The sequence below is a fragment of the Natrononativus sp. DTA114 genome, from assembly GCF_059736515.1.
On record NZ_JCASSN010000005.1, the window covers coordinates 171773 to 287115 of the forward strand.

101 protein-coding genes and 2 pseudogenes (2 of these 103 running past the window's edge) are annotated in these 115343 nt (G+C 62.4%); 49 read left to right on the top strand and 54 right to left on the bottom strand.

Going from position 1 to position 115343, the window contains the following annotated elements:
- The 7 genes from AC6I6S_RS18330 to gfo6 form a co-directional block, all read left to right on the top strand.
- On the top strand, positions 1 to 64 hold the final stretch of the coding sequence (locus AC6I6S_RS18330; RefSeq protein ID WP_497952351.1) for a carbohydrate ABC transporter permease. It extends 794 nt beyond the left edge of the window; only the last 64 of its 858 coding nucleotides appear in the window; its start codon lies beyond the left edge, outside the window; its stop codon occupies positions 62 to 64.
- Entirely contained in the window at positions 65 to 931 is an 867-nt protein-coding gene (locus AC6I6S_RS18335) for a carbohydrate ABC transporter permease (protein WP_497952168.1), read from the top strand. It abuts the gene before it with no gap.
- Complete coding sequence (locus AC6I6S_RS18340) at positions 928 to 1593, top strand: DUF624 domain-containing protein (protein WP_497952170.1); 666 nt, start codon at positions 928 to 930, stop codon at positions 1591 to 1593. Before AC6I6S_RS18335 ends, AC6I6S_RS18340 begins: the two co-directional genes overlap by 4 nt.
- Before the next feature lie 114 nt (positions 1594 to 1707).
- Positions 1708 to 2859: an ABC transporter ATP-binding protein gene (locus AC6I6S_RS18345; protein WP_497952172.1), complete on the top strand. Its 1152-nt coding sequence runs from the start codon at positions 1708 to 1710 to the stop codon at positions 2857 to 2859.
- A gap of 43 nt (positions 2860 to 2902) precedes the next feature.
- The gene (locus AC6I6S_RS18350; protein ID WP_497952174.1) at positions 2903 to 5578 is read left to right on the top strand and encodes a glycoside hydrolase family 2 protein; all 2676 of its coding nucleotides are present in this window, start codon (positions 2903 to 2905) and stop codon (positions 5576 to 5578) included.
- A 46-nt stretch (positions 5579 to 5624) separates the two neighbouring features.
- Complete coding sequence (gene dgoD, locus AC6I6S_RS18355; protein WP_497952176.1) at positions 5625 to 6773, top strand: galactonate dehydratase; 1149 nt, start codon at positions 5625 to 5627, stop codon at positions 6771 to 6773.
- A complete protein-coding gene (gene gfo6 / locus AC6I6S_RS18360; protein WP_497952352.1) occupies positions 6773 to 7849 on the top strand; it encodes a D-xylose 1-dehydrogenase Gfo6 in 1077 nt (358 codons plus the stop codon). Before dgoD ends, gfo6 begins: the two co-directional genes overlap by 1 nt.
- Positions 7850 to 7925: 76 nt before the next feature.
- Here gfo6 and AC6I6S_RS18365 read toward each other — a convergent pair whose 3' ends face one another.
- Positions 7926 to 8732 (bottom strand): IclR family transcriptional regulator, encoded by an 807-nt coding sequence (locus AC6I6S_RS18365; RefSeq protein ID WP_497952178.1) that lies wholly within the window; start codon positions 8730 to 8732, stop codon positions 7926 to 7928.
- A gap of 168 nt (positions 8733 to 8900) precedes the next feature.
- On the opposite strand from AC6I6S_RS18365, the gene AC6I6S_RS18370 reads away from it, so the two are divergent.
- Entirely contained in the window at positions 8901 to 11597 is a 2697-nt protein-coding gene (locus tag AC6I6S_RS18370; RefSeq protein ID WP_497952180.1) for a glycoside hydrolase family 2 protein, read from the top strand.
- A gap of 699 nt (positions 11598 to 12296) precedes the next feature.
- On the opposite strand, the gene AC6I6S_RS18375 is transcribed toward AC6I6S_RS18370, so the two are convergent.
- The 7 genes from AC6I6S_RS18375 to AC6I6S_RS18405 all read right to left on the bottom strand — a co-directional run bounded on the left by AC6I6S_RS18375 (position 12297) and on the right by AC6I6S_RS18405 (position 19902).
- Positions 12297 to 14783 (bottom strand): cbb3-type cytochrome c oxidase subunit I, encoded by a 2487-nt coding sequence (locus AC6I6S_RS18375; RefSeq protein WP_497952182.1) that lies wholly within the window; start codon positions 14781 to 14783, stop codon positions 12297 to 12299.
- On the bottom strand, positions 14776 to 14976 hold the full coding sequence (locus tag AC6I6S_RS18380; RefSeq protein ID WP_497952183.1) for a hypothetical protein: 201 nt from the start codon (positions 14974 to 14976) through the stop codon (positions 14776 to 14778). The genes AC6I6S_RS18375 and AC6I6S_RS18380 overlap by 8 nt, the downstream gene beginning before the upstream one ends.
- 433 nt (positions 14977 to 15409) lie before the next feature.
- A complete protein-coding gene (locus AC6I6S_RS18385; protein ID WP_497952185.1) occupies positions 15410 to 15832 on the bottom strand; it encodes a universal stress protein in 423 nt (140 codons plus the stop codon).
- Between the two features lie 90 nt (positions 15833 to 15922).
- The gene (locus AC6I6S_RS18390; protein WP_497952187.1) at positions 15923 to 17542 is read right to left on the bottom strand and encodes a sodium/phosphate symporter; all 1620 of its coding nucleotides are present in this window, start codon (positions 17540 to 17542) and stop codon (positions 15923 to 15925) included.
- Positions 17543 to 17782: 240 nt separating this feature from the next.
- Entirely contained in the window at positions 17783 to 18562 is a 780-nt protein-coding gene (locus AC6I6S_RS18395) for a methyltransferase domain-containing protein (protein WP_497952188.1), read from the bottom strand.
- An 11-nt stretch (positions 18563 to 18573) separates the two neighbouring features.
- Positions 18574 to 18987, bottom strand: coding sequence for a carboxymuconolactone decarboxylase family protein (locus AC6I6S_RS18400; protein WP_497952189.1), 414 nt, complete (start codon positions 18985 to 18987; stop codon positions 18574 to 18576).
- A 120-nt stretch (positions 18988 to 19107) separates the two neighbouring features.
- Positions 19108 to 19902 carry a helix-turn-helix transcriptional regulator gene (locus AC6I6S_RS18405; protein WP_497952190.1) on the bottom strand — a complete coding sequence of 265 codons (795 nt, stop codon included), beginning with the start codon at positions 19900 to 19902 and terminating at the stop codon, positions 19108 to 19110.
- 126 nt (positions 19903 to 20028) lie between these two features.
- On the opposite strand from AC6I6S_RS18405, the gene AC6I6S_RS18410 reads away from it, so the two are divergent.
- Both AC6I6S_RS18410 and AC6I6S_RS18415 read left to right on the top strand, forming a co-directional pair.
- Positions 20029 to 20403, top strand: coding sequence for a hypothetical protein (locus tag AC6I6S_RS18410; protein ID WP_497952192.1), 375 nt, complete (start codon positions 20029 to 20031; stop codon positions 20401 to 20403).
- Between the two features lie 405 nt (positions 20404 to 20808).
- Positions 20809 to 22851, top strand: a complete 2043-nt coding sequence (locus AC6I6S_RS18415; protein WP_497952194.1) for a thermonuclease family protein — start codon at positions 20809 to 20811, stop codon at positions 22849 to 22851.
- Between the two features lie 168 nt (positions 22852 to 23019).
- On the opposite strand, the gene AC6I6S_RS18420 is transcribed toward AC6I6S_RS18415, so the two are convergent.
- Positions 23020 to 23229, bottom strand: coding sequence for a hypothetical protein (locus AC6I6S_RS18420; protein ID WP_497952196.1), 210 nt, complete (start codon positions 23227 to 23229; stop codon positions 23020 to 23022).
- Between the two features lie 651 nt (positions 23230 to 23880).
- Positions 23881 to 25206 carry a RimK family alpha-L-glutamate ligase gene (locus AC6I6S_RS18425; protein WP_497952198.1) on the bottom strand — a complete coding sequence of 442 codons (1326 nt, stop codon included), beginning with the start codon at positions 25204 to 25206 and terminating at the stop codon, positions 23881 to 23883.
- Between the two features lie 85 nt (positions 25207 to 25291).
- Here AC6I6S_RS18425 and AC6I6S_RS18430 point away from each other — a divergent pair, with 85 nt between their 5' ends.
- On the top strand, positions 25292 to 25627 hold the full coding sequence (locus AC6I6S_RS18430) for a hypothetical protein (protein ID WP_497952200.1): 336 nt from the start codon (positions 25292 to 25294) through the stop codon (positions 25625 to 25627).
- Positions 25628 to 25654: 27 nt separating this feature from the next.
- Here AC6I6S_RS18430 and AC6I6S_RS18435 read toward each other — a convergent pair whose 3' ends face one another.
- A complete protein-coding gene (locus tag AC6I6S_RS18435) occupies positions 25655 to 26104 on the bottom strand; it encodes a universal stress protein (protein WP_497952202.1) in 450 nt (149 codons plus the stop codon).
- Between the two features lie 135 nt (positions 26105 to 26239).
- Between AC6I6S_RS18435 and AC6I6S_RS18440 the strand changes: the two genes are divergently transcribed.
- Complete coding sequence (locus AC6I6S_RS18440) at positions 26240 to 26707, top strand: hypothetical protein (protein WP_497952204.1); 468 nt, start codon at positions 26240 to 26242, stop codon at positions 26705 to 26707.
- Positions 26708 to 26725: 18 nt separating this feature from the next.
- Here the strand turns inward: AC6I6S_RS18440 and AC6I6S_RS18445 are convergent, their stop codons facing one another.
- Positions 26726 to 27082: a thiamine-binding protein gene (locus tag AC6I6S_RS18445; protein ID WP_497952206.1), complete on the bottom strand. Its 357-nt coding sequence runs from the start codon at positions 27080 to 27082 to the stop codon at positions 26726 to 26728.
- A complete protein-coding gene (locus tag AC6I6S_RS18450; protein ID WP_497952208.1) occupies positions 26980 to 28260 on the bottom strand; it encodes an RNA-guided endonuclease InsQ/TnpB family protein in 1281 nt (426 codons plus the stop codon). The genes AC6I6S_RS18445 and AC6I6S_RS18450 overlap by 103 nt, the downstream gene beginning before the upstream one ends.
- 56 nt (positions 28261 to 28316) lie before the next feature.
- Between AC6I6S_RS18450 and AC6I6S_RS18455 the strand changes: the two genes are divergently transcribed.
- The 4 genes and pseudogenes from AC6I6S_RS18455 to AC6I6S_RS18470 all read left to right on the top strand — a co-directional run bounded on the left by AC6I6S_RS18455 (position 28317) and on the right by AC6I6S_RS18470 (position 30949).
- Complete coding sequence (locus AC6I6S_RS18455) at positions 28317 to 28457, top strand: hypothetical protein (protein ID WP_497952210.1); 141 nt, start codon at positions 28317 to 28319, stop codon at positions 28455 to 28457.
- Between the two features lie 707 nt (positions 28458 to 29164).
- Positions 29165 to 29555 (top strand): annotated as a pseudogene (locus AC6I6S_RS18460) (hypothetical protein); the annotation flags it as partial.
- The gene (locus AC6I6S_RS18465) at positions 29552 to 30007 is read left to right on the top strand and encodes a pyridoxamine 5'-phosphate oxidase family protein (protein ID WP_497952212.1); all 456 of its coding nucleotides are present in this window, start codon (positions 29552 to 29554) and stop codon (positions 30005 to 30007) included. The pseudogene AC6I6S_RS18460 and the gene AC6I6S_RS18465, both read left to right, overlap by 4 nt.
- Before the next feature lie 114 nt (positions 30008 to 30121).
- Positions 30122 to 30949, top strand: coding sequence for a DUF4397 domain-containing protein (locus AC6I6S_RS18470; protein WP_497952214.1), 828 nt, complete (start codon positions 30122 to 30124; stop codon positions 30947 to 30949).
- A gap of 122 nt (positions 30950 to 31071) precedes the next feature.
- On the opposite strand, the gene AC6I6S_RS18475 is transcribed toward AC6I6S_RS18470, so the two are convergent.
- Both AC6I6S_RS18475 and AC6I6S_RS18480 read right to left on the bottom strand, forming a co-directional pair.
- Positions 31072 to 32115 carry an AI-2E family transporter gene (locus AC6I6S_RS18475; RefSeq protein WP_497952216.1) on the bottom strand — a complete coding sequence of 348 codons (1044 nt, stop codon included), beginning with the start codon at positions 32113 to 32115 and terminating at the stop codon, positions 31072 to 31074.
- A gap of 190 nt (positions 32116 to 32305) precedes the next feature.
- A complete protein-coding gene (locus AC6I6S_RS18480; protein ID WP_497952218.1) occupies positions 32306 to 32710 on the bottom strand; it encodes a DUF5518 domain-containing protein in 405 nt (134 codons plus the stop codon).
- 232 nt (positions 32711 to 32942) lie between these two features.
- On the opposite strand from AC6I6S_RS18480, the gene AC6I6S_RS18485 reads away from it, so the two are divergent.
- A complete protein-coding gene (locus AC6I6S_RS18485) occupies positions 32943 to 33578 on the top strand; it encodes a GAP family protein (RefSeq protein ID WP_497952220.1) in 636 nt (211 codons plus the stop codon).
- A gap of 40 nt (positions 33579 to 33618) precedes the next feature.
- Here AC6I6S_RS18485 and AC6I6S_RS18490 read toward each other — a convergent pair whose 3' ends face one another.
- From AC6I6S_RS18490 to gap, 3 genes are all read right to left on the bottom strand, one after another.
- The gene (locus AC6I6S_RS18490) at positions 33619 to 34068 is read right to left on the bottom strand and encodes a universal stress protein (RefSeq protein ID WP_497952222.1); all 450 of its coding nucleotides are present in this window, start codon (positions 34066 to 34068) and stop codon (positions 33619 to 33621) included.
- 71 nt (positions 34069 to 34139) lie between these two features.
- Entirely contained in the window at positions 34140 to 35348 is a 1209-nt protein-coding gene (locus AC6I6S_RS18495; RefSeq protein WP_497952224.1) for a phosphoglycerate kinase, read from the bottom strand.
- A gap of 54 nt (positions 35349 to 35402) precedes the next feature.
- Positions 35403 to 36476, bottom strand: a complete 1074-nt coding sequence (gene gap / locus AC6I6S_RS18500) for a type I glyceraldehyde-3-phosphate dehydrogenase (RefSeq protein WP_497952226.1) — start codon at positions 36474 to 36476, stop codon at positions 35403 to 35405.
- 642 nt (positions 36477 to 37118) lie between these two features.
- On the opposite strand from gap, the gene AC6I6S_RS18505 reads away from it, so the two are divergent.
- The 3 genes from AC6I6S_RS18505 to AC6I6S_RS18515 all read left to right on the top strand — a co-directional run bounded on the left by AC6I6S_RS18505 (position 37119) and on the right by AC6I6S_RS18515 (position 40201).
- Complete coding sequence (locus AC6I6S_RS18505) at positions 37119 to 38315, top strand: hypothetical protein (RefSeq protein WP_497952228.1); 1197 nt, start codon at positions 37119 to 37121, stop codon at positions 38313 to 38315.
- 156 nt (positions 38316 to 38471) lie between these two features.
- Positions 38472 to 39689, top strand: a complete 1218-nt coding sequence (locus tag AC6I6S_RS18510; RefSeq protein WP_497952230.1) for a CBS domain-containing protein — start codon at positions 38472 to 38474, stop codon at positions 39687 to 39689.
- 278 nt (positions 39690 to 39967) lie between these two features.
- Positions 39968 to 40201 (top strand): hypothetical protein, encoded by a 234-nt coding sequence (locus AC6I6S_RS18515; protein ID WP_497952232.1) that lies wholly within the window; start codon positions 39968 to 39970, stop codon positions 40199 to 40201.
- A 30-nt stretch (positions 40202 to 40231) separates the two neighbouring features.
- Here AC6I6S_RS18515 and AC6I6S_RS18520 read toward each other — a convergent pair whose 3' ends face one another.
- On the bottom strand, positions 40232 to 40609 hold the full coding sequence (locus tag AC6I6S_RS18520) for a DUF7522 family protein (RefSeq protein ID WP_497952233.1): 378 nt from the start codon (positions 40607 to 40609) through the stop codon (positions 40232 to 40234).
- A gap of 268 nt (positions 40610 to 40877) precedes the next feature.
- On the opposite strand from AC6I6S_RS18520, the pseudogene AC6I6S_RS18525 reads away from it, so the two are divergent.
- The 3 genes and pseudogenes from AC6I6S_RS18525 to AC6I6S_RS18535 form a co-directional block, all read left to right on the top strand.
- Positions 40878 to 41381 (top strand): annotated as a pseudogene (locus tag AC6I6S_RS18525) (heavy metal translocating P-type ATPase); the annotation flags it as partial.
- Between the two features lie 194 nt (positions 41382 to 41575).
- Complete coding sequence (locus AC6I6S_RS18530) at positions 41576 to 41719, top strand: DUF7557 family protein (protein WP_497952235.1); 144 nt, start codon at positions 41576 to 41578, stop codon at positions 41717 to 41719.
- 372 nt (positions 41720 to 42091) lie between these two features.
- Complete coding sequence (locus AC6I6S_RS18535; RefSeq protein WP_497952237.1) at positions 42092 to 42688, top strand: DUF2238 domain-containing protein; 597 nt, start codon at positions 42092 to 42094, stop codon at positions 42686 to 42688.
- Between the two features lie 53 nt (positions 42689 to 42741).
- On the opposite strand, the gene AC6I6S_RS18540 is transcribed toward AC6I6S_RS18535, so the two are convergent.
- From AC6I6S_RS18540 to AC6I6S_RS18570, 7 genes are all read right to left on the bottom strand, one after another.
- Positions 42742 to 43986 (bottom strand): glycosyltransferase, encoded by a 1245-nt coding sequence (locus tag AC6I6S_RS18540; RefSeq protein WP_497952239.1) that lies wholly within the window; start codon positions 43984 to 43986, stop codon positions 42742 to 42744.
- Positions 43987 to 44076: 90 nt separating this feature from the next.
- Positions 44077 to 45471, bottom strand: a complete 1395-nt coding sequence (locus AC6I6S_RS18545) for an ADP-dependent glucokinase/phosphofructokinase (protein ID WP_497952241.1) — start codon at positions 45469 to 45471, stop codon at positions 44077 to 44079.
- Positions 45472 to 45607: 136 nt separating this feature from the next.
- Complete coding sequence (locus AC6I6S_RS18550) at positions 45608 to 45868, bottom strand: hypothetical protein (RefSeq protein WP_497952243.1); 261 nt, start codon at positions 45866 to 45868, stop codon at positions 45608 to 45610.
- Positions 45869 to 45886: 18 nt separating this feature from the next.
- On the bottom strand, positions 45887 to 46354 hold the full coding sequence (locus AC6I6S_RS18555; RefSeq protein WP_497952245.1) for a DUF2267 domain-containing protein: 468 nt from the start codon (positions 46352 to 46354) through the stop codon (positions 45887 to 45889).
- A 154-nt stretch (positions 46355 to 46508) separates the two neighbouring features.
- The gene (locus AC6I6S_RS18560; RefSeq protein WP_497952247.1) at positions 46509 to 47969 is read right to left on the bottom strand and encodes a PAS domain S-box protein; all 1461 of its coding nucleotides are present in this window, start codon (positions 47967 to 47969) and stop codon (positions 46509 to 46511) included.
- Between the two features lie 194 nt (positions 47970 to 48163).
- Positions 48164 to 49432, bottom strand: coding sequence for an MFS transporter (locus tag AC6I6S_RS18565; RefSeq protein WP_497952249.1), 1269 nt, complete (start codon positions 49430 to 49432; stop codon positions 48164 to 48166).
- A 170-nt stretch (positions 49433 to 49602) separates the two neighbouring features.
- Positions 49603 to 50961 (bottom strand): FAD-dependent oxidoreductase, encoded by a 1359-nt coding sequence (locus AC6I6S_RS18570; RefSeq protein WP_497952251.1) that lies wholly within the window; start codon positions 50959 to 50961, stop codon positions 49603 to 49605.
- 525 nt (positions 50962 to 51486) lie between these two features.
- Between AC6I6S_RS18570 and AC6I6S_RS18575 the strand changes: the two genes are divergently transcribed.
- The 6 genes from AC6I6S_RS18575 to AC6I6S_RS18600 all read left to right on the top strand — a co-directional run bounded on the left by AC6I6S_RS18575 (position 51487) and on the right by AC6I6S_RS18600 (position 56643).
- The gene (locus AC6I6S_RS18575) at positions 51487 to 51627 is read left to right on the top strand and encodes a hypothetical protein (RefSeq protein WP_497952253.1); all 141 of its coding nucleotides are present in this window, start codon (positions 51487 to 51489) and stop codon (positions 51625 to 51627) included.
- 3 nt (positions 51628 to 51630) lie between these two features.
- Complete coding sequence (locus AC6I6S_RS18580; RefSeq protein WP_497952255.1) at positions 51631 to 52614, top strand: YeiH family protein; 984 nt, start codon at positions 51631 to 51633, stop codon at positions 52612 to 52614.
- 360 nt (positions 52615 to 52974) lie between these two features.
- Positions 52975 to 53961 carry a PstS family phosphate ABC transporter substrate-binding protein gene (locus tag AC6I6S_RS18585; RefSeq protein ID WP_497952256.1) on the top strand — a complete coding sequence of 329 codons (987 nt, stop codon included), beginning with the start codon at positions 52975 to 52977 and terminating at the stop codon, positions 53959 to 53961.
- 5 nt (positions 53962 to 53966) lie between these two features.
- Positions 53967 to 54908, top strand: coding sequence for a phosphate ABC transporter permease subunit PstC (gene pstC, locus AC6I6S_RS18590; protein WP_497952258.1), 942 nt, complete (start codon positions 53967 to 53969; stop codon positions 54906 to 54908).
- A complete protein-coding gene (locus AC6I6S_RS18595) occupies positions 54908 to 55768 on the top strand; it encodes a PstA family ABC transporter permease (protein WP_497952260.1) in 861 nt (286 codons plus the stop codon). Before pstC ends, AC6I6S_RS18595 begins: the two co-directional genes overlap by 1 nt.
- Positions 55765 to 56643, top strand: a complete 879-nt coding sequence (locus tag AC6I6S_RS18600) for a phosphate ABC transporter ATP-binding protein (RefSeq protein ID WP_497952261.1) — start codon at positions 55765 to 55767, stop codon at positions 56641 to 56643. Before AC6I6S_RS18595 ends, AC6I6S_RS18600 begins: the two co-directional genes overlap by 4 nt.
- Here the strand turns inward: AC6I6S_RS18600 and AC6I6S_RS18605 are convergent.
- Complete coding sequence (locus tag AC6I6S_RS18605) at positions 56634 to 57452, bottom strand: phosphosulfolactate synthase (protein ID WP_497952262.1); 819 nt, start codon at positions 57450 to 57452, stop codon at positions 56634 to 56636. The two genes, AC6I6S_RS18600 and AC6I6S_RS18605, sit on opposite strands and share 10 nt — an antisense overlap.
- A 744-nt stretch (positions 57453 to 58196) precedes the next feature.
- Between AC6I6S_RS18605 and AC6I6S_RS18610 the strand changes: the two genes are divergently transcribed.
- The 3 genes from AC6I6S_RS18610 (at position 58197) to AC6I6S_RS18620 (ending at position 60935) form a co-directional block, all read left to right on the top strand.
- Positions 58197 to 59831 (top strand): BCCT family transporter, encoded by a 1635-nt coding sequence (locus tag AC6I6S_RS18610; RefSeq protein WP_497952263.1) that lies wholly within the window; start codon positions 58197 to 58199, stop codon positions 59829 to 59831.
- Positions 59832 to 60155: 324 nt separating this feature from the next.
- Entirely contained in the window at positions 60156 to 60551 is a 396-nt protein-coding gene (locus tag AC6I6S_RS18615) for a hypothetical protein (protein ID WP_497952264.1), read from the top strand.
- Positions 60552 to 60746: 195 nt separating this feature from the next.
- Positions 60747 to 60935: a hypothetical protein gene (locus tag AC6I6S_RS18620; RefSeq protein WP_497952265.1), complete on the top strand. Its 189-nt coding sequence runs from the start codon at positions 60747 to 60749 to the stop codon at positions 60933 to 60935.
- A gap of 138 nt (positions 60936 to 61073) precedes the next feature.
- Here the strand turns inward: AC6I6S_RS18620 and AC6I6S_RS18625 are convergent, their stop codons facing one another.
- Both AC6I6S_RS18625 and AC6I6S_RS18630 read right to left on the bottom strand, forming a co-directional pair.
- Positions 61074 to 61457, bottom strand: a complete 384-nt coding sequence (locus AC6I6S_RS18625; RefSeq protein WP_497952266.1) for a Rid family detoxifying hydrolase — start codon at positions 61455 to 61457, stop codon at positions 61074 to 61076.
- A gap of 110 nt (positions 61458 to 61567) precedes the next feature.
- Positions 61568 to 62527, bottom strand: coding sequence for a C-terminal binding protein (locus AC6I6S_RS18630; RefSeq protein WP_497952268.1), 960 nt, complete (start codon positions 62525 to 62527; stop codon positions 61568 to 61570).
- Positions 62528 to 62640: 113 nt separating this feature from the next.
- On the opposite strand from AC6I6S_RS18630, the gene AC6I6S_RS18635 reads away from it, so the two are divergent.
- The gene (locus AC6I6S_RS18635; protein WP_497952270.1) at positions 62641 to 63447 is read left to right on the top strand and encodes a creatininase family protein; all 807 of its coding nucleotides are present in this window, start codon (positions 62641 to 62643) and stop codon (positions 63445 to 63447) included.
- A 41-nt stretch (positions 63448 to 63488) separates the two neighbouring features.
- On the opposite strand, the gene AC6I6S_RS18640 is transcribed toward AC6I6S_RS18635, so the two are convergent.
- The 10 genes from AC6I6S_RS18640 to AC6I6S_RS18685 all read right to left on the bottom strand — a co-directional run bounded on the left by AC6I6S_RS18640 (position 63489) and on the right by AC6I6S_RS18685 (position 75259).
- A complete protein-coding gene (locus tag AC6I6S_RS18640; RefSeq protein WP_497952272.1) occupies positions 63489 to 64484 on the bottom strand; it encodes an ABC transporter ATP-binding protein in 996 nt (331 codons plus the stop codon).
- Positions 64481 to 65506: an ABC transporter ATP-binding protein gene (locus tag AC6I6S_RS18645; protein WP_497952273.1), complete on the bottom strand. Its 1026-nt coding sequence runs from the start codon at positions 65504 to 65506 to the stop codon at positions 64481 to 64483. Before AC6I6S_RS18645 ends, AC6I6S_RS18640 begins: the two co-directional genes overlap by 4 nt.
- Positions 65507 to 65511: 5 nt before the next feature.
- A complete protein-coding gene (locus AC6I6S_RS18650) occupies positions 65512 to 66405 on the bottom strand; it encodes an ABC transporter permease (RefSeq protein ID WP_497952275.1) in 894 nt (297 codons plus the stop codon).
- A complete protein-coding gene (locus AC6I6S_RS18655) occupies positions 66402 to 67385 on the bottom strand; it encodes an ABC transporter permease (protein WP_497952277.1) in 984 nt (327 codons plus the stop codon). The genes AC6I6S_RS18650 and AC6I6S_RS18655 overlap by 4 nt, the downstream gene beginning before the upstream one ends.
- A 3-nt stretch (positions 67386 to 67388) precedes the next feature.
- On the bottom strand, positions 67389 to 69152 hold the full coding sequence (locus AC6I6S_RS18660) for an ABC transporter substrate-binding protein (RefSeq protein WP_497952279.1): 1764 nt from the start codon (positions 69150 to 69152) through the stop codon (positions 67389 to 67391).
- Between the two features lie 236 nt (positions 69153 to 69388).
- Complete coding sequence (locus tag AC6I6S_RS18665) at positions 69389 to 70888, bottom strand: aldehyde dehydrogenase family protein (RefSeq protein ID WP_497952281.1); 1500 nt, start codon at positions 70886 to 70888, stop codon at positions 69389 to 69391.
- 75 nt (positions 70889 to 70963) lie between these two features.
- The gene (locus AC6I6S_RS18670; RefSeq protein WP_497952283.1) at positions 70964 to 72040 is read right to left on the bottom strand and encodes an alcohol dehydrogenase catalytic domain-containing protein; all 1077 of its coding nucleotides are present in this window, start codon (positions 72038 to 72040) and stop codon (positions 70964 to 70966) included.
- Positions 72041 to 72119: 79 nt separating this feature from the next.
- Entirely contained in the window at positions 72120 to 73583 is a 1464-nt protein-coding gene (locus AC6I6S_RS18675) for a tripartite tricarboxylate transporter permease (protein ID WP_497952353.1), read from the bottom strand.
- Between the two features lie 28 nt (positions 73584 to 73611).
- Positions 73612 to 74151, bottom strand: coding sequence for a tripartite tricarboxylate transporter TctB family protein (locus AC6I6S_RS18680; protein WP_497952285.1), 540 nt, complete (start codon positions 74149 to 74151; stop codon positions 73612 to 73614).
- Positions 74152 to 74230: 79 nt separating this feature from the next.
- Positions 74231 to 75259 (bottom strand): Bug family tripartite tricarboxylate transporter substrate binding protein, encoded by a 1029-nt coding sequence (locus tag AC6I6S_RS18685; RefSeq protein ID WP_497952287.1) that lies wholly within the window; start codon positions 75257 to 75259, stop codon positions 74231 to 74233.
- A 123-nt stretch (positions 75260 to 75382) separates the two neighbouring features.
- Between AC6I6S_RS18685 and AC6I6S_RS18690 the strand changes: the two genes are divergently transcribed.
- Positions 75383 to 76453, top strand: a complete 1071-nt coding sequence (locus AC6I6S_RS18690) for a phosphotriesterase family protein (RefSeq protein ID WP_497952289.1) — start codon at positions 75383 to 75385, stop codon at positions 76451 to 76453.
- Positions 76454 to 76542: 89 nt separating this feature from the next.
- The gene (locus AC6I6S_RS18695; protein ID WP_497952291.1) at positions 76543 to 78078 is read left to right on the top strand and encodes a M81 family metallopeptidase; all 1536 of its coding nucleotides are present in this window, start codon (positions 76543 to 76545) and stop codon (positions 78076 to 78078) included.
- Between the two features lie 40 nt (positions 78079 to 78118).
- Here the strand turns inward: AC6I6S_RS18695 and AC6I6S_RS18700 are convergent, their stop codons facing one another.
- Entirely contained in the window at positions 78119 to 78637 is a 519-nt protein-coding gene (locus AC6I6S_RS18700; RefSeq protein WP_497952293.1) for a nuclear transport factor 2 family protein, read from the bottom strand.
- Between the two features lie 157 nt (positions 78638 to 78794).
- Between AC6I6S_RS18700 and AC6I6S_RS18705 the strand changes: the two genes are divergently transcribed.
- Complete coding sequence (locus AC6I6S_RS18705) at positions 78795 to 80267, top strand: amidase (RefSeq protein ID WP_497952294.1); 1473 nt, start codon at positions 78795 to 78797, stop codon at positions 80265 to 80267.
- Between the two features lie 48 nt (positions 80268 to 80315).
- Here AC6I6S_RS18705 and AC6I6S_RS18710 read toward each other — a convergent pair whose 3' ends face one another.
- Genes AC6I6S_RS18710 through AC6I6S_RS18720 form a run of 3 tightly spaced genes read right to left on the bottom strand, consistent with a single transcriptional unit; the run spans position 80316 to position 84305 of the window.
- Positions 80316 to 82409 (bottom strand): ABC transporter ATP-binding protein, encoded by a 2094-nt coding sequence (locus tag AC6I6S_RS18710; protein ID WP_497952296.1) that lies wholly within the window; start codon positions 82407 to 82409, stop codon positions 80316 to 80318.
- Positions 82406 to 83329, bottom strand: coding sequence for an ABC transporter permease (locus AC6I6S_RS18715; protein ID WP_497952298.1), 924 nt, complete (start codon positions 83327 to 83329; stop codon positions 82406 to 82408). Before AC6I6S_RS18715 ends, AC6I6S_RS18710 begins: the two co-directional genes overlap by 4 nt.
- 1 nt (position 83330) lies before the next feature.
- The gene (locus tag AC6I6S_RS18720; RefSeq protein WP_497952300.1) at positions 83331 to 84305 is read right to left on the bottom strand and encodes an ABC transporter permease; all 975 of its coding nucleotides are present in this window, start codon (positions 84303 to 84305) and stop codon (positions 83331 to 83333) included.
- 208 nt (positions 84306 to 84513) lie between these two features.
- Between AC6I6S_RS18720 and AC6I6S_RS18725 the strand changes: the two genes are divergently transcribed.
- The 4 genes from AC6I6S_RS18725 (at position 84514) to AC6I6S_RS18740 (ending at position 89494) form a co-directional block, all read left to right on the top strand.
- Entirely contained in the window at positions 84514 to 86175 is a 1662-nt protein-coding gene (locus AC6I6S_RS18725) for an ABC transporter substrate-binding protein (RefSeq protein ID WP_497952302.1), read from the top strand.
- A gap of 113 nt (positions 86176 to 86288) precedes the next feature.
- Complete coding sequence (locus AC6I6S_RS18730; protein ID WP_497952304.1) at positions 86289 to 87065, top strand: SDR family NAD(P)-dependent oxidoreductase; 777 nt, start codon at positions 86289 to 86291, stop codon at positions 87063 to 87065.
- 29 nt (positions 87066 to 87094) lie between these two features.
- Positions 87095 to 88486 (top strand): aspartate aminotransferase family protein, encoded by a 1392-nt coding sequence (locus tag AC6I6S_RS18735; protein ID WP_497952306.1) that lies wholly within the window; start codon positions 87095 to 87097, stop codon positions 88484 to 88486.
- A gap of 240 nt (positions 88487 to 88726) precedes the next feature.
- Positions 88727 to 89494 (top strand): IclR family transcriptional regulator, encoded by a 768-nt coding sequence (locus AC6I6S_RS18740; RefSeq protein WP_497952308.1) that lies wholly within the window; start codon positions 88727 to 88729, stop codon positions 89492 to 89494.
- Between the two features lie 430 nt (positions 89495 to 89924).
- On the opposite strand, the gene AC6I6S_RS18745 is transcribed toward AC6I6S_RS18740, so the two are convergent.
- Together AC6I6S_RS18745 and AC6I6S_RS18750 are read right to left on the bottom strand one after the other, a co-directional pair.
- Entirely contained in the window at positions 89925 to 90767 is an 843-nt protein-coding gene (locus AC6I6S_RS18745; RefSeq protein ID WP_497952310.1) for a fumarylacetoacetate hydrolase family protein, read from the bottom strand.
- A 658-nt stretch (positions 90768 to 91425) separates the two neighbouring features.
- Positions 91426 to 92439 carry an agmatinase family protein gene (locus tag AC6I6S_RS18750; protein ID WP_497952312.1) on the bottom strand — a complete coding sequence of 338 codons (1014 nt, stop codon included), beginning with the start codon at positions 92437 to 92439 and terminating at the stop codon, positions 91426 to 91428.
- Positions 92440 to 92685: 246 nt separating this feature from the next.
- Between AC6I6S_RS18750 and AC6I6S_RS18755 the strand changes: the two genes are divergently transcribed.
- Positions 92686 to 93717 (top strand): NrpR regulatory domain-containing protein, encoded by a 1032-nt coding sequence (locus AC6I6S_RS18755; protein ID WP_497952314.1) that lies wholly within the window; start codon positions 92686 to 92688, stop codon positions 93715 to 93717.
- Here AC6I6S_RS18755 and AC6I6S_RS18760 read toward each other — a convergent pair.
- The 5 genes from AC6I6S_RS18760 to AC6I6S_RS18780 form a co-directional block, all read right to left on the bottom strand.
- Positions 93714 to 94535, bottom strand: a complete 822-nt coding sequence (locus tag AC6I6S_RS18760) for a nitrilase family protein (RefSeq protein WP_497952316.1) — start codon at positions 94533 to 94535, stop codon at positions 93714 to 93716. The genes AC6I6S_RS18755 and AC6I6S_RS18760 overlap by 4 nt on opposite strands.
- The gene (locus AC6I6S_RS18765; protein WP_497952318.1) at positions 94532 to 96433 is read right to left on the bottom strand and encodes an ABC transporter permease subunit; all 1902 of its coding nucleotides are present in this window, start codon (positions 96431 to 96433) and stop codon (positions 94532 to 94534) included. The genes AC6I6S_RS18760 and AC6I6S_RS18765 overlap by 4 nt, the downstream gene beginning before the upstream one ends.
- Complete coding sequence (locus tag AC6I6S_RS18770) at positions 96434 to 97516, bottom strand: ABC transporter ATP-binding protein (RefSeq protein ID WP_497952320.1); 1083 nt, start codon at positions 97514 to 97516, stop codon at positions 96434 to 96436. It abuts the gene before it with no gap.
- A gap of 5 nt (positions 97517 to 97521) precedes the next feature.
- Positions 97522 to 98625, bottom strand: coding sequence for an ABC transporter substrate-binding protein (locus AC6I6S_RS18775; protein ID WP_497952322.1), 1104 nt, complete (start codon positions 98623 to 98625; stop codon positions 97522 to 97524).
- Positions 98626 to 98782: 157 nt separating this feature from the next.
- A complete protein-coding gene (locus AC6I6S_RS18780) occupies positions 98783 to 99910 on the bottom strand; it encodes an RNA ligase (RefSeq protein WP_497952324.1) in 1128 nt (375 codons plus the stop codon).
- Between the two features lie 103 nt (positions 99911 to 100013).
- Here AC6I6S_RS18780 and AC6I6S_RS18785 point away from each other — a divergent pair, with 103 nt between their 5' ends.
- The 5 genes from AC6I6S_RS18785 (at position 100014) to AC6I6S_RS18805 (ending at position 104828) form a co-directional block, all read left to right on the top strand.
- Positions 100014 to 100703 (top strand): RNA ligase partner protein, encoded by a 690-nt coding sequence (locus AC6I6S_RS18785; RefSeq protein ID WP_497952326.1) that lies wholly within the window; start codon positions 100014 to 100016, stop codon positions 100701 to 100703.
- A gap of 638 nt (positions 100704 to 101341) precedes the next feature.
- Positions 101342 to 101935 carry a plastocyanin/azurin family copper-binding protein gene (locus tag AC6I6S_RS18790; RefSeq protein WP_497952327.1) on the top strand — a complete coding sequence of 198 codons (594 nt, stop codon included), beginning with the start codon at positions 101342 to 101344 and terminating at the stop codon, positions 101933 to 101935.
- A gap of 89 nt (positions 101936 to 102024) precedes the next feature.
- Positions 102025 to 102654 (top strand): IS607 family transposase, encoded by a 630-nt coding sequence (locus AC6I6S_RS18795; protein ID WP_497952328.1) that lies wholly within the window; start codon positions 102025 to 102027, stop codon positions 102652 to 102654.
- The gene (locus AC6I6S_RS18800; RefSeq protein ID WP_497952330.1) at positions 102647 to 104386 is read left to right on the top strand and encodes a zinc ribbon domain-containing protein; all 1740 of its coding nucleotides are present in this window, start codon (positions 102647 to 102649) and stop codon (positions 104384 to 104386) included. The genes AC6I6S_RS18795 and AC6I6S_RS18800 overlap by 8 nt, the downstream gene beginning before the upstream one ends.
- A gap of 295 nt (positions 104387 to 104681) precedes the next feature.
- Complete coding sequence (locus tag AC6I6S_RS18805) at positions 104682 to 104828, top strand: hypothetical protein (RefSeq protein ID WP_497952332.1); 147 nt, start codon at positions 104682 to 104684, stop codon at positions 104826 to 104828.
- Between the two features lie 335 nt (positions 104829 to 105163).
- Here the strand turns inward: AC6I6S_RS18805 and AC6I6S_RS18810 are convergent, their stop codons facing one another.
- From AC6I6S_RS18810 to AC6I6S_RS18825, 4 genes are all read right to left on the bottom strand, one after another.
- Entirely contained in the window at positions 105164 to 106594 is a 1431-nt protein-coding gene (locus AC6I6S_RS18810) for an FAD-binding oxidoreductase (RefSeq protein WP_497952334.1), read from the bottom strand.
- A gap of 215 nt (positions 106595 to 106809) precedes the next feature.
- Complete coding sequence (locus tag AC6I6S_RS18815; RefSeq protein WP_497952355.1) at positions 106810 to 108990, bottom strand: heavy metal translocating P-type ATPase; 2181 nt, start codon at positions 108988 to 108990, stop codon at positions 106810 to 106812.
- Positions 108991 to 109305: 315 nt separating this feature from the next.
- Positions 109306 to 110091, bottom strand: coding sequence for an ABC transporter permease subunit (locus tag AC6I6S_RS18820; RefSeq protein ID WP_497952336.1), 786 nt, complete (start codon positions 110089 to 110091; stop codon positions 109306 to 109308).
- On the bottom strand, positions 110084 to 111010 hold the full coding sequence (locus AC6I6S_RS18825; protein WP_497952338.1) for an ABC transporter ATP-binding protein: 927 nt from the start codon (positions 111008 to 111010) through the stop codon (positions 110084 to 110086). Before AC6I6S_RS18825 ends, AC6I6S_RS18820 begins: the two co-directional genes overlap by 8 nt.
- 164 nt (positions 111011 to 111174) lie before the next feature.
- Here AC6I6S_RS18825 and AC6I6S_RS18830 point away from each other — a divergent pair, with 164 nt between their 5' ends.
- The 3 genes from AC6I6S_RS18830 to AC6I6S_RS18840 all read left to right on the top strand — a co-directional run.
- Complete coding sequence (locus AC6I6S_RS18830; protein ID WP_497952340.1) at positions 111175 to 112413, top strand: RNA-guided endonuclease InsQ/TnpB family protein; 1239 nt, start codon at positions 111175 to 111177, stop codon at positions 112411 to 112413.
- A gap of 880 nt (positions 112414 to 113293) precedes the next feature.
- The gene (locus AC6I6S_RS18835; RefSeq protein WP_497952341.1) at positions 113294 to 114052 is read left to right on the top strand and encodes an IclR family transcriptional regulator; all 759 of its coding nucleotides are present in this window, start codon (positions 113294 to 113296) and stop codon (positions 114050 to 114052) included.
- Between the two features lie 748 nt (positions 114053 to 114800).
- Positions 114801 to 115343: the 5' portion of an SDR family NAD(P)-dependent oxidoreductase gene (locus AC6I6S_RS18840; RefSeq protein ID WP_497952343.1), read on the top strand. 213 nt of this gene lie beyond the right edge of the window; 543 of the gene's 756 nt are visible here — the first part of the coding sequence; the start codon lies at positions 114801 to 114803; its stop codon lies off the right edge, out of view.

Genomic DNA, 115343 nt, shown 5'->3' on the forward strand with positions numbered 1-115343 from the left:
GCTGTTCATGATCCTGATCGCCGTCTCTGCGATCAGCTACTACTACCTCTCGGGTGATGACTAGATGAGTACGCAAACCGGCGGCCGATTCGAAGACGTATCGATCGACGCAGAAACCGTCAAGACGGTCGGCGTCTACGTCGCGCTCTACGGGACGGCGTTTCTGTTCATCCTGCCGTACTGGTGGATGTTCGCGACATCGATCATGCCCCGGGACCAGGTGTACTCGAGCGTTCCGTATCTGATCCCGCGAGGCGCCACCTTCCAGTGGTACGAGTCGCTGCTGACGGGGTCGCTGATCGTCCAGTGGACGGTCAACACGTTCATCCTCGCAGGGATCACGACGATAATCGTCCTCCTGGTCGACGCGATGATCGCCTACTCGCTGACCCGCCTCGAGTGGCCCGGCCGATCGCTCGTGTTCTCGGTGATCGTGGCGAGTTTCATGGTCCCGGGTATCGTGAACCTGGTCCCGGTGTACATCATCGTCAACGAACTCGGCCTCGTCAACTCGCTGTGGGGGGTCGTGCTGCCGAGCATCGCCGGCCCGCTGGGCGTGTTCATGCTCGTGCAGTTCTTCAAGGACATCCCGGACGAACTCGAGGAGGCGGCCAGGCTCGACGGCTTCTCGCGGTTGCGCATCTTCACGCACATCATCCTGCCGCTGATGCGCTCTGCGCTCGCCGCACTCGGCCTGTTCATCTTCATCTGGACGTGGAACGCGTTCCTCTGGCCGCTGATCATCCTCCAGCGCGAGGGGATGTACACGCTGCCGGTCGGGCTGGTAACGCTTCAGGACACGATGGGTGTCACCGAACCCGGTGTCATCATGACGTCGGCGGTGATCGCCTCGCTGCCGCTGCTCATCGTCTTCCTCGTCCTGCAGAAACACCTCGTCAGAGCCGTCGAAATGCAGGGGACGACCAAATGACCGCGACTCGACGGGTCGACGCCCCCGATCCCGAACTCGATCCGATGTACGCCACCCTCGAGGGGACGACCAGATTCGTCTGGGAGAACCTGCCCTCGGTGGTGCTGATCAGCGTCTGCTGGTTTCTCGCCGCGTTGCCGGTCGTTACGATCGGTCCGGCGACCGTCGGCGCCTACCGCGCAATCCTCTCGCTGCGCGAAGACGGGGCCGACGGAATCGACCGCGCCGCGGTCGTCGAGACGGTCCGATCACAGTTCGTCCACGCGATGCTGATCGGCCTCGTCCCGATCCTGCTGATCGGGATCGCCGCGACGTACGGGATCGCCTACCTCGACGGGGCAACGATCCTCGCGGGACTGCTCGCGCTCGCTGCCGGCTACGCGGCGATCTACGCGTGGCTCGTCTCGATCCCGACGTTACTCGGGATCGCGTCCGGAAAACCGGCCCTCGGGGCGATCACCGACGGCTACCTGTGGACTGCACACCACGCCGTCGGTGCGGTCGCCCTCGGAACGGTGACGGCGGTGCTGTTCGTCGTCTCGTCCCTGCTGACCGTCGCCGTGGCGGTGCTGTTCGCCGGCGTTGCCTTCGCGCTCCACGTCGAGTTCATCAGTTACGTCTCCGAAACCGAACCGATCACGACTCCCACAATAGACACATGATTCACGAAACGAACGACGAACGAACGCGTACAGCCGCCCCGCGAACGGGCGTAACGACCGCCGCTACGGCGGCGCCGACGACGCTCGAGTCCGTCGGCGAACGGAGGGACGACGATGGTTGAGTCGGACGGCTCGACGGCGTCGGTAACCTTCGAGGGTACCCGGAAAGTCTACGGCGACGAGTTCGTCGCTATCGAGGGCTTCGACGCCCACGTCGAGGCAGGCGAGTTCATCACGATCGTCGGCCCCTCCGGCTCCGGCAAGTCGACGCTGCTCCGGATGATCGCCGGCCTCGAGGAGATCACCGACGGCGACATCCGAATCGGTGACGAGAGCATCAGGGGCGTCGAGCCCCAGTCGCGGGGGATCGCGATGGTGTTCCAGAACTACGCGCTCTACCCGCACATGAGCGTCCGGAAGAACATGTCCTACGGGCTGAAGCTGACGACGGATCTCCCGGACGAGGAAATCCACCACCGGGTGACCGAAACCGCCGAGATGATGGGTATCGAAGACCAACTCGAAGCCAAGCCGAGCGAACTCTCGGGCGGGCAACAACAGCGCGTTGCGACCGGTCGCGCGATCGTCCGCGATCCGAAGATCTTCCTGATGGACGAGCCGCTGTCGAACCTCGACGCGAAACTCAAGGTCCACATGCGGACCGAACTCCAGCGACTCCAGGAGGAGTTGGGAACGACGACCATCTACGTCACTCACGACCAGCACGAGGCGCTGACCATGAGCGACCGGATCGTCGTGTTAGACGGCGGCGAACTCCAGCAGTTCGCCACGCCGGAAGAGGTGTACAACCGGCCGAAAAACCGATTCGTCGCCGATTTCATCGGCAGCCCGGCGATGAACTTCTTCGACGTCACGCTCGAGGGGACGGCCCTCGTCGGCGACGGGTTCGAGTACTCGGTTCCGCCGGGGATGGCCGACACGATCGAGCAGCATCGAACCGGCTCCGATCTCGAACTGGGCATCCGACCGGAGGACATCTCGCTCGATGCCGGTGACGAAAACGCGATCGACGCATCGATCGAGGTCGTCGAGGTCGCGGGCAGCGACAACTTCGTCTATCTGGACCTCGCCGGCGACGAGTGCCGCGTTCGCGTCCCCGGAAGCGTGAAACCGACCGTCGGCGACCGGGCGAGGCTCTCGTTCGATCCCGCCGACATTCACGTCTTCGACGTCGCGACGGGGCGAAACCTGCTCGCCGACGCCGAGTCGAAACGGCCCGTTTCCGAGGAGCCATCCACTAGCTGAACGCCGAAATCAATCCTTGCGACGCTACTGTGACTACTTCACTATGACACAATTGACGGACGACTATCGACGCACGATCGAACTGAACGGTTCCTGGAAGTTCACGACGGATCCCGAAACCGACGGCCGAGACGACGGTTGGCACGATCCAGCGACCGAGTGGCCCGACGCGACCGAGACGGTAACGGTTCCCCACGCCTGGCAGGAAGACGAAGCGTACAGGGCGTACGCCGGCGCGGCGTGGTACCGGCGCTCGGTGACCCTCGAGTCGACCGAGAGCGACGTCCTCCTCCGGTTCGGCGCGGCCGACTACGAAACTACCGTCTGGATCAACGGCGAGCGCGTCGGCTCGAACCGCGGCGGCTATCTGCCGTTTTCCTTCGACGTCACGGACGCGGTCGTCGACGGCGAGAACACGATCGTCGTCGAGGTCGTCGATCCCGACGACATCAGCGAAATCCCGCACGGAAAGCAGGGCGCACCCTGGTACCAGCGGATCAGCGGCATCTGGCAGGACGTCACCCTCGAGGTGGTCCCCCGAACCCGGGTCGAATCGATTCGCGCGACGCCGAACCTCGCCGAGGACAGCGCCCGGATCGACGTCGACGTTCACGGCCCCACCACGGAACTGACGGACGTCAGCGCCGCGATCGAGATCACTCGCGACGGTGACGCGGTCACCAGCGCGACGGTCCCCGTCGAAACCGACGGGACGGGATCGACGACCGTCTCGCTCGAGAATCCCGCGTACTGGACGCCCGAAACACCCGTCCTCTACGACGTTACCGTCTCGCTCGAGCGGGAGGGGGACGTACTCGACCGCGCGGACGACTACTTCGGCATGCGGAGCGTCGAGGCCCGCGACGGCCAGCTGTACCTGAACGGCGAGCCGTACTTCATGCGCGGCGCGCTCGACCAGGGCTACTACCCGCAGACGCTTTACCGACCCTTCGAGGACGGCCTGTTCGAGGAAGAGATCCGGACGGCGAAGGAACTCGGCTTCAACCTGTTGCGAAAGCACATCAAGCCCGCACACCCCGACTTCCTCGAGGCGGCCGATCGGCTGGGGATCCTCGTCTGGGAGGAGCCGGCGAACCCGACGGTCCACACCGACCGCTCGAAGCGCGAGGTGCGCGACCAGATACTGGGACTGATCGACCGCGATTACAACCGGCCGAGCGTGATCGTCTGGAGCCTGTACAACGAGGAGTGGGGTATCGGTAACCCGCAGGGACTCGACGAGGAAACCTCGCTGTGGGAAGACGAGGAAAAACAGGGGTACCTCACGGCCCTCTACGAGGAGACGAAGGAGCGCGATCCGACGCGCGTTGTCTGTGACAACTCCGGCTGGGCGCACGTCGCCACCGACGTCAACGACTACCACCGCTACTTCGTCAGTCCCGATCGGGCGGCTGCCTGGACCGAGGACATCGAGGCGATGACCGCCGCGCCCGAGGACAACTACGGCGCGACCGAAACGGACCCCGAGGAGGCGCCGCTGATCGTCTCCGAATTCGGCACCTGGGGGCTGTGCGATCTGCCCGCCCTCGAGGATCACTACGGCGAAACGCCGCCGTGGTTCGACTACGACTTCTTCGACGACGCGATCAAGCGCCCCGAGGGGGTCTACGACCGTCTCGAGGGGACCACGCTGCCCGAAGCCTTCGACGACTGGGAGTCACTCGCCGAGGCCTGGCAGTGGCGGGAGTTCCGCTCGATCAAGGACGTCATCGAGCAGATGCGCGCCCACGAGGGCGTCGCCGGCTACGTTATCACGGAGTTTTCGGACATCGAGTGGGAGTTCAACGGCATCCTCGACTACCGCCGCCAGAAGAAGGCGTTTCACGACGACTTCGCGACCGTCAACGACGAGGTGCTCGTAAGCGTCGACGTCGACAGCCACGCCGCTCGCGCCGGCGAGACGCTCTCGGCCGATATCGTGGTGAGCAACCACACGACCGACCCGATCGACGGCGACGTCGAGTGGTCGGCGTTCGACCGGTCGGGAACAGTTTCCGTCGCCCTCGACGGGTTCGGCGTCGATCGACTCGAGGACGCGATCTCGATCACCGTTCCCGACGTCGACGCGGTGACGACCGAGGAGCTAAGCGTGTCGCTCGGTGATCGATCGACCAACGCCGAACCGATTACCGTTGCGCCCGACCTCGCCGTCGACGCCGACGTAACCGTCTTCGTGGACGACGACGGACTGGCCGAGCGGCTGGCCGATCTCGGGTTCGCCACCGAGCGGTCGCTCGAGGAGAGCGACGTGGCGCTGATCACGGACCCCGACGAGGCGTCGCGAGCGTTCGTCGAAGACGGCGGCACCGTCGTCCGCCTCCCCGACGCGAGCGGCCACGTGGCCGAAGACGAGTTTTTCGAGTACCGGAACCTACCGGAAACCGAGAGCTGGAACCTCGTCGCCTCGCTGTTCTACCGCGAGGGCGGGCCGCTCGAGGACGCGCTCGACGTCGTTCCGGGCTGGGAGTTTGACGGCGTCTACCCCTACGACGTCGTCGCCGACGTCGACGAAACCGACGAGATCCCGATCGGCTACGTCGAGGGGTGGATCGCGAACTGGAGCGCCGCGGCCGTCGTCCGGGAGTGGGGCGACGGCCGGGTCGGCGCGTTCACGTTCCGCGTGACCGATACCGCGAACCCGATCGCGCTCAGGAGCCTCGCCGAATTCGTTACCGACGTCGCTCCGAACTCACGGTAACACCCACAGCTATCACGCTCGAATTCGACATCCGATACAAGACACCATGCAGATAACTGATTACGAACTGTTCGACGTACCGCCACGCTGGCTGTTTCTCAAGGTAACGACGAGCGACGGCACCGTCGGCTGGGGCGAACCGGTCGTCGAGGGCCGCTCGAAGACCGTCCGCGCCGCCGTCGAGGAACTGATGGACACCTACCTCCTCGGCGAAGACCCCGCCCCGATCGAGGACCACTGGCAGACGATGTACCGCGGCGGCTTCTACCGCGGCGGGCCGATCCTCATGTCCGCCATCGCCGGCATCGACCAGGCGCTGTGGGACATCAAGGGGAAGAGCTACGGCGCACCCGTCTACGATCTGCTGGGCGGCGCGGCCCGCGAACGCATCCGCGTCTACCAGTGGGTCGGCGGCGACAGGCCAGCCGAGGTCGCCGCCCAGGCCCGCGAGAAGGTCAACGCCGGCTTCACCGCGCTGAAGATGAACGGGACGGAGGAGGTCGAACGGATCGACTCGCCGGCGACCGTCCGGGCCGCCGCCGACCGGATGCGGGAGGTCCGCGAGGCCGTCGGGAGCGAGGTCGACGTCGGCGTCGACTTTCACGGCCGCGTCTCGAAGCCGATGGCGAAGCGACTGGTCGCCGCCCTCGAGCCCCACGAGCCGTTCTTCATCGAGGAACCGGTACTCACGGAACACCTCGACTCGCTTCCGGAGATCACCGCACACGCGTCGACGCCGATCGCGACCGGCGAGCGGATGTACTCGCGATGGGACTTCAAGCCCGTCCTCGAGGACGGCCACGTCGACCTCATCCAGCCGGATCTCTCACACGCCGGCGGAATCACGGAAGTGAAGAAGATCGCTTCGATGGCAGAAGCCTACGACGTGGCGATGGCGCCACACTGTCCGCTCGGACCGATCGCGCTCGCCTCCTGTCTCCAGGTCGACGCCTGCTCGCCGAACGCGCTCATCCAGGAGCAGAGTCTCGACATTCACTACAACGAGACGAGCGACGTCCTCGACTATCTCACCGATCCGTCGGTGTTCGAGTACCGTGACGGCTACGTCGACATCCCCGACGGGCCGGGACTCGGCGTCGAGATCGACGAAGAAACGGTTCGCGACCGGGCCGGGGAGGTCGACTGGCACAACCCCGTCTGGCGCCACGACGACGGTAGCGTCGCGGAGTGGTGATTCCAGTGGACGACGCACTCACCGACGTCCTCCGAGGGTACGAACGTCGCGCGTGGCAGACCGTCGACGACGGCACCGTCCGCTTCGCGCTGGTCGGACTGGGCTGGTGGACGACCGAGCAGGTGATCCCCGCGATCGAGGAGTCCGAGTTCTGTACGACCAGCGTCGTCGTCAGCGGCTCTCCGGAGAAAGCGGACGATATCGTGGACGAACACGACGGGATCGAACGCGGACTCAGCTACGACGAGTTCCACGACGGCGAGGCGAGCGACGCGTACGATGCCGTTTACATCTGCACGCCGAACGCCTTCCACCTCGAGTACGCACGGACCGCGGCCGATCTCGGCAAGGCGGTGCTCTGTGAGAAGCCGATGGAGGCGACCGCGGACCGGGCGGCGGCACTCGTCGAGGCCTGCGAAGCGGCCGGAGTCGACCTTATGATCGGCTATCGGATGCAGACCGATCCGATAGTCCGGTACGCCCGCGAACTCGTTCGCGACGGCGTCATCGGCCGCCCCGTTCACGCTCTCGGCAACAATTCGCAGACGTTACTCGAGATTTTCTCGAGTCCCGACCAGTGGCGTCTCGACCCGGCGCTGACCGGGTACGGGACGTCGGTAATGGATCTCGGGATCTATCCGCTCAACACGACGCGGTTTCTCCTCGATGGCGACCCCGTCTCCGCCGAGGCGACGATGGACTCGAGCCACGAGGCCTTCGAGAACGTTCCCGACGAGGTGGCGGCGTTCACCGCGACGTTCGACGACGGGACGATCCTCACGGCGACGGCCTCGCAGAACGCACAGGCGAGCACGAGTCTCCGTCTGATCGGGACGGAGGGCCAACTCGTCTTCGAACCGGCGTTCCACATGGAAACTCACCTGCGGATCGAACGCGGCGACGACGAGGTTTCGATCGCACCCGACGGGGCGAACCAGATGACGGAGCTGTTCGACTACTTCGCGGATCGGCATCTCGGCGACGCGGCGATCGAACCCGACGGTCGACACGGACTGGTCGATCTCGAGGCGATGCGCGAGATCTACGAGGCGGGGACGACCGACACCGGCGAGTGAACCGACCGGGCGCTCGAGCGAGTCACCTCCTCGAGTGTCCCATTGAACGTGTACCGGTCGCCGTCGCTCGCGGACCTTACCTGGCCAGCAAGACGCTCTCGACGGACTTGCTGGCGTTGACGAGCAGGGTCGCGATTTCGTCCTCGAGACGCCGGCCGTAGAGACTCGACTCCGACCCGCTAACTTCGATTGCGGCGATCGCGTAGCTGTCGGCGTTGCGGATCGGAACCGCGATGCTGTGGAGACTCTGGTACGGTTCTCCGTGTCCAACGACGTGTCTGTGTCCCTGAAATGCACCGGCGCTGAACGCACTCCCTCCCGGACTCTCGCGTTCGATAACCATGCGCTGGTTTCTGAGGGTCCGCAGCTCGGAGAGCAGTTGGTCGCCCGTCTCGTCGAGGTCGTGTTCGGAGAGCAACGTCTCGACCTCCTCGAGCGGACGGTAGGAGAGAATCGCCTTCCCGCCGACCGAGATCGGGGCGGGGATGCGTCCGGCTTCCTCGACCGGGCCGACGGGCTCGTCACGCTCGGTCACCTGATAGAGGTAGACGGCGTCGCCGTCCTCCTCGACGACCAGCGAGACGGTTTCGCCCGTTTGTCGAGCCAACCGGTCCAGTTCGGAACGCGCCGTGTGAAAGACGTCCCGTCGGTCCCGGGTGTGCCGACCGACTTCGAACCAGCGAAGCGACAGCGAGTAGGCCGTTCCGGATTTCGTGACGAAGCCGACGTGCTGAAGCGTCGAGAGGTACTTGTAGACGGAACTTTTCGCGATACCAGTTTCTCTCGCCAGTTCGGTCACACCCATCCGGCCCTGGCGGTCGAGTGCGTCCACGATACGAAACAGCTTCGTGACGGATTTGACGTGGTGGTCCGGGCGTGACATCCGGTGGACCTGCGTCCGCCGCCCACAAAGTCGTTTCTCATTAGGACACGACGCTGCTCGCCACGAAAGTTTTATCACGACGACTGCAGATTCCCTGCAGTAGATGGCTTCGACGAGCGTTTCCCGGGAACCGGCGATCGGAACACAGCCGCCGGAACCGACGATTCAATGACCCGTTCCGATCGGGACGAGTCCGAACCGTATCGTCACACGCTCACCCTGGACGGAACGTGGGAGTTCGTTACTGATCCCGAGCACACGGGCCGGACACAGCAGTGGTACGACGGTGAGACACGGTGGCCGGACAGAGCACATACCGTCTCGGTCCCGCAGGCCTGGGAAGAGACGGACGCGTACCGGGAGTATACCGGAACCGCGTGGTATCGCCGAACGTTCGACCTCGAGTCGGTCACTCTCGAGGATCGGGTCGCGAGCGTAACGTTCGACGCCGTCGACTACGAAACGACGGTCTGGGTGAACGGCGTCCACGTCGGGGACAACCGCGGCGGCTACCTGCCGTTTTCGTTCGACGTCACGGACGCGGTAGAACGCGGCGAGAACGTCATCGTCCTCGCGGTGACCGATCCGGCGGATCTCTCCGAGATTCCACACGGCAAACAGGGTGACCCCTGGTACACCCGCGTCTCCGGAATCTGGCAGTCGGTAACCCTGACCCTTCGGCCCGAAACGCACGTTCGGACGGCTCGAGTGACCCCCGACCTCGAGGCGGACACCGCGGTGGTCGAACCCGATATCCGTAGCGGGCCGAGAGCGATAGACGCCCTCGAGGTCGACGTCCGGGCCCGACGGCACGGTGACGTCGTCGCGAGCGTGAACGCAGCGGTCGACGACCGGACGAGTGCGGTCCTCGAGTTCGAGGATCCCGACTACTGGTCGCCCGACGAACCGGCCCTGTACGACCTCGAGATCAGTCTCATTCACGACGGCGTGGAACTCGACCGGTACGAAGATTACTTCGGACTGCGGAGTTTCGAGCGAGCGGACGGCGAGTTCCGCCTCAACGGCGAGCCGATACTGATGCGCGGCGTTCTGGATCAGGGGTACTACCCGGAGACGCTCTATCGGCCGCCGGATCCGGAGCTGTTCGCCCGAGAGATCGAGTTCGCCGTGGAGGCTGGCTTCAACCTCATCCGGAAACACATCAAGCCCGCACACCCGACGTTCCTCGAGTACGCCGATCGGATGGGGATGCTCGTCTGGCAGGAACCTGCAAACCCGACGCGGTATACGGACCGCTCGCGTGCGGAAGTGCGTCGGCAACTGTTCGACCTCATCGATCGGGATTACAACCGACCCAGCGTCGTCGTCTGGTCGCTGTACAACGAGGAGTGGGGGCTCGGCCACCACGACGCCGACGAAACGCTCTGGACTGACGAGGGGAAACAGCGGTTTCTGGCCGATCTGTACAGGGCCGTCACGGAGTACGATCCGACTCGACTCGTCTGTGATAACTCCGGTTGGGCGCACGTCGAAACCGACATCAACGACTACCACCGTTACTTCGTCAGCCCGGATCGAGCCCTCGAGTGGGCGGCCGACCTCACTCACCTCTGTTCGTACCCCCGCGACAACTATGCGACCGCCGAGTTCGACGATCCGGACGCACCGATCGTCATCTCGGAGCTCGGAACCTGGGGGCTCTGCAACGTCGACTCCCTCCGGGACGCGTACGGCGGTGATCCGCACTGGTTCGACCACGAGTTTCTCACTCAGCCGCTCAAAACGCCGGCCGGAGTCGACGATCGGTTCGACCGAACGGGGCTCTCGGACGTCTTCGACGGCTACGAAGACCTGGCTCGATCGTGGCAGGACCGGGAGTTCGTTTCGCTCACGCACCTGCTCGCCGAAATACGGACTCGCGAGGAAGTCGCCGGCTACGTACTGACACAGCTATCAGATATCGAATGGGAGTTCAACGGATTACTCGACTACAATCGCGAGCCGAAAACGTTCGCCTCCGACCTCGCGTCGATCAACGGCCCGATCGCCGTTTTCGCGGACCTCGAGAGCCACGTTGGCTGGATGGGAGACGCCGTAACCGCCGATTTCACGGTCGTCAACGATACTACTGAACCCGTTTCGGGAGCGCTCACGTGGTCGTTTGCTGGCGTGCAGGGACGAGAATCGATCACGGTTCCGGCCACCGGAACGCGACGAATCGAGACGTCGATTCAGCTCCCGGCCGATCGCCCGAACTCGCCGGTCACCGACACGCTCTCGGTCGAATTCGACTACGGAGCCGACCGGACGGCGACGGCCGAACCGGTCACGTCCGTCGATCGTCGCAGCGAGATCGAATCGGCGATGACGGTGTACGCAGAGGGAAGCTTCGCCTCGCGGTTCGCAGAACGCGGGTGGTCCGTGACACACACGCTCTCCGAGGACGTCGACGTCGCGTTCACGTCGACCATTTCGGAGCAGGTCACGCAGTTCGCCAACGGCGGCGGAAACGTGATACACGTTCCGGATACGACCGGAGAAATGATCGCGGGTGGACCGTTTTCGTATCGAGACGTTCCGCGGACGGAAGACTGGAACGTCGTCGCCTCCTTCTTCTATCAGCAGTCGCCGCTCCTCGAGGAAGTCTGTCCGAACAGGCGGTTGGGGTGGGAGTTCGACGGCCTCTATCCGGCGGCCGTCGCGACGAATCTCGATCCGTCTATCGACCGCGTTCACGTCGGCTACGTCGAGGGATGGCTCGCCAACTGGAGCAGTCCGCTCGTCGTCAGGGGGTACGGAAACGGATCGATAACGGCACTCACGTTCCCAGTCTGTGAGTCCTACGGCTCGCACCCCGTCGCCACCCTTCTCTGTGACGGCCTCCTCGATTGGCTCTCGGCGTGATACCGCGGTCCCTTTGTGGTTCACTTTTCCTACCCTGTTCTTCCACTGGCGTGCCTTCACCGGCCGCTTCGAACGCCTCCCGAACCCTCCTGTGGTGGCTGGTGAACGTGCCGTGCTGATCGCAGAACGCATAGAAAGCGTACACACGCTGTTGTGTGTTCTCCGCTGAGTCTCCTACTGGGAAACACGTCTCGACCTCACCACGCTGCCTCTATTGTATTGTGGAAAATCAAAAATACTATCTGGCTCGGCCGTCGTTCCGTTTTGCTGAATTTCGAGGCGGGCGACCGATCCGTTAACCGATCGAGAGAGTCAGCAAGACTCGACGATATGTCCGTCTCCTCTTCTCCCTCTCCTCATCGGAACAGTCATCGTCGATTCTCAGAGCTATCGACGTTTGGAGGCCCGAAGACAGCTGTTAATCACTGTCTGGGTCGACCGTAACTTCTCACCTACTCTGCGGTCGGGGATCGATCTGTCGGCTGTACTGTATTGCAGAATACAGGCACTACCATTGGGCTGCAGTGAGTGCCCTTCGTTTTCTACAATACATCGTCTAATCCGAAAGGTGGAGGGGGTCACGCGCTGATCGGTGAGAATCGCCGGGGCGGCTGTCGTCGACACGACTCAGACGGACTGCTGTACGCCAGTTTCGGAGCGACCGACGGGTCGCCCGGTAAACGGTCACCGCAGGCCATATTACATCAAGTAGAACAGCGGAAAGAGGAAGACCCAGACGATGTCGACGAAGTGCCAGTAGAGGCCGAAGAACTCCACCGGCCGGGAGTCCTCCATGTAGGCGTCGATCGTGATGATCCGGTAGATCATGAACGCGGCGACGAGCAGCCCCAGAACGACGTGCAGGCCGTGGAGGCCGGTCGTCACGAAGTACAGCGAGTACTCGAGGCCGGTGAACCAGTAGATTCCCTCGGAGAACTCGACGCTCCACTCCCATGCTTTGACGCTCAGGAACGTCAACCCGAGCGTAACGGTCGCAACCATCGCCGTGAGCAGCCCGGTCCTGTTCTGGCGTTCGGCCATCACCAGTGCCAGGATGACCGTGAAACTCGAGGTGATCAGGATGTAGGTGTTCAGCAGGCCGGGCCAGGCTTCCGGCGGCACCGGTCCCCACTCGCTCCAGCCGGCGTGGAGCCGCATGAACAGGTACGAGCCGATGACGGCTCCGAAGACAACGACGTCGGAGGCCAGGAACACCCAGACCCCGAACTTCGTGTTGCCGACGCCCTCGAACGGCCAGCGTTCGGCGATCGTCATCTCGGGAGCGTGGAAGCTCTCACGGCCGAACCCGAACAGCGTGAACGCCAGGATGGCCACTCCCAGCGCCATGCTGATCGGGTAGGCGATGTTTGGCTCGGGAACGGTTCCGATCTCTGCCCCTCGGTTCGTGGCGAACGGAGCAATGTACGGCGTGATTCCCGAGAGGCCGAAGAACAGGACGAACGTCCCGACCCCGATTCCCAGCGGCCAGATACTCGCGTGATCGGCGTGTTCCGCTTCGAGGCGCCCCTCTGACGCCCCCTCGAGATCGTCCGAACTCTGAGTGGCCGGAACACCGCCGTCAGTCGTCGTTGCGCCGTTCGCGTCGTCGACGAACTCGAGGCGACCGCTGGCGTAGCTCGGACGGTTCTCCCAGTTCTCGAGCGGCGGGGGCGAGGGAACTGCCCACTCGGCGGTTCGAGAGAACTGCCAGGGGTTATCGGGTGCGTCGGGGCCGGAAACGAGGCTTCGTGCGAAGTTGTAGCCCATGATCAGAAACGATGCACCGAGGACGAACGCGCCGATCGTCGCGAGCTGATGGTAGAGCTGCAACCCTTGCCCGTAATCGAAGACGCGGCGTGGGGTTTCCCAGGCGAGGAACATCGGGAAGTACAGCAGGTTGAAGCCGATGAAGTAGACGGCGAAATGAACCTTCCCGAGGAACTCGTCGTACATCTTCCCCGTGATCTTCGGCCACCAGTAGTAGAGTCCGCCGATCAGTGCCGTCCCACCGGCGAACATCACGTAGTGGAAGTGCGCGACGACCCAGTAGGTGCCGCGGAACTCGTAGTCCAGGACGACGGCGCCGAGGAAGACCCCGGTGATGCCGCCGAGGATGAACAACACGAGCGCGCCGATATTGAACAGAAACGGCGTGGTAAAGCGAACCCGCCCCTTGACCATGGTGTAGATTAGCGCGAACACCATCAGGTCAAAGGGCAGCGAGATCCCGATGGTCGTCGCCATGAACAGCGTCTTCACCTCCAGGTTGATCGTCGTCAGGAACATGTGGTGCATCCAGACGAGGAACGACTGGACGGCCACGAGGACCATCGCGATGATGACCCACTTTCGGCCGACGAGACGCCGACCACAGAAGGTCTGGAACGTCTCGAACATGATCCCCAGCGCGGGGAAGAAGACGATGTACACCTCCGGATGACCGAAGAACCAGAACAGGTGCGCCCACAGCAGGCTCGAGCCCTGATCGGTCGCGAAGTACTGCGTCAGGAGGATGTGATCGCTCGCTAGCAACAACAGTGCCGCGAGCAGCGCCGCGAACGCGAACAGCATCATCCAGACGGTCAGCAGCCACGACCAGGTAAACAGCGGTACGTTCCACAGTCCGAGCCCTTCCGCACGCGAGCGGTGGATCGTCGTGATGAAGTTCACCGATCCGATCGTAATCGAGAGAACGAACAGGATCAACGCGAGAATCGTCGCGTTACCACCCGTCGTCGCTTCCATAACGCCGGAGTAGACGGGAACGTTCAGCGGGGCGTACATCGTCCAGCCGCCGCCGAAGGTCTCTCCCTGGAAGAACGAAATGAGGACCAGTATGGCGGAGAACAGGTAGAACCAGTAGCTCAGCGCGTTCAGCCGCGGGAACGCCAGATCTTTCGCCCCGATCTGCAGCGGCACCAGATAGTTCGCGAAGCCGGATGCGAGCGGGGAGATGAACCAGAAAATCATCAACAGGCCGTGTCCGGTGACGGCCTGATTGTACGCGCTATCGCTCAGAAACCAGCCGCCGGGCGTCCACAACTGGAGTCGAAAGAGCAGCGCTAGTACGCCGGCAGCCACGAACATGAACAGCGCCGTCACGAGATAGAGGATTCCGACGTCCTTGTGGTTAGTCGTGACGAGCCACCGTTTGACCGAGGTCGCCGGCGGGAACTCCTCAGCCACCGACTGTCACCTCCGACTTAGTCCCGGCGACGCCCGTCTTCGGCTTTGAGGCCATCTCTCTGCACGCCAGCCCGCTCCGGCTGACGGTGATCGTGACCTCACGACCGACGCGGAGACGCCGCTCGAGATCAGTCGTCGGGGGCTCGGTCCCCGGTCGAATCTGGAGTAGAGAGGAGTTGGAGATCGTTGTCACCTCGGTTGTCGTTCGGTCGTCTCGAGTTTCGATCCGAGTTCGCCGTAGCACTATCTCTGCAGGCCAAACAGCATAAAACAGGGACTGGAATACGCGACGTTCTGCTGGCGAGAGGTCCGCTGTGTGGGAATCTCTGGACCAGATGTGTGTTCGGAGCCCGCGTCTGGGCATGGTAGCCGGGGGCCGCCGCGAACCACTCTCCAGCGTGGTCGGCAACCGACTCGAGTGCACCCGCCCCTTCGAACGGGTGCGAAGCGCCTTCACCGACCTCGAGCGCCTTCTCCCCGACCAGCAGTTCGTACGGCTCCTCGTTCCACCCGAGGGCCGGATGGTCGTTCCCGCCAGCGATAAACAGCGTCGGTACCGACACCTGCTCCAGCACGTCGGCTGCAAGGTCGACGTGGCCGCGCTCGGTCGACGGAATCCGTGCCTCTCAGTTACGGGCGGTTCCGGTCACGACGACGGGACGATCCGTCTCGAGGAGGACGGACTGGGTGACGCTTCCGAACACCGCCTTTCCGACGGGGGAGCGTTTCCGGCCGCCGAGGACGATCGCATCGACGTCGAACTCGTCGGCGACACCGAGGATGTCCTCGACGGTGTCTCCGCTCTCGTCGACGGTCGTGTACTCGATGCCGTGATTCTCGAGTCGCTCCTGTGCCCGTCGAACGGCGCCGATTCGAGACGCCGATTTGAACTGCCGGAACTCCTCGGGCGCGTCCGTTCCTTCCTCGTGGAACACGAACAACACGATCGCTTCGACGGATTCCGACGCGCGGGGAAGCGACGTCACGTACGCGGCCTGTGAGAGCGCCCGGCTTTCGTCCGCGTCGACCGCCATAAGTACTCGGTACATAGGTCGGTACTCACCGCCAAACACGGTAAAACTGTCAGGTACAACCCCCTTGTGACGCACCGCGTTCGGGCGCTTCTGTCCGGCTCACAGTCAACAGCTGTACTCGCCGCGCGGGACGACGACCGATAGGCGATCCGTTCCCGTCGTCGTGTAGACCGCCTGGTTCTCGAGAACCGCGCGCTCGTAGCGCGCTTCGTCGATCGTCGCGGGTTCCGTGGGATAGCGCTGTGCACCGTCGGTTTGCCAGGACTGCTGGAGGGCGGTCGGACACGCGAGGGGCTGTTCGTTCTCGAGCCACTCGTAGGTCGGACCCGGTGAGACGTTCGCCCCGTAGTAGTTGTCGGCGATCCGGGTGAGGTGGTCGTCGCTCGTCCATTCGGGAGCCGACGCCGTGGCGAAGCTGAGCGTTTCGAACTCCTCGTGGGTGGTCGTTCCCTTGTAGGCGACCGCCTCGAGGCCGGCGAACGCGAACGGCATCGAAACGAGCGCGCACAGACAAAGCGTGACGGCGAGGGCGGTTCGGACCCAGGGCGTTGCGGGTCGTCGGTGTGTGGCGACCCATCGGCCGAGTCCGAGTATTCCGAGTCCGGCGAGAACCACGGCGGCGAGGTGGACGAACGTCTGCCCGCGACGGGCGAACAGGACGTACTCGGGGGTGAGTCCGGCGGTCACGGCGAACCCGACCCACGCGATTGGGGCGGCCAGCAGCCCAGTGATCGCGAGTCGGTCGCCGGTGGGACCCACCCCGTAGGGAAGTCCCACCACCGCGAGCGCCGCCAGGACGACGAGCGGGGCGACGAAGACCAGCAGTGTCGACGGAACCGACATCGTTCCCGGGAACAACCCCCAGAGCGCGTCAGCGGCCAGTATAAGGAAGCCGCCGGCGCCGACTGCGCCCACGACGAAGCGGGTCGCCCGGTAGCCGGCCGTGGTGAGCCAGCCGACGAGCGCGGTCAGGACGACCACCCACCCGAAAAACAGCCCCGGCTTCGCGGTGAGATCGCCGGTATACGGCGGTCGGGTGAGCGCGTAGTACGTCCCGAAGTACAGCCAGAACCCGACGACGATGGCCACGCCGGGAACGGCTCGAGCCGGTCGCCGAAAGCCGTAGCCCGCGACGACGGCGGTGACGGTCAGCGCGGCGAGCATCGTGCTCAGGTGGTGAGTGATCGGGAGCACGGCGAGGGCGACGATAGTCACGACGAGCCACGCTGGGCGACGCGTCTCGAGGGCTCTGACGGTCGTAATCGCGAGAACGCCGACCAGTAACAGCCCTAGAACTTCGTAACTAACCGTTACCGTCCGTCGGAGGTACACTCCTTCGACCGCGAGGACCGCTCCCGCGGTGGTTCCGGCGATCAGTACCGCGCGGCCGTTCGCCGTGATGGTAGTGCCGAGTCGGGTTACCAGGAGAACGGCGAGCAGCGCCGGGACGGCCCCGATGACGGCGATGGTCGGCTGGGCGAGCCAGAGCGGATCGACGCCCGTGAGCTGACTCGTCATCGACAGCAGGATCGAGTACGCGTGGCCGTGTGGCGACCCGCTTGGGAGGGTAAGCGCTCCGTCGCGGGTAATCTCGCCGGCTCGAGACGCAAAGGAGAAGCCGTCGGGGTTGAACGGGTAGGCCGTCCAGTGTCGCGGCAGCAGCCGTGTCGCAATGGCGACCGCCAGCACCGCGGCGGCGGCGACTCCGGTGCGACGATCGGTCATCGACGGTCATCGATGTCGGACTGTCTTAATGACTGTGAATGACCTGTCGATCCGAACCGTTGCGATCGCTTCCACCCAGTGGTGGTACATGAGACTGAACCTATTCGCTTGCAACAACTGATTGAAACACCTACTTCATACAAGCATTTGAAACAGCACTGGCGAGTCGAAGAACTCCTTCGAACCGAGCCGTGCAAACCGTTTTCCGGCGGTCGTCTCGCCGTCGAAAAGAGCGACGACTCAGGCGTCGTCGTGTTTCCGGGCCCGGAGGGAGACGCTCTTGACGCCGTATTTCTGGCAGGCTCCCTGCGCCTGGTCGGACGTGAATTCGTACTCCGTGTTCTCTCGCATCTCGAGGACGTCGAAGCCGGGCGTTTCGATGACGGCCATGTAGTCGTCAGTTTGCATCGCGCCGCCGATACACGCCGCCCAGAGATCCGCGTCGCCTTTGATGCTGTCGGGCATCTGTTCCTCGCTGATGATGTCCGAGAGCGCGAGCCTGCCGTCCGGTGCGAGCACCCGACCGATCTCCTCGAAGACGCGGTCTTTCGCCGCCGAGAGGTTGATCACGCCGTTGGACATGACGACGTCGAACTCCCCGTCGCCGAACGGAAGCTCTTCGATGTAGCCGCGTTCGAATCGAACGTTCTCCAGACCGGCCTTGTCGCGGAGTCGCCGGGCCTTCGCGAGTTGCTCGACGGTCATGTCAAGGCCGGTCACGCTGCCGGTGTCTCCCAAGTGAAGCGCTGCGACGAACACGTCTGTCCCCGAGCCGCTGCCGAGGTCGAGGACGCGGTCGCCGGGTTCGAGATCGGCGAGGTCAGTGTGATAGCCGACGCCGGCGAACGATTCGAGCGCTTCCTCGGGAATCCGATCGAGATCCGCCGCCGGATAGCCGAGACGTCTCGCCAGTGGGCGTCCCATCTCGAAGTGGAACTCCCCGGTCGGTTCGTCGGCGACGCCCCGGTAGATCTCTTTGACTTTGCGCTCCAGTTCCTGCGTGTCGAGGTTCTGTTCCATCTCTGCTCACCTCAGTCGTCGGCCGCTGCCGTCTGCTCTCCGAGATACTCTGCGATCTGTGCGACTTCGCCCTTGAACACCTCGAGGTCGTAATCCTGCGCCTGTATCATCGCGCTGTATCGCGGTGTGTAGCTCGCCAGGAACGACAGCTCCGCGAGCTCCTCTTCGGTCGCGCCGTGAAGTTGGGCTGCCCCCCTGTGGAAATGTCGGCAGTACTCACAGCCGATCGCCGCGGCCATCGCGAGCCCGATGAACTCGCGCTCTTTCGGTGGGATCGCCGTCTCGCCGAAGAGGAACCGCTTCAGGTTCGGCCACTCGTTGATCAGTTCCTGTTCGGGCAGTGCCTCGAGATAGCCGGGAACCAGACCGAACGATTCCTCGATGTCGGTTATGGTTTCGTCGTAGAGTTGTTGATTCGTTGCCATGAGTTAGTGCACCTCTGAGTGCCACTTCCTGTCTATGTCAGTTGATGGCATAGTATCTCGCTGCGAACGGTGATCATAGCGTGACCGCCGGTTATCTCGCGGTCACGGTGTGTTCGGTGTTCACACCGTGAACAGTTGCGGATCCGCCGGTTCCGCCCGGACGCGATACCGCTGAAACGTTCGGACCGCCCAGTCGTAGACGATGTCGTCGTCGGTGAGGACGAGCGCTCGAGTGACGTCCTGGTGGTCAGTCAGCAGGATGCCGGTGGTCCCGTCGGCGACGAACACGGAGAACGGAATCTCGCCATCGTACGTGTGGACGGTCACGAGCGGCGCGTCGAGGAGTTCGCTGAACTGCGGTCTGAGCGACGGCTCGTCCAGCATGTACCGCATCAACTCGAGCGCCAAGACGGCTTCGAACTGCTGGGCGTGTCTCTCGACTGCGTGCCTGGTCGCTTCGATGAACGGCGGGGCCGCCTGCGAGGAAAGCACCCGAACGTGCGTCGCCGTCCGAAGCCGAGCGGCGACGTGTTCGACGTGCGCCGAAATGTTGTTCTGCGTGGGTTCGATGATCGTCGCATCACGCAGACAGCGAACGTCGAACGGAAGCTGTTCGATAGGTACCCACGGAAGGATCTCGCGAAGCCGGCGTTCGTCCGCCATCGTGTCGAGAAACGCCGTGAACTCGTCGGTAACCCACGCGCCAAGGGGGGTGATTCCGCAGGTCTGTCCTGATTGTTGGATCCACTCGCGCGCCTCGAGGTCGGCGACGATACGCGCGAGCGTCACTCGGGATACGCCGACGCGCTCCTGTAACTCCGAACGCTGCTGTGGCCCCTCGGACAGCGCCTCGAGCACCGCTACCCGGTTCGCGGAGTTCGCGAGAAACGCGACGTCCTCGAGGGTCGAATGCATGTGTATAGGTACCGCCCGACACACTATGAATGGGTGGGATAGTCAGGGGTGAAGCGTATTCGGTGGGGGCGCATATCGGTAGCACCTCAGCCGCCCTTTATTCTATCTGTGATCGTGTACCACCGTATGAGCATGGATGGCAACGAACACACCGGTGGAACGGACGGCTACGACAACGATCGCGCGTCGGGACCGGACGACCCACCCGACGACACGTCACAGCGAGCCGACATTGATATGACCACCTCATCCGGTGAGAGGGACGCCGATTCGGGCGGATCCCAGGAGTGCCACCGCCGCGGCTGTACGAAACCAGCGTCGTTCGTCGTCCGTGAACGGTATCTGGAAGAAACGGGAAAGGGAGCCGTCGTCGCGAAAGCTGCCCTGTGTCGGGCCCACACCGCCGAGGAACGGCCGACCAATCTCGAGGACGCTTATCCGGGCTATCTCTTTCGCGTCGATCCTATTTCGAGTGCGGACGGCAGCGACGACGCTCCGTGAGTCGATCGCCCGGCTCGTAGTCGTGGACCCTGCCTGGAGAGACGGCTCTATCGGTACGGAGGATGACTGAAACGTCGACTCACTCTTGCCGGCGTTCCGCTCTCGGACTCCCACTCGCTCGTTCGACTCGAGTTCGTCGCGCGTCGATAACGGCACGAAGCCACTCGATCTCGTCCTGGTTGATGCCGGCCTCATCACAGTCCGGGCGGGGTGGAAAGTCTTTGTCGACCACGACACGCTATTGGTGATTTCTGGTATATGCTTTGTGATTCTTGACAGGTGGGGCCACTGTTTCACACGGTGTTTGCCGGTGTGGTTCCCTCACCCAATATCGCAAATGGATATTTGTTAGCACAATCGCCAACCACAACTCTTTTGACGGTTACCTGATCCTGTTGAGGTGCTATGGCATGGCATCTGGATCGCCGCGAGTTTCTGGCGGCGACCTCGGCCGCGCTCAGTGCTGTCACGGTTGGAACGTCCGCGAGCATCCCAGTGGGGGCGTCCGACTCCGCTGGACCGTGTGAGACGGACCGCATCGGTCCGCTCGTGTTCAACGAAACCTCGAGTCTCCTCGACGAGAATTACGGTCGACTCACGGACGACGATGTCGTCTTCGTACACAGCGAAGACGGCGCCGATGCCAGCGAGTACAGCGACGAACCCGTTCCGCTGTGGGCCAGAGACGGCCACGTATTCGGTAGCGGTTCGCTGCTCGTCGACGACGACGAGGGGGAGTTCGCCCTGGACTACGGTCAGGACGCCGTCCTTCTCAGTATCATCGAAGAGTACGCAGGGAGCGGCGCCCATGTCGTGCTCGACGAAGTCGACCCGAACTATACGCTTGAAGGCGACTACACGAAGTTCTCCGCATGGCTCGAGTCCGAGGGTCACTCCATCGCGGCGAGTACCGACCTCACCGCCGATCTCGACGAGGCAGACGCGCTGTTGATCCCCGTCCCCGACGACGAACACGGCGACGACCAGATCGCCGCCATCGAAGCCTTCGCCGCGGACGGCAACCCGGTGTTTCTCTTCAACGAGGCCGACAGCTGGGATACGGACGATCTCAACCACCTCGCGGAGGAACTCGATCTCGCCTACCGCTTCGCTGAAGACGAGGTCACGGACGAACCCGGGTTCGACTGGGACGACTGGCCGATCACGCACAACTACGATGCCGAAACGTACCCCGAATGGTTCGCCTACCGCGACGGGGCGGGATTCAACCCCGGCGTCGAGTACAGCGCCGAGATCATCGAGATCGTCGACGGCGACACGTTCGACATCGAACATCGCGGCGTGCGCGCGGGCGAAGAGGACACGATTCGTCATCTCGGACAGGACACGCCGGAAACCAGGAGCGTCGGTAACGATTCCGACGAGTGGCGCGGCATCGAAGACGAGAGCTACCTCGACGAGAAGGGGGCGGCAGCGACCGAGTACGCCGAAGACAAGTTCGAAGAAGGTGACGTCATCTCGTTCTGGGTCGACCCCGCGGAACACCCGCCGCGGGGGAACTACGGCCGCCTGCTCGCCTATCACGGCTATCCCGACGATCACGAGCGGGCGGGACAGGTGTACAACTACGACGTGATCGCCGACGGCTACGCCAAACCGTACAACTCCGCGTTCACTGACCACCCAGAGTACGTCGAGGCCTACTGGAACGCCTACGAGCAGGGGCTCGAGGTCTGGGAGGAAGCCGACGCCGAGGCGACGGGCGCGGTGTGGAATCGCGACGTCGAAACCCTGCGCTTTCGGGGCGCACGGAGCATCGCCGCCACTGACGACGAAACCGCGGTCTGGGCGGGCGACGACCCGATCGTCGCCATCGACGGGGACAGTCGCGTCGCGCTCGTGGGCGGACTGATGAACGCCGACAACTGGGAGGGCGACGGCGACGAGAACTTCGTCTTCACCGCGAACCTGGCCAAGGAGGTCGCCGCCGACGGTGTCGACGACGACATGTTGCTCATCGACGGCGGGCGCGGCCAGTTCGCCGCCTCCTACGACTTCAGCTTCGAGGGGAAAGAGCGGTTCCACCGCTTCGTCGAAGGGCTCGATTCGATGTGGTTCCAGGCCGTTAACGCGCTCGACGAGGAGTGGCTCGACGTCGACGCCGGACGTCACGCACTCGTCGTGACGCCGCCGGACACCGGCTTCTGTTACTCTCAGTCGGCGGTCGATGCGATCCGTTCGTACATCGACGACGGCGGCGCCGTCATCCTCAAAGCGAACACCGAGGTGCCCGAAGCGGGCGTCGAGACGCTCAACGAACTGGCAAGCGAACTCGGCACCGACCTCCGGTTCGAGAACACCGACCTCGGAGCCGTCGAAACCTCGAGTTTCAACGCGGCGTTCGACCTCTGGTCGGCCTACGAACACGACGGGGACGAAGAGGATGACGACGAAGAGGACGACTGTCACCCGCCGGGTCGCTGCTGATAGACGGCTTCTCTCGACCGTCTCAATCGTGATCCACTGAAACGTGCACTGTGAACCGCCTCGGGGTCAAGCCCCGAGGCACTCGGCCTGCTCCACCTGTAGAACCGAGCTCTCTACCGTTCGTCACGCTTTCAGCGACCGCTTACGACCGGGACGCTGGCCCCGTCACTAAAGTCCGCGGGACCTCCCAGGCGGCTCTCTGGAAGCCGTCGACTCGGTGTGTCTGACGACCAGGGCCGCGACCGCGGCCAGTCCGAGCACGACCGCGCCGAAGTACCAGAGGGCCACCGACGCGCCAGCCAGGATCGCCGCACCGATCGAAATTCCGACGAAGCTTCCGACGGCCCAGGTACCTGGATCGTTCTCGAAATCTCCCATGGTCGTTCGTGGCCGTCTTCTCATACGAGGACTCGGCTGAACTATTTGCACCTTCATATTGTTAGAGACGGCGCGGAAAGCGTCACTTCTCGGCTTCGCCGGCGATAACAGCCAGCCCTCGAGGCAGATTGGATGCGAATCGATCGAGGCACTCATCGTACCGTTCTGGGTCGTGGTGAAGGCGGACGGATCTCTCGAGGCGGCCGACAACGGCTGGACACCGAGCACCGATACGGTGAAGGTCCTCGCCTGTGGACATGACATGAAAATTTTGAATGTTTAATGGGTGTTCCTCACCCATTCAATATATATATATAATCATGGCCGATGGACGAGATGAACGACCCGTTTCGGTTCGAACGCTACTCAGGCACGGGGCCGGCTGATAGCCGTCGGGGCTGCCCTGAAACGCGTGACGTACTCGAGTCAGTTGCCGTCACGCCTCGAACCGAAAATTTTCAGCACATGGGGGATTCAGTGGTCGCTGGCGGGCTTTGACTGGGGTATCTGACTTTCGACATGATCATCCGGCAGTGAGATAGTTGTATTGTGAAAAAAATACAATCATATCTGTGTAAAGAACAGCTCGATATTTTATTATTCTGTGTGCCAGTAGCATCGTGGGACGTACCGGAATGCCGGCCAGAAAGATCACTCATCGAGACACGTTTCGAGGTGGGAATCGTGTCTGGTCGCGACGTCGATTCGGAAGTCGGCGAGTACGTCGCGGCCGAGCAGTAGCGGGTAGGTCGCGTCCACGCGATCTTCGACCGTCGCGTCGACGGTTACTTCGGTGCCGGCGATGCCGACGACGACGTCCACCACCGGCTGGCGCGGGCCGCCCGCTTCGGCCCCGCCATCGCCGACCCGAATCGGGCCGGCCCCGATCGCTGCGGCAAGCTGGAGGTCGATACGGGTCCGTGCCGTCGCCGGATCGGCTCGACCGACCACCGTTTTCGTATCCGTCGTCCCGCTCACGACGACGCGTTCGGTGAGTCCGATGACCGGCGCGTCCCGATCGACCGGCGCCACCTGCGCCGGCACGCACGACGGAACCGAGTCGTCGAGAGTGTGCGTCAACGCCTCGACGATGTCGTCGGGAACGGATTCACCGGCACGCTCGAGTGCGAGTCGCGCGATGACGGGTGCCGGACTCCGCCCCGTCGCCCGAAACAGACCCTTGAACCCGGCTGTCGGATTGACCTCGAGGACGACCCAGCCGTCCTCGCCTTCGATGAGATCCACGCCGGCACAGTCGAGGCTCACCGCAGCCGTCGCGTTCCTGGCGATTTCTGCGACGGAATCGGGGAGTGAGTCGGTCGCGTCCTCGACGGCACCCCCGCGGGCGACGTTCGTCCGCCAGTCCTCGCCGGCGGCGTAGCGGTACATCGCCGCCACGACCGTCCCGCCAACGACGTAGACACGAAGATCGCGCGGTCGCTCGCGGTCGGTTCCAACGAAGTCCTGCAGAAACGCCCGGCGCGTTCCGACGGTTCCGGTTATCAGATCGTCCTGGCGGACCTTCCAGGCTCCGCCGCCGTGCGTTCCGACGGTCGTCTTGTAGACGAACTCCTCGCCGAACGCCGGGCGGATGCGATCGAGCGTCGCGGTGCCGAGGGCGAGCGCCGTTTCGGGTATCGGAACGCCCGCTCGGACCAGCGCTGCCGCGGACGCGATCTTGTGGGAGGCGAGGGCGGCGGCGTCCGGATCGTTGAGTATCGGCCGGAAGTGAGCGATCGATTTCGCGACACCGATCGCTTCGATCGGCTGTTTCGCCGTCGACAACAGCAGTCGGTTGATCACGACGTTCACGTCGGGCTCGAGGACGAACTCCCCCGATCTGAACCGCAGCAACGCGTTGCGTTCGCGGATCCACACGGGCTCGTGTCCGAACTCCTCGACGGCGTTGAGGATCGCCTTCGACTCCGTGCTGTCGTGGAAGCTCAACACGCCGACCCGGACGGACTCCGTACCCATACCCACTCTAACGGGGGACGGGAGGAAAACGTCGCCGGGGCGAACGACGATATTTCCAGGTTCTCTGCTCATTCGCCACCCGGAGTTGTCGCCTCCGCCGCCCGCTCAACGTATATCTCTGTGGGCGTCGCTCTATCGCGTCGAACGCGACGGCTCGTACGCCTACGACGTCCTTGCACAGCGTGACGAGTCGATCTCGGAAGGGGAACCGAAACTCGAGACGGTGTTCGAGAACGGCTCGCTCGTCTCCGACCGCCCCGACCTCGAGTCGATCCGCGAGCGAACCGAGCGCGAACTCGAGCGGCTCCCGGAGCCCCACCGGCTGGTTCGCGATCCGGAACCGTACGAGGTGTGGATCAGCGACGGACTCGAGGCCGTCACGAGAGACACCGAGGCGGCGATCCAGGACCGGGAGTGGTGACCCCTCGGAAGCGCCCCTCTCACCGCCTCACGTTTCTTCCTCCGGACTCTGCTCCCGGATGATCGTCACGGATCCCGGAGAGCGGCGAGCGACGCGTTCGGCAACGCTACCCAACAGGAACCGCGAGAGTCCGCGACGGCTGTGGCTGCCGAGGACGACGTGATCGATATCGTTCCGTTCGGCGTACGAGACGATGGCCGACGAGGCTCTCCCGGCGACCGCCGTCGTCGTCACGTTCCGGTCGTACTCTGCAGCGATCGTTTCTGCCTCCTCGAGGAGACGTTCGGCCGACTGCTGTGACTGTTTGTACATCTCGTCGGAGTAGTAACCCTCCATTCCGTCCGCACCGGACCACTCCCGCGGGTCGTTGACGTGGATGACGTGAATATCCGCGTCGGTGTAGGTCGACAGTGCATGCCGTAGTGCCGCGGTCGCCTGCGGTGATTCGTCGAGTGCGACCAGGATTCGCGCTGCCATACGGGGTCTGTGGGCCGCCAGCAGCATATAGGTCGCTGCGATTTCGCCGGGCACCGCGACGCGGACCCGTGGATAGCAACGAACTGCCTCGGCCGATGTGGAAGTTTCTCCTCTCTGTGAGGTGGAGGGCCAAATATGCACGTCCAACGGCTGACGCGTCTGCTCGAGTTCTTCGTCATCGGCGTGGTGTTCGGCGTCACGGAGGACGTTCTCGCCGTCGTTATCGCGACCGACGCCGACGTCACCCTCGAGGTGATCGGGGTCGTCGTTCTGATCGCGATTCCGTTCGCGATTCTGTCGGAACTCGTCGTCGATCACCCGCGATTCCTTCACTTCGAGCGGTTAGCAATCCGTCTCAAGCGCGCTCGTACACCGGACTCTGACGGGGCGCATCGGTTAGCCCCTCGAATTCATTGGGATGGGCGTCGTGAACACGTTATGTCGCCGAAACACCATCATCATCGATGTAACCTCTGTGGGGACGACTTTGGTACCGGCGAACGACTTCGCGAGCACGTTGAGCGACGTCACCCGAAAGAGGACGTCCACTGGTGGGTCGTCGCGGAAGACCCCGCGAAAGAACTCCGGTTCTCCCGGAAGTAAGCGGGTGATTCTCGACCGCTACCCGTGCGGAGATCGGCCGAGTTCGTGCTCGACCGCCGCGACTCGATCCGTCGAGTGCTGCTCTCGGTTTGGCTGGTGGTCGATCTCAAGCGAGGTGATGATACGGTCTTCGCCGATCGCGTCGTGTGCGGCCGCCGCGGCCGCGAAAATCTCGTCTACATCGTCGGCTTCGATCACCGTGTCCATCGGTGTGAGTTCATGACTTCCTCCCCGGCGTGAACGCCGGGGTTTCCTCGCGCTGGGAGTCTCGGCTACGCCGAGTCCACGGAGGCAACTTGCGGGTTCGTATGCTCCTCGTTGGGACGGGGAGAGCGTGATGACTCCAGCCAGTTGTGGCTGTCCCACTTGAGGCACACGGGCCGTGCCATCGGCCGTGCTACCGTTTCGTGCCGTCTCAGGAACGTCTCGCTTGCGACGAGATCCGCGTGACCCTCGAAGCCACAGGTACACGTCAGCGTGTCTTGGTGACGGGTCGTGCCCTTGGTCGAACCGCAGTTTGGACACGTTTGTGAGGTCCACGCTTCCGTGCGGGCTTCGACGGTGATGCCGAACTCCTCGGCGGTATCGGCGAGCCGTCCGACGAACCGTCGGAACGCCCAGAAGTTGTGCAGCTTGGCGTTCGTCCGAACTGACCAGTGTGTCTCGAGGACATCGGTTAAGTCGCCGACGTACACTGTCGAAACACCCTCGCCGTACAGTCGTTTGATCAAGTCCCGACAGAGCGCGTCCTGTGCGTGGTCGCGTCGTCGAGTCCGTCGTCGGTACAGTGAGTCGATTTGCTTCGAACTGTATCGGCCATCCCGAAGCTTCGACTGGAGTTCCGCAATCCGTTGCGTGGTCTCGCGGAACCGTTCGAACAGGCCGCGCCCTTCGTACAGGTACTGCTCGCCGGTCGAAACCGTACAGGCGACGATATTGTTCGCGCCGATATCCAGAGCGGCGGATTCGTCCGCCAGTGGGTGTGCCAGTCGAGAATTGTCGATAGTGACTGGCTGAAAGGCCCTGAATTGACCCGAACGTCCGTCGTAATACAGTTCCAACCGACCCTGCTTGTCGTACTCGTTCCAGTTCGGATCGCCCCGAACTTCGAGCCGAAGGCGCTCCCGCCGTCCGAGACCGTATTCCTCTTTCAGGTCGCTCCCGACGAGGATTTCGAGACGAGAGTATTCGCCCCACTCGACCGAGTACGACGTGTTGCGGATGTACGTCCGCAGTTCGCGGCCCTCGTCTTGGTTGCCCCAGAAACCAGGCTTGCCGGTGGGTTCGCCCTTCTCTCGCTTGGCGAAGAACGAGTTCCACGCTTCGCGGTTCTTGCGTTCGATCTGTTGAACGGTCGACGCGCCGAGCGTACCGCTGTACCGACCGCGGTATTCGTCGATCTCCCACACGTCTCCGTCCGGGTCGTCGAAGTTGGTTCGGCGCTGGTAATTGATCTCGTTCCAGAGAGCGGCTGAAGCGTCCAACAGTCGGCGAAGTAACTCCTCGTCCTCGTTGGACTGGGGAACTACTTCGAACTCGTTGGTGCGCTTCATCGCTACTTCTGTGTACGAGCGCAACTAACATAAACCTACGGAATGTCGTAGACCTTGTGTCGAACCACGTTAACATCGAAGTTCCCGACGACGAACAGTACGAGCGCATCAAACGCGTGAAAAACAAACACGGTCTGACGTGGCGCGGGATGTTGATCCACGCCGCAGATGACCTGGAGACTCCAGATAGGGAGTAATCGGTGGTTTGCGTAGCCGAGTGACGCGATTCACGCCCGCCGTAAACGGCGGGACTCTCTCGCTGTTTTAGGTAGGAGACGTCGAACCCCTCGAGGGCGGCGATCTGGTCGGACATCCGTTCCTCTCGTATCGGGAGTATCTCGAGTCTGGCGATTGCTGTCATGGGTGAAACCTCCTGCTGACGAATGGGTTCGGTCACCGTTCGCCTCCCGGTACGACGCGAGTCGTCAAATTCGTTTGCGGGTCGTGTTCAGGATCGCCCCTTCCTCGGTTGTCTCGTCCTCGACTGCGGTTTCGGCTCGTGGCGGTCTCCATCGCCCCCGCTGGCTGGAAGCCGAACACGCCATTTCGCGGCTTCAACTACTGATTGGCTCGAGCAACCAGTTGCAACAATGGATTATGCTGTTACGCTCATATCGGTGTAACGCTACGGACAATGAATCGTATACTCGATGGCCCGGGGGCGATACACGGTATTACTCCGATCGGTCGAACCGCTCCGATCCGAGAGCGGCTGTCGTGATCGATCCACCTCTCGGGTTCGGCGCGTTTCGTCGACGGGCGTCCGTTCACACCGCTGGTAACAACGTGTTTTGGTGGGAGACGGTCCGTGAGACGGGACCCGCCGTTTTGGGCGTTCGAACCGAACGCCCTGCCGATGGCGCTCCGGATCGGACTGCCAGGCGACGTGATGCTCGGTCGCCTCGTCGACGTCGTGTACGGCCCCAGCGCGCACGTTTTCCACGGGGTCGAGGTGTCCGACGGGACTGTGCGATTCGGGTGACTTCGTCGACGATTACGCGGTCGACGACCGCCTTCGGAACGACCGGAGCTTCCTGTTCGAACTCTTCGTCGCCGGGGACGGGCGACCCGCCGAACTTCGGCTCCACCCGACCGAAATTGTCGATCACGCGGCGAGTCCCGAGGCGGCCGCGTGAAGCCGTGAACGGAGGCGCTCACTTTCGGCCCCGTTCGATACCACGTTCGAGCGTGAGGAGGCGCTTCCTGTCGCTCGAGGGCTGACGAGACAGTCGATTCGACCCTCACATACGGAGGGTGTAGAACTTTCTCGCTCGCTCGCCTACAGAACGCTATGACCGAGTTCAACGGCGCCTGGGACCGCGATGCGGTAGAAACGTTCCTGCAGGACGCAACGATCCCGATCAGACTCGCAACCCGCCGACCGGACGGCTCGCTCTGGCTGGTCGCGTTGTGGTATCGCTACCACGACGGCTTCCTCGAGTGTGCATCCGGAGCAGACGCCCACGTTGTCCGTTTTCTCCGGGCAGATCCGGGGGTCGCCTTCGACGTCTCGACGAACGAGATTCCCTACCGTGGCGTGAGAGGGACCGGGACCGCCTCGCTCGAGACGGATGACGAAAAGGTCGCCCTGCGGGCACTCCTCGAGCGGTATCTCGACGGGACCGACTCGCCGCTGGCGTCGTGGCTGCTCAGCGATGACCGTGAGGAGGTTCGAATCCGCATCGAGCCGACACAGGTTTTCAGCTGGGACTACACCGATCGAATGCAACCGGCACCCGGCCCGTGAGCGGTGGGTTCAGTCCGTTTCGAGCGGGGTCGCGAGCAGATGTGTGACAACGTGGCAGTGCTTGCACATGTCTGTGTTACCAATATTGGATCGATCGGCGAATGTGATTCTGCAATGACTAGAAACGGTAGCGTATCCAGGCGGCGAGTTGTCAAAATCGGTGGCGGCCTCGTCCTCGTCGGTGGGCTTTCGGGCGCCGGCGCTGCGTCGGAAGACGAGAAGGAAGATGAGAAGAAAGACGAGAGGCCATGCGACAAGGACGCCAAGCCGACCGACGAGAACGCCAAGCCGGACGAACGCCCGGCCGTGGCCCGCGTCCGAGCCGCACACCTCTCCCCGGACGCGCCGAACGTAGACGTGTACGTAAACGGTGATCCGGTCCTCGAGGACGTTCCGTACACGGCCGTCAGCGACTACCTCGAGTTGGAACCGGGCTCGTACACCGTTCAGATCGTCCCCGCGGGCGGCGATCCGGCCGAGGCGGTGATCGACGAGACGATCGACCTCGCGGCGGGTGACTTCACCCTCGCGGTGATCGGCGAGGTGGCCGCCGAAAATCAGCCGCTCCAGCCGCTGGTGCTCGAGGACGACAACAGTCCGACGCCGGCGGGAACGGCTCGAGTGCGGGCCGTCCACGCCTCCCCCGACGCGCCCGCCGTGGATGTCGTCGTCGGCGAGACCGGGGACGCCCTGTTCGAAAACGTTGCCTTCGGTGAATCCGGCTACGTCGACGTTCCAGAAGGAACGTACACGCTTCAGATCTTCCCGGCCGGCGATCGAACTGAAGCGGTCTTCGAGGTTGAGGCGTCCGTCGCCGCCGGAACCGTCTACTCCGCGTTCGCCGTCGGCTACCTCGCCCCCGAGGAGGCGCCGGCCAATCAGCCGTTCGATGTCATCCTTACGGAGGACGCGATGCCGGGCGTGGCGGAGGACACCGCGTAAGCGAACTCATACGATCCATTTTCGTTGTTTCTGTACGTGCGTTTGGATGTTTGCTGTCGATGCGCCGCTGAGTACCATCGGCGGGTCCATCGACGATCCAGCGTGTGATTACGGAGTATGGCTCAACGACTACTATCGGCCTCTTCGGTCGGTGCTCGAGTCGGATACTCGCGCACGAATACGTCGATGATGAGTTTCATCATCCCGAGGACGATCGGGCCGACGAAGAGGCCGACGAACCCGAAGAGAGCGATTCCACCGAAGATGCCGATGATCGTAACGACCGGGCTGAGCTGTGTTCCCCGGCGCATCACCAGCGGGCGGAGGATGTTATCGACGGTACTGATAACGACAGCACCGAAAGCCAACAACAAGATCGCGGGAACGGGCTGACCGACTATCAACAGGTAGATTCCGACCGGAGCCCAGACGATCGACGCACCGACGAGCGGAATCATCGCGGCGACGAACGTCGTTACGATCCAGAAGACGACGTTCCCGAGGCCGAGAACGAGGAAGGCAAGGCCGAGCAGGATCGCCTGTGCCCCGGCGACGGCGACAGTACCGACCAGCGAGTTGTGGAGTAATAGACTGGTCCCCTCGAACAACTCCTCTCGAACGTCGGGTTCGACCGGAAGAACTGTCCGAACCCATTCGACGGCTCGATCACCGTCTTTCAGCAGGTAAAATAGGACAAAAAAGAGCACGGTAAACCCGATAAAGAGTTCGGGCAGACCACCGATGATACTGAAGAGATTGCCGGCGAGGCCCCGCGCGCCGGTCTTGACTGCGCCGCTGAACGCGTCATGGAAGGCTGCGATATCGACCTGGACACCGAACCGGTCTGCGATCACGTTGTCGAGTTGGGAGACGTCGCCGGGTTCGAACTCCGCGACGAGCTGTTGGGCCTGATTCGCGGCAACACCGAGGATGACGACGATCGGAAAGACGATCAGCAGGAGCCCGATAAGTATCGACAGTCCGGCGGCCAGTCCCGAGCCGAGGGGCCGTGAGAGTCTGTTGTTGAGGGGGGTAAGCGCGTATGCGAGGATCACGGCGATAAGAATCCAGGTGAGAAACGGCAAGACGATCAGCGCGGAGAGCACTCCAACGAGAATCCCGACTATAAGCAGGAATCGTTTCGACCGCCTGGCTTCTGTATTCATGCTTCCGTGATACCTGACAGGGAGTTACTGAACGTGCTCTCTTTTCCGTGTCTCTCTGACAACGCCGATCTCCGAGATGACGAGATGATTCCACCTCGAGGAGTGTTAAAACAGACTCATGACAACGATGACACTCGTGTACCGATGATACTCAGAAGACTCAACAAAAATCAGGATCGTACTGGTGATTTCAGGCTCGGGTGCCGGTTGGTTCGGGAGCGGCCCGGCGGTGTTTCGCCCATGATCCGATCGCACCGCCCACGGCCCCGGGGATGGCGTAGAACGCCAGGACGAGCAGTCCGAAGACGAGCACGCCGAACGACGCGACGAGGCCCCCGAAGAGCAGGGTCGTGACCGTCGCGATGACCAGTATGACCAGCGATCCGAGGACGGTGGCGACACCGCCGTGGGCTGCGCCGGAACTCATCGCGCCGCCAGCGAGGTAGCCGGCGGTGAGACCACCGAGGAGCCCGATTCCGCCCCAGTACAGGAACACGGCCGATGCCTCCGACCCCACGTAGATGAGGCCGCTGATGAACCCTAACGCGAGGGTGACGACGAATCCAGTTAGCACTGCTGTCCAGTTCATTTTCATGGTCGTGAGATAGTACGCCGCGGACGGTGATAAACTGCGTTTCAGGGGATTCGGAGAGACAGTCGCACGGACTGGTATGCGTTTCGAACACGTCTTGTAATTCAGACCATACTAACTACCTCGACGGGCTACTCTACTCAGTAGAGAACCCGACAATGTATGCCGTCATCGACAGTTGGGGCCGTGGGTGTTCGAGTCAGCGTAGCAGACCGGATCGAAACGAGTACGAACCATGAGTTTCGTGGAGGTTCTCCCCCTGGCGCTCGTGATGATCGCAGGCCCACAGATACTCTCTCCGATCTTTCTCGCCACGAGCGAGCAGTGGCGGGCGAATTCGATTGCCTACGTCGTCGGTGCGTCTCTCTCGATCAGCCTCGTCGTCGTCATCGCCCATCTTCTCGGGAACAGAATCGGTGGTGGTGGTGGCGGGCTGCTGGGGGCGACCGGACAGCAACTCCTCTACACCGCAGTCCTCGTGTTGCTTCTCTATGCGGCGATAACCACCTACCGAAAGCGGAACGTATCCGAACCTCCGAAGTGGATGGGGAAGTTGACCACTGCGACGCCGCGATTCTCGTTTCGGCTTGGGTTCCTCCTGCTAGGATTCTTCCCGACCGATATCGTCACCTCGATCAGCGTCGGAACCTATCTCGCGGCCAACAGTGATCCGGTCACCGATGCGGCCGGATTTCTCCTGCTCACGCTCTTTATTTTGATGCTTCCATCGCTTAGCGTGTTCGTACTCGGAGCTCGAGCGGAAGCCGCACTCCCGAAAATCCGCGACTGGATGGACGACAATTCGTGGATCATTTCCGAAGCGGTAATCGCGATCTTCGTGGTTCTGACGCTACAGAATCTCCTCGGCTGATCCGACGTAAAACGCCGTGTCGAAACCATGGTGTGTGCCGTCACCGGACGACGGTCACCGGGACGGACGACCGCTCGACGATCCCTTTCGCGACGCTCCCGAGCAATCGCTCGAGGCGCTCCGAACGGCCGCGGTGGCCGGCGTAGATCCCGTCGAACCCCTCGGCTTCGGCGTAATCGGGGATGGTCTCGACCGGATCTCCGTAGAGGAGTTCCCCTTCGACGGCTACGCCAGCGCCCTTGCCGAGTTCGACAGCCGAATCGATAACGATCTGTCCCCGTTGTTCTGCGTCTTCGATGCTCTCGAGGAACAGCCGTCGGTCGGCGTCCGCGAGCGTCGTAATCGGCTCGAGTCCGCCTTCCTCGTAGACGGCGGGATCGACCGCGTGGACGACCGTCAGCGAACCATCGGTGGCGTCGGCGATTCTGGCGGCGTACTCGAGGGCGGTTTCGGCCTCGTCTGAGCCGTCGACGGCCACGAGGAGTTTCATACCCGTTTGGTCTCTCCGCACGGAGTTAAATCGATGCCCGTGCTGTGTCTCCTACTTTGGCAACGACGGCGTCAGCGTCGGCGCTCGAGAACCTCGATCCCGACGAGGGGGTCGCCGGTCAGCGCCCGGACGTACGCCCCGCCCGCGAGCGAAACTCGGGAGAAATCGCCCTCCTCGAGGCCGTACAGTTCGATCGCGCGGCCGGTGTCGCCGCCGCCGACGACGGAGAAACAGTCGGTGGCGGCGATCGCAGAAAGGACCTCGAGGGTGCCGGTGGCGAACCGGTCGTCCTCGAAGACGCCGAGTGCGCCCTTGACGAAGACGGCCGCGGAGCCGGAGACGAGTTCGGCGTACCGCTCGGCCGTCTCCGAGCCGATATCGAGGTAGGACGTCTCCTTCGTGACGCCCTCGACGGCCGTCTCCACGCGATCGTCGTCGGCTTCGTACGCGAGGTCGGTCGGGAGGGTGAGCCGATCGCCTTCCGCCTCGAGCACGCGCTCGATGGTGTCTCGGTGGGCGTCCCACTGGTGATCGAACAGCGCGGTTCCCTCGACGTCGTAGCCGACGTCGTGGCCGTCGGCCCGCAGGAAGAGTTCGCCCACGATGCCTCCGAGACAGAACCGGTCGACGACGTCACCCAGCCGCTCGATGACCGGAATCGTGTCCTCGGCTTTCGTGCCGCCGAGAACCATCGTGACGGGGCCGTCGAACGATCGCGCGCGGACGGCGGTGTTCGCCGCGTACTCTTGCTCCATGACGCGACCCGCGTAGGCGTCCATCACGACGGGAAAGCCGACGATCGAGGCGTGAGACCGGTGAGCCGTCGAGTAGGCGTCGTCGACGTAGGCGTCGAACTCGGGGGTGAGGGTTCGGACGAACGCCGTTTCGGCTTTGATCTCGGGGGCTTCCTCGGGAAGTTCGCCCTCACACATCCGGACGTTCTCGAGCAGCAGTACGTCGCCCGACGAGAGTCCGGCGATCGCCGACAGCGCGTTCTCGCCGAAGGTATCGGCGACGAACGCCACCTCCCGGTCGAGGTGGCCGGCGAGAATCTCCGCGTGGTCCTCGAGCGGAACGAGCGTCTCTCGCCCCGGCCGCCCCTGATGGGCGAGGAGGGCGATCGCGTGGTCGGCCTCGAGCAGTTCCCGGATGGTTTCGGTGTGCCGGGCGAACCGCCGCCCGTCCTGTACCGCACCGTCCTCGATGGGGGCGTTGACGTCGATTCGTACCAGTAGCCGCTGCCCGGCGTCGAGATCGTCGATAGTTCGGAACCCGGTCATGGGTCTGGATTCGCAGACGCCTTGCTGTCGCCCGGACTGGTGGGGCGAACGGTGTCAGTGTGCGATCGTTTCCTCTGTATCGGTGATCCCCGTTTCGGCGGCGATATACGAGGCGAGGTTCAGCATCTGGTTCGAGAAGCCGTACTCGTTGTCGTACCAGGTCAGAACCTTCACGAGGCCGCCCTCGATGACCATCGTGGACTCGAGGTCGACGTACGAGGCAAGCGGTAGCCCGACGATGTCTCGCGAGACGATTTCCTCGTCGGTGTAACCGAGAACCCCGGCGAGTTCGCCGTCGGCGGCATCACGGACGGCGGCGATTACTTCGTCTCTCGTGACGTCGCCAGCGAGGCCGACGGTGAGGTCGGTGAGCGACCCGTTCGAAACCGGAACGCGAATTGCCATCCCGTGGATCTTTCCCTCGAGTTCGGGGAGAACTTTCGTCGTCGCGACGCCGGCCCCGGTTGTGGTCGGCACGATGTTCTCGGCCGCCGCACGACCGCGGCGACGCTTGGCAAGCGGTCCGTCGACCAGGCTCTGGCTGCTGGTGTAGGAGTGGACGGTCGTGAGCAGGCCGGAGTCGATGCCGAACGCCTCGTCGAGTACCTTCACGACCGGTGCGACGGAGTTCGTGGTACAGGAGGCGTTCGAGATGACGTCCTCGTCGTCGTACTCCTCGTGGTTGACGCCGTAGACGAACATCGGGATCGGCGTCTCGCCTTTCGGCGGAGCCGAGATGAGAACCGTGTCGGCACCGGCCTCGAGGTGCTGGGCCGCCTCGTCGTACGTACGAAACAGGCCGGTCGCCTCGAACGCCACGTCGACCTCGAGGTCGTCCCACGGCAGCGCCGACGGCTCGCGCTCGGTGAGCAACTGAATCTCTCGACCGGCGACGGCGAGGGTGTCGCCGTCGCGGGAAACGTCATCGAATCTGCCGTGAACCGAATCGTACCGGAGCAGATACTCCATGTCGTCGTCGTCCATCACGTCGTTGATAGCGACGATTTCGACGTCGTCGCGGGACAACGATGCGCGAAGGATGCTTCGGCCGATCCGGCCGAACCCGTTGAGTCCGATTTTTAGCGTCCCGCCCGACGCCGTGCCTCCGCTGTGCGGTTGTGTCTCCATATTTGAAAGGTGGACTCGAGCCGTTAAATTTGTTATCCTGAACGTGTTAATAAGGCGTAGATACAGATTGAATGATCGCTACGCCCGTCGCTCACGCGCGAACGGGCTATAATCGGTTCCATCGCCCCGAACCGACTCCACCGCCACGCGTCTGCGCTTTCCCGACCAAACGGTGACGACACGGGTTCCGCCGGCGGGACAGGCGAGAAATTCGAGGAACTCACCGATCGCGCCGGGGTTCGCGACGGCCTGCGACTCCTCCGGGGCGGTGAGACGATACACGCGGTGACAAACCTGAAACCGGGTCCGTCACGCTTCGACCCCGCTGGTATTCGATCGTTGTGCCGGTATTCGGCCGCCCGCCCCGCCACGCCCCGTCGGCTCGCGTCGGTGTTTCGATCGACGTAATCGGTGATATACTGCCCCTCTCTCAGTGTACGTGCAAATTATCTATGTCAGCACGTGTCTAACGAGGCGGCGGAGAGCCCTCCAGTCTGACGCCGGAGTTGAACTCCCCCACTTCGAACCAGTAGGGCCCGTCAAACAACGAAGGGCGAGCGGGCCGTCTCTCGACCGTGGGTAACGCGTCACGGGGGGCTCTCTACAAACGGCCGGTAGGCATCGCCTGCCGACTCGAGAGACATGAACACCGAGCCAGACGCGGGGCTGACACAGCGACTCGCAACGATTCGGGACAGAGTCAACGCGGAGAGCAGTCGCCGGGATTTCATTCGAACCGTCGTGAGCGCGGGGTACGCAGGGTGGATGGCCCAACTGCTCGGAGTAGACGACTTTCTCCGGGTCGAAGACGGGTCGGTACCGGTGGTTACCGCGCTCGTCAGGCCCGATCCGGGAAATCCACAGGTGGTCGAACGACGAACGAAATCCGTCCCTGCAGCCTGGTATGCCGCGGTCACGAAAGCGTTCGAACTGAACGAACTGCTCGCACGATCCGGCTACGCTGGTTACTTCGGCAGTGCAGTGGCCCCCGGGCGCTACGGGGATGGCACCGCGGAGCTGACCATCGAGGTTTCGGCAAACGTCGACGACGTCGACCGGTGGATCAGTACCGTCAGCGATCTCGCTACAGACGGGTTCGACGCCGCAAACGTCACCGTCGACTTCGACGCTATCGACGACATCAGCCTCGACGGAAGCAGCAGCTCCCAGGACGAATCGTACATGGTAGCCGACGTCGGTAGCGGACAGATTCCCGGCGGCGTGAACTGCGAATCCGACCGGTCGTACGCGACGCTCGGGCCGGCGATCTATCATCCACGCACCGAGCAGCCGTTCTTCGTGACCGCACACCACGTGTTCGAACCGCCCGACGTGGTCGGTAGGCGACTTCGCCTGCCGACGCGAGACGAAACTCTACACCGCCTTGGCCGCGTTCAGACCGCGTACCCACTCGAGGACGCCGCCGTCATAGCCCCGGTCCCTGGGATGCAACCGATCAGCGTCATCGAAACGCCGTCACCGGTACGCGTTCGCGGCCAGTTTACCCGTTTCGGACTCGCAGACCTCGTCGCCCGCGACGAACCGCTCGAGAAGATGGGGTCGATAACCGGTCATACGACCGGCGCTATACAGGGCATCGACGCGGTAACGTCGCTTTCCGACGACTTTCTCCGTCGGGGCCAGCTCAGGTGGGGAAACGTAGAGAATTTCACCGACGGCGACAGCGGCTCCGTGAGTTACCACCCCGATCCACAGGCTCCGGAAGAGGGGGTTCTCATCGCGGGGTTCAACAACGCCCGGACCTGGTGGCCGGGACAGAACTACATCTGGGGGACGGCGGCGTACCAGCTCACCGAACGGTACGGCTATCACTTTTAGCACCCGATCGTTTGCGTTCGTCCTCGAGATCCGACCTGATACGGATCGGGTGAAGCGTGGTTGACCACCGAGTACTTGATTATGCGTGGCTAACGTACTCACTGGTCGCCAACCAGTGACACAGTCCTGTGGGGACAGCCCACCAGTGCGTTCACCATGGATATCACAGACATCATTACCAGAGAGTACGTGGCGTTCAGTCCGGATACGACCGTTTCGAAGCTCGTCGGAACCTTCGAGGATTCGGCCGTACGAGGCGTCGTGGTGTATGGCGACGAATTCGAGGGCGTCGTCACCAGGCGACAACTCGCAACCTCACACCACAAGCCCAACGAGAAACTCGGTTCACTCGCTCAGCACGTCCCTCGGCTCACGTCCGACGAAGACGTGCGGAAAGTGGCACAGCTGATGATCGACAGCGACTCGCAGCTCCTTCCCGTGTTCGAGGGGCGCGAACTGATCGGCGTCGTCACGGTCGACGGCGTTCTCGAGGCGGTCACACCGTTCCTCGATGCGGCGACTGTCAGCGAGGCGTACACTCCCGACCTCGTCTCTCTCGATCCAGAATCGACCCTCGGCGACGCGCTTCATGCGTTCCGAGATCGCCGGATCACGCATCTTCCAGTCGTCGAGGGCGACTCGGTAGTCGGGATTCTGAGTCTCTACGACGTGACCGATCTCACGGTCAGGGCGGAGGTCCGGAGCCAGGGCGGTGATTCGGACGGAATGGATCCGTACGGGGGAGAGATTTCCAGCAGCACCGCTCGCGCTCGACGCGGCGGCTTCGGTGCCCGGGAAGGCGAGCGTGCACGAACGCTCTCCCTCCCGGTTCGGGACGTGATGACGTCGCCGGTGCGCCAGATTCGGCCAGAGGAAACGCTCGACGTGGCTATCGACGAGATGGCCGAGATCGACGCCTCGTCGCTGCTAGTCACGACGGACGGATCGCCACACGGTATCCTCACGAAGACGGACGTTCTCGACGCGCTCACCTGGGAGGCTGGTGGCAATCGCGCCGTCCAGATCTACGGTGCCGAACTGATAGACGACGCGACCTACGACGACATCGTGGCGATGGTCGAGAAGTTCGACGAAAGAGACCAGGAGATGTCGGTCCTGAACGCGAAGATCCACTTTCACGAACACGACGAGACCCGTCGTGGAAGATCGCTGGTGCTCGTTCGAATCCGTCTACACACTGACCGTGGGCTGTACATCGCCTCCAGCGAGGGCTACGGGGCGAGTCACGCTCTCAACGAGGCGCGCGAAATTCTGGAGCGCCAGATACGCGACAGGAAGACCCGCGGGCGCAGCAAAAAGCCACCGAACGAAGCCTTCTGGGAGAAGCGATTCGGCTGGTTGCTCGAGGAGTGACCGTTATCGTTTGCGCCATCTATGACGTTGCCGATCGGCTGGCCTGAGTCGTCGGAACGTTCACCGCTGCAGGATCGCATCCGCTGTCGGGCTCACTGCCGCCGGCTCTCGCTCGAGATGGTCGCACTCGGGGGTGTACCGGCAGAGCCACACGACGTCGTTTCTCACGACAGACCACGATTCGATTACCATGGTGTTCTATAGGCGGTGCAGGGCGAGAAGCCCGACCCTTGTGGTCGGGGTTGTTCACGGGCTGTCTCACCGTACGATTTCGTCGAATGAGTGGAAGCACGAGCGATACCTTACCGTCGATTCGGCGTTCGATCGAGTGGACGCCCGCCCGCGCTCTCGTCGTCGCTCTCGCAACGATCACGAGCGCGATTCACATCTACGTCGGGTTCGCGACGGAACAGGCCCTGTTCCTGCTTTTGGGGATCGGTTTGTTCGCGGGAGTCATCGTCTTCTTCACGGTTCACCTCCTTTTTGTGGAACACCAGAGTCGATCGGCCTGACATGGGGTTCCAGTCACCAGAGCGATCCGGTCAAGATCGGACCTCCTCGAGAACTGTAGTGGCCGCGGTTGCGACCTCATGAAACTCGTTCATGTTCAGTGGGTCGGTCGTCACGTAGACGCCGTGATCGCCGACGATAACGCGAGTCACGTACCCCCACTCGAACACGCGAATCGTGAACTCGTACTCGCCGAGTTCGGACTGGCCGTAGGTCTGCTGTGAGGTGAACCCGAGGCGTTCGTTGGCGACGAACTTCTCGAGGTCCGCGTCGGGCTCGAGGTCGGTGCGAAGGTACAGCTGCTCGTAGCTATCGGCAGTAAAGTACGTGATGCTTCGGAGTTCGTCACCGGTCGCGGTGCGACAGACGCTGATCAGCTCCTCTCTCAGTTCGTCCGTAGTCCCGTCCATACGCGAGTCCACGACAGGTAGTCACATATAACCGGCTGACGGCCGCTACATCGAGAGGGACGGCGCCGGGTCCATCCACACGAAGCCACCGCTGAGCGCGTGGGTTTATGATATCGAGCAGTGACGTATATCGTATGTTTCCCGAGGCGGCCGTCGGTCGGCTACTTACTGTCCTGATTGCGATGCTCGCGCTCACTCCGATCGCGATAAGGGTGTGTACCCTCCCCGTAGGGGACCCGCGGTGGGGCCGCGCAGAGTACGGGTCGGTATGACCGAACACGAGCCGCGGGCGGACCCGGGGCGGGTCGAGGGCGACAGACCGACGGATAGGAATTGCCCGTGCTGTCGGATCTGCCGGTCCTATCGAGCGGACGCCGCCGACCGGTCGGGGGCCGACGACGCCGACTCGAGGGCGGCCGGTGGTCACGATGAACGGCACGATCATAGCGACCGGCACGACCACGGTGGGATGGTCGACCACTCCGGCCACGAGACACTGTTCAGACGCCGGTTCGTCGTCTGTCTGGTGCTCTCGTTGCCGGTGTTGTACTACAGCCCGATGCTCCAGGACTGGCTCGGATTCGCCGCCGTCGAGTTCTCCGGGAGCGCACTCATCGGCCCTGCGTTCGGGGCGGTCGTGTTCGGATACGGTGGCGTTCCGTTCCTCCGGATGGGTGCCGTCGAAGCCAGAAACCGCGAGCCCGGAATGATGTTGCTCATCTCGCTGGCCATCACCGTCGCGTTCATCTACTCGGCGAGAGCGTCACCGTTCCGGTCGTTGACGGCGAACTCGCACTCGGCACGTGGCAGGCAATCCTGTTCGTCGACTGCGACGGACCCAGGACGCGTCGTCTCCGCGTGGTCGCCGTCCCAGGCTGATTCCGGTGGCTCTCGAGAGCCCCTCTCGGGCGAGCAAACGGCCTGCTGGGTGGTGATTTATCGGGCTGGATATCCTCGTCCTCAGTAATGACACGAACGATCGAACTCGACGAGGACCTGGCGGAACGGATGGAGGGCCACCTCGAGGAGGGCGAAACGCTCGAAGAGTTCATCGAGGAACTGGTCGCGATCTACGAACAGGAGGGGCGGTTCCTCCAGGAAGGAGCGTAGACGGGCTTTTCTTCGGGTTCCACCGGAACGCCCGTTCGAACCGGCGATGAACACGATGCACAACCCACCCACCGCCTCCCGCGTCGAACGGTCTCGATCGGAACCATCGCCGGAATTGCGGGCTGGTTCGGCGGCTTAAACGACGACAGTGGCGGACCTGACGCGGACAACTCCGCGCTTTCGGACGCGGCCCAGGAAGGCCCCTCGAGCTACCGAGCCCCGCGTTCGACGAGGGTGTGATCGTCGCCGATCTCGGCCACGCGATAGCCGACACCGTCGTCGCCCGGACAGTTACTGCCTCGAGTCTCACCGACCGAGAGAGACAAACGTGTTTTACCCTGGCTCGCCTGTACCCACTGGTGTCCGTCACTGATGCCGATACAGTCCTCGCTGGCCACGAAGGTCGTCTGGGGGATCAGATGCTCGCTCGTAGCCGTATTGGCGGTCGGGGTTCGTCGGCGAAATCCGGGTGCGATCGTGAACGGTATCGTCGCCTTCGCCGCCTCGTTTCTCCCCGGCGTCATAGAACGGCTGTACCACGTTCGGTTTCGCCCGTGGCAGCGTGTGTACGCGGTGGCCGCGTTGTTTACACACGCCGTGGGAATGCTGGGTCCGTACGACGAGACGTGGTGGTGGGACCACCTTACACACGTCCATTCGGCGACCCTCCTGGGCGGGATCGCCCACGCCGCCGCGCGCCGTCGCGGTCGCGACCCACGAGTCGCCGTCGTGAGTACCGTTACCGTCGTCGGTCTCCTCTGGGAACTGATGGAATGGACGGTACACGTGATCGCCCGCCGCTTCGGCTTCGAACCGGTCCTCGTCGCCTACGGGAAACGCGACACGGTCTTCGATCTCGCGTTCAACCTCGTTGGCGCAGTGCTCGTCCTTCTGTTCGGTGATCGGTTCCTCCGTAATTTCACTCACCGACGGGACCAACGCCCGAGTTCGGGCGACCCGAGCGAGTAACCGTTGGACTTTCGTCTCCAGGCACGAAAGGCGCCCGCTCACTCCCGGGCTGATCACCGTTCGAGATCCTGGACCTCGACGAAGACGTCGAGAACGTCGGCGAGCTGGCGAGGAAGCAGGAAGCACTCACGAACGTGCTCTCGCCCGTTCGCTCCGAACGTCGTTCGACGGTCCTCGTTCTCGAGCAAGGTGACGACGCAATCGGCGACACCTGCCGTGTCATCCGGCTCGACGAGATAGCCACAGTGCCCGTCCTCGACCTGTAGTGGAATGCCCCCGACGCTCGAGCCGACGACCGGCGTGCGCTTCCAGAGGGCCTCCGAGACGACCAGCCCGAACCCCTCGCGTAGCGATTTCTGGACGACGACGTCCGATCGACGCTGCAGGACGTTAGCCGTCGTGTCCGGGAGATCGGTCAACACGTGTACGTTCGGATCGTCGACTGCCTCCGCAGCGACTCGTTCGTACAGCTCGCGTCCCTCCGGATCATCGTTGGCCATCCCGCCGGCCAGCGCCAGCTGGAGGTCCGGGACCACCTCGCGAGCGCGCCGGTACGCAGCCAGGGTGCCGAACTGGTCCTTCCACGGATCGAATCGGGAAACCTGCGCGACGACCGGCGCGTCGAACGAGAGGGGGATCAGGTGGTCGCGTTCCGCCGCCGTGGTCTCCTCGTCGAGCGAGCGGTTTTTCTCCGTTAGCGGATCGATCGAGGGGTGGACGACGCTCGTCGCGGGGACGTCGATCTCGTTTGCGTAGGCCGACCGGCTGACGATCGCGTGATCGGCCCGCCTCGTGTACTCGGAAACGAACGCGAGGTACTCGTCGGACGGCTCGGTGAGGTCGATGTGACAGCGCCAGACGAGCACCGCGTTCGGGAGGGTTTCTTCGAGTCGGTCGGTCATTCCAAGCGCCTGCGGATCGTGCAACACGACAATATCGTAGTCCTCATCGAGCCCGGTCGCGTTTCGGTCGGTCACGCCGCGGTACGTCGCTATCATCTCCTCGGTAAGCTCTGGCCCCGCACCCTGGAGCCCGTTGTGGATCGCCTTGGTCACCTCGAAGAAGTCGTCGCCTGCGTCCATGACGAGCCAGTCGGTGTCGACACCGAGATCGTTACAGATCGGAACGATCGAACGGAGCAGTTCCGCGACACCACCCCCGGTCGCGGTCGAATTGACGTGGAGGATCCGAACGCCGCCCAGCGCGTCAGCGAGCGATCGAAGCCGCTCGAGTCGGTCGCGGCCGGCCACGTCGGCGTACGCCTCGATCGATCGACTGGAAAGCGGTGGAGCGTGCATCGTCCGTGCACCCCGTACACCGACGACGACGGTATCAGTTGCGGGGGTACGTGCTCTCGAGGTTTGAAAGGTGGTCACCTGCAGGGAGCCTCACCGATCCGCTCGATTGCCGGCCGCGAGCGCTACCTCGAGGATGAAACTCGACGAGGAGACGATATCGCCGATGCCGACCGTCCTGGCTGGGTCTTTGACGACTCGGTTGGGACAGGCGGCCACGGACGGGGTGGCGACCCGCCCGTCGTCAGCCGATGCCCCGACGTGATCGGCGAGTAGTTCGATTGCCGTTCGTCCTCGTTCGGAGGGGTCGTACTCTAGACCGGTCTCGAGGTCCTCGGGCGCCGTGATATCACCGCGTGCGGCCTTCGACGCGGCGTTGATGGCCGAGAACTCCAGCCCACGCAGCACTGCCTGCGGCGAGAGATGCGAGTCGGTAACCGCCAGGTGGTACTCCATCGCGTGCAACTGGATACAGTTCACGCCGAGGTCGTCCCGGATGGCCGAGAGCATGCGGTAATGAGCGAGGATTTCCTCGGGCTCGAACGGGGTCCCCTCGGAGGGAGCGTCGTCGACCGCCTCGAGCCCGGTATCGGCGTAGAGAAGTCCGAGTTCGTGGGTATCGACGCCGATGACGTTCGCCTCCGGAAGGATCCACTCGTAGACACTCTCTCGCAGGTCAGTGTCGTGAGTTACGGCGTATTCGACGTGTACTTGGAGGTCTCCGCCCGATCTGAGTCGCCGCAGCACGTCCCGTGCGTGGCGCTGCGTCTCCTCGTAGCCGTCCTTGACGTGATCCGGAGTGAGGTTGTGATAACCCGCGAGTAATGCGGCGTCGACGTCGCCGCCGACCTGATCGATCGACGTATCGAGGTCGCCGGTCACCAGGTCGAACTCCGGCGGTCGCGAGGCGGCGATAAACCGGGTGTCCTCGGTCGCCTGTACGCCGAAGAGTTCGTCTCCTGCCCTGAACTCGAACACCCAGTTGATCTTGGTTCGGTCGGTGTTGACCGCCTCCTCGAGCGGAACGTACGAGACGGTCCCGTTTTCGACGCGGGGATACCGCACTGCGTCCGGGTGTTTGAACAGTGACCGCTGTCGCTCCGAGACGAGGTAGGTGTACGTGATCGGTGCCGCATCGAGCGAGGTCAGTAGGTTCGTCATGATCCCCGCCTGGCCGCCCATCTGCTGGGCGTCGGGATCAAGTTCGGACTCGAGCGCGGCCGCGAACTCGTGGGTCATCGCGACTTCGTCGCCGTGGGCGGCCGCCATCGTGTGCGTGATCGCCGTTGCGAGATCTCGCGTGGTAGCTAGGGGGCTCGGAGGCGGTAGTCTGCCGGGTTCCCGTGGCCGGTCGAGGAACGACTCGAGGCGTTCGTCCACTCGCACGATCGCGTCGACGTTCGCGTTGTAGGCGACGAAAACCGGGAGATCTTCGAGCGCACCGATATCCGATTCTAACCGGTCGCGGTCGTACGGGTCGGAGTACATCGTCCTCGACGGTATTTCCGTTCCCAGCGTGTTAATGCTGACAGGGGGACCGTGACACGGTCTCGTCTTGATTCGACCTCAATGGAGAACCGCGAACAGCCGTGGCTCCGATTTGCACGTTATCTGGCGCGTCGCGTCACAGTACTAGGATGAGCACTTCAGAGGCCTTCCGTCTCGAGTGTGGGTCAAGAGTCTCATCAATTCCCTGGTCGAAGACGCTCACGAGCACGGCCGGTATCTGTGGCGACGCTCCATCGACGATTCCCGGGTACGTCGGCTTCCTGCTCGAGGCGAATATCGATTCGATTCGGGTTCTCCGGACGTTGCGATCGAAACGCTCCTGACCGTCTCCGAACTCGAGGAGGAGCGCCGCTCGTAGTGGGTCCCGATCGATCACGGTACTCTCGTTACAACATCAGTCAGCACCGCTGCCGGGCTGTGGCCCGCCACCGGTCTGTGCCTCTTCGGCATCACCCCACCCGCCCGCATCCACGACCTCGAACAGCTTCCCCCAGTTTTCGTCCTCCTGGCTTTCCGGAAGCTGGTCGCGAAGCTGCTGGAAATCGGACGGTGGTACCAGCGTGTGCACGAGATCGACGACGACTCGAGCGTGGTAGGCTGCATCCGCCCCATCGGCTCGCTCGATCTCACTGACCCGGGAGACGAACTCCGTCCAGTCGAATCGCTGGCCGTGTTCGTGGACCGCTCCCGTCATGTACCACTGAATCTCCATCGGAAGCGATGCGGCGAGATCCTCGGCTGCTCCCTCCGGGATTCGCTCCCCGAGCGTCATGAGCGTCGCTCGAATCGCTCGCACCGTCTCCCCGGTGCCCGGTAACTCGAGTCGGTGCTGGATCTGGCCGGTGAACTCGTCGAAGTTCATCAGCGGTCGAGGCGGATACCCCGACCCTTGAGGTCGGGGTTGTTGACGCTCTCACATCTCTCGAACGATCATCATGCTCATAAACCCCGTCCGTGGAAGTTGGAACCTGCCCCTTCACCCGGCAGCGGAGCTTTAGCGGATCCGCAACGTGCCGTTAGGGGGTCTTGCGCGTGACGCTGGTCACGTTTTCGAACTCGAAGCGCGCACCGCCGGCAGTACTTTCAGTTATCGAACACTCCCACCCGTACACGTCCCCCATCTCCTGGATGAACGTCAACCCGAGTCCCATCCCTCCGTCGTCGCCGGCCGTCGTGTATCCAGTATTGAAAATGACTTCTCGCTCCGCGACCGGAATACCGGTCCCGTCGTCGGCCACGTAAAACCCGGTCGGGAGTTCGCCGACCGTGATCGTGACGTCGTCGCCACCGTGTTCGACCGCGTTTTCGAACAGGTTTCGGAACAGATGACGAAAGTAGGTATCGTCGATCAGTACCGTCATCTCAACCGCCACATCCAACGTAGCGTCGGGTGCGTCTACCTCTGTCCACGCCTCTCGAGCCACGGTCTCGGCGTCTACGGGTTCTCGCTCGGTCATGGCCTCTCCCCCCTGGGTCAACACGAGCATGATGTCGATGATGTCCTCGATGCGATCGAAGGCCTCAGTGACGTATGCGTGTGCCTTCGGATTCGGTCCTTCGGGTACCTCCTGGGTGTAAATCTGGCCGATCGAGACCGGGTTTCGCAGCTCGTGGGTGAGCATCCCTGCGAAGCTCTCGAGTTGCTCGTTCTGTCGTTCGAGCTGTCGCTTTCGCCGGTTGCGCCTGGTGATGTCACGGACAACGCCGACGACGTCGTGGCGCGAATCGTGTGTCCGTGGGAGAAACGCAGCGCTCCACTCGACGTCGAGGGTGTCTCCGGTTGCGGTGATCAACGTCGTTTCGTACGTGCTGTTAACTCCTGTGCGAAGGTCTTCGCGGAGTTTCTCGTCGAGCATTTCGATCTCCTCGCTGATGACGAGCGATGCGTGTGCCCCGATCAGCTCTTCTCGGCTGTAGCCGACCAGATCGACGTACGCCTCGTTGACCAGGAGGAAGTGATTGTCCTCGTCGACGACGAAGATTCCGTCGTTGACCGTTTCGACGATCGTCTCGTAGCGCTCGAGTTCCTTGCTGTAGCGCTTGACTTCGCGGTGACGGTCTTCGGCGTCGAGTGCGCGAGTCTTGGCCTGCGCATCCCGGTAGCCCACCGCGAGGCCGGCGACGCTCGCCAGCGCAGACAGTATCAGGATCGATCCCAGCGGGTCCTCGATAGACGAAACTGCGGCGATAAAAAGGATAACCATGAGTATAATTGCAACGGCGCGGAGACTCCACTCGGCGATCTCGTCGTAGAGGTCTGAACGGACGTCGAGGTATGGCAACAGATGGCCGACGTAGGAGTGGACCAGTCCTCCCGCGCCGACAAGGATCGAAATCGTCATCACGTCATCGACTGTCCGGATGTCCACGAAATACAGCAGCGGTACACCGACGGCGAAACCGACGTACAGCCAGCCGAGACCAAGAATGACGCGCTGGCCGCCGATGCCAGCAACGGTTCGTGGCACGTCCCTCATTAGTCGGTGAATGTGAGCGGTGGGTACTAATAGTATTTGCATTCTTCGGCACCCTCTTTTTAAGCACCCTCATTCTCACTCCCTGTTCGGTCGATTTCCCACCGCTCGAAGGCTGGCCAACGGCGTGACGGTAGGTTGGAGAGAAGAACGGTACTCGAGTTCGGTAGTACGACGGCCCCACTCTCCGTCGAGCGTCAGGCGGCTGACGGTTTGTGATCGCCGAGTTCAGGGTGTGTTTCGTCCATTCGCAAGTAGACGTACGAGCCCGAGAGAAACATCGCGACCGCCGTCCCGTAGAACGCCGCGTCGATGGTCAGCAGGTCGACGGTGAGGCCGATGAACACGGCACCGACGGCGTATCCCAGGTCCCGCCACAGGCGGTAGACGCCCAGACCGGTCGAGCGCCACAGCGGATGCGCGGCGTCGCTCGCGACCGAAATCAGGTTCGGGTAGTGCAACGCCATTCCGACGCCGGAGGCGGCCGACAGCAGGATCCAGGCGTAGTACCCCTCGACGAGGACCATCCCCAGCACACCGGCACCGGCAAGGAAGAACCCGGCGACGATCGGCGGCTTCCGACCGACCCGGTCGCCGAGTCGGCCGGTGTACACCTGCAGGAAGTACGCCCCGCTGTGGACACCGACCACCACGCCGACTTGCGCCACGCTGAGCCCCTGTGAGACGAGGAAGATGGGGAAGGCGAGCCAGACGAGCGTGTCGACGAAGTTCTCGACGTGACCCGCCTGTGCGGCCGCAAACAACGTTCGATCGCGGTACGTCGCCCGCTTGACGATCTCTGCGAACGGGAGGTCGGCCTCGTGGTCCTCGCCGCCGTCGGTTTCGGCCTCCGCTACGGCCTCGGCTTTCGCGTACGGCAGCGTCTCCTGGATCAGGAAGACTGCGAGCAGCGCGGCGACGATGATCACGAGCAACAGGAAGTAAAACGGCTCCGGCCGGAGACCGTACTGGGACGCGATGACGCCCGTGAGCCAGGCACCGGCGGCGACGCCGGTGTAGCCGAACGCCTCGTCGACGCCGGCCGCGAGTCCGCGCTCGTCGGGTCCGGCGAGTTCGATCTTCGAGATCATACTCATGCTCCAGGCGACGCCCTGGTTCACCCCGAGGAGCACGTTTCCGGCGGCGATCCACCACCAGTTCGGGGCGAAGATGAGGATGAACGGGATCGGGAGCGCCGCGAGCCAACCCAGGATCAGGACCGGCTTCCGACCGTAGGCGTCCGCCCACTTCCCGGAGTAGAGGTTGAGAACGGCCTTGATGATCCCGAAGCTGACGACGAACGAGCCGATAACGAGCAGCGATCCGATGCCGAACAGTTCCTCGCCCATGATGGGGACGACGGTCCGCTGTGATCCCATCGTGAGCCCGACGGCGAACACCGTCAGCACCTGAAGCAGGAACTGCCGCCAGTTTCTGCGGATTCCCTGTGTGTACTCGACGTTCATTGGGTAGTCGTATTCATCGGCTGATCGGTGTCACTCCCCTCCGCGTCTGGTGGCCGGTCGCGCTCGAAGTCGGTTCGGATCTCCCCCGCGTTCCTCGAGCACCCACCACCTCGTCTCGACTGCGGGGATCGACGCGCGACGCTCCTCAGGTGTCGTGGCCGGTCCAGATATCATTGCTGGTCGCCCCCGAGTTTTCCGCCGAGTACTTTCGCGGCGGTCAGGACCGGATCCCAGACGGGGCTGAACGGCGGTGCGTACGCGAGATCGAGGTTCTGGAGTTCCGTCACGGTCAGCCCCGCGTGGAGCGCCGTCGCGACGGTGTCGATCCGCTTTGCGCCCTCGCGACCGACGACGCTGGCACCGAGGACCCGCTCGCTCTCCCGATCGGCGACCAGCGTGACGGTCAGCGGCGTCGCGCCGGGGTAGTAGTGCGACCGGGTTCGTGCGTCGATAGTGACCGACATCGGATCGAATCCCGACTCACGGGCGCGTTCCTCGTCTATCAGGCCGGTTCTGGCGGCGCCGAGATCGAACGCCTTGACGATCGCCGTCCCGGCGGTGCCGCCGGTCGGCGTGGGATCGCCCGCGACCGTCGTTCCGATCGCCCGCCCGGCGCGGTTGGCGGTCAGCGCCAGCGGGACGTAGTCGGGGTCGCCGGTGACGACGTTCGTCGCCTCGGCGCAGTCTCCCGCCGCGTAGACGTTCTCGTCGTTCGTCCGACCGTACTCGTCCGTCGCGATGGCGCCCGTCGGTCCGAGTTCGATTTCCGCCTCCGCGGCGAGTTCGACGTTCGGTGCGACGCCGACGCCGACGATCACCAGGTCGGCGGCCGCCGCTCCCCCCTCGAGTTCGACCGTCTCGACGCGGCCATCGCCGTCGAACCCCTGGACTGCGGTCTCGAGGTGTAGCTCGACGCCCTGCTCGCGGAGGTGATCCTCGACGACGCGTGCGGTCTCCTCGCCGAACGGCTGGAGGGTCTGGGGAAGCATCTCGAAGATGGTGGCGTCGACGCCGCGCTCGATGAGCGCTTCGGCCATCTCGACGCCGACGTAGCCGCCGCCGACGATCGCTGCTGTTGCCGGTTCCCGGTCGTCGACGTAGCACTCGATCGCGTTCGCCTCGTCCATGCTTCGGAGGGTGAACACGCCCTCGAGGTCCATTCCGTTGAACGGGGGGACGACGGCTCGCGCGCCGGTTCCGATCAGGAGCGACCCGTACGATTGCTCGAACCGCTCACCGTCGCGCTCGACGGTAACGGTCTTCGCTCCGCGATCGATTGCGACGACCTCGTGGCCGGTCCGGAGGTCGATATCTCGGTCCTCGCGGAACTCTTCGGGTGGGATCGTCACAAGGTCCGCTAAGTCGTCGACGGTCCCCTTCACGTAGTACGGCATCCCACAGGCCGCGTACGATACCCACTCGCCGCGCTCGAAGACGACGACGTCTCTGTCGGGATCCTCACGCTTCGCCTTGCTCGCAGCGCTCATGCCGGCCGCGTCACCGCCGACGATCACGAACGGGTCAACCATACGGGGTGATACGGTCCCTGCGGTGTAAAGTATTTCGCAAGAATCCCAATATTAAACGCACCGGATGATTCCAAACATCGTGTTTTCGGTGGTTCCGATTGCACCGTCACGATCCGAGGCGTTCGACGAACCACCTATGAGGTCGTGGCTGCCCCCTTCATACGGTGTCCTGTACCTTGGATCTACTCGTTTGAGCCGATTCGATAGAAAACCGTCGGGTCACGCCGTGACCGTGTCGGTGCTGTGCGTTTCGGCTTGGATGGGGGAGTGTGATAGGCTCATCGCTCGCCCGCCACCATCGACGATAATATTGTACAATAAGGGAAATACTGGTGCTGGGGACGGACAGCAGCTCCACCACGTGAGCGAACTCGTTCGAACGCCCGCTCACGGGCTCGGCAGGTGGCCGTCGTCTCCGCCGACGGGCGTCTCGATCCGTCGGGCTCCGAGATGCCCGCAATCCTTACCGGCATCTCGGACGTGATCGACAAGCGTTAAGTACGTCGCTCGGGTGGCACCGAACGAATGTCGACGGATGGATGGAAGGACGCTGTCGAAGCCGCTCGGGTTCGCTGGCGGGCGCTCGAGCGTGACTGGCAGAGCGTCGTCGTCGGTGCGGCGATAGTCGCAGTGATCGCCGCGTTCGGAGTACAGGTTCCCTGGTAATCGATGGTTCTCCGTCGGCTGCTCCCGGGACTCGCCGTTCTCTGTGTCGGAGCCCTGCTGGCACGCGGGATCGAACTCGCCGTCGGCCCCAACCACCTGCTCGTCGCCATCGGCCTCGGGTTCGTACTGGCCAACGGCGTCGGCGTTCCCGATCGATTCGAGCTCGGCATCTCGACGCACAAACTGTGGCTGGGCGCCGGTATCGTTCTCATGGGAGCGTCGGTGACCCTCGAGACGGTGCTCGAGGTCGGCGCGCTCGTGCTGGTCATCGTGGTTGGCGTCACCGGGCTGACGATCCTCCTGGTTGAACTCCTCGCCCGGACCGTCTTCGATCTCGCCGACGACCTCGGTTCGCTGCTCGCGGCGGGGTCGGGGATCTGTGGCGTGTCGGCGGTCGTGGCCGTCGCTGGCACGATCCGTGCACGGGAGGAGCAGATCGCCTACGCGGCGGCGACGGTCCTGCTGTTCGACGCGATCACCCTCGTCGTCTACCCGATCGTCGGCGACGCACTGGGTCTCTCGAGCGTCGTGTTCGGTGTCTGGGCCGGCGTGAGCATGTTCTCGACGGGGCCGGTCGTCGCGGTCGGGTTCGCCCACTCCGAACTCGCGGGCCAGTGGGCGACGATGACGAAGCTCTCGCGAAACGCCCTCATCGGCGCCGTCGTCCTCGCCTACGCGAGTTACCACGCTCGACGAGGGAGCGCGGATCGACCGTCCGCGCGAGCGCTCTGGGACGAGTTTCCGAAGTTCGTTCTCGGCTTTCTCGCGCTCGTGGCGCTCGCGAGCCTCGGAGTCATCTCGTCGGCCCAGCAGGCGTCGCTCGAGAACGCCTACAGCTGGCTCTTCCTGCTCGCGTTTGTCGGTCTCGGAACGGAGATACGGCTCGCCGAACTTCGGACGACCGGACTGACGCCTGCGCTCGTCGTGCTGGTGGCGCTGGTCGTCGCGAGTACGGTTTCGCTCGGATTGTTGGTACTCCTGCTCTGATTGCGGGCTCGACGCCACAACTTCTGACGGCCACGTAGACACCCCAGCAAGCGGGCTATCCGCTGTTCGAGGTGTCGGCAAGACGTCTCGAATGGGACGCACCAGCCGACAGATTCGTGTGATCGACGGTCCGCCCGTGATACGCTCGTTCCGTCCGTGCTCTCCGAACTGCCGCATTCGCCGTCTCACAGCCTGTGAGAGCCACTCTCGGTGCTTCTCCGGCGTCGAAGCGAGCGTTCCTGCCATTGTGCGTGTGTTTTACACGCCCCCTGTGGCCAGTTTCTCCGGTTTCTCGTTCTTCACCCGAGTATTGCAGGTGAGCGAGGGGTTACATGTACCTGACCGGTACTACGCCACTGAATGAAACGAGCGTACTCTCGCCGTGCTGTACTCGGCAGTCTCGGAACCGGATCCGTCGCGGCGCTCGCCGGCTGTCTGTCGGGCGCCGATTCCGACTCCGGTTCGGCGATTCGGATTTCCGGGGGCGTCGGACCGCTGCCGATGGTCGAGGTGTGGGCGGATCTCTACGCGGACGAATCGGACGCGTCGTTCGACATCAGCGGCGGTGGCACCGGCGTCGGCGTCTCCGACGTGCTCAACGATCAGGTCGATATCGCGATGATGGGCCGAGAGCCCGACGAGGAGGAGATCGAGCAGGGGCTGTTCGCCGTCCCGATGCTCATCGACACCGTCGTCGGCACCGTCAACGCGGACAATCCCGTCCTCGAGGAGATCCAGGAACACGGACTCTCCCGGGAGGACCTCGAGGCCGTCTTCACGCGCGAGGTCGAAACCTGGGGCGAACTGTTCGACGTCGACGTCGATGAGGAGATCGAGGTGTACGGCCGTTCGGACGCCTCCGCAGCCTACAAACAGTGGGGTGACTTCCTCGCCGGCGAGGACGACGCCTACACCGAAAACGAACTCGAGAACCTCGCGGACGCGAACCACGACGGCGACCAGCGGGTGGCAGAGGCGATCGGCAGCAACGAGAACGCCATCTCGCTGAACAACATCAACTACGTCTACGATCTGAGTAGCGGCGAACTCGAGGGCGACATCCGTCCGATCCCGCTCGACCTCGACGGCGACGGCACCCTTTCGGACGACGAGGACTTCTACGACACTCGCGAGGAGTTCCTCGTCGCTGTCGAGGAGGGAACGTATCCGGCACCGCCGGCCCGTGAGATGTTTCTGGCCGCGGAGGAGGAGTTCGAGGACGGCGCCCACGAGTTCGTCGAGTGGGTCCTCTCGGACGGTCAAGAGTACGTCAGGGACAACGGCTACGTCCCCCTCGAATCGGACCGACTCGAGGAGGCCCAGGAGGAGCTGGCCAACGGGCCGTGAGCTGAATGGGTGATTCGATCGACTCGACGGAGACCGACCGCCGGTCGAGCCAGCTCGGTCGCCGGCTGCAGGTCGAGCGACTCAGCAGCTACTGGCTTCGGGGCGCCGGCTACTTCGCGATCGCGCTCTTCTGTCTGATCGTTCTGACGCTCGTCCACCGGTCGCTGCCCCTGCTCGCGGAGTACTCGCTGGTCCAGATGCTGACGTCGGCCAACTGGGACCCCGCACAGAACCAGTTCGGCTTCCTGCCGGCGATCGTCGGCACCGTGTACGTCGCGGTCCTCTCGATGCTCATGGGGACGCCGATTGCGATCCTGACCGCGATCTACATTGCCGAGTACGCCGAGGGTCGGATGAAAGTGCTCGTCTCGTCGTTCATCGACGTGCTCGCGGCGATCCCAAGCGTCATCTTCGGGCTGGTCGCCCTGTTCGTCGTCGTCCCGTTCGTCGGGAACTACCTCGCGCCGGCGGTCGGCTCGAGTGCGACCGGCCTCGGAATTCTTACTGTGAGTCTCGTGATGGCAATCGTCGTCACACCGTTCATGATCTCGCTGTCAGTCGAGTCCCTCGAGGCGTTGCCGGACGAACTACGGGAGACCTCACTCGGCGTCGGCGCGACGAAGTGGGAGACGATCAGTAGCGTTCTCCTGCGGGCGGCCGGCCCCGGCATCTTCGCGGCGGTGTTGCTCGGCTTCGGTCGCGTCTTCGGCGCGACGATCGTCCCCGCAATGCTCATCGGGGGCCAGACGCAGATCCCGGACTCGCTGTTCTCGACGGGACAGACGCTCCCGACGCTGATCGTCAGCGACTTCGGCGAGCTGATGTCGATCCCGCTCACCCAGTCCGCGCTGATCTTCGTCGGGCTGATGCTGGTCGTCGTGGTCTGGCTGTTCAACTTCGGTGCGATGTTGCTCCAGCGTCGCCTCCGTCGGAGGTGGCAGTACTGATGGATCGCTACGCCAAACAGCGGCTGTTCGGCATCCTCGCTCGCGGCGCCGCCGCGCTCGTCGTCGCAGTGATGATTCTGGTCGTTGCTGTCACGGTTTTCAGAGGCGGTCGTGCGCTCCTCACGAACCCGGAGATCGTCGTCACGCCGCCGGGTTCGCGGTACATGCTCGAGGGCGACGGCGGCTTCTTCCACGCCGTGCTCGGTAGCATGTTCATCGTCGGTCCGGCGACCGTCGTCTCGGCGGTGCTTGCGATATCGACGGCGACGTACCTCCAGAGCGATTACTCGAGCGAGCGCTTTTCGGATGTTGTGAACATGTTCCTGAACGTGCTGTGGGCGACGCCGCCGATCGTCTACGGGGTGTTCGTTCTCACCGTGATCATCGCGGTCGGCGCCCGAACGAGCCTTTTCTTCGGGATTATCGCGATCGCGATCTTCCAGTATCCGATTATGACCCGCTACACTGACGAGGCGCTGCGATCGGCCCCGGATACGGTCAGGGAGTCGACGTACGGCCTCGGCGCCACGCGGTTCGAAACCGCCCGGATGACCGCCCGCGCGGCACTGCCGGGCGTCGTCGCCGGCGTCATCATGGGCTTCGCCCGCGGAATCGGCGACGCCGCGACGGTGCTGTTCACCGCCGGCCGGAGTACGAACATGCCCGGCGGGCTGTTCGAGCCGGCGACGACGCTCCCCATCCTCATCTTCGACAACTCGATGTCGTTCAACGAGGAGGTACAGGCCCACGCCTACGCGGCGTCGTTCGTCCTGATCGTCGTCGTCCTGGGCCTGATCGTCGTCTCGAAACTGCTCGCCGGACGCTTCGCGCGGTACGCACCAGGGGGGAGACACGCATGAACCACCAGACTGCACTCGGCACGGACGACCTTTCGGTAACGTACACCGGACAGAACGACGTGGAGGCCCTGACGGGCGTCAGCGTCGACTTCCCGGAGAATCGACTGACAGCGATCATCGGCCCCTCGGGCTGTGGCAAGTCGACGCTGCTGAAGTCGCTGAACCGGCTGCACGAGATCCAGCCCAACGTCGAGATTTCGGGGGACGTCCTCCTCGAGGGCGAATCGATTTACGACACCGATGAACCGACGCCGGAAATCCGTCGGCGGATCGGCTACGTTCCCCAGTCGCCGACGGCGCTACCGCTGTCGATCTACGAGAACGTCGCCTACGGCGTGAAGATCCACGGCGAGTACGAGTCGAACGACGACCTCGACGACCTCGTCGAAACCTACCTGCGGAAAGTGAACCTCTGGTCGGAAGTGAACGACAGGCTCGCGACCCCTGCGGCGGAGCTCTCGACCGGGCAGATCCAGCGACTCTGTCTGGCCCGCTCGCTGGCCGTCGAACCGGACGTCCTGCTGTGTGACGAGGTAACGTCGGCGCTCGACCCCATCTCGGCCGAGCGCGTCGAGGAGACGCTCGCGGACCTCAAGTCGGAGTACACGTTCGTCATGGTCACACATAGTATGGATCAGGCGAAGCGACTCGCGGACGAGGTCGTCTTCCTCTATCTCGGCGACCTCATCGAGGCGAACGAGACGCGGGCGTTCTTCGAAAACCCACAGCACGAACGCACGCGAGAGTTCGTGAAGGGACACACGGCAGTCGAGTATGACGATTCAGACGACTCCGACGATTCGAACGACTCTGAGGGTGCGGGTAGTGTCGGCGCCGGAACCCCCGACCCGATCAGCACCGACCCTCAGTCGTAGCCGACGATCCGCCCCCACGAAGACGCTTTTCCCCAGAGGCCCGAACGCATACACTCGAGTTCGACGATCTGTGAGTTGTCGACGAACAGGTTCACGTTCGGGCCGAACTGTTTGATATACCACTCGAACACGTCGGGGTCGGCCGCCTCGAAGACGCAGTGTTCGATGCCGAGGCCGTTCGCGATCTCGAAGGCGACGTCGGTTCGCCACTCGCGAACCCGTTCGGTGATCCCTTCCGATTCGACCATCACCTTGTAGGCGCCAGCCTCGAGGTGGCGCTTCCCCTCCTCGATCGCGCTGGTCGGGTCGATCGCCGCCTCGCTCTCGAGGTCCTCGACGCGAGAGGCACCGCCGGCGCCGAACTGGACGTTGATCTCCGGTTTCGCTTTCAGACCGTGATCCTGGACGGCTTCGGTCAACGCGACCATATCGTCGGTATCGATCGCGAGGAAGCCGCTCGAGACCTCCACGATGTCGAAGCCGATATCGGCGGCTTCCTCGAGGTAGCGATCCACCTGATCGTAGTCCCGGACGAGGACGTGTTCGATGAATCCGCCGGTCGACACCAGCACGTTGTGCTCGTGACAGACCTCGATGAGTTCACGGACGGCCTCCTCGGGCATCAGAGCGAACGACCCCCCTGAAAACTTGTAGATGTCGACGTAGGCCCCCATCGTCTCGAGGATGTCGCGCAACTCCCGCGGCCCCATGGGATCGTAGTAGGGGCCGCGGATTTCGGTAAGGCCGGTGTCTCGAGGTTTCTCGCCGCGGTCGTTGACCGTCAGGAAGTCGAACGCACGATCTGGCATAGGAGTCCCACGACGACCACGACCAAAACGGTACTACACTCTGGGGGGTGGCTACCGATTCAGCCGACCGACACAGGTCACAATCACCGCTCGGTAACGTTCACGAGGTTCCCGACTCGTCGAGCGATACTACCAATCGATCGTCGTCGACACAGATCTCCGTGCGGATTCGCAGGGGACATCGGAGACCACGGTCTGGTTTTCGATCGTCTCGGTCTCGATACGCAACTACTCGTGCCCGAACGGGCCGTCGACTGGACGGAAACATCACCGAACGCGCGGGTCGGAGGAAGGCGTATCCCGGTATCCGAACTGGTAGTTCGTCGACCCGGCTCGTTGCGAGCGGAGCTAACACCGCTCGTTACACTCGTCGCGCGCTCATGAACAGCGGAGTCATCGCCGGCCGTTCCCTCGAGTCGACTCCTGGCTACGCCTTGTGCAACACGAGAGCTGGTGACGTTCACCAGCGGCGCGTGAAATCGATCAGATGACGCGTTAATTAGACATTTTGCCGGCGCTTTCTGACCATCTCGAGAACCATTATCGGTCGTTTTCCCGGAGGATCTCGGTAATTTAAACGAAATATCGCGCTGCCAGATCCGACCGCTGGAAGGTTTATGCGGCTCGTCCGCATGCCGTGTTCTGCGGTACCACGAATCATGGTGTTGAACGACAACCATCTGAGTGGCGGTCGATGGCGAATCGAACCGGGAACGAGAGCGTGTGCACCGCACGATGGGTCCCATGGGTAGCGAGGACGATCTCGGTGCGATCGGGCGGTTCCGGGAGGAGCTAGATCCGGTGGTCTTCGTCTTCGGCGCGCTGCTCACGGTCGGGGTGATCACGATGTTCTTCATCAGCCGACCCACCGTCGAGTGGGCCATCGACGGCCTGAACACGTTCTTCCTCGAGTACCTCAACTGGGTGCTTTTGGTGATCGTCTTCCTCATCGTCGTCTTCCTGCTGTTTCTGATCGTCGGCCCGTGGGGGAAAATCCGGTTCGGCGACGATCCACCGGAGTACAGCTTCTTCTCGTTCTTTGCGATGCTATACTCTGCAGGCTTCGCCGCCGGTGTCGTGTTCTGGGGGCCAACTGAGGCGCTGTTCTATTACGACAACCCGAACCCGCTGTTCGACGTCTCCGGCGGCTCGAGCGAAGCGATGAGCGTCGCCGTCCAGCAGACGCTGTTCCACTGGGCGCTCCCCCAGCTCGCGGTGTTCACTATCATGGGGATCGCGATCGGCTACTTCGCGTACAACTACGACGGCGTGCCGTTACGCGTTTCGTCGGCACTCACCCCGCTGCTCGGAAAGGATAACCTCGACGGCCCTGCCGCCAAGGTGATCGACATCCTCGCCGTCTTCGCGACCATCGGCGGCGTGGCGACCTCACTTGGATTCATCGGGAGCCAGTTCGTCACCGGCCTCGACTACCAGTGGGGGATCGATCTGGGCGATGCGGGAATTCTCCTCGTGGTGACGACCATGACGCTGTTGTTTACGATCTCGATGGTGCTCGGCGTCAACCGTGGTATTCGCCGGCTCTCGAACTTCAACATGATCCTGTTCGCGATTCTCCTCGTGGCGGCCTTTATCGTCGGTCCGTCGCTCTTTCTGGTTCTGATCGGCACCCAGGCTATCAGCGGGATGGTCACCGACTTCGTCTCGATGAGCCTCTACACCGGCGCTGGCGAGGAAGGCGGGACGCAGTGGATGAACGACTGGACCGTCTTCTACTGGGCATGGGCGCTGTCGTGGTCGCCGTTCGCCGGGCTGTTCATCGCCCGCATCTCCCGTGGCCGGTCGGTGCGCGAAGTCGCGTTCACCGGCATCGTCGCGACTTCCGCGGCGACCATTCCGTGGTTCATCTCGCTGGGCGGCACCGCGCTGTACTACCAGCACGAGGGCGTTGCCGACTTTAGCCAGGTGATGGCGTTCGAGCAGGGTGCGGAAGTCACCGGCTTCATCCTGTTCGAGGCGTTCCCGGTCGGAACGGCCTTTATGATCGCGTTCCTGATCCTCGTCACCACGTTCTTCGTTACCTCGGCGGACTCTTCGACGCTCGCCGTGTCGATGATGACCACCGGCGGCAAGGCCAAACCCTCGAGCATCAACCGAATCTTCTGGGGGGTCGTCCTCGGAATGACCGCCGCGATCCTCATGATCCTCGGCGGGGTGGACGCGCTCCAGTCCGCTGCGATCATCACCGGCGGCCCGTTCGCGTTCGTCTGTCTGCTCGCGATGCTCGGGTTGATCAAGCACTTTAGCTCGAGCTACGGCCGGGTGTTGCTCCAGGAGGAGACGGTGATGATCGGTTCCTCGGAACAGACGCCGCGCGTCGGCGGCGAATTCCAGGCGGGTGATGACGACGACGACTGAGCCAATCGCTCACTCGGTTTGAACCGGGCCGTCCCCGCTCGTCGACTCCACCCACACCGGTTTTCGGTTGACGCGACAGCAGCTACACGATCCGATCGGCATCACTCGAGCAGAAACCGACGCCCGTATCGCTTGTCTCGACTCGAGCATGCCGTGGCTAACACCCAGTAAATCGATCGTAACCCGGGATGTCGTGGATGTCCGCGAGTGCAGTCCGTGACGGCAGAATCGGATGGGAATTCCGCGTCTGCGGATTTCGTCTCGACTCCCGTGTGAGCAGTACGGTGTGAGTACTTACGGCCGGACGTCTGCACTCCGTAGCTGATGGCCCCTGCTATCGTCCACTTCCTCGTCGGTGGCGCTCTCCTGTTACTGCTGGTGACACCGATCGCGCTCCGATATGAGTTCCGCCCGACGTGGCCACTCTGGCTCGTCGTGATCGGCGGACTCTGGGGCCTGTTTCCGGATATTCACCACGTTTCGCCGATCTATCGGACGGAACTCTACGCGTTCCACAACTCACTCTGGGCCGACGCGTTCGCGTTCCACTACACGCTCGACCGCCCTGCCGTTCGTGCTCGATACCACGAGAGCGTTTTCCTCTCGGTACTGCTCTTTTTGGGCTCCGTCGCCGGGTTCAGCCTGGCAACCAGCTTTCGGGCGCGGATGCGCGGTTCCGAAACGGACCACTCGACGGTGACGCCGAAGACCTCCGAATAATCACCGTAACAACTGAAACGATTCACACACCACTCGAACGACGGGTGTGCGATTGGATGTGCATTGACCTTCAGTGGCTACTATATTCCCGCGGTATCCTCTCACTTTCAGGACCAAAATCTAGCCTTAGATAGTATAACAGCTATGTGTCTGAATAGCCAATTCATATCCTATATTACCATTCATACAATTGCTATGACTACCCGAAAACGGAGACGCGTCCCGAGAAACGCGCTGTCGTTCCGTACCGACACAGCTACCTGCTGGATCGGCTATCGATGTACCAATCTATCGATCGAAAACGCCACGGCCGAGCCCACTGACGGCGTCACTACGTTCAGAGAGGGAGAGGCGAACCTGTTGAACCGCCTCGGCCCGCAGTGACGAACGTCGCGAGAGCTTCGAAGCACCCCATCCGCCTGGGAATCGATCGGTAGCCCTCGAACCCTATTATACTATGAGTTGATCACGATAGCTACTATATAATTGATATACTAGCTCAAGCGTCAGTGAGCGATCGTCTCAGTCGGATGGCCGCTCGGCGACCACCTCGATTTCGACGATAATCTCGACGGGAAGCCGTGCCGCCTCGATACAGCTTCGGGCGGGATAGGGCTCCTCGAATCGGGACGAGTACGCGTCGTTGACCGCGTCGTAGGCGTCCATATCCGTCAGAAACACGTTGGCTTTGACAACGTCGTCGAGGTCGAGACCCGTTGCGCTCAACACGTGTTCGATGTTGTCCAGAGTTTTGTGCGTCTGTTCCCGTGGATCCTGGCTCGTGACCTCGAGCGTCTCGGGGTCGAGCGGCCCCTGTCCCGAGACGTAGACGGTCGTTCCGGTGTCGATCGCCTGTGAGAACGGTCCTGTGCCTCCCGGCGCGTCGGATGTGGTAACTTCCCGCATGCTCTGATAGCTCCCGTGGGACGGCAAAAAGGTTGCGTAATCGGCGTGTGAAACACGCTACAGGGGTCGTCGGGTCTGTTCGACTGAGCTCGGTCGACGACGGGACTTCGTCACGGATTCGCGTCCTCGTTGACCACGTGTTCGGGGGTGGTTCCCTGTAACGCGTCAGCGACGTTCGTCGCGACCGTTTGACGGAGTTCGAGGATGGAGCCCTCGGAGTACCACGCCGTATGTGGTGTCATGACGACCTCCTCTCGGTCGACAAGAGGAGATGATTCGGGCGGTTCGTCAGAAAGCACGTCGAGTCCTGCGGCACGGATCTCTTCGGCAGAGAGGGCCCGAGCGAGCGCGTCCGCGTCGACGATTTCGCCTCTGGCGACGTTGATGAGGGTCGCATCGTCGTTCATTCGGGCGAAGGCGTCCTCGCCGAACAGACCGCGCGTCTCCTCGGTAAGCGGGGAGTGGATCGAAACGATATCGCCGCGCTCGAGGAGCGTGTCGAAATCGACCTGTTCGACGCCGTGAGCGGCGAGTTCGTCGCTCGACCGGTAGGGATCGGACGCGATCACGTCGAACCCGAACCCGTCCGCCTTGCTCGCGACGGCCTGTGCGATGTTCCCGAAGCCGACGAGTGCGAGGGTTTTGCCCCGCAGTCGGCGAATGGGGCGGCCCCGCTTCCAGTCCCAGGTGCCCGACCGGATCGCATCGTCGAAAACGGTGATCTTTCGCTCACACGCCAGCAACAGCGCAAGTGCGTGTTCTGCGACCTCGTCCGTACAGTAGTGGGGAGCGTTCACCACGAGAACGTCGTGTTCGGTGGCCGCCTTGAGGTCAACGTTGTCGACGCCGATCCCGTACCGTCCAACCACGCGCACCGAGTCGAGCGACTGGAGAACGGATTCGGTAATCGGTGCATACTGGACGAGAAGCGCGTCCGCATCGGCAACGGATCGGATGATTTGTTGGGGATCGTCCGTCTCCACCTCCTCGAGTGTGATATCACGGCTCGAAAATACGTCGGATTCGACCGTTAACTCGCCGAAGTTGTGGGCTGTGGCAACGACTTTCATTCCGGTGGATCCTCAATCGATAGCGAACGGTATAATCGCTTTGGGCGAGCGCGGATCGACTGGGACGAGTCGTGGTAACAGTAATGAATTACCGGGGTGATATGCACTCGTACATGGCGTTCGAATCCGCAGCAGCGGGCGATTCAGCGTGGGCAACGAAGACGTACGAAGAGATAGCCGACATCGCGGCGGCAGACGGCTCCATCCTCGTCGTTCCCGTCGGCAGTGTCGAACAGCACGGCCATCACCTCCCGGTCGCGACGGACACGATTCTCGTCGATGCGATCGCCTCGCTCGGCGTCGAACGCGTTGCCGACGAGGCACCGGTGTTGGCCGTTCCTCCCGTTTGGACCGGTTACTCCCCGCACCACCTCCCGTTCGGGGGGACAATCACGATACAGTCAGAGACGCTCGCGCAGTTACTCGAGGAGATCGCCGACTCCGCGATCGACAACGGGTTTGACGCCCTTCTGTTGGTCAACGGCCACGGCGGAAACAGCTCGGTGATCTCGACGGTGACGAGCACGATCGGCGTTGCCCACCCCGACGTCGAAGTTCTCGGTCTCACCTACTTTTCGCTGGCCCAACCGTTCGCCGACGAGATCCGTGACAGCGACCCCGGCGGCATGTCTCACGGCGGCGAGTTCGAAACCTCGCTGCTGTTGCATCTCCGCCCCGAACTCGTCGACACCGACCGGCTCGAGGCACCGCTGCTGGACGAGCCATACGAACTGGGCGTCACGGATATGATGGACGGCGGTTCGCTCGGCGTCTATCGATCGTTCGACGAGTACACCGACACCGGAGCCATCGGTGCGCCCGAACTGGCGAGCGCGGAGAAAGGCGAAGCGCTGTACGACGGGATCGGCGACGAACTGGAGGCGCTACTGCTCGAGATACACGAACGGACACGGAACTGATCGACATCGGGCGAACTGGGGATGGCCGACCTGTCGCCGACTCACTCACTAACCGGGTGATAGCAGGCGACGCGCCGACGCTCGTCCAGCGCCTCGAGCGCTGGCTCGGTGTCGCGGCACTCCGCGGTCGAGTACGCACACCGCGGATGAAATCGGCACCCGCCCGGGAGGTCGACCGGATCCGGGACGTCCCCGTCGACGCTGCTTCCCGCTCGAGGCTCGTCGGGGTCCGGCGAGGGAACGGCGTTCAACAGCGCCTCGGTGTACGGATGTGCCGGGTCGTGAATCACCCGTTCGGTATCGCCGAGTTCGACGACGTTCCCCTGGTACATGATCATGGTTCGATCCGCTAGGTAGTTGATCGTCGAGAGGTTGTGGGAGATGTACAGCATCGAGAGATTCCGCTTTTCCTGTAACTCCTCGAAGAGGCGCAGGATCGAGGCGCTGACGCTCACGTCGAGCATCGAGACGGGTTCGTCAGCGACCAGGAATTCGGGCTCGACGACCAGCGCTCTGGCGGTACAGACGCGCTGGCGCTCGCCGCCAGAGAGCGCCGCCGGAAGTTTGTCCAGAAACGCCTCCGGCGGACGCAATCCTGCGTCCTCGAGCGCCCGTGCGACGAGCGCGTCGCGCTCCTCTGCATCCCCGATCCCGTGAATCTTCAGCGGCTCTCTGAGCGTTCGAGCGACGGGATATCGTGGGTTGAGCGCCTCGTATGGATCCTGGAAGATGACCTGACACTGGCGTCGGAACGACCGCATCTCAGTACGCCCGAACTCGGTTACGTCCCGCCCGTCGAACCGAATCTCGCCGCCCGTGGTCGTCTGGAGACACGCAAGGAGCTCTCCGAGCGTGGATTTGCCACAGCCGCTCTGGCCCGCCAGTCCCAGTATCTCCCCGCGTTCGATCTCGAAACTAACGTCGTCGACGGCTTTCAGGTACTGCGTCTCGCCGAACAGCCGATCGACGATCGATCCCCGGCGAGCGGGGTACCACTTTCGTAGGCCATCGACCTCGAAGATTAGATCCTCACTCATTCGGCGTCAACCTCCCAGGTCGCGGCCCGTCGGCTTTGCTCCCTGAATTCGGCAGCCCGGTCGGTGTAGTGACACTTCGCCGCGTGGTCGGTACTGCTCTCGGTATCGTCGCCGACGGTCGTTAGCGGCGGTTCTTCGAGACACCGCTCGGTCGAAAACGGACACCGCTCGGCGAACCGACAGCCCTGTGGCGGATCGACCAGCTCCGGCGGGTTGCCGGGAATGCTGATCAGTTCGGTCGGGTTTCGCTCGATCGACGGGAATGCGTTTCGCAGCCCCATCGTGTACGGATGAGCGCTTTCCTTGAACACCTCCCGCGTGGACCCCAGTTCGACGAGTCGCCCGCCGTACATCACGGCGATCCTGTCTGCGACCTCCGCGACCGCGCTGATGTCGTGCGTGATGAAGACCATCGCGTGGTCGTGTTCCGTCTGGAGCTCGGCGAACAACTCAAGGATCTCGTCTTGGACGACGACATCGAGACCGGTCGTCGGCTCGTCCGCGAGGATCAGCGGCGGGTCGAGCGCGAGTGCGAGGGCGATCACGACCCGCTGGCGCTGGCCGCCGGAGAGTTCGTGCGGGTAGTCGTCGAGTCTGTTCGCGCTCAGACCGACGTCCTCGAGGAGCCCCGCCGCACGCGAGCGCGCCTCGTGCTTCGAGCGGTCCGAGTGCGTCGTGATCGTCTCGACGAACTGTGCACCGATCGGATAGACGGGATCGAGCGCGTTCATCGCGTTCTGGATGATGTAGGCGATCTCCTTCCAGCGGAGCGACCGCATCTCCGCGTCCGTATACTCGGTTATCGGCTCTCCCTGGAAGACGATCTCTCCCCCGGAAACCCGGCCGTTTCGGGGTAGTAGGCTGGGAATCGATCTGATCAACGTACTCTTTCCACAGCCGCTCTCGCCGACGATTCCGACGGTTTCACCCGCCTGGATCGACAGGTTCACGCCGTCGACCGCGCGAAGCGATCCGGTTTCGGTCGTGTACTCGATCGCGAGGTCGCGTAGTTCTAATACCATTGTGTTCAGTGCTTTAGTTGCGGACTGGTCATGTCTTCGACCGCTCTCGAGAGATAGAAGAACGACATCACGAGCAGCGAGATGCTCAGTCCTGGCGGAATCACCCACCACCAGGCGTGTTGGATCGCCCCGGTGGTGAACGTGAGTTGAAGCATACTCCCCCAGCTGTCCCCGGAGCTCAGGCCCAGGAACGAAATCCCGGCCTCGAGAACGATCGCGTAGCCGATGACGAGCGTCATATTGATGAAGATCAGCGGCAGGAGATTGGGTGCGATGTGGAGGTAGATGATCCGAAGATCGCTCGCACCGGTCGCTTTCGCCGCCTTCACGTAGGGTCGATCGGCGTGTGAGAGGGTCTGTGATCGGATGAGACGGGCCGTATCGCGCCAGAGAACGGCCACCATCGCGATGATGACGTTCCAGAGCGACGCGCCGAACGAAAGCGCGATGATCAGGATTAACGGTGTCGGCGGGATCGCGTACATGACGTCAACGAGGCGCATCAGGACGAGATCGATCGTCCCCTTGTAGTAGCCCGCGACGAGCCCCACACTCGTCCCGATGACGGCGACGCTGAGCCCCGAGACGAGGCCGACGAGAAGCGAGATCCGAGCACCGTACACCCACTGGCTGAAGACGTCCTGTCCGTGGTGGTCGGTGCCGAACGGGTGTTCCAGACTCGGTGTCTCGAGCACCGCAGCGGACGGCTGTCCGGGATCGTGGGGGGCGATCAGCGGCGCAAATATCGAACAGAAGACGAACAGCAACAGGATCGCGAGCGCGAGCAGTGCGCTCCTGTACCTCGCGATCGATCGACCGACCTCGAGCGCGGACGAACGAACGTGGCCGAGCAGAATCCGCTGGTCCTGCGAGAGTCTGTCGGTGAACTGCTCTTTCATGTTCCCTCCTCCGTGACTCGGGGATCGACGTACACCGAGACGATGTCGACGAGGAAGTTCATCATGACGACGATCACGGCGATCGCGAAGAACCCGCCCTGGGCGAGCGGGTAATCCTCGTTCAGGACCGCCTGCCACATCAACCGGCCGAGGCCGGGCCAGGAGAAGACGACCTCGATGAGGACCGAGCCGCCGGCCGCGAGACCGATCGCCAGCGCGGCGAAGTGCAAGACCGGTAACAGCGAGTTCCGCGCGGCGTGTTTGTACAGAATCGCCATGTTACCGAGCCCTTCCGCCCGGTTCATCTCGATGAAGTCCTCATCCAGAACGTCGATCATGTTGTTTCGCATGACGAACGTGGGGGCGGTGAGCCAGTAACACGTTGTTACGAGCAGCGGCAAGAAGAGGTGGTGGAGGAAATCGAGCGTGAGGAACCGCTCGCTGTACGTCTGTGGGACCGTTCCGGAGTACATTCCCGAACTCGGAAACCAGCCGAGACGGAACGAGAAGACCATGAGCGCGAGCATCCCGGTCCAGAAGATTGGCGTCGCCCACATCAGCAACACGCCGCCGATACCGTACGTGTCGACGCTGCTTCCGCGCCGCCACGCGAAATACGCGCCGATGACCGGTCCAATGAGGTACGCCAGGACGACCGCGGGAACCATGAGGACCATGGTGTTGAGTCCCGCGTGGGCGATCAGCGGCAACACCGGTTCGTTGCGCATGAACGAGTAGCCCAAGTCGCCCGCGAACAGGCTCGTGATGTACGAAACGTACTGCACGTAGAGAGGTGAATCGAGCCCATACTGTTCGATCAATGCCTGTCTGGCCTCCGCTGTCATCTGTGGACTGACGAGCGCCGACGCTGGGTCGCCGGGCGAGAGGTGTAACAGGAAAAAGAGTACCGTCGCGATCACGTACAGCGAAAACAGCGAAAAAAGTGCTCGCTTCAGAACGTACAGGAGATCCAGTCTCATAGATTAGATCTCGTCGGGTAGCTCGCCACGCGGATCGCCGTACGGGTTGACGTCGTCGGACTCGTCGAACCTGTCTATCGGTTTCAGGAGCTCCCCATCCTCGTTCCAGCGGTAGCCCGCGTCCGCGAGGAGGTCGACGGCCGCCTCGAGTCCGCCATCATACTCGCCCCCAACGTCCTCGTTGTAATACTGGTCGTTCGCTGGTGAGATCGGGGTACTGGCAGGTTCGCCTCTGCCTCGGAGAACGATTTCTATGATCTGCTCCTTGTCGATCGCTGTGCTGACCGCCTGACGAAAGACCCGATCCTGCATCGGTTCCCGACCACAGTTGTGGAAGACGCTGGTCATGTCGCTGCCGCCTATTTCAAAGATTTCGAGGTGGTCTTCGCCCTCGAGTTGTTCGCGCTGGTCCGGCAGCAACTGCTGTGCGAACGTCGCGGTCCCCTGATCGACGTCGTTGATCGCGGACGACTCGTCGCCGTAGACGTCCCAGATGAGCGTATCGAAGTCGAAATCCACGAGCGGATGGTCGTCGTGTGGTTCAAAGACGAGTTGCTCCTGGGGTTCGTGCGTCACGAGTTCTAACGGCCCCGCACCGACCATCGAGAAGTCTTCCCACTGATTCGGGTGCTCGAGGCCGTGTTCGTCCGGAACACCTTCCCAGATGTGCTGTGGGATCATCGGCATCTCTGCGAGTACGACGGTCTGGAAGGAGTAGGTCGGCCGAGCGAGTTCGAACTGCAGGCTCTCGTCGTCGACGACCGTCACCTCGTCGACCAAGTTGTAGAACGAACTCAGATAGGGCACGCCCCACTCCTGGAAGTACTCGAAGGTGAACTGAACGTCCTCGGCGGTGAACGGTTCGCCGTCGTGACAGACGAGATCCGGCACGAGTTCGACGTCGACGGTCGTGTCGTCGATGTACTCGACGGTTTCTGCGGCGAACGGTTCCGCTTCTCCGTCGGCGTTCCATCGTACGAGGCGCACGTACTGGAGCAGGGTTGCCTGCATCGCCGCCCCGCCCAGAACCCCGGTCGGGTTCACCGTCGGTGGATCGGTCCCCGTTGCGAACGTAACCGTCCTGTCGTCGGTCTCTGCCTCGAGGTTCCGGAGGTTATCCACGTTCCAGAACATCCACGAACTCTGCTGTGGCGTCCAGCCGCTGTATGCATCCGTGTTCGCCGCTCCGGAGGAATCCCGATGGAAGACGTACGAAACGGGCTGATCCCGCTCGAGGAGTTCCTGGCACTCCATGGCGGCCTCCGTTCGTTCGTCCAGGTCGGTCGTGTCGATGAACGCGTCGATTGCCTCGTCGTACTCGGCGCTCTCGTAGTGAAGGCAGTTCTCCCCGTCGCCGCGGGAGAAGTCGGAGTGGTAGTTGAAATACAGCGGAAAGTGGCCGTCGAGTTTGTCCGCCGTATCCTCCTGCCAGAGTGTGAGCATGTCGTAGTCGAACTCGAGCCACCGCTCGGCGAGCGCCGAGTACGCCAGCACGTTGAGGTCGACGTCGACACCAAGCTCTTCGATGTGGTCTACAGCCAGATCCTGCATCTCGTACTGCAGCGGCGCGAACTGCCGGTCGACGCCGATATACTCGAGCGTTCCGATCTCCTCGTAGTTGCTATCCTCGCCATCCTCGGGTTGTGGCCGGTCAATATCGTCCGGATCGTCCTCTCCGAGGCAGCCGGCGACGCTCGCAGCACCGGCGACCGCCATCGCCCGGAGAAACGTCCGTCGATTCCCCCTGTTTCGGTCAGTGCGTACCATTGTTCCGACACAACTGGCAACGAAGCCAGTTATTGTCTCCCACATCTCGGCGGTCGTATATAAAACTAGGCGTCGATAACCGAATTCGAGTGCGAACGCCACGTCGTTACCGCCCCGCGTCCCCGTCGACGATCCTATCGCGCTCGAGCGGACCGGTGGTATCGTTTGTGCTCGTTCGAACAGGGGGCCGAACGCCACGGCCCAGCTGCCCTCACAGTCGGATGTTCGTATCGCCGTTATCGCCGCCGAACGTTCTCGTGGTCCACGATGACGTTTTTCACCTGAGACATCTCCTCGACGGTGTATTTTCCTCCGAGTCTGCTTCCGTCGCCGCTTCGTTTACCGGTGTACCCGCCGAAGGGCGTGTGAATTTCCCAGTAGGCACTGGCGTCGTTTACGCTAACGAGCCCGGTTTCGAGGTTCTCGATGAAGTAGTTCATTCGGCCGATATTGCTCGTGAAGACGCCCGAGGTGAGCCCGAGGTCGATACCGTTTGCGATTTCGAGTGCCTCCTCGTCGGTTTCGAACTCGAGGATCGGGGCGATCGGTCCGAACGTCTCCGCGCGGTTGACGAGCATCTCGGTCGTCACGTCCGTGAGGACGGTCGGCTCGTAGTACAAGTCCGTTGGAGCGTCATCTCTTCGTTTCCCACCGGTCCGAAGCGTCGCACCGTGATCGGTCGCGTCCTCGACGTGTCGATCCATCTTGGCGGCAACGTCCGCGTTGTTCAACGGCCCCATATCCGTCGCGTCGTCGGTCGGATCACCGAGTCGCACCTCGGCGGTCCGCTCGAGGAGGCGATCGACGAACTCGTCGTGACAGCTCTCGTGAACCAGCACTCGCTCGCTCGCCGAGCAGATCTGGCCGGCGTTCGTAAAACAGCCGAACGCCGTCGCCTCGACAGCCGCCTCGAGGTCGGCGTCGTCGAGCACGATCACGGGTCCGTTCCCGCCGAGTTCCAGCAGCGTGGGCTTGGTTCCGGCGTTTCTCGATATTCGCTCGCCGGTTTCCGGACTGCCGGTGAACGCGATCGCGTCGGTTCCGTCGTTGGTCACAAGTTCGTCGCCGACGACCGGTCCGTCCCCGGTCACGAGATTCAACGCACCCGGCGGCAGGTCGGTGCCTTCGATCACCTCGACGAGTTTCGCCGCGATAGCTGACGTCGACGGCGCAGGCACCCAGACGAGACTGTTACCGACCGCGAGACCGGGTGCGAGATATTCGGCGGGGATGTTCAACGGGTAGTTCCAGGGAGTAATAACGCCGTAGACGCCGTGGGGTTTCTGTATCGTGAAGATCCGCTTGTTTCGATCTTCCGACGGAATGACCTCCGTCTCCGGGCGTTTCACGTCCTCCGCGGCAGTTCTGAACTCCGCCGCGCAGAAGTCGACCTCGCCTCGCGCTTCGACGAGCGGCTTTCCCTGATCGGCGGTGAGCCAGCGCGCGAGTTCGTCGCGGTGCGTCTCGATCGCGTCCGCGATGTCGTGACACAGTTCCGCGCGTTCGAAGGCGGTCATCGCCTCGAGTCCCGGCTGCGCCTCGCGGGCGGCGTCGATCGCCGCTCGAGCGTCCGCTCGTGTCCCTTCCGGAACGGTCGCGATGACGTCACCCGTCGCGGGGCTGGTCGCGTTCCGCGTTTCTCCGCTTTCGCTCGTACGCCACTCCCCGTCGATGAACAACTCCAATCGCGCTTTCTCCTCGCCCGGATCGTCTCCGCCGGTCCCTTGTCGTGCCATTACATAACGTGATTTTCGACAGAAGGGGTTAAATGTGCCGGCGGAAGAATCCGGTCGATGGCCGCCACGCGTCCCTCACCGACAGTCGACGACGCACTTGATCGTCTCTCCGCGGCCGATCGACTCGAGCGCCTCCTCGATCGACGCGAGCGGGAACACGTCCGTGACGAGCCGGCCGAGATCGACGTCGCCGTTCAGATGTATGTCGACGTACGTCGGCACGTCGAGGTGTGGTCGCGACGAGCCCGCGACGTTCGACGTGACCGTCTTTCCGTCGGCAACGAGGTCGAAAACGTCGATCGTCGCATCCTCGTCAACGCCACCGGAAAGGACGATGGTACCCCCGGGCCGCGTTGCGGCAATCGCCTGCGCTCGGACGTCCGGATCGAACCCGACGAAGTCGAACGCGTAGTGTACTCCGTCGTCCGTTACATCCGCGATCGTCTCGAGAGGATCGGTCTCCGAGGCGTCGACGGTCACCGTCGCGCCGAGATCGGCGGCGCGCTCGAGTTTGTCCGGGACGACGTCGACGGCGACGATTTCGCCGGCGGAAATCGACGCGGCGGCGGCGATCGCGTTCATGCCGGTGCCGCCGCAGCCAAAGACGGCGACGGACTCTCCGGGATCGACGTCTGCGGTGTTGAGAATCGCCCCGAACCCCGTCATCCCGGCGCAGCCGAGCGAGGCGGCGTACTCGAGCGGGATTCGATCCGACACCGGGATCACTGACTCCTCGGGAACGACCGCTTTCGTCGCGAACGAGGACTGAGCGTAGAAGTGATTCACGTCCTCACCGTCCGAACGGAGCCGCCGCGTTCCGTCGAGCAACGTACCCGCGAACCGAACATCGAGCGCCGACTGACAGAGGTACGGTCGCCCTTCGTAACAGTACGTACACTGCTGGCACGACGGCAACAACGAGAGGACGACGTGGTCCCCCGTCGAGACGGTCGAGACGCTGCCGCCGACCGATTCGACGACACCGGCGCCTTCGTGTCCGAGGACGACCGGGAGTGGGACATCGTAGTCACCGACATAGAAGTGGTAGTCCGTGTGACAGACGCCTGATGCGTGCAGGTCGACGACGACTTCGCCGGTGTTCGGTGCCGCCAACTCGAGCGTCTCGATCGAGATCTCCTCCGGCTCCCTCATTACTGCCGCCTGTATTGACTGCATGGTCTCTCGATATCATTCGTGCAGTTTCGAACATAAACGTTCGTCCACCGCGGAGTCACTGTCCCGAGCCGTCACCCGAGAGCCGCTGCTCGAGGAAGGGGTAGAACAGCGACAGCACCGCGAGAACGAGAATCGCCAGTGCAAGCGGACTCGTGTAGAAGATGTCGAGGGAGCCGCCGGAGAGTTCGAGTGACCGCCGAAAATTCGACTCGGCGATCGGACCGAGGATCATTCCCAGAACCATCGGGACGAGCGGGTACTCCTGCAGGATGAAGAGGTACCCCAAGATCCCCGCCGCGACCATTACCCACGCGTCGAAGAGGTTCCCTCGTAGCGCGATCGACCCGACGGCGCACAGGACGAAAATGGACGGCCAGAGGACACGTGGCGGGAATGAGATGAGACGAACCCAGAGGTGCGCGCCGAGGAGGCCGACGAGGAGAATCACGACGTACACGAGGAAGAACCCGACGAAGATGCCGTACATGAGTTCGGGCTCCGATTCGAACATGCCGGGCCCCGGCTGGACGCCGTGAACGAGAAGCGCGCCGATGAGGATCGCCGAGACCGCGTCGCCCGGAATGCCGAGCGTCAGCGTCGGTATCAACGCGCCGCCGGTGCTCGCGTTGTTCCCGGACTCGGCGGCCGCGATCCCGCGAACGTTCCCGTCGCCGAATTCGGGAGTCGCATCGCGGACCCACCGTTTCGCCTCGTTGTACGTGACGAACGAGGCCATGTCGCCACCGGCGCCGGGTATCGCGCCGATGACGCCGCCGGCGAGACCCGAGCCGATAGACACGTTACGGATCGACCGAAGATCTTCTAGCGACGGGATCGTGCCCGAGAGGTCCTGTGAGACCGCGCCGCCTTCGATGCCCGCGCGGTACCGGTTCAGTCCCTCTGCGACGCCGAACAGCCCGATCATGACAGCGATGAACGCCAGCCCGGCGGTGAGCACGGTCGTGTCGAACGTGAACCGGTGCGTGCCGAGGACGGGGTCCAGTCCGACGGTCGCCAACAGCATGCCGATGAGTCCGGAGATGAGTCCTTTGACGACCGAGTCGCCGCTGATAGTCGCGATGATCGTGAGGCCGAAGAACGCGAGTGCGAAGAACTCCGGCGAGCGAAACTCGAGGGCAACCTGCGCCACCTGCGGCGCGAAGATCGCGAGAATGAGAACGCTCATGGCGCCGCCGATGAACGACGCGACCGTCGCGATCGAGATGGCTCGGCCCGCCTCACCTCGCTGTGCGAGCGGGTAGCCGTCGAACACGGTCGCCGCGGCGCTCGGCGTCCCCGGCGTTCTGATGATGATCGCGGGGATCGACCCCGCGTACAGCGCCCCGCCGTAGATGCCGAGGAGGAGCATCATCCCTTCGATCGGCTGCATCGCGAAGGTAAACGAGACGAGGACTGCTACGGTCATCGTCGCGGTCATCCCGGGAATCGACCCCATCACGACGCCAACTAGAACGCCGACGACGAGCAAGGCGAGCGCGACTGGTTGGAACACCAGCATCGCCCCCTCGAGAAATGCCTCGAACACGTTAGCTCACCCCGCTAGGCGCCGACGGGATCGAGAGTGTCGAAAGTGGAAGCGAGGGAAGCAGCCGCGAAACGGGGAGGATCGCGTTTTCGGGCAGTGGAACGTTGAAAACGCCGGAGAAAACGTAGAACAGTGCGAGCGGCAACCCGATCGAAACACCGAGGAGCACCGCCGGATTCCGTTCGCCGGAGTAATAGAGGAGGACGACGAGGAAGAGAATCGAACCGGGGAGAAAGCCGACGACCGGTAACAGCAGGACGTACGCGCCGAAAAGGACGATGACGAACGAGACACGTACTGCGGTCTCGAGCGCGACTTCGTGGCACACGTTCGCATCGGAAATGATCCCTTTTCCGAGCTGAACGAGCGCGAGTATCGCGATCCCTCCTGCGATCAGTCGCGGAAAGAACGCTGGACCCGGATCGCCGGGCGCGTGGCTATCGGGCAACCCTGCACTGAGTGCGAACACGGCGACAGAGAGCGCGATCAGGAGGATCGAACCGATCTTGTCCGAGTGAGGTATCGTAATTGTGCGAGACATTCGTGCGTGCCAGTTTTGTGTTGTATGTTCCACGTCGTTGGGCTCGAGACCGTCACGGATGATGCGAGCAACGGCGGGGCTACTCCTCTTCGTCCAGATCGAGTCCCTCGATCAGTTCGCTAAACTGCTCGTAATCCTCCTCCCAGAAGTCGCCGAACTCGTCGGGATCCCGGTACACCGTCTCGAACCCGTTCTGTTCCATAAAGGACTGAAATTCCTCGTCCTCGTAGGCCTCGGCGAACGTGTCGTGAAGGACTTCGATTCGTTCCTCCGGGGTGTCCGCGGGCGTCGCGATCCCGCGCCAGGCACCGATCGAGAAGTCGTATCCTTCCTCCTCGAGCGTCGGAACATCGGGGAAAATATCCATCCGCTCGTCGCCGAAGACGGCGAGGAGTTCGAGCGGACCGTCCTCGACCTGCGGTGCGGCCTCCGCGGCGCTGGTCGTGGTCGCGTCGACTTCCCCGTTGACGACGGCCGTCACCGCGGGTTCGCCGCCGTCGTAGCCGATGTAGTCCAGTTCGATGTCCGCTTCCTGCTCGAATCCCACACCCGCGAGGTGCCAGATGCCGCCGTGGCCGTCGGTCGACACTTGGATCTCGCCGGGGTTGTCCGCGGCGTAGTCGACGAACTCCTCGAGGGTATCGTACTCGGCGTCCTCGTGGACGGTGAGCGCGGCAGGATCGGCGTTGAACTGCATGACGGGTTCGAAATCCTCGCCGGTGATGTCCGCGATCCCGAGCGGTTCCCAGATGCTGATCGCGAGCGTCATCACACCGATCGTGTACCCGTCGGAATCGGCGTTCATGAGTTCGGTGAATCCGGTGGTTCCACCGCCGCCGTCGATGTTCGTGACGTACATCGACGTATCGATGTACTCCTCCGCCGTCTCGACGAGTTGGCGACCCGCTCTGTCGGTTCCCCCGCCCGCCGGGAAAGCGACGATCGTTTCGATATCCTGGCTCGGATACTCGTCGTCATCTCCCTCGAGGTCGAGATCGTCGACACATCCTGCGAGCGAGGCTGCGACGCCGGTTCCCGTGAGTGATAAAAACGTTCGGCGGTCCGAGACGGCACCCTGTCCACACTTGTCGCTGGCTCTCCCTGACATGGCTTACCAACCAGCCGTTACTGGCACTGAAACAAAAATGTTGCCCAGCCGGGGAGGAGACGTCAGAGGTCTGACCCCTTCTACCGGTATCTTTATTTCGTCGATTGCCAACCAGTAGCAACCATGGGGAAAACCACCACCGTGACGGGAGAGATGTCGACCGACGACCTCGGCGTGACGCTGCCGCACGAACACCTCCTCATCGACGGAACGACGCCCTGGATCGACGAAGTAGACGACCTCGTCTCGTACAGCCGAAGCGCCATCGAAACACGAAAAATCAACGCGCCGGTTACGATGGAGTTGCGCTCCTGGCTCGAGTACAACCCCGGAAACTACGATAATTTCACGCTCGACGACATCGACCTCGCCTGCGAGGAGGTCGGGCGTTTCGCGGAGTTGGGCGGCGAGACTATCGTCGACGTGACCGGGTACGGTATCGGCCGCGACCCCCGTGCACTCAGGCGGATCGCCAACCGCACCGGGTTGAACGTCATCGCCGGGACCGGTTACTACATGCGCCAGGCCCACCCGCCGAACATGGACGAAAAAACCGCGGACGAAATCGCCGACGAGATCGTTTCGGATATCGAGGACGGGATGGACGACACGACCGTTCGATCCGGTATCATCGGCGAAATCGGGGCGACCCACGGCTTCCTCGAGCACGACAACGAGGTAAAATCGTTCCGTGGCGCTGCGATGGCCCAACAGCGGACTGGCGCGCCGATCACCATCCATCCCCCCTTCTTCTACAAGGAGTCCCACGACGTCCTCGACGTCCTCGAGGAGGCGGGTGCCGACCTCGAGAACGTCATCCTCGGCCACATGGACCCGACGATTCGGGCCGAAGAGTCCCGCGAGTACCACCGGTCGCTCGCCGATCGGGGGCCGTTCCTCGAGTTCGACATCTTTGGGCAGTCGGGCTACTCACCCGTCTTCGATAAGAGCTTCCCACTCGACGCGGACAAGATCGAACGAGTCGTCGATCTCGTCGAGGAGTACGGCGACCAACTGCTCGTCTCACAGGATACCTGCCAGAAGATCCACCTCAAACGCTACGGCGGCTTCGGCTACGATCACATCCTCCGCAACATCGTCCCCCGGTTCCGTCGACGTGGACTTTCCGACGAGGAACTCGATCGACTCCTGATCGAGAATCCCGCGCGGGCGCTCGCCTTTTCGGAGAACTGATAACTGATTCGCACCCCCAGGCGCGTCTCAGGGTCGAACTCCCGTCGAAACGCTTAATTGCACGGACAGGGAGTTGCACCCGTTGACCAATGACTAGCACGGTGCTGCTGGGTGCCTTCTGGCACGAGACGAACACGTTCGTCGACGAACCGACGGAGCGCGAAGACTTCCGGACCCGCGACGAATACTTCGGCGACGATATCGCCCGCGAAATGCGGGGAACCGAAACGGCCGTCGGCGGCGCTCTCGAAGTGGCCGATCGGCGAGGCGTTGATCTCCTCGCAACCGTCGCAGCGTACGCGACACCGGGCGGTCCCGTCACTCGAGATGCATACGAATTTTACTCGGACTACATCGTCGACGAAGCACGCGACCACGTAGCCGAAATCGACGGGGTGATCCTCCCGCTTCACGGTGCGATGGTCCCTGAGGGGGGCGAGGACGGGGAGGGACCGTTGATCTCAAGGGTCAGGGAGACCGTGGGCCCTGACGTGCCGATCGTCGTCACGCTCGATCTCCACGGCAACGTTACAGCCGAGATGACGCGGAACGCGGACGCTCTCGTCGCCTACGAAACGAATCCACACCTCGACAAGGCTGAAACGGGACAGACTGGAATGGAACTGCTGTGTGACGCGATCGACGGCGACCTCGCCCCCGTCGTCCACACGGAGTCGCCGCCGATGCTTCCGGAGGTGCCAAAGCAGTACACGGACGACGATCCGATGGCGAAAGTCATGGAGAGGGCACGGGAACTCGAGGCCCACCACGAGGGCGTGCTCAAGGTAAGTGTCCTTCCCGGGTTCTACCACGCCGACATCGCCGAAGCCGGTCTCGCGGTTCCGGTCGTGACCGACGGCGACGACGCGCTGGCCGAACGGGTGGCGAAAACGCTCGCGACGGAGCTCTGGGAGATGCGCGAAGCGTTCGTCGGCGACTACCCGAAACCGGAGGAAGCGGTCGGCAAGGCTCGCCGACTCGCGTCGGTAAAGCGGCTTCCCGGCCCGATCGTCATGGCCGATTTCGGCCCGAACCCCGGCGCGGGCGGTTCGGCGAGCGGAACAACGGTTCTCAGGGAGTTCCTCGAGCAGGAGGTGCCGAACGCGGGCTACACGCTTCTGTGGGATCCCGCCACCGTCGAGCGCTGTCTCGAGGCCGGCGTCGGTGAACGCGTGACCGTCGACCTCGGCGGCTGGGGCGACGACCTCCACGGCGAGCCGATCGATGGCGTCGACGGCTACGTGAAGGCGATAACTGACGGGACGTTCGTGAACACGGGGACGTCCCACGACGGCGAGGGGACGACGCGCAAACTCGGGCGAACGGTCCGGTTACAGTGCGGCGTCGACGACAGCGTCACCGTCATCGTCACCGAAACCCGCTCGATGAGCTTCGACGCGGAGATCTGGCGACACGTCGGGGTTCAGCCCGAGCGACTGGACGTGATCGCCGTTCCGAGTCTCGCGGCGTTCCGGGGCGACTACGGACCGTTCGCCAGTCACATCATCGAAGTGGACACGCCAGGGCTGAGTTCGCCGGTCGCCTCCCGGTTCGAGTACGACCGACTGGACCGGCCGGTGTACCCGCTCGACGAGATGGCCGACGACAGCTATCCGGTCGATTAAGTCGGATCCGACCGTCGTTCGGCGTTTCGAGTATGACCGCTCAGATGTCCCAGATCTCCGTCCAGTCGCCGTGGCTCTCCGCGGCCGAAAAGCCCTCGTCGTAGGGGAAGACGGCGACCGTATCGACGAACACCTCTTCGAACTTCCACTCGCCGTCGACCTGGCGGTACTTCTCGTGGTAGATCCCCGTCTCCCAGGCGTCCATCGGATCGACGTACTCAGTGTCGGCGAACACGAATGTCCCGAAGAAGTACCATCGGCCGGTCGCCGTCTCGCCGTCGACCTCGATCACCGGATTGATCCCGAAGTGTAACTCGAGATCGAACTGAGCGATGAGGAGTTCGATACACTCTTGGATCTCCTCGTGGCCTTCGTACCGTCCCCACGGCTCGTCAAGTGCCTGAATGTCGAGGATGGCGTCCTCAGTGAATAGTTCGGTGAACGCCTCCGGATCGCGAACGTCGACGGTGTGGAAGTACTCGTATTTGAGCTCCTTAATCTCCTGGCGGCTCTTCACTTCGTGTACGTCCGCACGCAACGCTTCGAGTTCGTCTGGCATACGTCACCAACTGGCGCGACAAGCACTATAAACTTAGCGACGCCGGAATGGTGGACAGAGTCGTCTGAGCAAGCCGGGAGGATGTGCTGTCTCGAGCGGTCACGCTGGCCAGATCTATGGCGAACGTTCATGGGTGTCTGCTCCGAGGGTAGTATACATGAGGGAGGTAGACCCCGGGACACCTGCGACGGAGTTGGTCGATCGGATCAGGCGTGGTGTACTGTCACCCGTGACGCTTCTCGAGGCGTACCTCGAGGGTATCGAGCGACGGAACGACGACCTGAACGCGTACACGACTGTTCGTGCGGACGAGGCTCGCGAGCAGGCGAGGCGGGCGGAACGGGCCGTCGAGAACGGAACAGAACTCGGCCCGCTTCACGGCGTTCCGATCGCGCTCAAGGACGTCTTCGGGCTCAAGGCGGGCGTTAGAAACACCTTCTGTTCGGTCCCGTTCGCGCAGTTCGTCCCCGAGGAGGATTCGACGTTCGTCTCGCGGCTCGAGGACGCCGGAGCGATCGTTCTGGGGAAGACGAACGCCCCGGAATTCGCCACGAAAGGGACGACCGACAACCTGCTGTTCGGCCCGACCAGTAACCCGTTCGACCTCGAGCGAAACGCCGGTGGCTCCTCCGGCGGGTCCGCGGCGGCGGTCGCCGCCGGTCTCGCAGCGGTCGCCCACGGGTCAGACGGCGGCGGCTCGCTTCGTATCCCCGCGGCGTGGTGTGGCGTCTACGCGTTCAAGCCCACATACCGACGCGTGGCCGACGCCAGTCGTCCCGACGCGTTCGCCTCACAGACGCCGTTCGCCCATCACGGTCCGATCACACGGACCGTCGACGATGCGGCGCTCATGCTCGACGTAATGGCGGGACCGCACGAGCGGGACCCACACAGTCTCCCCGACACCGGCACCTCGTTTCGCGAGGCGACTGACCGGACTCTCGACGGACTCTCCGTCGGCTACTCGCCCGATATGGGGACATTTCCGGTCGACGGTCGTGTTCGATCGGCTCTCACGGAGGGCCTCGAGGGGTTTGCCGCCGCGGGCGCGACGCTCAAAAACGTTTCCGTCGATCTGGGTCACGACCACGGCGACCTGGCCGACACGTGGCTCGATCAGGTCGCGGTCGTCTACGCGAGCGCCGCCGATGCGTTCGCGTGCCGGGAGGATATCCACTTACTCGAGGATCACCGAGAGGAGCTAACCGACGAACTCGTCGCGCTGATCGAACGCGGCCAGGCGCTCTCCGCCGTCGAGTACAAGCGGCGTGATCGGATTCGAACCGACGTCTTCGACGGCCTCGTCGATGCACTCGAGAGCTGCGATCTCCTCGTGACGCCAACGCTTGCGGTTCCGCCGGTTCGAAACGCGACGGACGGCCACACGGTCGGCCCCTCAGCGGTCAACGGTGAGCCCGTCGACCCGCTCATCGGCTGGTGTCTCACGTACCCGGTCAATTTCACCGGTCATCCTGCCGCGTCGGTTCCGGTTGGAACGACTCCGGAGGGACTCCCGGTCGGCGCGCAGATCATCGGTTCGCGGTTCGACGACGACCTCGTTCTGGCGGCCAGTGCGGCCTTCGAACGCGAGCGGCCGTGGCATCATCTGTACGAGGAGCTCTGTCAGTGACGCTCCCTCACGACTGTAAACGCCACCACCGAAATCGTACCCGAGAGTCTAGTCGTCCGCAGAGATGTCCCGAAAGTCGGCCTGTTCGGCGCTGACGTCTTCCGGGGAGCGCTCTTTCTCGGCCATGATCTCGGGATCGAAGAGGTGACAGTGGACCCTGTGGTCGCCGTCCATGTCGATGTGGGTCGGTTCGATGCTCGAGCACTCCGGCATGGCGTACTGACACCGGGTGTGGAACCGACAGCCTGACGGTGGATCTATGGGACTCGGCGGCTCGCCGGTGAGTTCAACGCGCTCGTCGTCGGCGTCGACCTGCGGCTGGGGAATCGAGGACAGCAATGCTTCGGTGTAGGGATGGTACGGCGGATCGAACACTGTCTCGACGTCACCGAGTTCGACGATCTCACCGAGATACATAACGCCGATCCGGTCGGCAATGTGCTGGACCACGTTGAGGTCGTGGGCGATGAAGAGGTACGTGAGGTCGTACTCCGCCTGGAGATCCATCAATAGATTGAGGATCTTCGCCTGCACGCTCACGTCGAGCGCGCTTACCGGCTCGTCGGCGACGATGAAGTCGGGCTCGACGGCGAGCGCACGCGCGATACCGATCCGCTGTTTCTGGCCGCCACTGAACTCGTGGGGGTAGCGATCCATGTGGGCGCGTTTGAGCCCCACCTCCTCCAGGAGTTCGGCGACCCGCTCTGTCTTCTCCTCGCTCGAGTCGACGAGGCCGTGGATCTCCATCGGCCGGCCGATGATGTTGCGGACGGTTCGACGCGGGTTCAGACTCGAGAACGGGTCTTGGAAGATGACCTGGAGCTCCGATCGGGTGTTCCTCAGGTCACGTCGCCCCATCTGGGTGAGGTCCTCGCCGGCGTACAGAACCGTCCCCTCGTCCGGTTCGTACAGCTGTGTGATGGTCCGCCCGAGCGTAGTCTTTCCACAGCCGCTCTCGCCGACGAGCCCGATCGTCTCGCCCCTTCGAATCGTCAGCGAGACGTCTTCGACGGCGTGGACGTACTTTCGGTCGCCGAAGAGGGTATCGACCCACGACTGCGACTCGGGATCGAAGTACTTTCTGAGGTTTTCGACTTCGAGGAGCGGCTCGCCGATCTCGCGTTCGTGGCGGGAGGACGTCCCGGACTCGAGTTCGAGCGCCGCCTTGAAGTCGATCTCGTCGATCCTGATACAAGCCGACGAGTGGGTGTCGGAGACGGATCGGAGCGGTGGCTCGATCTCCGCACACTCCTCTACCGCGTGCGGACAACGGGTCCGATAGGAACAGCCGCTCGGTTTGCTGATCAGGTCCGGCATAGTGCCGGGAATCGTATCGAGATCCGTTCGGGGATCGTCGAGCCGCGGAATCGCCTTCAGCAGGCCGACCGTGTACGGATGGCGCGGTGCCTCGAAGAGGTCCTCGATCGGCCCCTCCTCGGCCTTCTCACCGGCGTAGAGAACGGCGACGCGGTCACACATCCGCGCGACGACACCCATATCGTGGGTGATTAGCTGTACCGCCAGATCGTACTCCTCCTGAAGTTCGTCAAGCAACTCGAGGATCTGGGCCTGGATCGTCACGTCGAGGGCGGTCGTCGGCTCGTCGGCGATGATGAGATCTGGTTCGCACGACAGCGCCATCGCGACGAGCGCGCGCTGGCGCATTCCACCGGAAAACTGGTGTGGGTAGTCGTCGACGCGGCTCTCGGCGTCCGGGATGCCCACGTCGGAGAGGAGCGTGATCGTTCGCTCCCGCGCCTCCCCCTTCGACAGATCGGTGTGCTCGAGGATGACGTCGATGATCTGGGTGCCAACGGTGTACGCCGGATTAAGCGCCGTCATCGGGTCTTGGAAGATCATCGCGATCTCGTTGCCGCGAAGGTTGCGGAGTTCTGACTCCGAGAGGTCGAGTACGTTCTCCCCTTTGTACCGAATTTCGCCGCCGACGATCCGACCGGGCGACTCGAGCAGTCGAAGCACCGAGAGCCCGGTGACCGTTTTCCCGGCACCGCTCTCGCCGACGAATCCGAACGTCTCGCCGGCCTCGATTGTGTAGCTAACGCCGTCGACGGCGGTGACCGTCCCACGGGCGGTCGGGAACTCGACGCGGAGATCCTCGACTGCCAGCAACGTCTCGCTCATATGCCACCCCCGACGTCGCTTTCGACGTCGGTTTTGGGATCGAAGGCGTCACGCAGACCGACGCCGAGGAACGTCAGCGAGAGCACCGTCGCCATGATCGCGACTCCCGGGAAGAAGCTCACCCAGGGTGCGAACTCGAGGCTGGCCTGTCCCTCCGTGATCATCAGCCCCCAGGTGATCGACGGGGGTTGTGCGCTCAACCCGAGGTAGGAGAGCCCGGCTTCCGCGAGGATCGCGAACGCGAACGTGATCGTCGCCTGTACCATTACTGCCGATACGAGGTTCGGTAACATATCTCTGAACATAATGTTGAGACTCGACTCGCCGTAGGAGATCGCCGCCATGACGTACTCGTTTTCCCGAACTGACAGCGCGCTCCCACGCGTTACCCGGATCATGATCGGGGTGAACGCAACTGCGAGTGCGAAGATCGCCCGGTCGAGCCCGGGGCCAAGGATGGCGATAACGATGAGCGCGAGGAGGATGCTCGGGAACGCGAAGAGCACGTCGATAGAGCGCATGATCGTCTCGTCGACCCATCCCCGGAAGTAGCCCGCGACGAGGCCGAACAGGACACCGAGGGCCGTCGAGAAGACGACGACGGCGACGGCGACGTAGAGACTGATCCGTGCGCCGATGATAACGCGAGCGAAGACGTCGCGGCCGTACCGATCGGTCCCGAACGGATGTGTGAGCGAGGGTGAGGCAAACCGATTCGCGGGGTCCATCGCCGTCGGATCCTGTGAGATGAGCAGCGGGCCGACGAGGGCGATGAGGAAGTAGATACTCGTACAGGCGAGTCCGACCATCGCGAGTCTGTTCTGGGTAAACCGCTGAACGATGAGGTTCAGTTGGCTGTTCTCGCGCAGTCTGTCGCCGGCGATTCGATCAACGACCGTCGATAGTATGGTTCCTCCCATGTTAGTATTTGATCCGTGGGTCGAGCAGTCCGTACACGAGGTCGACGATGAGGTTCGCCGCGATGAAGGTCGCGGCGAGGACGAGCAGGCTCAACTGAATAACCGGATAATCCCGGTTGAGTAGGCCATCGAGGAGCAACTGTCCGAGCCCCGGGTACGAGAACACCTGTTCGATGATCACGATTCCGCCGATCATGTAGCCAAACTGGATGCCGATAATCGTCACCGTCGGCATGAGTGCGTTCCTGAGAACGTACTTTCTCGTTACACGTGACTCGGGGTGGCCGAACGCGCGTGCCGTTCGCGTGTAGTCTTTCGTGAGTTCCTCGAGCATCTCCGAGCGCAGGTATCGGGTGATGATCGCCGCGTTGATGATCCCGAGGGTCAACGCGGGGAGAAACGCGTGCTGGAGGTTTCGAATGGGATCCTCGGTGATCGGATAGTAGCCCGACGCCGGTAACACGTTTAGATATCGTGCGAAGACGAGGATGAACAGGATACCGAGCCAGAAGCCGGGGATCGAGACGCCGAACTGCGAGAAGAACAACGCGCCGTAGTCGGGCAGCTTGTTTCGGTTGATCGCGCCGACGATCCCGAGCGGAAAGGCGATGACGACCGAGATGAGAAGCCCCAGCAGTGCGAGCTGGAGCGAACGGGGATACCGGATCGCGATCATGTCGCGAACCGGCTGGTTGTTGATGACGCTGTGTCCCCAGTTACCGGTGACGACGCCGTGCATCCAGACGAAGTACTGCTCCCAGACGGGCCGATCGAGTCCGAGTCGTCGTCGCATGGCGTCCGCCGCTCCCTCCTCGGCGAACTGCCCGAGCACGATGAGGGCCGGGTCGCCCGGAACGAGTCTGATGATCGAGAAGATCACTACCGAGGCACCGAGCAGAATACCAACGCTGATACCGAATCGCTTCAGCGCGTAGCTGGCCCAGCTCACGGTTCGTTCCCCTCCGTTCGTTCCCATTCCCCGGGAAGGACGGCCCGCTCTGATGACACGCAGTCGTCTCCATACATGGATATCGGTCGAGTACTGGACGGTTGCGCTCGCTCCCATATAAATCGTGGGGGTCGATCACATGTGCCAGCCATCCCATCACAGTCCGCTCGCGATAATGTAGCAGAAGAGTTGTTTTTGCGTAGGTTTATGGTGCATCAGTGATACGCATACTCGTATGTCACCTAGTGACAAATCTACCCCACTCGTCGACCTCGAGTCGTCGGGCTTGAGCCGTCGGCACTACCTCGCAGTGGTTGCAGCACTCGGTGCTCCGGCAGCCGCCGGCTGTGCAGACGACGGTGACGGCGCAGTCGAGGGGAACGGGCTAGAAAACGGAGCTGATGACGGTGAAGACGTCGATACCGGCGAAAACACGTTGCAGTCGACCATCGAGAGTCCCCTGACGAACCTCGACCCCGCGTACGGGGGTCTGTGGGTCGATTACGCCGTCGGCGGACTCATGCACGAGCAACTGTTCCAGATCAACCGCGATCTTGAACTCTCGGAACTGCTCGCCGAGGACGTGGATATCGAAGACGACGGACAGACATGGTACATCGAGTTGCGCGAGGGCGTCGAGTTCCATCCGCCCCACCAGCGAGAGATGGTCGCGGAGGACGTCGTCTACAACTTCGATCGGATCGCGGACCCGGACGTCGGTTCACCGCGTGCGGACAATCTCGTGATCTTCGACGATTGGTCGGCCGAGGACGAGTACACGCTGCGCCTCGAGATGGACGAACCCAAAGCGAGCGTAAGCGCCTGGCTCGGTTACATGGGGCTGTCCGTCCTCTCGCCTGACGCCCTCGAAGAGGAGGGTGATGCCCAGGACCACCCCGTCGGAACGGGGCCGTTCAAATTCGAGGAGTGGCAGCCACGTGACTACATCCGGCTGTCGAAGTTCGATGATTACTGGGACGACGACCTCCCGCACGTCGACGAGTTCGTCGGCCGACCGATCGGGGAGGAGTCGGTCCGGATGACGGAGTTACAGAACGGAGACATAGACCTGCTCAGGGATCCCCCGCTCGACCAGATCTCCGATCTCGAAGACGACGACAACATCACGGTCGATCGCCAGCCCAGCGGCGGCTACCGTATGATTCACATGAACCCCCTGGACGAACCCGAAGCGGGACGATCACCGGAGCGGCCGACTACCGTTCGGGAGGTTCGGCAGGCGGTCAACGAGGCCGTCGACAGGGAGGGAATGCTCGAGATCATCGACGGTGGATTCGGCTCGCCTGCACAGACGTGGTTCCCCGAGGAAAGTCCGTGGCACACCGATTACGCCCCGTACAATATGGGGGCGGATCCCGAAGCCGCCCGGGCGCTCATCGAGGAAGCCGGCTTCGAGACGCCGCTCGAGATCACGATTCTCTCCTCGCCGGACGATCCGGTGTTGAGTCAAATGGGGCGGATCCTCGAGGACAACCTCAGTCAGGCTGGGTTCGATCCGGATCTCAACGAAGAGGAGATCGGTACGTGGGTCGATCGAATGACCGGGCGCGAGTTCGACATCGTCGTCGACTTCATCATCAGCTCTCCCGATCCGGACGTCCTCCGCAGCCTCCACGACCAGGAGTACGCGCGGCCGCTCATGCCGATCGAGGACGACGAGCCCTTCGAGCTATGGGAGGCCGGAAACGCCGCGGAATCCCAGGAGGAACGATACGAGAGTTACGAAGAACTGCAGCAGTACCTCGTCGACGAGGCGTATCAGGCGGTGCTCTACCACCGAGACCGGGTCGAAGCGTACACCACCGAGGTACAGAACTACGAAACGCATCCCGTCCAGCTAAACTGGGAGCTGAAAAACGCACAACTCGACCGATAGCTATCTAATGCAGGCCACGGTTGTGAGAACACAGACGAACACGGCGTTCCACTCGATACCACCCGGAGCCGACGGGTCACGCCGAGGGAAGGCCGAGCGAAAATAACCATACAATGCGACTCGAAAACAAGTCAGTACTCGTCACAGGAGGAAGCACAGGGATCGGCCGTGCGATCGCCGTAAAGTGCGCACGCGAAGGAGCCAGCGTCGTCATTGGGGACGTTCGCGAAGAGCCGAAGGAGGGCGTCTACTCCACGCTCGATGACGACACGCCGACCGTCGACCTCATCGAATCCGAGGGTGGAGAGGCGTCGTTCGTTCAGACCGACGTCGCCGACCCCGAGCAGTGCCGGGCGCTGGTCGAAGAGGCGATTGCGTCCACCGGTCGCCTCGACGTCCTCGTCAACAATGCGGGCGTCCACAGCGATCACGCGCCAACCGATCTCGAGGGGCTGTCCATCGAAGAGTGGCAGCGCGTCCTCGCGATCAATCTCTCGGGACAGTTCTACTGCTCGAAGCACGCCATCGAGGAACTGAAACGGACCGAGGGAACGATCATCAACCTGGGTTCGGTTCAATCACAAGAGGCCTCGAACGACCCAGTCTACGCGGCGTCGAAGGCCGGGACGGTTAACCTGACACGCGACATTGCGGCCGCCTACGGCGCGGACAACGTTACCGCGAACGCGGTCTGCCCAGGTCCGGTTCGAACGCCCAACTGGAACTACCTTCCCGAGGAGGCGATCGAGGCTGGGCGAGAGCAGACGCTCCTCCCGCGGTTCGGGGAGCCGGAGGACATCGCGAACGCCGTTCTGTTCCTCGCGTCCGACGATGCCGAGTGGATCACGGGCGAGGCACTCTACGTCGACGGTGGATGGACCGCACACTGACATAACGCAACGACACCAATTACCTACCCATGACAGACGACTCAGAGACAATCGACACGACCGACGAATCGTACGGGGAGAAGCCACTGGCCGCGTACTCCCGCTCGATCGAACTGCAAAACGCTGCCCTGGAGGAGATTCCCGAGGCGGCATCCTCGAACTACCGTGGTCGAACGTCGTACTCGCCGTACCCCATGATCTACATGGACGAAGCGGACGGCGTGGAGATTTCGGACGTCGACGGAAACGAGTATATCGACTATCACTGCGGTGTCTCGTCGATCATCAGCGGTCACGGACCGGACCACCAGCGTGCGGTCATCGACGACCAACTCGACCGCGGTGCGTACTTCGCGACCACGTACGAACTTGAGTACGAGACGGCGCGGCTGGTGAACGAGGCAGTACCGGGAAGCGACCGGACGAAGTTCAGCAGCACCGGCACCGAGGCGATTATGACCGCGATGCGGCTAGCACGAGCGTACACCGGCAAGGAGAAGATCCTCAAATTCGAGGGGATGTATCACGGTCACACCGACTACGCGCTCATGAACTACCTGCCGCCGACAGGGGTGCTCGGCGGTCGGCGTAATCCCACGAAGATTCCATCGGCGACGGGTGTTCCACAGAAAACGCTCGAGACGGTCGAGTCGATCCCGTGGAACGACGCGGAGTTGCTCGCCGAGAAACTCGAGCGCGAGGGCGACGAAATCGCGGCCGTGATCACCGAAGCCACGATGAGCAACGCGGGTCTGCTCTGGCCGACGGAGGGATACCTCGAGCGGGTTCGCGAGCTCACGCGCGAACACGACGTGCTCTTCATCCTCGACGAGGTCGTCACCGGCTTCAGGATCGCCCTGGGCGGCGCACAGGAGCGCTTCGACATAACTCCCGACCTCGCCATCTACGGCAAGTCGCTGGCAAACGGCTACCCCTGTGCGGCGCTGACGGGGCGTCGAGAAGTGATGGATTTCATCAAGTCCGAACCCGACAAGGCGACGTTCATGGGAACGTTCTCCGGCCATCCCATCGCCGTCGCGGCAGCGAAGGGGAACCTGGAACTCCTCCTCGAGCGCGGGCAATCGGGATACGATTCCCTGGACCGACGTGGAAGCGAGTTCGTCGACGGACTACGCGAAACGCTAGCGGGCGCCGGACACAACGTCTTCATCCCGGAGTTCGCCGGCTTCACCTATCTGCACTTCGTCGAAGACGGCAGCGAACCGGAGACGTGGACGGAGTGGCGCGACGTGAGCGGCAACATCGACATCGAGGCCTATGAGCGGTTCGCGAGCGAACTGATCGGCGAGGGAGTGTTCTTCCCCCCGAAATTCGGCCGGATCAATCTCACCCACGCACACACGGACGAGCACCTCGACAGGACGCTCGAAACGGTAAAAGACGTCGCAGAGCGGCTGTAACGCCTCCAATCACGACATCTTGTTTTGTGTTCACATTCGCGTCGGTGTTCCGTATCCGCTTTGGGACAACCCAGTCGACGCGAGACCAGGAGGGCACGTTCGATCGATGAACCCGCCAAGTGGGCAACTGCCGCACTATCGTCATCTGTAAATTCCGATAATGAATAGGGATTAATCTATTCCGAGTTCGTCCATCATGAGTGGACAACAGTTTTAGTGACACCGGACGTTCCCCCTCCTATGTCAGAGCAAGCCACGAAGCCGGTCGGGTCGATCGAACTGACCTTCGAGGTGCTGGGGGCCCTCAAGGACGAAGGCGGTGCGGGTGTGACCGAAATCGCAGACTACCTCGAGATTCCGAAGAGTACGGCCCACAGTCACCTGACCACCCTCGAGCAGGTAGGCTACGTGACGAGGGACGGAAGCGAGTACCACGTCGGGCTCAAATTCCTCGAACTCGGGGGGTACGCACGCGAACGTATGAAACTGTATCAGACGGCACAACCCGAAGTCGCTGATCTAGCCGAACGAACCGGGGAGTGGTCGAACCTGCTCGTCGAGGATAACGACCGCGGAGTCTACGTCCACACGGAACAGGGAGAGCGCGCCGTCGAGCTGGACGTCTACGAGGGAAAGCGGGTTCCGTTACACAGTATCGCGCTCGGAAAGGCGATTTTAGCGTTCAAAAGTCGAGAGGACGTCCGCCGGGTGATCGACCGTCACGGGCTGGCGGCGATCACGCCACGAACCGTTACGGATGAGGAGACGCTGTTCAGACAACTCGGCGAGATTCGCGAACGCGGATACGCGTTCGACCGCGAAGAGCGGTTACAGGGGCTGCGGTGTGTCGCCGCTCCGATCATGTACGACGAGAAGGACCAGGTGTTCGGAGCGGTGAGCGTCTCCGGACCGACGAGTCGAATGAAAAGCGAGCGGTTCGAGGAAGAGATCCCTGAACTGGTTACGAGCGCGGCGAACGTGATCGGCATCAATATGACGTACTCGTAACCCCCGGCCGAATCCGAAACTCTACGGCGGCGTGTCTACGAATGAATGTCCATCATTAGTGGACGCAAGGGCCATCTCGAGAAGCATTGGGGGTTACAGATATATTCTTGTAATGGGCACGGCGGTATCGCGAATAGTGGGCAGGCGAATTCCCTTTGTTGGGCTGTAAACCCGGAATCAACGGGATTACCTATAGAGAATCGAATATTCATACGTGTTGCTGGGATGTCCCCGCACCAGGCGCGGTCAGCACGTCGTCCATCATTGGCGGACAACCCAACGGCCCTTATCAGATACGGCCAGGGACAATGATGTCGTCCCCTGAAGTAGAAACGATATAGCGAGACCAACCCGCTCGAGACACGAGTAACCCGACCGGAAAACCGTTCAGAACTGCGTTCTCGACGTGCGACGTCCCCGCATTTCGTGCTCAGTCGTCAGCTTCTTCGACCGTGTTGGTAAGTGTCCCAACGTCCTCAATCTCGATTTCGACGGTATCATCCGGATAGAGTTGAATGTCCTGGAATGTCCCGACACCTTCGGGCGTTCCGGTCGCGATAACGTCGCCAGGTACGAGTTCGACTCGTGAGGAAACGAACGAAACGAGCTCCGCGACGGACCGGATCATCAGGCCGGTATTCTCGTCTTGCATAATCTCGCCGTTTACTCGAGAGGTTAACTGGAGATTTTGGGGATCATCGATCTCGTCGACGACGACGTGTGGGCCGATCGGCGTCGTCTCCTGCATCGTTTTTCCGGAGAACCAGTCGAGCATCGTCTCCTCTCCCACGGGTAGCTCGAGCTGGAGGTCACGCGCGGAGGTATCGTTGAGGATCGTATAGCCGGCTACGTGCTCGAGGGCGTTTTCGGGGGAAACGTGGCGTGCAGGCTGTCCGATCACCGCCGCGAGTTCGGCTTCGTAATCGATCTCTTCGGTTACTCGCGTGTGATACGAGATCGGTTCACCGTGACCGACCAGCGTTCGCGGGAGTTTCATGAAGACTAACGGTCGCTCAGGAACTGCCGTGTCGGACTCCGCCGCGTGTGCTTCGTAGTTCAACGCAGCACAGAAGACGGTGTTCCGTTCGGTCGTCGGCGGAAGGTATGTTATCTCGGATTCAGAAAACGTCTCGCCGTCGCCGGCCGTGGCGTCTTCCGGTCGAGAGAGTGCATCTCGGAAGGAGTCGAACTGTGCGGTGACGTCACGAATGGTACCGTTTTCGAACAGACCGATTCGTGACTCTTCGTCGGTACTGAAGCGTCCCAGTCGCATACCGATCAGTTCACAGCGCTGCTCTTTAAGCGTTCCTCTGTTTGAACGACGTGTAACCCGCTTGTAGCGAAGTGGGATATTGGAGTAAATTAGATCACATGTCTAATTAAAATTCATACCTGCAAAAAAATACCTATTTAAAATATATTCTCGATGTGTAAACAGCGTACCGTGCGGAATCAATGGATAGAGCGCATAAACCGGGGAAGGACGGACGAACGGAGCAAAAAGGAATCAAACCACGATCGTCCGGCCGAGGGTGACAAACAAATCGGTTAGTGTCTCATCCCGCCATTCCAGTCCGATCAAACGCCTCCGAACCAGGTTCCTGCGTTCGAATTTGGCCATGTTGCTCTACCGGTCTCGCTCGCTTACAGCGGACATATATTTTCGTAACTAAATCATACGAAATAATTTAGCTTTTGTAAAATATCGAAATACGTATATTTCTGTACCACTCCCGTTGCTCAACCCCGTTCGAATGCGGTAGCCAAGCAAATCGGATACGACAAACACGGTCGACTCCTCCGCGCCGACTCGAGATCACACACCTCCGGGAAACGGTCGCTGAACGAGTCGGGACCTGAGAGCGCTTGATCTGCGCCACCTCGCTCAAGTTCGGCACCCAGTTCGATGGGGCTACAGCACTGATACCCTGTCACGCCGCCCGCTCGGCGAACTGGCGCTCGAGCAACCGCACCAGCAGATAGGCCGCGAGCCGTTCGGTTCCCTCGGTCGAATCGTAACGTGGGGCGACTTCCATCAGGTCGACCGCACCGACGGTCTCTGCGCCCCCGAGAACCGTCATCGTCTCGAGGGCCTGGTGGGGCGTGAGCCCGCCCGGCACGGGTGTACCGGTCCCCGGAGCGCCGCTCGGATCGACGGCGTCGATGTCGAAGGAGACGTAGACCGCGTCGGTGTCTTCGGCGGCCGCCGCGACGGCGTCTTCGACGACCGATTCGACGCCTCGCTCCTCGACGTCGCCCATCGTGTAGAGGTTGAGCCCCGTCTCGTCGGCGAACTCGAAGAATTCGGGTGCCTCGTACCCCCGGATACCTACCTGACTGACGTCGCTGTACTCGGTGTGGGGAGAGTCCGCGATCAGGGCGGTACTCGAGCCGTGGAAGTCGGTGCCGAACACCGGGCTCTCGGAGACGGTATCCGTGTGGGCGTCGATCTGGACGAACCCGACCCGGTCGTGACCGGCCCCCTCGGCGAACCCGCGAACCGCGGGGAAGGTACAGTAGTGATCGCCACCGAGGACGACCGGAAACGTCTGTTCGGCGACCGTCGCCACGTGGGCGGTGATGCTCTCCGCGGTGGTCTCGCTGTCCATCGGGAACACCGGCACGTCGCCGCAGTCGGCGACGGTGAGGTCGTCGAAGTTTACCTGCTCGCCGGTCCCCATGTTCGTCAGCCCGCCCTTGTAGTCGGAGAGGTACGCCCACCAGCCGCTGGCCCGGCGGATCGCCTCGGGACCGTAGCGGGCGCCCGGCCGGTTCGACACCGCGCCGTCGTAGGGGATTCCGAGGACGGCCGCGTCGACGTCCGCGACGTCCTCGAGGTCGCGGGGATCGCCCTTGAGAAACGTCGACAGCCCGGCGTAGGCGAGTTCGACCGAGGCGCCCTCGACGCGCTCGCGGAACTGCGCGGCTGGCGTCGGTTCAGTCATAGGTCTCACCCGCGCTGGCCGCGAAGCGATCGGCAGTGGTGAACCACCGTGTCTCGCCGATACTTCCGTCTGACAGCGACTCGAGACGCGCTGTAGTCGTCTCGCGGATCGCGCGTGTCACTGGGAATGTCATACGCACACGGCTGGCAATCGTCTGCCACCGTCTTAGTTGTAGCGAGCGGACGCGGCGAGCCCGGTTTTCGACCCAAACTTTCGTAGTGACGCCCGCCGAGTGTGGAGGTATCGATGGCACCGGATCTCGACAGACGGACCTACGACCTCCTCCGACTCGTCGATCAGCACGGACCGATCGGCAGCATCCACCTCTTCGAGTTGATGCAACTCCACGGGTACGACATCAAAGACCGCACCATCAGACTGTTGCTCTCGGAGCTGGATACGGCCGGGCTGACCGAGAAAGTCCCCGGCCAGGGTCGTCGCCTGACCACGACGGGGCGGGCGGAACTGGAGAGAGGAGACGTCAACACCCGTCTCGAGCAGCTCCGAGCCCGGATCGCTACGCTCTCGAGTCACGTCAGCTACGATCCGATCGACGACAGCGGCGTTCTCGTCGCGTCGGCGGCGTTTCTCCCGGCGGCGAACGTCGACGCGGCGCTCGAACTCGTCGCCCGCCTCGAGAACCTCCCACTCGGACCCCTGCCCATCGCCGTCGAGGACAGTGACGAGCACGAACCGGGCGACGTTCGACTGATCGCGGCCTCGAGTATCACCCTGGACGGTGTCTTGCTCGCCCACGGCGTCGACGCCAGCATCTCGAACTCGGGGGTTCTCGAGTACGAGCCGACTGACCAGCCGGACGACGAGCACACCCTCACCTGTGGCGGGCGGCTACTGCGGTACATCGACGTGATCAACGGCGAGGGCTCCTCGATCGACGTCGTCTCGCTGCTCATCGAAGCCGGTCGGAGCGACGTCCGGAGCATCCTCGAGTCCGGTGAGCGCGGCCTCCTGATCGGTGACAGCCGCGAGTTCCCGATCACGCGGTTCGAGGAGGCCCAGGACCTAGCGGTCACGACCCAGGAAGCACTCGGCGGCGCACTCGAGTTTCGGCGCCCGCGCGAACAGGATCACCTCCCAGGGGGTACATCGACGTGGGCGTTCGGTTCGATCACGTACGTTGGCCCCGGCGAACTCCTGTTGACCGCCCTCAGCGAGTACGATCTGGCCGACGAGTGGGAGACGCTGTACGGTACGGTCGAACGGGCAGAGCTCGAGCCGGTCGGAACGGCCCGACCGGAACCGGCCCTCGACGACTAGTCGAGGTCGTACACGTCGGGTCGCCGGTCGCCGAGCGCGTCGTCGCGGGGGGAAAGCGCCTTCGTCCGCGCCTGAGCGAGGTCGCAGGTCGCCTCGAGGACGTGCTCACCCGTCGTCGGTGCCGGTCCTGCAAGCGGGACGCCGTCCGGGCCGACGATACTGCTCTGTCCCTCGAAAGAGAGGCCGCGTTCGGTGCCGGCCCGATCCGCACACGCGAAGAACAGCCGATTCTCGTTCGCGTGGGCGACGGTCTGATGGACGCCCATCGTCCAGCCGCCGGGTCGTACCCCGTCGCTCGAGTCCGGCCAGTTCGTCGGCACCGCGACGAGGTCGACGCCCGCCCGTGCCTGTGCGATCGACAGTTCGGAGAACCAGAGATCGTTGCAGATCTGAACCCCGAGGCGGCCGAACGGCGTGTCGAACGTCGGCACCGAGTCGCCCGACTCGAACCAGCGGTGCTCCCGGTCCCAGAGGTGGAGCTTCCGGTAGCAGCCCTCGACGCCATCCGGGGAGACGACGAGCGCGCTGTTGTAGAGTGAGTCGCCGTCGGCTTCGGCGAACCCACCGACGATCCAGGTGTCTGTTTCTCTGGCGGCTCGTGTCCAGGCCCGAGCGGTCTCGCCACCTCGAGGTTCGGCCAGCGACTCGAGTTCGGCGCGCGACTGGAAGACGTAGCCTGTCGTCGCCAATTCGGGGAGGACGACCAGCGAAGCGTCGCCGTGGTCGCGGACGATCTCGAGCGTTCGCTCGCGATTGTGGTCGACCGCTCCGAACTCGGGCACCGTCTGGGCGACGGCGACGGTGATCGGCTCGCTCACTCCCAGATCCCCCCGGAGAGCCGGTCGATCGCGACCATCACGACGACGGTGAGACCGATGAAGACGACGCTCGCGGCCGCGATGGTCGGCGAGTAGCCGTACCGCAGCGAGTTGAAGATCTGGATCGGAATGGTGTCGACGAGGAAGAGCGACAGCAGCCAGGCGATGATGTACTCGTTGAGCGAGAGGATGAACGCGAACAGTGCCCCCGAGACCACGTTCGCCCGCAACAGCGGGTACGTGATCGTCCTGACGGTTCGCAGCGGCGACGCCCCGAGGTTCATCGCGGCCTCCTCGTAGACGCGATCGAGTTCGTCCAGTCCCTGTGAGATCAGGATGAACGGGAACGGCGCGTAGAAGATGCCGTGGGCGACGATGATGCTCGTTCGGGTGCCTGCGAGTCCGAGCTCGAGGAAGAAGATGAGAAACGCCACGCCGACGATCACCGGCGGGACGAGGATCGGTAGGACGCCGAACGTCCCGATGATCGTACTCCACCGGTAGTCGTACCGGTCAAGCGCGAACGCCAGCGTGCCGCCGATCGTCGTGCTCAACAGCGCGACCGCGGCGGCGATTCCGAGGCTCGTGAGCAGCGCGAGCACCCACGACGTGCTGGTGAAGAACTCGGCGTACCACTGCAGCGAGAACCCGCCCGGCGGGAATGTCAGAAACTGTTCCGGCGTGAACGAGACGGCAATGATGATCGCGAGCGGGGCGGCGATGAAGACCATTACCCCCGCGACGTACAGCCGGCTCGCCGTCCAGATGACGCGCTCTCGAGTCCGGGCGTCGACGTTCGTAACGGCCGCATCGAACTGCCGTCCGGCCGCGCGTGTGAGGCGGGTGAGCCCGACGGCCGAGGCGACCGACCCGAGCCCGCGTTTGAGCCCGCCCGCCGCACCGGACGATCCGAACCCGGTCGACTCCGGCTGACCGCCGTCGGCTTCCGCGACCTCGCTCCCGCCGAGACTAGCGGTGGTCACGTTCGTAAACCGCACCATGACCCACAGGAACGCCAGGACGACGGCGATCAGGCCGAGGCTCATCGCGGCACCGAACGGGTAGTTCTGCTCGCCCATGATCTGGGCTTCGATCAACACAGGAAGAGTTCGTTCGGCGGCACTGCCAAGCAGCCGCGGCATGACGTACGCCCCCAGCGCGAGGATGAACACCAGCGCGAGCCCGCTGACGATTCCGTTTCGCGAGAGGGGGAGCGTCACTCGCCGGAACGTCGTCGCCGGTCCGGCTCCGAGATTCTTCGATGCCTCGAGGAGTTCGCCGTCGATGTTCCGGATGCTGCTGTACAGCGTGAGGATCATGAACGGGAGGAAGACGTACACCATCCCGACGACGAGCCCCCAGTAGCCCGGGTAGAACGACTGGGGTTCGGCGAGGATTCCGGTGGCGACCCCGATCGAACTCAGGACGCCGCCGGAGGCGAGGATGACCTGCCAGGCGTACGCCCGGATCACGTAGGTGACCCACAGCGAGGAGATGATCGTGATCAATAGTACGCTCCGGAGCCACGGCCGCTTCATTCGTGCGAGATAGTACGCGATCGGGTAGCCGAGCAGCAGCGTGGCGCCGGCGGTGACGAGCGAGATCTCGATCGTCAGCCACAGCTGTCTGAGGTACAGGTTCGCCTCGACGGGCGGCCAGCCGGTCGTCAGGCTCACGTCGAGAAAGCGCGCGTAGTTGTCCAGCGTAAACCCGGATCGGTAGGAGCCGCCGGGGATGTTCACGTAGAAGCTGAACACCACGAGCAGTCCGAGCGGGACGAGAAAGATCGCGACGAGCCAGAACAGCGGATAGCCGAGTACGTACCACCGGGTGTTGGATTTGACGCCGGCGCGACCGCTCTCGTCTCCGTCGTCGCCTGTCGTCGAGTTCGCTCCCATCTACGCCTCCACGATCCGGCAGTCGTCGGCGTCGACGCTGACGGTCACTCGATCGCCGGCGGTGCGTTCGTCGGTTCCGCTGCGCCTGACGACGACGAGTTCGCGCCCACCCTCGGTCTCGAGGCGGTACTCGACGCTGCTGCCGAGGTGGCGTCTGAACTGAACCGTTCCCTCGAAGGCGTTCTCAGTCGTCGCCGCTCCCGCGCCGTCGGTGCTCGCTTCGATGGCGAAGCGCTCCGGGCGGACGACGACCGACACCGACTCGCCGGCCGCAACGCCGGCGTTCCGGGCGCGCATCGTCACGTCTCCGCAGTCGACGGTCGCGTACCCGTTCTCGACGCTCGAGACCGTGCCGTCGAAGAGGTTCGCCGTCCCGAGGAAGTCCGCGACGAAGCGGGTCGCAGGGTCGTCGTACACTTCCCCCGGTGGGCCGACCTGTTCGAACCGGCCGTCGTTCATCACCGCGAGTCGGTCGGACATCGTCAGCGCCTCCTCCTGGTTGTGCGTGACGAAGACCGTCGTGATCCCGACTTCCTGCTGGATACGGCGCAACTCGACCTGCATCTGCTCGCGCAGCTTCTTGTCGAGGCTCGCCAGCGGCTCGTCGAGCAACAGCGCGTCAGGTTCGGGCGCGAGCGCTCGAGCGAGCGCGATCCGCTGTTGCTGACCGCCCGAGAGCTGGTCGGGGGTTCGGTCCGCGACGCCAGGCAGTTCGACCAACTCGAGCATCTCGGCGACCCTGGCGTCGATATCCTCGTCGGTGTGGTCGCCGTCGACCTTCATCCCGTAGGCGACGTTCTCGTAGACGGTCATGTGCGGAAAGAGCGCGAAGTCCTGGAACACCATCCCGGTGTTGCGCTCGTACGGCGGCGCGTCCGTTACGTCGACGCCGCCGATCGAAATCGTTCCCTCGGTGGGTCGCTCGAAGCCGGCGATCGTTCGCAGTGTCGTCGTCTTGCCACAGCCGGAGGGGCCGACGAGCGTGACGAACTCGCCGCTCTCGACGTCGATGTCGACGCCCTTGACCGCGAGCACGCCGCCGGGATAGCGCTTCGTGACGCCCGAAAGTGAAATGCCGCTCATCGGTTTCAACCGATGATGAACTCCTCCCAGCGCTCGTTGACCCACTCCTCTTCCTCGAGGTAGAGGTCGTAGTACGGCACGATCGCTTCCTCCGGTCCGGGACCGGCGATCGCCTCGTAGGTTTCGTCGTCGAGTTCGGAGTGTTCGGTGTCGATCACCGGCGCGGTGTACAGCCCTTCGGCGAGCGAGTCCTGGACCTCCGGCCGGGAGGCGTAATCGATGAACTGCCGCGCCTCGTCGTGAAGCTCGGTCGTCTCGAGGACGACCCACGAGCCGGAGTCGAGCACCGAGCCCTCCTCGACGAAGTTCGACTCCACCGGCGCGCCGTCGTCTTGCATCACGTTCGTGATGTCGCTGTAGAGCATCCCCGCCGGCACCTCGGCGTCCCGCAGTCGCTGCTGGAACTCCGCCTCGTTCTCGTACCAGAAGTTCGCCTGGTCGGTGACGCCCTCGAGTTCCTCGAACACCTCTTCGACGCCGTCGCGGTCCTCGAGCGTCTCCTGGCCGTCGAAGTAGAGCTCCGCGGTGATGTCGAGCAGGAAGGAGTTCGAGGCCAGCCCGAGCAGCCCCATCTGGTCCTCGTACTCGTCGTCCCAGAGCGCCTCCCAGCTGTCGATCGGTTCCTCGAACACGTCGGTGTTCTGGACGAGATTGATGTACCACGAGAGCGCGCCGACGCTGGCGATACCGCCCTCGCGTTCCTCGACCAGGTCGTCGCTGATGTACTCGAGGTTATCGAACTCGTCGGGGTCGTCCCAGATGTGCCACAGTTCGGAGTTCAATCCCCGGAGGACACCGACGGTCGACATGATCGCCACGTCGACCGGCGCCTCGTCCGCGCTGACGGCGCTCTCGTACTGCGACAGCGCTTCCTCGGCCGTCGGTTGCTCCTGGGATTCGGCCTCGAAATCGACCTCCTCGTTGAACGGCTCGAAGAGCACGTCGTTCATGACTTCCTCGAAGATCCCGCCGTACACCGCGACGGTCAGCGTCCCGTCCCCGTCGAGGAGATCCGTACAGCCTGCCAAACCGCCCAGTGCCACGGCACCCCCCGCTGCTGCCGACGTTCGAAGGAATGTGCGTCTCCCGTGCGTCTCTGACCCTGGCATTATGTTGCCACCTCTCACAGAGTGTTCCGGATGACTTTATATAAAGGTTCCTACGGCGAACCTACGGGAGAGACCGAGACGCTCGCGTTGCAGTCGTTCTCGCCGTCGAGGGCACCGAGCCAGTGGCTGATTCGGGGACCGCCGCGAGGGACGGGAGTTACTGGACAGCTCCCTCGCCCTCCAGACGGTTCCGGATGCGATCTCGAGTGGCGGCTGCGACCTTCACGAACTCGACGACCCGCTCGTCCCCGTCGCGACGGTCGTTCGTGATCTCGAGGGTCAACGATTGTCGCTCGAGATGCTCGAGCAGCGATTCGATGGACTCGGGGTCACCGCGGATCACGTGCCGTTCGCCGATCGGTTCCCCGTCCTCGACGTTCCGGATCGTCTCGACCATCGGCAGCAGAATCGACTCGCCGAGGTCGTGAGCCCGCTCCCGAAGGCGCTCGTCGCCTTCGTCCAACTCCGCGGCCTGGAACGCGTCGCGGACGACACGAGAGAAAAAGAAGTCCTGTCCGTAGTCGAACGGGAGCGAGAAAGCGTACGCGAGTTCGCCGTGGTGTTGTGTTTCGGTCGTGTACTTGGCCATCGCCGTTCCGTCGGCGGATTTCATCACGACTCCCTCGCGTCCGGCGACGTCGAGTTCGGTGATCGCGTCACGAACGCGGCCGATCGCCGACCTTCGGTCGCACTCGCCGAAGTACCGAGGCTGTCTGAGTCCGTACGCCTGACAGCGATCACGGCGCTCGGTGACGGGAATCGGCTCGCCGGATTCCCGGTCACGGATGTCGAACACCCGGAAGTCGTTCGTATCGACCTCGTCGTAGTCGTGAGCCGTGTACGGTGACTCCGGACCGATCAACTCCGCACAGAGCATTGTCTCGGGGTAGTCCGCGAAGTACGTCGACAGTGGCAACAGTTCGCGCGCTCGAGCCGTCGTGTACGGACAGACGTACCCGCTTCGCGTGAACGCGAGGGGTTCGCCGACGTCGGCGATCCGGACGTTGAACCCGTTGAGTTTCTCTTCGATCGCGACAGTCGCGTCGGCGTCGAAGAACGCGGGAATACCCGCTTCGAGCACGAGTATCCGCGGGATGTGGGGATAGCCCCGGATCACCACGTCCGCTGCGTCGATGATGACGGTTCCGCGCTCGACGCCGTGGCGCGCATCGGGGAGCACGGCGTAGCGTCGGCCGGCGGCGAACTGGTGTTGGAAGTGCTCGAGGAGTTCCTCCGGATCGTCGGTCGTCGGATCCAGCCGGTCGACGTAGGTATGCAACTCCATACCGTGTTAAACGGGTTGGCCGGTCAAAAGCGGTCGCCCGATGCCCCGACGCGGCTCGTCACGCCGGGTGAAAGCTTTGTACGAGAGGAACGAAACTGCGGGTATGCCCGGGGAGCCACCGCGACAGCAGTTCGTCCTGGATACCTCGCTGTTTCTCACCGACGAGATCCGCGAGGACGACGAATCCCTCGAGGAGGCCGTGGATCGGTTACTCGAACTCATCGCGACTGCCCGCCTCGAGCTCAACATGTCCTTCTACGTGCCGCCGTCGATCCACGACGAACTCGCGACGATGCTCCGGGATCGGGACGTCAGTGACGAAGTGTTCTCCCGACTCGACACCTGGGTGATCCGGAAGAGTCCGGATCGATATGGCGTCACCATCCCCGCGAACATCGTGTACGACTTCATCGACGAGATGAGCGGGCGGGTCGACCGCGGCCTGCGGGTCTCCGAGGAGGCACTCCGCGAAGTCGAACAGCTCGATCCGGCTCAGTTGGCCGCCGATTCGGACGGCGACGGGCGCGAGGAGTTCATGACCGAGGCCGACCGGATTCTCTCACAGATGCGTGATAAGTATCGTCGTGCGCTCCGTCGGGGCGTCCTCGACTCTCGAGAGGATTTCGATCTCCTCATCCTCGCCCGCGAACTCGACGCTGGTGTGGTGACCGAAGACCGGGGAATCATCGCCTGGGCGGACGAGTTCGGCCTCCGCTATCTCCGCGGCGGCCAGTTTCCGCGACTCCTCGAGGAGTATCTGAACGCGGCGGGGGTCTCAGAAACCGAGACGTAATTCCGGTGAGTGACGGCCAGCGTGGACACAGACCGGTCGGTGTTCGTTGCGCCTCAGGCACTCGCAAAAATTCGCCCAAGAGCGGCGACTAGGACCTGGACGGGAGACGCTTTCCTCGACCCGTACGACCCTGCTGATGAGCCGACGTCGAATTCGACGTCGGCTCATCAGGTTCGCGAACGACACTTGCGTGCCGTCCGTTACTTGGTCTTCACGTCCCGTTTCCCAGGCAACGGGGATGTGGGCCGGTTCGATTCTCCTGTGAGGCGTTGACCTTGTGACCGTGTTACGGGTCAGTTGGTGGTTGCCGCGACCCGTTTCGTCCATCCGCGGAGGACGGCCCGAAACGGGCGTCCAGTCTGCCCTCACCGCTCTTGCTACAGTAACATATAGGTCACCAGGTTTAATAGAGCTTTCCGAAATATGCTTGTTAATAACAAGCACTGTTAATGGTCGTGGTGGCCGACCACGTCACCGCTCCGCGCCGGGTGTCTCGACCCGGCGGAACCGACGACGTGTCTGAGCGTGCCTGGCTCCTGGGAGTGGTGCCACGGCTGCTTCGGGACCCTCGGGCGAACACAGCTGCGCTCTGCATACTCAGGGGCGACCTTCATCGCTGTGGGTTGTGAACTACTTACATGGCGAGAGGAGAGACAGTTTCGAGACGGGTGTTTCTCGCCGGTGCAACTACGACCGGTGCAACGGCTACAGCGGCCGCTCAGGACAACGAAACCGAGGGGAACGAAGAAACGGAGGAAACGGACGGCGGAACCGAGGAAGTGATCGTCGGCCCCGGTGGGGACCTCGTGTTCGAGCCCGAGGAACTGACCGTCGAACCTGGCGCGACGGTCGTCTGGACGTGGGAGTCGGACAACCACAACGTCAACCCCACCGAGCAACCCGAAGACGCCGACTGGGAGGGTCACGAACCGATCGAAAACACCGGATTCGAGTACGAGTTCACGTTCGAAGTCGAGGGTGAGTATCACTATGTTTGCGATCCCCACATCGCACAGGGGATGGAAGGTGACATCATCGTTGGCGAAGAACCCGATAACGGAGAGGCCGCTCCGGCGGCCGAAGTCGACATTCACGAACTTGGCGTACCGATCCAGAAGCACTTCGTCGGCGTCGCGACCTTTCTCGCGATATTCGTTTCGCTCGTATTTACGTTCTATCTGCTGAAATACGGCGAGTCGACGCACTCACAGAGCCCCGGACGGAAGCGTTGACACCCTCCTGCGCTGAAGGGCGGGAAGGGGTCGCGTCACTGCTACAAAAATCAGGATTTTTAAGTAGTGAACGGCAGTAAATAGCAGTAATGGCAAAGGTGTACTCCATAGGAGAGTTCGCAGATGAACTTGGAGTCCACCGTGAAACAGTCAAAACGTGGTGCAGAGACGACCAAATCACGTATTCCCGAACCCCCGGTGGACATCGACGGATTCCACACACCGAACTTCAACGACTCACAGGTGAACCATCGAGGAGAACCGATAAAGTCGCCATCTATGGGCGCGTTTCAGGCCACGCCCAGAAACAAGACGGCGACCTTAACCGACAACTCGACGCCCTCACCGAATACGCACACGACCGCGGATGGAGCATCGAAAACAAATACTCTGACGTAGGAAGCGGACTCAATGAGAACCGGCGTGGGATGAACAAGCTCTTGGACGACGCAGAGAACGCTGACTACGGGCGTGTTCTCGTCACGTACCAAGACCGGCTCACTCGATTCGGATTCTCCTACCTCGAACGCCTCCTCAACCAGCACGGGGTGGAAATCACTGTTATCAACGAAGAAACCGACAAAACCGCACACGAAGAACTTGTGGACGACCTCCTACAACTCGTCGCTAGTTTCGCAGGCAAACTGTACGGGATGCGCTCCTCGAAACGCAAGCGCATAGTCGAAACCGTGGAGGAAGAGGTGGAAACAGATGAGTAGTCACCTCGCACTCCCGATTAGATTACCATTCGAGGAGCGAGAGAGCCACGCCCGGTTGGACACACTCACCACCAGTGTAGCCAACACGCTTATCGGTCGATACTGGACGCCCAAACACCTCACTGGACTTGACGACTACTCGTATCAAGCATGGAAATACTTTGACGAAGCCGAAGCCTTTGCTAATGTAGACTTGTACCTCCCCAGTCGGTACAAACGGTGTGCGATGCAGAAAGCCGGAGAGACGCTACGGAGTCACGCCGACAAACGCGAAGCATTTCAGACTATCAAACCACTACTTCCAGACCACAAGATTCGGCGTATCCACACCCGACGAATCAAAGAACAACTCTGGGGCTCTGAAGAATACATCAAATCCGGGTACGTTGACCAGCTCATCGGACAACTCAACTCGCACTACGACTGCCACGGTCGATTTCCTGAATCGTATTTCGATATGCAGGAATGCCCCACGTACTCGAAAGGAGTTCTTCCGTACTCCGCCGACGACGGCCCGACAAGCGGACAGATCGTGAAATACACATACGACGAAGACACGCAGACGCTTACGGTCAAACTCAAAACACCCGATACTGTCGAACCCGAAACTCGGGGTGATTGGACGTGGACAGAACACACGCTGGAAGGCTACGAAGCCTTCCACGAACTACTCGAACACGGCAGCCTCTCCGCACCCTCGTTCCACCCCACACAGACGAAAACGGGGGACGACTACTACGAATTATCATTCCCCGTCGAAGTCGAACACCAAGAGAAAACGGACAGCGTTGGAACCGTCTTAGCGATTGACGGTGGCCTCCGAAAAGATTCCACGGCAGTCGTTGTGGATGAAGATGGAGAGCAACTCTCCGTACCATACTTCATCCAGAACACGGAGCGAGAACGGATGAAAAACCTTGCACGTGAACGTAATCAACTCAATTCCAAGTTAGCGTACCTGCGCCGACATGGACGCGACCACACGGACTCGTTCAAACAGGTTCACGCAGAGTATGAACGAGTGAACAACACGATTCGGAACAAGCGAGAGCAACTTGTTCACGACGTAGCCAACCAAGTCCTCGCACTCGCTCTCGTGTACGATGTGGATGCGATTGTTCACGAAGACCTCCGTTCCTTATCTCCACCTCGTGGTAAAGGCCAACTCTCGTGGGAACTCAGTTCGTGGGCACGCCGAGGGATTATCTCGAAAATCGAGTATCGGGCGGACATTGCCGGATTGCACGTGGAGCGAGTGCGTCCGGGCGACACGTCTCGGTCGTGCCCTCGATGCGGTTCCACCGGCCACACCACGAAGTCTCCCGACCACTTCCGCGAGGTGTGGTGGGGCGGTCACTTCCGCTGTGACAACGCCCGATGTGGGTTCCAAGCCGACCGTGACTACGTTGGTGCAGTCAACGTGGCTCGCGTGTTCTTCAGTGACTCGGCAACGCTGAACCACGATTTCACGTCCTCCTACACGGGAGACTTTGAAATCGTGCCAGCTAGCCGTTCCGCTGGCCCGCGTCTCGCGTTCGGTGAAGCGCCCATAGCGTTTATCGGACAGTCGGAGAAAGATGTGACTGCTGGTGGTGGGTCGTGCTTCATAGCGCCCGCTGTCACCCCGACAGAGACGAAAAACAATAGCAGTACCCAAGTTTCAGTGTCAAGCCCAGCGACACACAGCACCACTCAATTCACGAGAGAGACTGCTGTTTACTGCCGAAAATAGGAACGGTCAAGAACCGGGCGTCGAAGACGAACCGGATCAAACCGAGGGGGAGAACGTTACCGACGACGAAGGGAATACCACGGATTAAGTGCCGAAAGAGTGGTGATGACAACGAGTGAGGGGATCGACCGTCTCCTGGCAGAACGCCTATCACTCGCTACCGATGGAATGAGACACCCACCTCGCGGATGATGACTCCTCGCTGTGTCGGTGAGAGTCCCCGACTGTACGCGGTTAGGTCGTGAAGTGAATCAGCAAGCCCAACACCTACACTCGAGACGCTAATAGATGACGTATGGTCAGACTTTCGACAGTCGTTATCGTTCTCGCGATCATCCTCGGTATCGGCCTCATTCCGATTCCTGTCATCCCCGGCGTTGGCATTATCGTTGGAATCACGGGTGTTGTGCTGGGAATTGTGCTCAGGCTTCTTGGGCTGTGAGGGGGCGCGGATAGTAGTCTGTATTATACGACGACGGAGAGTAGCAACACCGGCCTTTGTGCTTGCGTTTTCGCGTAAGCATACGGGACGATCATGATATTCGTAAGAAATACTTTTGCATACGGAGTTACGTTGTCTACGTAGCGGGGGGTCGCGACGGTGCTGTGGTGGGTTCGAAAACACACACCGGCCCTCGCTGCCATGCCGGGGATCTCTTATCATCCCCGTTATAGAGCGGCTTTGGATTCGGCGACGACAGAACAGTGACGTCCCTCGACGACTACAGTCGTGGGTTTCCGCTATCATTGTGTCACAACTGAGCCGAAGAGGTCGACTCACGACTCCGTCGCCCGCGGAACGATACTGCCGTTCGGGGCGAACAGGTTCGTCGGATCGTACTTCGTCTTGATCTCGACCAGCCGATCGTAGTTATCTCCGTAGAGCAGTTTCGCCGGGTCTTCGTTCAGTCCCGGGAAGTTGCCGTACCGACCCGATGCGATCGATAGTCGCTGTGCCTCGGCGATCCCTTCGCGGGCCCAGGCGACGTTCACCTCATCGTCGTCGGGATTCTCCCAGTTGGCTTCGAAGGTGAGCATGTACGGCTTGTCGCGGTGCCAGAACGCCGTTTCCTCCCGGGGAACGTCCGCGACCGCACCGCCGAGATGCCAGCAGTCGACCGTCGACAGCGCCGACGGGGCGGATTCGCCGTACCGGATCGCGAGTTCGAGGACCTCGTCGTTCAGTTCCTCGAGGTAGATCGACTTCCAGTAGTAGCGAAGCCCGTCCGGGTAGTCCTCGTCGAGCATCGACTGCAGGTCGACGAACGACATCGAACCACTCAGCTCTGCGAGCGGCGTCGCGCTTTCGCGCAGCGATCGGAACACTTCGTCGCCGTCTTCACCGCCGCGAGCGGAACCGAGCAGCGCCACCGCCGGTTCGCCCCACGTTTCTTCGGGAAACTCCTCGAGTTCCGGGACGTGGACGGTAAAGGCGAGCACGCCGGCGTCTCGCGGTGCGCTGGCGGTCCACTCCCGGAACGCGGCCAGTACTGCGGTCGCGTCGTCGCCGTGGAACCACGTGAAGAGCACGTCTACCGCTGGCCCGACCTCATGGAGAGCGTACTCGAAGGAAGTGACGACGCCGAAGCTGCCGCCACCGCCGCGAACCGCCCAGAACAGGTCCTCGTTTTCGTCCGCGCTCGCGGTGTAGACTGTCCCGTCCGCGGTCACAACGTCGACGCTCCTCAAATTGTCCATTGCTAGCCCGTACTGTCGGCTCAGATGGCCGTAGCCGCCGTTGAGCGTCAATCCGGCGATTCCCGTCTCCGAGACAGCGCCGAGGGCCGTCGCGAGGCCGAACAGTTGTGTTTCCCTGTCGACGTCGCCCAGCGTTGCCCCGCCCTCCGCCCGGACCGTGTTTCGCTCGCGGTCGACGCGGACGCCGTTCATCTCCGTGAGATCGACGACCAGGCCGCCGTCACTGAGGGCCGTGCCGGCAACGTTGTGGCCTCCGCCGCGGACGGTCACCTCGAGATCCTGTTTACGCGCGAACGTCACCGCAGCGACGACGTCGGCGACGCCCGTACAGCGGGCGATTATCGCCGGGTACCGGTCGATCATACCGTTCCAGACTTCGCGGGCCTCGTCGTAGTTCGGATCGGACGGCAGCAGTACGTCGCCGTGAAACTCCGCCGTGAAGGAGTGGACCGCCTCACTCGAGAGGCGTGCGAGGGTTTTTTCGCCCGGAGATTTATCTGTCGTTGCCATACCGTGTGGTATGCGCCCAGTGAGCATAACGATTGTAGAGTAGATTGGATGAACATCAATAATGACGGTGAGTTATTATCGGGCCGGACGCCGCTCCACCTGGAACCCGACTCCGGTTGGGAAAGGGCCCTATGGGAACTCGAGATGGGCCGACAGTCGTCCGCTCGTACGTCCCTGTTGCGAGCGACGCTTTCGAGCGTGGCGCTCCGACCGAGTCAGCCGCTATATCCGAGCAGTCGGAGCCCGATCAGCGAGACGAGTACGGTCGATCCCTCGTGGCCGATCACGGCGAGCGGCAGGGGAATGCCTGCGGTCAGAATCGCACCGATCATGATCACGATCGCGCCGAAGGCGATGCTGAGGTTCGTCAACAGGGTTCGACGGGTCGCACGGCCAAGACCGAGGGCATATGGAATCTTACTGAGGTCGTCAGACATCAACACGATATCGGAGGTCTCGAGTGCGACGTCGGTGCCCGCTCCACCCATGCCGATGCCGACCGTCGCCGTCGCGAGTGCCGGTGCGTCGTTGACGCCGTCGCCGACCATGGCGACGGTATCGTAGCGGGCGAGCAACTCCTCGACGCTCTCGACTTTCTGTTCAGGAAGCAGCTCCGCTTTCACCTCGTCGATCCCGACCTCCTCGGCAATGTTTCGCGCGACCCGCTCGTTGTCTCCCGTCAGCATGACGACGTGCTCGACGCCGAGGGCTCTAATCCGATCGATCATCTCAGCAGCGCCGGGACGGACGGTATCGGTGAACGCGAGCCATCCGAGCACGCGTATTCCGTCATCAGTTTCGTCCGCAACGAGTACGCTCGTCTTGCCGTCGTCTTCGAGCGCTCGTAACGCTTCCAACCCGGCGTCGAACCCGTTTTTCCCGGCGTCCGCCTCGAGCGTATCGAAGTATCGCCTGTTTCCGATATGGATCGTCCGATCCTCGACGACCGCCCGAACGCCCTTCCCGACGGTCGCCCGAAACCCGTGTGCGGCGGGTATCTCGAGAGCCTGTTCGTCGGCGGCGTCGACGGTCGCCGCCGCGAGGTGGTGTTCCGAACGAGCCTGGACCGACGCAGCCAGCGTGAGCAACCTATCGTCCGTCAGCGGCGCCCCCTCGAGTGTCGCGCCGTCGCGGACGACCACGTCCGTCAGCTTCGTATCGCCCTCGGTGAGCGTTCCCGTCTTGTCGAAGGCGACTGCGTCGATCGTCGCCGCCGTCTCCACGTACTCGCCGCCTTTGAAGAGAACGCCCTGTCGCGCACCCGCTGCGATGGCCGACAGCACCGCCGCCGGCGTCGAAATGATGACGGCACAGGGCGACGCTGCCACCATGAGCGTCATGGCACGGTAGAACGTGCTGTCGAACTCGTGGCCGAGCATCGTGGGGATCGCGATCGCAGCCGCCGTGAGCGCGAACACGCCCAGGACGTACGGCTGCTCGAGGCGATCAATGAGCCGCTGGGTCGGGGCCTTCTGGCCCTGGGCGTCTTCGACCATGTGGATCAGGCGGGCGATGGCCGACTCGTGGGCCTGGCGAGTGACGCGCACCTCCAGGCTACCGGTTTCGTTGATCGTCCCGCCGTAGACCTCGTCGCCCGGCTCTTTCGCCACGGGCATCGATTCACCGGTCAGCGACGACTGATCGACCGTACTCTCGCCCGATTCGACGACCCCGTCGAGGGGAAAGCGATCGCCGGGTCGAACGACGAACACGTCGTCGATCTCGACGTCGTCGATGGGGACTGTCACCTCCGATCCATCATGGAGGACCTGAGCGGACTCCGGACGCATTCGCATGAGCGACTTGATGGCCCGACGGGACCGACCGATGGCATAGTGCTGTAACACGTTCGAGAGCGAGAACAGAAAGAGCAGCATCGCCCCCTCGAACGGTGCGCCGATGGAGAGGGCGCCGAGTGCAGCCAGTATCATGAGCAGGTCGATGTCCACGGCGCGGTGGCGAAGGGTTTCGATGCTGGCTTTGAGCCCGTACCAGCCGCCGAAGCCGTACGCGGCTCCGTAGGCGACCCACGGTACCCACGCCGGCGCACCGAACCAGCCAGCCAGGAGCCCGCCGATCATTCCGACGAATGTGACGCCGACGAACGCCGCCTCCCTGCGGAGCGTCGACCGCCCGTCGTCGTCCTCCCCCGCCTCTTCTCGTGGTTTGACGCCGAAATCGCGAACCACGCGCTCGAGATCGGCCGGTGACGTGACTCGTTCGTCGTAGTCGATCCGAAGGATGCCGCTGTGAAACGAGGCGTTGACGTCGCGGACACCCGCGACCGTACGGAGTTCACGCTCGAGTGCGAGCGCACACGACTCACAGCTGCGCCCGTGCTGTTGGCCGACGTGGAGCGTACAGCTCGCGGCCGGATCGACGGCCGTGGCCGCCATCTGGCGGGCCGTCCGCACCGCATTCCGCGAGGATAGTCGGCTCGAATCGTACTCGAGTGTCATCGTCCCGTTCGACGTGTCGACCGCTACGGAAACGATTCCCTCGGCGCGATCGGTGTTCGCTTCGCCGGCTTCATCGTCGGCTGGGCCGTTCGGTGAGGAAATATAGCGAGGAGATTCTGGCGGATCGTCCATTGCAAAAGTGTACCAGTGGCGCGTACGGACCGTTCGGTGATAGGCGTTCTGCTGGGCGCACGTCTGTTCGTCGGTGGCTGAACCGTTCGAAAGAACGACCAGCGGTTCCTCGCCGATCGTTCAGATGTCTTTGCGAGTGAACCAGAACTGGCTGACGACGACGAGACCGACCGTCATCGCCACGAGAACGGTCGCACCGACGAGGTCGTACGTCCCGTCGAGGAGGATTTCGTTCGGGTCGTAGTACCGCATCGGCGCGATCGCACCGACGGCCTCGTAATCCGTTCCCTCGAGCACCGACTCGAGCAAGAACAGGGCGAAGGTGACGCCGAGGGCGACCCGCTGGGCGATGCTGACGCGGTCGAAGATGACCGACCAGAGGAGGCCGATCCCGGCGCAGGCGAACAGGTACGGAATCGACAGCAGGTGGACCGCAAAGATATCGGCGACGGACAGCGATTCGTCGACGAGCCAGCCGCCGACGAGGACGACCGGCGGCATCAGGAGGTTCACCAGGAGGATCGGCACGCCAAGGGCAGCGAATTTCTCTGCGAGAAGTCGCCGACGAGAGACAGGAAGGGCGAGGAGCGTGTCCATCCGTCCGCGATCGATATCGCCCGCGATCACGCCCGCTGCGCTGTACGCGAAGTAGAGTCCGAGCAGGATAATCCAGCCGAAGACGTAGAGTTCGAACGCGAGGAACCCCTCGAGGGACGCCATCGTCCGAATGTCGAACAGCGAGAGCATCTCCTCGGGATAGGCCTGCATGAATTCGTCGCCATCGAAGGCATCACCGAACGACGGCCACACCCAGACGATCATCGCGGCGAGAAGCGCCATTCCGGCCGTGAGGTAGAGACTCCCTTTGAGGCGCTTCCGGCCGTCGTAACGCAGGAACTCAAACATCGTTCTCACCTCCGTAAAACCGCATGAACACGTCCTCGAGCGGCGCTTCCTCGATGGAGAGATCGACCAGGTCGTACTCGGTGAGTCGCGGCAACAGGACGTTGATGTCGCCGGTGAACGTGAACGCACACTCGGTGAACGCCGAGGCGGGGTCGACGTCGCCGCCGGCGTTTGCGACCCCCGTCTCGAGGTCGTGAACGCCGTCGAGTTCGAGGGCGTCCAGCGGAATCGGTGTCGACCCCTGGATACGGACGACCTTTCCGCTCCGGGTCAACAGGGCTTCGATGGGATCGACCGTGACGAGGCGCCCGTCGCGGATAATGGCGACGCGGTCACAGAGACGCCGAACCTCGCTCAGGATGTGCGAGGAGAAAAACACCGTCACACCTCGCTGTTTCTCGCTGCGAAGGAACTCGGAAAACCGCTGTTTCATCAGCGGATCGAGCCCGCTGGTCGGCTCGTCCAGGATCACGAGTTCCGGTTCATGCATGAACGTCGTCACGAGTCCCAGCTTCTGGACGTTGCCGCGGGAGTACTCGCGGACCCGCCGCTCGAGGGGTGGATCGAACAACTCGAGGAGTTCTTCGCTGCGCTCATCGCCTTTAACGGCGGCGTGTAGCTCGAGGATTTCTGCTCCCGTCGCCTGTTCGTCGAACCCCGGGTCGTCGGAGAGGTAGCCGATCCGTTGTTTGGCCTCGATAAGCGCCTTCCGGTCGCGGACGTCGTGACCGAGGAGTTGCGCTGCTCCAGCGGTCGGCGAGATAAATCCGAGAAGCATCCGAATGGTCGTCGTCTTTCCCGCGCCGTTCGGTCCGAGGTAGCCGAACACCTCGCCGGCCTCGACCGAGAGCGTCAGGTCATCGGCGGCGAGAACGTCCCCGTAGTTCTTTGTCAGCCCCTCGAGTTCGATAACGGCCATACGTAAGATACTCTATGTCTTCATATAAATGCAAGGCGGAAACCCGCGTCTTTAGGCGCGGGAGGAAGCCGACAACATTGACACAACCCACGTTCGATTACAGGCCGACTCCCCCACGCAAACTCAAGCTATTATAAATACATGCCACTACATATGAAGTACAGATGGTGGAAGACTCAAGCACTCGAACCGTCCCCATCAAGCTCGATGTGGACGAGAGTGCCGCTGACCTTCTTCACCAGACAACTGATCACTTCCTCGACGCCGCCAACCACGTCGTAGACGTAGCGTGGGAACCAGACTGGAAAATCACCAGCAAGCAAAAACTCCACGACCTCACGTACTACGACGTTCGAGACGACTCACCACTCCCGGCCAACCTCGTACAAGCCGCACGAAACCGCGCCGCAGAATCCGTCAAAGGCGTTATCGAACGCTGGAAGGAAGGGAAGAAAGCCTCGAAACCCGCGTTCACGTCTCGGTTCGCCAGCTACGACGCGAGAACTGTCACCGTCAACAACGACCACACCACACTCGCCACAATAGATGGACGAGTGACTGCGGAGTTCGTCCTTCCTGACGAACAACGGGACACGCCGCACTCGGCGTACCTGTTCAACGACAACTACGACGTGAAAGGGGCCACGCTCCACTACGACAAGGTTGAGGATTGTTTCTACCTTCACGTGCGGACAAAGCCCGCCGTGGAGAACGATGATGCCGACACAGGCGATGCCAAGCACGTCTCCGTCCTTGGTGTTGACCTCGGTATCACAAACATCGCAACCACCTCAACTGGGCGGTTCTGGAGCGGCGGCGAACTCAACCACTGGCATCGAGAGTACGAGAAACGTCGAGGCGACCTCCAACAGACTGGGACTCGCTGGGCGCATATCAATGTCCAACGAGTCGGTCGAAAGCAGACTGGGCGCTTCGAGCAACTGCTTCACACCATCTCGAATGAACTCGTTGAGGAAGCCCTCGAAAACGACTGTACGCATATCGTGTTTGAGCAACTCAAAGGCATCCGCGAACGCTTGCCGCACGCGAAGGCGGTTCACAAGTGGGCGTTCCACCGATTGTTCGAGTACGTCACGTACAAGGCTGAATCAGAGGGGCTTGTGGTGAAGCAGATTAATCCGGCGTACACGAGCCAGCGTTGCTCGAAGTGTGGCTTCACTCACGAGGATAATCGCCCACACAACAACGGGCAGGATGAATTCGGTTGTCTGAAGTGCGGGTATGAGGTTCACGCGGATTACAACGCCGCGAAGAATATCGGCTTGAAGTATCTCCGCGACCAGCAAAAGTCTGGGCGTGGAGGCGCACCCGTAGGCGTGCGCTTGAACAGCGGGACGTTGAACGTGAACGGCGAGTATTCGCCTACTGTGTTACACAGTTAGAACGGGAGTCCACGCTGAATGCCACGCCCTGCAGGGCGTGGTAGCTTACAAGGGTCTACTGGTGTGGGAACTGGTTCGAAACTGACGATCGGCCTGCCGAGCAGATGCCAAATCGTAGAGATCTGCCGACATGATTCACTACTGGCCGCTCAGTCCGAAACGATGGGTGGGTCCGAACTGAAACGATGTATGTTATATGTCCACTGAGTACCACGAAACGAAATCTGATAAATTCGAACGTGTGGACGAACGAAGAATTCTGACGGCCAATCGCTGTATTGCCGCTGCTGAACGGAAGTACACTCGCAAATTTTACACATATGCCGGAGGGTAGTATTTTGGTAACTACACAATACAATTGCACTAGAGAGAACTTTGAAATCTGTCTACTCAATTGATATGTGGGTGTCAACGCCTCTCTATACCTCGTATATTAGCTGATGGCCTGGACTTCGGCAACACGGTCGCTATTTGTGGCCTTACCTGCGCAAAATCTTTAACTTCTATGATTATAGCTGTCTATGGGGAAGATTTTGATAGAAGCTCGTACCCAAACGAGAATACTAGGGGATAATCAGATAACCAATCGGTGACAAACCGCGCACGCAATCTTCGTAGTATTGCATCAGACTTAATTACTCTGTGCAGCTATAACGCAATCACCATTCAGGAGTTATGTACGCGGAGCGTGAAAATCAGGCTCTGTAAACAAACCTCCTCAGAAAGCAAAATTATTTCAAAAACGAGTTTCTTCCGATACAGAGTGCGTAAGTATCGAGACATTCATTCGAACTTTTCTCACGTAACAACCATCGGTAAGTAAATTCACGAGGTGCGAATGTTTAAGACCCTCCAATCCTATACTGAGAGACGAACACAGATGTCACGGCAGTTACGAACCACCGAGACGTCCCTCGAGATCATCGACCGCCTCAGGCAACTCGAGGGCGCGACGATGCCTGAACTCAGCGAGGAACTCGACCTCGCTCAAAGCACCGTTCACGGGCATCTCGCGACGCTCGAAAACCGGGGGATGGTAGTAAAAGAGGGAAACGAGTACCATCTCGGGCTGCTGTTTTTTTCCTACGGGGAGTTCGCGAGGCGTCGAAAACCGGAGTACGAGTACGCAGAACGAACTGCAGAGGCGGTTGCAACCGCTTGTAGCGAAGCCGCAAACTTCTGTGTCGCCGAGAACGACAAGATGATCATTTTGCTGGGCGAAAGCGTTCCAGAGGATCCGGTTTACGACATCGGCAACATGTTTCATATGCACTCTACAGCCGCCGGAAAATCAATCCTGGCAGAGATGCCCGACGACCGTGTTGAGCAGATCATCGACCGATGGGAGCTCCCGGAGCGAACAGAGAACACGATCACTGACCGAGAGCATCTATTCGAAGAACTCGACGAGATTCGGGAGCAGGGGTACGCCGTCAACAAAGAGGAGCTGTTGCCTGGACTGAGTGCGGTCGCGATGACCGTTCGACATCCCGACTCGTCCGTCTTCGGGGCGTTTAGCGTCGGTGGCCCGTCCTACCGGAATACGGACTGGCGGCTGCGTGAAGAACTGGTCCCAGTTCTACGTGAAGAAACGACCACGTTCGAGTCGGATATTCGCTCGCTGTACGCCGGAGGCTGACGGTAGATCGGCCAGTTGCATTACGGATATATGGTTGTAATCCCCGTTTTTGACTGCTCTACTGGTGCGGCGATCGTACCGTCCACAATTTGCTGCGAGGAGGGGAATCAGGTTGTTGAGTCGCATCTATTCTGGGTGTGCTGATTCGACATCATCGGTTCACAAGTGCCGAATATTTATATACTACTTTCCGTCAGACGGCCATCCACCGATCCAAAGTGCTGGCACGCCTGTAACGACCCAAAACGTCCATTCACGGGTCCTGAGACCTCCTGACGGAAATCGCTCCTGAGTTCATGCTCGAGGACCCATCTGCTATCAGCCCTTTCGAGACATTAGTCGTGCTTTCGAACTGAAGCCGTCTTCGTCGATCAGTTTTGCCGCGTATTTGTATGTATTATTCATTGAGGTAAGCGCTGTCCAGTGAATTTTACCGACTCGACGGTTCCATTTCCAGTTCGACTGTGACGAATGTATATAACCGAGACGATCTCGTGTATCACACGAAAGCGATATTATCGTGACGGACCGTCGACTCGCCAGCTAACTTCGGACCGGTAACTCCTACCTATTCGAACGCGAGGAGGATTCTGACGCTTCGAAACGACCGGTGATCGATCGGCAGTAGTACTGTTGAGGAGAGTGTTTGCCTCGCCGGCGAGGCTGTTTACCCTCGGACATTCGAAGTTCCGGCTTTCCCACGGCACTACATCTAAATACCAACGCATCTATCAATTGCATGGAGCGCATGACAAAGCTACTCAGTGCAGATACCGCAATCGTTACAGGCGCCGGTCGTGGAATCGGACGAGGGATCGCAACACAACTTGCATCGCACGGTTGTAACGTCGTGGTAAACGACATCGACGGGGAAGCTGCGACGGATACCGCTGCAACTCTCGAAGCGGACCATGGCGTCCGGACGGCGGCCGTCGCCGGCGATGTCTCCGAGGAGGCCGATGCAGAACGTCTCGTAACAGCAGCGGTCGACGAACTCGGCGGGCTCGACGTGCTCGTCAACAATGCTGCCGTTATCAATCCGCAGTCGTACGAGGATATCGACACGCAATCCTGGGATCAGGTGCTAGACGTGAACCTGACCGGGGTGCAGAACTGCACGAGCGCGGCGTACGACCAGCTGAAGGGCGGTGGCCGCATCGTCAACGTATCCTCGACTGCCGGGCTTCGAGTTAGTCTTCTGGCCGGCGCACACTACACGACCTCCAAGTGGGGCGTCGTCGGCTTGACCAAGCACGTTGCTCAGGAGGGGGCCGAACACGGTATCAGAGCG

Excerpts from the sequence above, each read along its gene's own strand:
- AC6I6S_RS18470 (WP_497952214.1), top strand. The coding sequence starts at position 30,122 with ATGACTAGAAACGGTAGCGTATCCAGGCGGCGAGTTGTCAAAATCGGT.
- AC6I6S_RS18795 (WP_497952328.1), top strand. The coding sequence starts at position 102,025 with ATGGCAAAGGTGTACTCCATAGGAGAGTTCGCAGATGAACTTGGAGTC.
- AC6I6S_RS18730 (WP_497952304.1), top strand. The coding sequence starts at position 86,289 with ATGCGACTCGAAAACAAGTCAGTACTCGTCACAGGAGGAAGCACAGGG.
- AC6I6S_RS18680 (WP_497952285.1), bottom strand. The coding sequence starts at position 74,151 with ATGTCTCGCACAATTACGATACCTCACTCGGACAAGATCGGTTCGATC.
- AC6I6S_RS18565 (WP_497952249.1), bottom strand. The coding sequence starts at position 49,432 with ATGAACGTCGAGTACACACAGGGAATCCGCAGAAACTGGCGGCAGTTC.
- AC6I6S_RS18805 (WP_497952332.1), top strand. The coding sequence starts at position 104,682 with ATGGTCAGACTTTCGACAGTCGTTATCGTTCTCGCGATCATCCTCGGT.
- AC6I6S_RS18700 (WP_497952293.1), bottom strand. The coding sequence starts at position 78,637 with ATGCCAGACGAACTCGAAGCGTTGCGTGCGGACGTACACGAAGTGAAG.
- AC6I6S_RS18335 (WP_497952168.1), top strand. The coding sequence starts at position 65 with ATGAGTACGCAAACCGGCGGCCGATTCGAAGACGTATCGATCGACGCA.
- AC6I6S_RS18635 (WP_497952270.1), top strand. The coding sequence starts at position 62,641 with ATGGCGTTCGAATCCGCAGCAGCGGGCGATTCAGCGTGGGCAACGAAG.
- AC6I6S_RS18575 (WP_497952253.1), top strand. The coding sequence starts at position 51,487 with ATGTCGACGGATGGATGGAAGGACGCTGTCGAAGCCGCTCGGGTTCGC.
- AC6I6S_RS18820 (WP_497952336.1), bottom strand. The coding sequence starts at position 110,091 with ATGTTTGAGTTCCTGCGTTACGACGGCCGGAAGCGCCTCAAAGGGAGT.
- AC6I6S_RS18690 (WP_497952289.1), top strand. The coding sequence starts at position 75,383 with ATGGGGAAAACCACCACCGTGACGGGAGAGATGTCGACCGACGACCTC.
- AC6I6S_RS18720 (WP_497952300.1), bottom strand. The coding sequence starts at position 84,305 with ATGGGAACGAACGGAGGGGAACGAACCGTGAGCTGGGCCAGCTACGCG.
- AC6I6S_RS18710 (WP_497952296.1), bottom strand. The coding sequence starts at position 82,409 with ATGAGCGAGACGTTGCTGGCAGTCGAGGATCTCCGCGTCGAGTTCCCG.
- AC6I6S_RS18835 (WP_497952341.1), top strand. The coding sequence starts at position 113,294 with ATGTCACGGCAGTTACGAACCACCGAGACGTCCCTCGAGATCATCGAC.
- AC6I6S_RS18580 (WP_497952255.1), top strand. The coding sequence starts at position 51,631 with ATGGTTCTCCGTCGGCTGCTCCCGGGACTCGCCGTTCTCTGTGTCGGA.
- AC6I6S_RS18725 (WP_497952302.1), top strand. The coding sequence starts at position 84,514 with ATGTCACCTAGTGACAAATCTACCCCACTCGTCGACCTCGAGTCGTCG.
- AC6I6S_RS18765 (WP_497952318.1), bottom strand. The coding sequence starts at position 96,433 with ATGGGAGCGAACTCGACGACAGGCGACGACGGAGACGAGAGCGGTCGC.
- gap (WP_497952226.1), bottom strand. The coding sequence starts at position 36,476 with ATGGAGACACAACCGCACAGCGGAGGCACGGCGTCGGGCGGGACGCTA.
- AC6I6S_RS18410 (WP_497952192.1), top strand. The coding sequence starts at position 20,029 with ATGAGCATGGATGGCAACGAACACACCGGTGGAACGGACGGCTACGAC.
- AC6I6S_RS18745 (WP_497952310.1), bottom strand. The coding sequence starts at position 90,767 with ATGCGACTGGGACGCTTCAGTACCGACGAAGAGTCACGAATCGGTCTG.
- AC6I6S_RS18340 (WP_497952170.1), top strand. The coding sequence starts at position 928 with ATGACCGCGACTCGACGGGTCGACGCCCCCGATCCCGAACTCGATCCG.
- AC6I6S_RS18545 (WP_497952241.1), bottom strand. The coding sequence starts at position 45,471 with ATGTACTCCGACCCGTACGACCGCGACCGGTTAGAATCGGATATCGGT.
- AC6I6S_RS18610 (WP_497952263.1), top strand. The coding sequence starts at position 58,197 with ATGGGTAGCGAGGACGATCTCGGTGCGATCGGGCGGTTCCGGGAGGAG.
- AC6I6S_RS18395 (WP_497952188.1), bottom strand. The coding sequence starts at position 18,562 with ATGGAACAGAACCTCGACACGCAGGAACTGGAGCGCAAAGTCAAAGAG.
- AC6I6S_RS18345 (WP_497952172.1), top strand. The coding sequence starts at position 1,708 with ATGGTTGAGTCGGACGGCTCGACGGCGTCGGTAACCTTCGAGGGTACC.
- AC6I6S_RS18790 (WP_497952327.1), top strand. The coding sequence starts at position 101,342 with ATGGCGAGAGGAGAGACAGTTTCGAGACGGGTGTTTCTCGCCGGTGCA.
- AC6I6S_RS18365 (WP_497952178.1), bottom strand. The coding sequence starts at position 8,732 with ATGTCACGCCCGGACCACCACGTCAAATCCGTCACGAAGCTGTTTCGT.
- AC6I6S_RS18505 (WP_497952228.1), top strand. The coding sequence starts at position 37,119 with ATGAACACCGAGCCAGACGCGGGGCTGACACAGCGACTCGCAACGATT.
- AC6I6S_RS18540 (WP_497952239.1), bottom strand. The coding sequence starts at position 43,986 with ATGCACGCTCCACCGCTTTCCAGTCGATCGATCGAGGCGTACGCCGAC.
- AC6I6S_RS18655 (WP_497952277.1), bottom strand. The coding sequence starts at position 67,385 with ATGAGACTGGATCTCCTGTACGTTCTGAAGCGAGCACTTTTTTCGCTG.
- AC6I6S_RS18605 (WP_497952262.1), bottom strand. The coding sequence starts at position 57,452 with ATGCCAGATCGTGCGTTCGACTTCCTGACGGTCAACGACCGCGGCGAG.
- AC6I6S_RS18695 (WP_497952291.1), top strand. The coding sequence starts at position 76,543 with ATGACTAGCACGGTGCTGCTGGGTGCCTTCTGGCACGAGACGAACACG.
- AC6I6S_RS18425 (WP_497952198.1), bottom strand. The coding sequence starts at position 25,206 with ATGGGTACGGAGTCCGTCCGGGTCGGCGTGTTGAGCTTCCACGACAGC.
- AC6I6S_RS18815 (WP_497952355.1), bottom strand. The coding sequence starts at position 108,990 with ATGGCGGCCACGGCCGTCGATCCGGCCGCGAGCTGTACGCTCCACGTC.
- AC6I6S_RS18705 (WP_497952294.1), top strand. The coding sequence starts at position 78,795 with ATGAGGGAGGTAGACCCCGGGACACCTGCGACGGAGTTGGTCGATCGG.
- AC6I6S_RS18595 (WP_497952260.1), top strand. The coding sequence starts at position 54,908 with ATGGATCGCTACGCCAAACAGCGGCTGTTCGGCATCCTCGCTCGCGGC.
- AC6I6S_RS18405 (WP_497952190.1), bottom strand. The coding sequence starts at position 19,902 with ATGCATTCGACCCTCGAGGACGTCGCGTTTCTCGCGAACTCCGCGAAC.
- AC6I6S_RS18570 (WP_497952251.1), bottom strand. The coding sequence starts at position 50,961 with ATGGTTGACCCGTTCGTGATCGTCGGCGGTGACGCGGCCGGCATGAGC.
- AC6I6S_RS18440 (WP_497952204.1), top strand. The coding sequence starts at position 26,240 with ATGCACGTCCAACGGCTGACGCGTCTGCTCGAGTTCTTCGTCATCGGC.
- AC6I6S_RS18475 (WP_497952216.1), bottom strand. The coding sequence starts at position 32,115 with ATGAATACAGAAGCCAGGCGGTCGAAACGATTCCTGCTTATAGTCGGG.
- AC6I6S_RS18685 (WP_497952287.1), bottom strand. The coding sequence starts at position 75,259 with ATGTCAGGGAGAGCCAGCGACAAGTGTGGACAGGGTGCCGTCTCGGAC.
- AC6I6S_RS18530 (WP_497952235.1), top strand. The coding sequence starts at position 41,576 with ATGACACGAACGATCGAACTCGACGAGGACCTGGCGGAACGGATGGAG.
- AC6I6S_RS18385 (WP_497952185.1), bottom strand. The coding sequence starts at position 15,832 with ATGTACCGAGTACTTATGGCGGTCGACGCGGACGAAAGCCGGGCGCTC.
- AC6I6S_RS18670 (WP_497952283.1), bottom strand. The coding sequence starts at position 72,040 with ATGAGGGAGCCGGAGGAGATCTCGATCGAGACGCTCGAGTTGGCGGCA.
- AC6I6S_RS18535 (WP_497952237.1), top strand. The coding sequence starts at position 42,092 with ATGCCGATACAGTCCTCGCTGGCCACGAAGGTCGTCTGGGGGATCAGA.
- AC6I6S_RS18400 (WP_497952189.1), bottom strand. The coding sequence starts at position 18,987 with ATGGCAACGAATCAACAACTCTACGACGAAACCATAACCGACATCGAG.
- AC6I6S_RS18740 (WP_497952308.1), top strand. The coding sequence starts at position 88,727 with ATGTCAGAGCAAGCCACGAAGCCGGTCGGGTCGATCGAACTGACCTTC.
- AC6I6S_RS18810 (WP_497952334.1), bottom strand. The coding sequence starts at position 106,594 with ATGGCAACGACAGATAAATCTCCGGGCGAAAAAACCCTCGCACGCCTC.
- AC6I6S_RS18630 (WP_497952268.1), bottom strand. The coding sequence starts at position 62,527 with ATGAAAGTCGTTGCCACAGCCCACAACTTCGGCGAGTTAACGGTCGAA.
- AC6I6S_RS18465 (WP_497952212.1), top strand. The coding sequence starts at position 29,552 with ATGACCGAGTTCAACGGCGCCTGGGACCGCGATGCGGTAGAAACGTTC.
- AC6I6S_RS18755 (WP_497952314.1), top strand. The coding sequence starts at position 92,686 with ATGGCACCGGATCTCGACAGACGGACCTACGACCTCCTCCGACTCGTC.
- AC6I6S_RS18785 (WP_497952326.1), top strand. The coding sequence starts at position 100,014 with ATGCCCGGGGAGCCACCGCGACAGCAGTTCGTCCTGGATACCTCGCTG.
- AC6I6S_RS18735 (WP_497952306.1), top strand. The coding sequence starts at position 87,095 with ATGACAGACGACTCAGAGACAATCGACACGACCGACGAATCGTACGGG.
- AC6I6S_RS18675 (WP_497952353.1), bottom strand. The coding sequence starts at position 73,583 with ATGCTGGTGTTCCAACCAGTCGCGCTCGCCTTGCTCGTCGTCGGCGTT.
- AC6I6S_RS18510 (WP_497952230.1), top strand. The coding sequence starts at position 38,472 with ATGGATATCACAGACATCATTACCAGAGAGTACGTGGCGTTCAGTCCG.
- AC6I6S_RS18620 (WP_497952265.1), top strand. The coding sequence starts at position 60,747 with ATGACTACCCGAAAACGGAGACGCGTCCCGAGAAACGCGCTGTCGTTC.
- AC6I6S_RS18485 (WP_497952220.1), top strand. The coding sequence starts at position 32,943 with ATGAGTTTCGTGGAGGTTCTCCCCCTGGCGCTCGTGATGATCGCAGGC.
- AC6I6S_RS18420 (WP_497952196.1), bottom strand. The coding sequence starts at position 23,229 with ATGGGAGATTTCGAGAACGATCCAGGTACCTGGGCCGTCGGAAGCTTC.
- AC6I6S_RS18640 (WP_497952272.1), bottom strand. The coding sequence starts at position 64,484 with ATGAGTGAGGATCTAATCTTCGAGGTCGATGGCCTACGAAAGTGGTAC.
- AC6I6S_RS18495 (WP_497952224.1), bottom strand. The coding sequence starts at position 35,348 with ATGACCGGGTTCCGAACTATCGACGATCTCGACGCCGGGCAGCGGCTA.
- AC6I6S_RS18625 (WP_497952266.1), bottom strand. The coding sequence starts at position 61,457 with ATGCGGGAAGTTACCACATCCGACGCGCCGGGAGGCACAGGACCGTTC.
- AC6I6S_RS18660 (WP_497952279.1), bottom strand. The coding sequence starts at position 69,152 with ATGGTACGCACTGACCGAAACAGGGGGAATCGACGGACGTTTCTCCGG.
- AC6I6S_RS18370 (WP_497952180.1), top strand. The coding sequence starts at position 8,901 with ATGACCCGTTCCGATCGGGACGAGTCCGAACCGTATCGTCACACGCTC.
- AC6I6S_RS18585 (WP_497952256.1), top strand. The coding sequence starts at position 52,975 with ATGAAACGAGCGTACTCTCGCCGTGCTGTACTCGGCAGTCTCGGAACC.
- AC6I6S_RS18490 (WP_497952222.1), bottom strand. The coding sequence starts at position 34,068 with ATGAAACTCCTCGTGGCCGTCGACGGCTCAGACGAGGCCGAAACCGCC.
- AC6I6S_RS18350 (WP_497952174.1), top strand. The coding sequence starts at position 2,903 with ATGACACAATTGACGGACGACTATCGACGCACGATCGAACTGAACGGT.
- AC6I6S_RS18715 (WP_497952298.1), bottom strand. The coding sequence starts at position 83,329 with ATGGGAGGAACCATACTATCGACGGTCGTTGATCGAATCGCCGGCGAC.
- AC6I6S_RS18480 (WP_497952218.1), bottom strand. The coding sequence starts at position 32,710 with ATGAAAATGAACTGGACAGCAGTGCTAACTGGATTCGTCGTCACCCTC.
- AC6I6S_RS18520 (WP_497952233.1), bottom strand. The coding sequence starts at position 40,609 with ATGGACGGGACTACGGACGAACTGAGAGAGGAGCTGATCAGCGTCTGT.
- AC6I6S_RS18770 (WP_497952320.1), bottom strand. The coding sequence starts at position 97,516 with ATGAGCGGCATTTCACTTTCGGGCGTCACGAAGCGCTATCCCGGCGGC.
- dgoD (WP_497952176.1), top strand. The coding sequence starts at position 5,625 with ATGCAGATAACTGATTACGAACTGTTCGACGTACCGCCACGCTGGCTG.
- AC6I6S_RS18665 (WP_497952281.1), bottom strand. The coding sequence starts at position 70,888 with ATGGCACGACAAGGGACCGGCGGAGACGATCCGGGCGAGGAGAAAGCG.
- AC6I6S_RS18800 (WP_497952330.1), top strand. The coding sequence starts at position 102,647 with ATGAGTAGTCACCTCGCACTCCCGATTAGATTACCATTCGAGGAGCGA.
- AC6I6S_RS18560 (WP_497952247.1), bottom strand. The coding sequence starts at position 47,969 with ATGAGGGACGTGCCACGAACCGTTGCTGGCATCGGCGGCCAGCGCGTC.
- AC6I6S_RS18390 (WP_497952187.1), bottom strand. The coding sequence starts at position 17,542 with ATGACCGATCGTCGCACCGGAGTCGCCGCCGCCGCGGTGCTGGCGGTC.
- AC6I6S_RS18615 (WP_497952264.1), top strand. The coding sequence starts at position 60,156 with ATGGCCCCTGCTATCGTCCACTTCCTCGTCGGTGGCGCTCTCCTGTTA.
- AC6I6S_RS18600 (WP_497952261.1), top strand. The coding sequence starts at position 55,765 with ATGAACCACCAGACTGCACTCGGCACGGACGACCTTTCGGTAACGTAC.
- AC6I6S_RS18515 (WP_497952232.1), top strand. The coding sequence starts at position 39,968 with ATGAGTGGAAGCACGAGCGATACCTTACCGTCGATTCGGCGTTCGATC.
- AC6I6S_RS18450 (WP_497952208.1), bottom strand. The coding sequence starts at position 28,260 with ATGAAGCGCACCAACGAGTTCGAAGTAGTTCCCCAGTCCAACGAGGAC.
- AC6I6S_RS18780 (WP_497952324.1), bottom strand. The coding sequence starts at position 99,910 with ATGGAGTTGCATACCTACGTCGACCGGCTGGATCCGACGACCGACGAT.
- pstC (WP_497952258.1), top strand. The coding sequence starts at position 53,967 with ATGGGTGATTCGATCGACTCGACGGAGACCGACCGCCGGTCGAGCCAG.
- AC6I6S_RS18415 (WP_497952194.1), top strand. The coding sequence starts at position 20,809 with ATGGCATGGCATCTGGATCGCCGCGAGTTTCTGGCGGCGACCTCGGCC.
- AC6I6S_RS18555 (WP_497952245.1), bottom strand. The coding sequence starts at position 46,354 with ATGAACTTCGACGAGTTCACCGGCCAGATCCAGCACCGACTCGAGTTA.
- AC6I6S_RS18645 (WP_497952273.1), bottom strand. The coding sequence starts at position 65,506 with ATGGTATTAGAACTACGCGACCTCGCGATCGAGTACACGACCGAAACC.
- AC6I6S_RS18775 (WP_497952322.1), bottom strand. The coding sequence starts at position 98,625 with ATGCCAGGGTCAGAGACGCACGGGAGACGCACATTCCTTCGAACGTCG.
- AC6I6S_RS18825 (WP_497952338.1), bottom strand. The coding sequence starts at position 111,010 with ATGGCCGTTATCGAACTCGAGGGGCTGACAAAGAACTACGGGGACGTT.
- AC6I6S_RS18830 (WP_497952340.1), top strand. The coding sequence starts at position 111,175 with ATGGTGGAAGACTCAAGCACTCGAACCGTCCCCATCAAGCTCGATGTG.
- AC6I6S_RS18435 (WP_497952202.1), bottom strand. The coding sequence starts at position 26,104 with ATGGCAGCGCGAATCCTGGTCGCACTCGACGAATCACCGCAGGCGACC.
- AC6I6S_RS18750 (WP_497952312.1), bottom strand. The coding sequence starts at position 92,439 with ATGACTGAACCGACGCCAGCCGCGCAGTTCCGCGAGCGCGTCGAGGGC.
- AC6I6S_RS18650 (WP_497952275.1), bottom strand. The coding sequence starts at position 66,405 with ATGAAAGAGCAGTTCACCGACAGACTCTCGCAGGACCAGCGGATTCTG.